Raw genomic sequence first — 115343 nt, forward strand, 5'->3', positions numbered from 1 at the left:
CTCCGCGCCGCCGAGGCGGCGGCGGCCCTGGCCCCGGGCGACCGGGCGGCGCCCGATCCGGCCGCCGTACTGGCGCTGGCCGACGCCTGCTTCAACTCGGCCGACTTCGCGGAGGGCCGCACGGCCTTTCTGGAAAAGCGCAAGCCGGTCTTCCACGGCCGCTGACGGGCCCGGTCGCGCCGGTCAGGCTTCCCGATAATAGGGCTCGACGGTGCCCTTCAGCTTCAGGGTCATCGGATTGCCGTAGCGATCCTTCGCCGGCCCGGCCGGCACGCGGATCCAGCCCTCGCTGACGCAGTATTCCTCGACATTGGTCTTCTCGACGCCGTTGAAGCGGATGCCGACCGGATGGCGCAGAACATCGCCGTTGAAATGCGGGCTGCGCGGATCGGTGGAGAGATGGTCGGGCAGCGGCGGCTTCTCGGCCGGGGTCTCTTCGGTCATGGTGGCGTCCGGTTCGGTTCGCGAGGGGTTGGTTCGGGGCAGCACCAATAGACGGACGCCGCCTTCATGCCAATCTTCTTCCCCCCGCGACGGCCCGTCGCCGCAACCGGCTTGAGCATCCCGAGCCCGCAGACCATCGGACATCCCTCATGCTGAAATTCTTCAGGCGCCTGTTCCGACGCTGGACCCGCGCGTCCCGCACGGGCGCCCGCCCGCCCCGTGGACAGGCCCGCAAGCCGACGGCCGGCACCGGCCGGCCCGGCCGCGGCCCCAAGACGGTGCTGGCCCCGGAGACGGGGCCGACCGCGAAAACGGGGCTGGCCCCAAAGACGGCGCAGGCCTCGAAGACCATGCCGGCCACCGAGACGACGCCCGCCCCCAAGATCGCCGCTGCGGCCCTGCCCCCGGCGCCCGACCCCGACACTTTCCCGGCCTTCCTGCAGCCGGCCTTCGCCGCGCCCGCGCCGCGGCCCGCCCCGATGCAAGGGCCGGAGATGCCAGCCCCGCCGGAGGTCACCGTCGACGAGATCGAAGCCCTGATCGCGCCGCTCCGGTCCGTGCCGGCCGGCCATCGCCTGGTGCGATTCGGCCCGCACGGGGATGGCGGCTACATCCTGCCCGACGATCTCGACGGGGTCATCGGTTGCCTCGGCCTCGGCGTCGGCCGCAATATCGACTTCGAGTTCGAAATCGCCGAACGCGGCATCCCGGTCACGCTGGCGGACGGCACCGTCGCCGGCCTGCCGCGTATCCATCCCGGCTTCCGCTTCGTCGCCCGCAATGTCGGCCGGGTCGACAACGATCGAGAGGTGACGATCGCGCGCCTGGCGGCCGACGGCTTCCCCAAGACCGGGGATCTGATCCTGAAGATGGATATCGAGGGTGGCGAATTCGCCGCCATCGAGGCCCTGCCGGATGACGTCCTGGCGCGCTTCCGGATCATCACCCTCGAGGTGCACTGGCTGACGCGGATCCTGATGCAAAACCGCATCGGCGCCTATCGGCGCTTCTTCGACCGGCTGACGGCCGGGCATGCGGTGGTGCATCTGCACCCCAACAACGCCGGGCCGGTCCATGCTCTCGGCGCCTACGAGATCCCCCGCCTCATGGAGTTCACCTTCCTGCGGCGCGACCGGCTGGGGGACGGCGATTTCGGGCCGCCGCCACCGGACGCCCCGAACATCGCATCCCGGCCGCCGCTCGCCCTGCCCGCCTGCTGGCGGCGCACGCCGGACTGAGACAAGCAGTCAGGCGCGGGCCCTCAGGCGCGATCGAGGCCGAGCAGGCCACCCGTGGTGAAGCCGCCGTCGACGGCCAGGATCTGACCGGTGATATAGGCCGACCGCGCCTCGTCGAGCAGGAAGACATTGGCCTCGGCGATCTCTTCCGCGGTGCCATAGCGGCGCAGGAGCACGCGGTCGTTCCATTCCTGGCGCACCGCAGGCGTGTGGTGGGCCTGCACCATCGGCGTCTCGATCGGCCCCGGCGCGACGGCGTTGACCCGGATGCCGTAGCGGCCGAGTTCCACCGCCATGATCCGGGTCAGCGTGATCACCGCCCCCTTCGAGGAACCGTAGGCGGAGCGGCCGATATTGCCGGGCAGGCCGGAGACCGAGGCGATGTTGACGATCGCACCACCGCCGGTCCGGCGCATCGCCGCCGCCACCGCCTTGGCGACGATGAAGGAGCCGATCACGTTGACCTCGTAGATCTGCCGGAACATGGCCGGGGTGGTCTCGAAGAAGGACGTGTCGCGGCCGATGCCCGCGGAGTTGACCAGGCCCTTGAGCGGCCCGAGATCGGCCTCGAACCCGGCGACCGCCTCGTCGACCGCTGCCTCGTCGGTGATGTCGGCCGCCCGGAAGACGGCGGTGCCCTGCGCCCCGAATTCCAGATTGGCGCGCGCGACCGCGTCCGCGTCCCGGTCGATGCCGCCGACCCTCCAGCCGGCCGCCAGCAAGGCGCGAACGGTGGCGAGACCGATTCCGGATGCGGCGCCGGTGATGACGGCGACAGGGGCTTGAGACGTCATGGGGCGCTCCTTGGGGTCCATATTATGGATCAGTCTTACTGGAAACCGCGCGCATCTGCCCAAGCTGCCCGCGCCGCGTCAACACTGCGTAGAGGCAGGTCTGTGTCCCGGGAAGCGTCGAAACGATCCACGATATGGACTACCATCGCCATCAGCGGCGTCGAGCCGGATGCGCCGCGGCATCCGGGTGGGGAGCCACGACGCGAAACGGCCCGGATCGCTCCGGGCCGTCCGCAGTCTTCGACAGTCGGTTCCTGCGGCCGGTCGGGCCGGCGCCGCGCCCGTCAGGCCGCGGTGCCGGTCAGCGCCGGCATCGGGATCTCGACCTCGATTTCCAGTGTCGAGAGGCCCTGGCCGCGCTCCATGCGGACCTGGACCTTGTCGCGATCGATCGCGACATGCTTGGCGATGACGGCGAGGATCTCCTCGCGCAGTTCGTAGACCAGATTGTGCCGGGTGCCGAGCGAGGCGCGCTCGTGCGCCAGCAGGATTTGCAGCCTTTCCCGGGCGACCGGCGCCGCGTTCGACTTGCGGAACAGATTGAACAGGCTCATGCCGCCTTCCTCCCGAACAGCTTGCCGAACAGTCCCTTGCGATCCGACGGGATGGTCATCGGAACGGCTTCGCCGCACAGCCTGCGGGCCGCATCCGCATAGGCACGGGCGGCGGCGGAGAGCGGGTTGGCGATGGTCACCGGGGCGCCGAGGTTGGAGGCGCGCAGCACCTCCTCGCTTTCCGGAACGATGCCGATCAGCGGGATGGCCAGAATGTCGAGCACGTCGTCGACCTTCAGCATCTCGCCGCGCTCGGCCCGGACCGGGTCGTAGCGGGTCAGAAGCAGGTGCTTCTCGATATGCTCGCCGGCCTCGGCCTTGACGGTCTTGGAATCGAGCAGGCCGATGATGCGGTCGGAGTCGCGGACGGAGGAGACCTCCGGGTTGGTCACCACCACGGCGATATCGGCATGACGCATGGCCAGCGTCGCGCCGCGTTCGATGCCGGCCGGGCTGTCGCAGATGACCCAGTCGAAGCTCTGGCGCAGCGCCCGGATCACCACCTCGACGCCTTCCTCGGTCAGCGCATCCTTGTCGCGCGTCTGCGAGGCCGGCAGCAGGTAGAGCGACTCGATCCGCTTGTCGCGGATGATCGCCTGCGGCAGCTTGGCGTCACCCCGGACGACGTTGACCAGATCGTAGACGACCCGGCGCTCGGCCCCCATGACGAGGTCGAGATTGCGCAGGCCGACGTCGAAGTCGACCACGATGACGTTCTGCCCCGTCCGGGCGAGCGCCGCACCCAGTGCCGCCGTGGACGTCGTCTTGCCGACGCCTCCCTTGCCCGACGTGACAACCAGAACCGTACCCATGTCGCACCCCTTTCCAAAACGATGTCACGCCAGAACGGCAGTCTCGATCTTGTCGTCCTGGAGCCAGGCCTGGACAGCCTTGCCCCTGAGGCCCGCCGGCATGTCTTCGGCGGTCCGGTAAAGACCGTCGATGGCGACCAGTTCGGCCTCGAATCGGCGCGCGAAGATGCGCGCCTTGGAATTTCCGGTCGCCCCGGCTACCGCCCGGCCGCGCAGCGCGCCGTAGACGTGGATCGAACCGCCGGCGACGATCTCGGCGCCGGAGGCGACCGAACCGATGATGGTCACGTCGCCCTCGGCATAGATGGTCTGGCCGGAGCGGACGGGCGTCTCGATGAACAGATTGCCGCTCTGCTGGCGGGTCTCCGCCGGGGCCGGCGCGGGCGCCTCGCCGGTGACCGCGGCCGGCACCTCGACCGCGCTGGCGCTGCGACCGCCGGTCACCGCCGGCGGCAGGCCCGGCCCGAGCCATTCCGGCTTGGCGCCGTCGATGCCCATGACGCGGATGCCGAGCTTCTCAAGCTTGCCGACGATCAGAACGACATCGCGCATATGCTCACAGCAAGCGGAGACATCGAGGATGACGGGCTTGCCGGCGAAGAAGCCCGGCGAGCGCGTCAGCCATTCGGCCAGCTGCTGGCACCACGGCTCGACCGGGAAGACAGGCTCGAGCACGAAGGCCATGAAGGACCGCCCCCGGAACCTGATGGCTTGAGCTTCCTTGACGTGTGTGTTCACCGAATCCGCTCCCTACCCCGCAGATCCGATTTCGAGCCGCTATAGTTAAAGCTTGGTTAACAGGTAAGGTATCCTTAACGTTTTCTGCCAAATCCTTAACGAGCCGGCTTGGCAGCGTGGCGCCGACGGAACAGCGGCGGGACGAGTGCCCCCCCTGCGGGACAGCGGCCCGGCATCCCCCCGGCGCGCGCCGGCGCCGCATCGGCCCGCCCCCTTGCAGATATCTCCCATCCGGCCGGCCGCCTTTCCCCCCCGCTCCCGGCCCGCTATGGTCCGGCGCGATGAAGACCGCCCCGATTTCCCCCGAGACGAGCCGCCGCAACACCGCCATGGATGCTTTTCTTTCCGACGGGATCCCGATCGCCTATCTGGACGAGGGTCCGCGCGACGGCGATCCGATCCTGCTGATCCACGGTTTCGCATCGACCGCGCATGTCAACTGGGTCTATCCGGGCTGGGTCAAGCTGCTCGCCGGCAACGGCCGCCGGGTGATCGCGGTCGACAACCGAGGCCACGGCGAGAGCGGCAAGCCGACCGATCCGCGCGCCTTCCACTCGCGCACCATGATGGCCGAGGACATGGTCCGTCTGCTCGATCATCTGGAGATCGAAGCCGCCGACGTGATGGGCTACTCGATGGGCGCCTGGATTGCCGCCTATCTGGCGATCGACCATCCAGAGCGGGTGCGCTCGGTGGTGTTCGGCGGCCTCGCCTCGGCGATGACCGAGGGCATCGGCGGCCAGGAGACCATCGCGGAGGCCCTGGAGACCGAGGACGAAGCCTCCATCACCAGCGCCAAGGGCCGCGCCTACCGCGCCTTCGCCATCCAGACCCGCTCCGACCGGCGCGCGCTCGCCGCCTGCATGCGCGGCTCACGCCAGCCGGTGCCGCGCGAAGCGCTGGCGCAGTTGAAGATGCCGGTGCTGATCGCGGTCGGCACGAAGGACGACGTGGCCGGCTCGGTCGAGGACCTCGCCGCCCTGATCCCGCAGGCGCAGGTGCTGAATATTCCGGACCGCGACCACATGCTGGCGGTCGGCGACCGGACCTACAAGGAGGGCGTACTCGCCTTCCTGGGCGACCGGCCGTGACCCGCCCGCACCCGATCGCCTTCACCGGCTCCGAGGGCAACCGCCTGATCGGCGACCTCTACGAGGCCGCGACCGCGGATGCCCCGGTCGCGCTCTTTCTCCATGGCGGCGGGCAGACCCGGCACGCCTGGCGCGGCACCGAGCGGCGGGTCGCCGAAGAGGGCTTCACCGCGATCGCCTACGACCATCGCGGCCATGGCGACAGCGAATGGCCGGCCTCCGGCCGCTACGGCTTTCCCGATTGCGCGCGCGACCTGATCGAGGTCACCCACCAGATCGAGGCGCGTTTCGGACGTCGGCCGATCGCCATCGGCGCCTCGCTCGGCGGCATCTCGGGCATGCTGGCGGCCGGCGAGACCGAGCCTTGCGTGCTCAGCGCCCTGGTGCTGGTCGACGTGGCGCCGCGGGTCAATCTCGACGGAGTCGCCCGTATCCTCGGCTTCATGGGCGAGCGGGTCGCGGAGGGCTTCGGCTCGATCGAGGAGGCGGCCGCCGCGGTGGCCGCCTATCTCCCGCACCGCAAGCCGCCGCGCTCGCTCGAAGGCCTGAAGAAGAACCTGCGCCTGCACCCCGATGGCCGCTGGCGCTGGCACTGGGATCCGCGCTTCCTGACCGGCCCCTCGCACGATCCGGCCTTCAAGGCCCGGCTCGAGGCCGCCGTCGTCAAGGCTCAGATCCCGATGCTGCTGGTCCGCGGCGCCCGCTCCGAACTCCTGCAGGAGGAGCATGCCCAAGCCTTCCGCGAGCTCGTCCCCACCGCGGCCTACGCGGACGTGACCGGCGCCGGCCACATGGTCGCCGGCGACCGAAACGACGCCTTCGCGGATGCGGTGATCGGCTTCCTGCGCACGCTGAAGACAGCGTGACGCCCATGGCGACCGGCATTCGGGCGAGTTTCGATCGGCACGGTCTGCCGCTGCTCGTCGCCCTGGCCGCGGCGCAGATCGTCGGCTGGGGCAGCCTGGGCTTTCCGTCCGTGCTCGCGCCCGATCTGGCGCCGGCTCTCGGCATGGATCTGGCCGCGGTGTTCGCCGGCCCCTCGGCCATGTTCGCCGCCATGGCCTTCGCGGCGCCGGGCCTGGCGCCGGCCTTCCGGCGCTTCGGCGCCGGCCTGGTGATGACCGCCGGCGCCGCCGTGATGGCGCTCGCCATGGCGAGCCTCGGTTTTGCGACCGGACCGGTCGGCTACTTTCTCGGCTGGACCGCACTCGGCTGCGGCGGCGCCGCATCGCTGACCACGGCCGCCCATATCGCGCTGACGCAGATGCGCGGCGGAGAGGCCAAGGCCGGCATCGCCACGCTGATGGTGATGACCGGCCTGTCCGGCAGCCTGTTCTGGCCGCTCACCGGCACTCTTGGCGCCCATGCCGGCTGGCGCGCCACCTGTTTCGTGCTGGCCGGCCTGATCGCCGGACTGTGCATCCCCGTCTATGCCTGGTTGGCCCGCTCGACCCGGCCGGCGGCCGACCATCAGGCGGCTCTCGTCGCCGGCCAGCGGCCCTCGCCGAGAGTGTTCCTGCTGATGACGGCCGGCATCGCGCTGAACAGCTGCGTCTCCTTCGGCTTCGCGGCCATCGCGATCCAGCTCTTCGCCACGCTCGGCCTGCCGAAGGCGCAGGCGATCGCACTCGCCTCCGCGATGGGCGTCGTCCAGGTCGCGGCCCGGGCGCTCGATCTCGCCTTCGGCAAAAGGCTGAATGCGGCGCAGCTCTGTCGGCTGGCCACCGTGGCGGTGGTGTCCGCCATGATCATGCTCGGACTGTTCGGCGCCGGGGCGGCGGTCCTGACCGCCTTCGTCATCGTCTACGGCATGGCGAGCGGCCTTCTGGCGGTCACGCGGTCGACCCTGCCGCTGCTCTATTACGACAAGGCCGCCTTCGCGACCGCGACCTCGCGGATCGCCCTGCCGCTCAACATCATCATCGCCGCGGCGCCCCCGGCCTTTGCGGGGTTGCTCGTCGAGACGGGTGCGCGCGGCGTGCTGGCGGCGAGCGCCGTCTTCGCCGGCCTCGCCCTGGTCGCGCTGTCGCTGTTGCCCGCGCCGCCCGAGACGGCGCGATAGGCGGCCGCCCGTTAGGCCGGATCCCCGCTCAGGTCCAGCACCCCGCCCGGCTTCTGCACGCGGAAGCGCTCCGGCGCGATGCCGGCGGCCGCCAGGGCTTCGCCGAGGGCGCGCGGCGGTTCGTCAATGCCTTCGTTGGTCAGGCGGAAGGTGCCCCAATGATGGGCGAGCGCCCAGTCGGCGCCGCAGTCGCGCAGGATGCGCACGGCCTCCTCCGGGTTGATGTGCTGGTCGCGCATGAACCAGCGCGGCTCGTAGGCGCCGATCGGCAGGATGGCCAGGCGGATATGCGGGAACATCCGCCCGGCCTCGCGGAACAGCGCGCCGTCGCGGTAGCCGGTATCGGCGATGTGGTAGATGGCGCCGGCCGGCGTCTCGATCATGAAGGCGGCCCAGAGCGCCATCAGCCGGTCGCCGAGCCCGCGCGCCGACCAATGATGCGACGGCAGGAAATGGACCGCGAGACCCTCGCCGAGCGGCACGCGCGCGCCCCAGTCATGGGTCTCGGCCGTCAGTTCGGAATCGGCGCCGGTCAGGATGCGGTCGTTGCCGAGCGGGGTGATCAGCCGGAAGCCGTGCCGGCGGCGCAGGCGCGACAGGGTGGCGATATCCATGTGGTCGTAGTGATTGTGGCTGACCAGCACGATGTCGATCGGCGGCAGATCCTCGAAGCGGATGCCGGGCGGATTGACCCGCTTCGGCCCGGCCCAGGCGACCGGGCTCGCCCGCTCCGACCAGACCGGATCGATCAGGATGTTCAGCCCCGCCGTCTGGATCAGCACCGAGGCATGGCCGATCGAGGTGACGCGCAGGCCGGAGCCGGCGACCCGCGCCGGCGGCACGTCGAAGGGCTCGCCCGGATAGGCCTTCGGCCAGGCCACCTTGCCGCCGCCGAACTGCCATTTCAGCAGGTCCTTGCGCGACTTGTTGAAGGGATGGCCAGGACTGAAGAAGCGCGTGCCGTCGAAATGATCGGAGGGCGGTCCGGCATAGTAGGGGTTGGTCGGCATCGGGCCTCGCGCGAAGGACGGGTCGGAACCGATCAGATCGTGTCTTCACAGCGTCCCGTCAACATGGCTTGCTGCCGGCCAACATGACAGCCCCCGCCGCGCCTCTCTCGCTTCGCACCGGCTTCGCCGCCGATCCCGCCGCCCGTGCGGCCGTCGCCGCGCTGCTAAACATCGTCTTCGACATCGACATCGCGCCACTCGAACGGCTCGGCGGCTGGGAGGAAGGCTCGGTGCCCTTCGCGTGGTTCGAAGGCGAGACATGCGTTGCCAACGTCACCGCGCATCCGAAGCCCATGATGCTGCAGGGGAAAGCCGCCACGCCCTGGTCGATCGTCTCGGTCGCGACAAGGCCGGACCGGCGCGGCCGCGGCCTGTTTCGTGACTTGATGGCCCGCGCGCTCGCCCATTGCGACCGGGAGACCGACCTCGTCATCCTGGCGACCGCCACGCCTGATCTCTACCGCCCCTTCGGGTTCCGGCCGATCGCCGAGCATGCCTTCGCGGGCTCGCCGCCAGCGCCGATCCCCGCCTCGGGCCTTGGTGCGCGCCGGCTCGATCTCGCCGACGACGCCGATGCGGCGCGGCTGGTCGCCCTGTTCGGCGACCGCGCGCCGGTCTCGGACTTGTGCGGGCTCCTCGCCGATCGGCCCTTTTTCATGCTCAAGGCCCTGGAGGAGCCGCAGATCGCGCTCGCCTGGCTCGAAGCCCTGCGCGTGGTCGCGGCGATCGAGACGGACGGCAAGGGCCTGCGGCTCCTGGACATCGTCGGCCCGGCAATCCCGTCGCTTGCCGCCATCCTGGCCGAACTCGGCACCGCGTTGGGCGGTCAGGGGCTGGACGGTCCCCCGAGCCGGATCGAAGTCTACTTCCCGCCCGACCGCCTCGCCTGGCGGCCGGCCGAGATCATCCCCGAAGACAGCGGCTGGATGGTCCGCGGCCCCTGGCCCCTCGATGGCGTCCCGGCCATGCTCTCGCCGATGACGCTTTAGGCAACTGCCGAAAGACACTCCGAACCCGCCATTCTGTCATCCCCGGGCTTGTCCCGGGGATCCAGTGCGAAGGCCAAGCTCTTGAGAAATCTGGATCCCCGGGACAAGCCCGGGGATGACAGGATTGGAGTTGCCCGCTTCGGATCGGGTCACGAAGCGTTCTTCAACACCCCGCACGGCCCTCAACCCAACTGCCCGGCCACCATCGCGGCGACGGCCAGCGACGCGGTGAGGCCGGGGCTTTCGATGCCGAACAGGAGGGACAGGCCGGCGATGCCGTGGTCGGCCGGGCCGGCGATCAGGAAATCGCGGGCCGGTTCGCCCGGGCGCGACAATTTGGGCCGGATGCCGGCATAGCCGGGCGCGAGCGCGTCCTCGGGCAGCGCCGGCCAATAGCGCCGGATCGCGGCCGCGAAGGCCGGGGCGCGGGACGGATCGACCCGGTAGTCGAGCGCCTCGACCCATTCGACATCCGGGCCGAAGCGGGCCTGGCCGGCCATGTCGAGGGTCAGATGCGTGCCGAGCCCGCCCGGCACCGGCACCGGATAGATCAGCCGCGAGAAGGGCGCGCGGCCCGTCAGGGTGAAGTAGTTGCCCTTGGCATAGCGCGTCTCGGGCACATGGCGGGCCGGCAGCCCCTCGATGCGGCGGGCGAGATCGGAGGCCTGCAGGCCGGCGGCGACAACCAGGCGGCGCGCCTTGAGACGCATCGGCTCCGCCCCGCCGACCGCGACCTCGAAGCCGTCCGCGACCACCCGCGCGCCCTCGAAGGGCGACAGGAACGCAAACACGGCGCCCGCCGCCTCGGCGTCGTCGCGCAAAGCCGCCATATAGGCGTGGCTGTCGACGATGCCGGTCGAGGGCGAGACCAACGCCGCGACGGTGGTCTCCAGTGCCGGCTCAATCGCCCGGGCGGCCGGCCCGTCGACGAATTCCAGATCGTACGCGCCGTTGGCGGCCGCGCGCGCCCGGATGGCCGCCAGGAGGGCTGCCTCCTCGGCCGTCACCGCGACGATCAGCTTGCCCGACCGGCGATGCGGCACGCCGCGCGCGGCGCAATAGGCATAGAGCGCCTTGCGGCCTTCGACGCAGAGCGGGGCCATCAGGCTGCCGGCCGGATAGTAGATGCCGGCATGGATCACCTCGCTGTTGCGCGAGGAGGTCTGCGTCCCGATGGCGTCGGCGGCCTCGATCACGATGGTCTCGTGGCCGGCCGTGGCCAGCGCGCGGGCGATGGCCAGGCCGACCACGCCGGCGCCGACCACGAGGCTGTCGACCGTCTCCATGCCGCCTCCCGCTCAGGCCGCCCGGTCGGCGAAGCCGCGCAGGATGGCCAGGAAGGTATCGCCGAACTCGGCCAGCTTGGCCGCGCCGATGCCGTGCACCGCGCCCATCTCGGCACGGGTTCCCGGCCGCTTGCCGGCCATGTCGATCAGCGTCCGGTCGGGGAAGATGACATAGGCCGGCACGTTGCGTTCGCGCGCCAGCCGCGTGCGCTCGGCCTTGAGCAGGTCGAGCAGAGCCTGCCCGTCGGCATCGAGTTCCGCGCCCGCGCTCGCCGTCGCCTGCCGGCGCGCGGTCTTGCGGCTGCCCTTGGCCGGTGCCTCGACGGCGTCGCGGCGCAGTTCGACCGTGCGCCGGCCCTTCAGCACCTCGCGACCGTCCTCGGTGATGAACCAGCGGCCGTGCTCGGTCATGTCGATATCGGCGATGCCGGCGGCGTAGAGCTGGGCAAAGATCGCCCGCCACTGCACCTTGCTGAACTCCTGGCCGACCCCGAAGGTCGGCAGCCGGTCGTGACCGCGCGCGGTGACCTGGTCGGTCGCGTCGCCGGTCAGGATGGCGATCAGGTGCTCGCGGCCGAAGCGCTGGCCGGTGCGGTACATGGCCGACAGCGCCTTCTGGGCTGCGACCGTGCCGTCGACGCCGACGATGCCGTCCTGGCAGACATCGCAATTGCCGCAGGGCTCGGACCGGTCGCCGAAATAGGCGAGCAGCGCCTGCCGCCGGCAGCGCGGTGCCTCGCACAGCGAGACCAGCGCGCCGATGCGCTGGTGCTCGACGCGCTTCTGTTCGTCGGAGGCTTCGCTCTGGTCGATCCACTGCCGGTAGCGCTTCACGTCCTCCAGGCCGTAGAGGGTCAGCGTGTCGGCCGGCAGGCCGTCGCGGCCGGCGCGGCCGATCTCCTGGTAGTAGGCCTCGACGCTTTTCGGCATGTCGGCATGGGCGACGAAGCGCACGTCCGGCTTGTCGATGCCCATGCCGAAGGCGATGGTGGCGACCACGACGACGCCGTCCTCCTGCAGGAAGGTGTCGAGGTTGCGGGCGCGCGTCTCCATGTCCATGCCGGCATGGTAGGCGATGGCGCGGAAGCCGCGCCCGGCGAGCGTGGCGGCCATCTCCTCGGTGCGCGCGCGGGTCGAGCAGTAGACGATGCCGCTCTCGCCGCGATGCTCTTCCAGGAAGGCGGCGATCTGCGTGCCCGCGCCGTCCTTGCGGCGGATGGCGAGCCGGATGTTGGGCCGGTCGAAGCCGTGCACGAAGACGCGCGGCTCGCGCCGGAACAGGCGCGCGACGATGTCGGAGCGCGTCGCCACGTCGGCGGTGGCGGTCAGCGCGATCACCTGCGGGGCGCCGAGCGCCTCCTGGATGTCGCCGAGCGCCAGATACTCCTTGCGGAAATCGTGACCCCACTGGGAGATGCAATGCGCCTCGTCGACGGCGAGCCGCGCCACGCCGGCGGCGGCCAGCAGACGCTGGGTCTCGGCCATCATCAGCCGTTCGGGCGCGATATAGAGCAGCTTCAGCCGGCCGGCCGCCACGTCGTCGCGCAAGGCGCGCGTCTCGTCCCAGGTGAGGCTGGAATTGAGCGCGGCCGCGCTGATGCCGTTGGCGCGCAGCTGTGCGACCTGGTTGGCCATCAGCGCGATCAGTGGCGAGACCACGATGGTCAGCCCGTCGCCGAGCACGGCCGGCAGCTGGTAGCAAAGCGACTTGCCCGAGCCGGTCGGCATGACCGCGAAGACATCCTCGCCGTCGAGCACCGCCGACAGGATCTCGTCCTGGCCCGGGCGGAAATCCTCGAAGCCGAAGATCGAGCGGAGCGCGGCACGGGCGCGGTCGAGATCGGACATTCGGGGGACCGGTGGGCGGACGGGACCAGGATGGCGGACGGCCGGATTCGCAGAACGAACCGGCCGGCCGGATGTGCGAGACCTAACGGCTCCGCCGGCAGGGGTCAACGCGCAGGATCGGGTCCGGCCAGGGCGTCCGGGGCCGGGATGAAAGGAAAGTGCCGGTCGAGATAGGCGGCGCGGTCGCGCACGGCGGCGTTGCGGTCGGCCCGGAGGCGGGCGACGAAGGGCTCGATCGGGCCGAGTGCCGCCGCGTGGAGGATCAGCCCGTCGGCGGCGATCTTGCGCACCGAGGCGGCCCGATCGGCGATACCGGCCGCGATCAGGTCCGGCATTGATTCGGCATGGCGGATCGGGCGCTCGGCCCAGATCGGAACCGCGCGGGCGATGCCGTAGCGCTTGTCGATCCATTCCACGCGCGTCCCGGCCTGCCAGACGGCGCGGCTCTCCAGCAGGGTCTTGAGCGCCAGGGCACGCACGGCCGGGGTCGCCGCCGAACGGGCGAGACCCGGCAGGGCGCCGTCCAAGCCATCCTGGCGGAGGGCAATCCGCAACACCCGGTGCGGGGCACCGGAAGAGGTCGCACCGAGAAGACCGCCGAGTTCGGCGGCGACATCCGGCCGCGCCACGAGGGCTTCGAGCTCTGCCCGTTCGGTCGCCGTCCAGCGTCCCCAGACACGACTGCGCTCGATCAGCGCCAGCGCGGCCGCGGCGATGACGGGCGCGCCGGTCGCCGCGCCGCAGCGCCGCAGGGCGGCGGCGGCGGCGGCCCGGACCGGTGCCGCCCAGTCGTTCAGCCGGACCGCCAGCGCGGCGACGCGGAAGGGCGAAACCATCGGACCGTCAAGCCGTTCGAGAACAGCCTGCCGGATATGGCCGTTCAGGTGGAAAAGGAGGATCCAGCCGAGCTCCGGCGATGATTCCAGTTGCCCTGCGACCTTCGCGGTGAGGAGCCGCCGCATGCCGGCCGGGTCATATGCAGCCGCGGCGCCGAAAAAACCCGATTGGATCGCCGCGCCGATCTCGAATTCGACCGCGAAGGCCGATGTGGGCGGCAGCCCGTCCAGTACGGACAGAACGGCGTGGAGCGAGGGATATTCGGGAGCGTCCGCACCGAGCCTTGCGATTTGCGCCCGCACCGAAGCCGACAGCACGGGCGCGGGACGGCGCGGCGCGAAGGCAAGGATGGCAGCCACGGGGCGTCTCCGATCGGGGTCTCGCCCAGGGTATGCGAGATTGCGGCACCCTGATGCCCGGTCTACGGGCAGCATCGGATCCGTCGTCGCCCTACTCCGCCGCCAGATTGTATTGCGCCAGCGAGGCCATCAGGTCGCCGAAGCGTTCGCCCTGGACGGTGACATGGGCGCGGGCGCGGTCGGCGGCCTGGACCGGATCGCCGTCGAGGATCGCCTGGACGATGCCGTCATGCTCGCGCCAGGAGGCGCCGACGCGGTTGCGGACGCGCAGCTGCAGGCGGCGATAGGGCTTCAGCCTTGCGTGCATCCGCCGGGCCTCCTCCTCGAGCACGCCGTTGCGCGCCGCGCGGTAGAGCGCATAGTGGAAGCGTTCGTTTTCGTAATAATAGGCGTCCGGATCCTCGCGCTCGGCGGCGGCGCGGCAGGAGGCATGGGCTTCGAGCAGGGCGGCGCGGTCGGCGTCCGACAGGCGGCGGGCGGCGAGGCGGGCGCACATCGCCTCCAGTTCCGCCATCACCTCGAACATCTCGACCAGCCGCTCCGGCCCGATCCGCACCACCGTCGCCCCGCGCCGAAGCCGGATTTCGACGAAACCGGCCGCCGCCAGCTGCTGCAGCGCCTCACGGATCGGCGTGCGCGAGACGGCGAAGCGGTTGGCGAGTTGGACCTCGTCGAGCTTCTCGCCCGGCGCCAGCGCACCGGTCACGATCAGTCCCTCGATCTCGTCGCGCAGGCGATGGGCTGTGCTGACCATGATCGGCCTCATGCATCCTTATCGTTGATTTGTGTATACACGAGACTTGACCCTGTGTCCAACCAGTGACAAGGTTTCGGCCATCCTAGGGCTGACTGCGCCGTTCTCCAACCGGGGGCCGGACCAAGAACGCGGCATTCCAAGCCGCGCCCGCGCAGGGACAGCCAAACGGACCAAGAGAGGATCGCCCCATGACCACGAGCCGCCGTTCCCTTCTGAAATTCGCCGCTGCCGCTCCGGCCGCCGCCCTCCTGCCGTGGAGTCCGGCCCGGGCCGCCGCCCGCCTCAAGATTTCACACCAGTTCCCCGGCGGTACGACCGACGACGGCGACTTCCGCGACCGTCTCTGCCGCAAGTTCGCCGCCGAAATCGCCAAGCGCTCGAACGGCGAACTCGGCGCCGACGTCTATGCCGGCTCGTCGCTGATGAAGACCAATGCCCAGTTCAGCGCCATGCGCAAGGGCGCGCTCGACCTGTCGCTCTATCCGCTCTCCTATGCGGGCGGCGAGGTGCCGGAGACCAATATCGGCCTGATGCCGGGCCTGGTCACCTCCTACAAGCAGGGCATGGCCTGGAAGACCGCACCGGTCGGCAAGATGCTGACCGACCTTCTCGCCGAGAAGGGCATCGTCGTGGTCACCTGGATGTGGCAGGCCGGCGGCGTCGCCAGCCGCGAAAAGCCGCTGGTCAACCCGGAGGACGCCAAGGGCCTGAAGGTGCGCGGCGGCTCGCGCGAGATGGACCTCGTGCTGCAGGCGGCCGGCGCGGCCGTGCTGTCACTGCCGTCGAACGAACTCTATGCCGCCATGCAGACCGGCGCCTGCGATGCCGGCATCACCTCCTCGACCAGCCTGATCTCGTTCCGCCTGGAGGAGATCGCCAAGCATCTGACCACCGGGCGCGGCAAGGCCTACTGGTACATGTTCGAGCCGCTCCTGATGTCGAAGACGATCTTCGACGGACTGACCAAGGAACAGCAGAAGCTGATCATGGAGGTCGGCGCCGAGATGGAGGCCTTCGGCACGGCGGAAGCCCAGAAGGACGACGAGGCGGTCGCCAAGGTCTATGCCAAGGCCGGCGCCAAGATCTACGATCTCGACGATGCCGTCGTCGGCAAGTGGCGGGCGATCGCGCGCGACACCGCCTGGAAGGACTACGCGGCCAAGAACGCCAATTGCGCCAAGCTGATGGATCTGGCCCTGCAGGTTTCCGCCTGATGAGCCACGCCCCCGCCGCCGGACCGGCGTCCCTGCCGGCCCCGTCCAACCCGGTGCTCGCGCTCGTCGCGCGGGCACTCGGCCTCCTCAACGGCGTGATCGTGGTCGCCGCCTCGATCGCGCTGGTGCTCGCCTGCGTGATCCTCAGCCATTCGGTGGTGGTGCGCTATTTCCTGCACCAGCCGACCTACTGGCAGGACGAGGCGGCCGTATTCCTGCTCGTTGGCGCGACCTTCCTGTCCGCCGCCTATGTGCAATCCCGGCGTGGCCATATCGGCATCGAAGCCTTCGCATCGATCCTGCCGGCCGGCATCGACCGGCTGCGCCGGCTGGTCATCGATGTGGCCAGCCTCGCCTTCTGCGCCTTCTTCGCCTGGAAGTCCTGGACGCTGCTGCACGAGGCCTGGGTCGACGGCCAGGTCACCTCCTCGACCTGGGCGCCGCCGCTCTGGATCCCCTATGCGGCGATGACCGGCGGCATGGCCCTGCTGTGCCTGCAGATCGCCCTGCAGGTCGCCCTCTGGTTCGATCGGGGGCGCGCATGAGCACGCTGTCGCTCGGTCTCCTCTATGGCGGCGCCACGCTGGCGGTCATGTTCTCCGGCATGCCGATCGCCTTCGCGCTCGGCGCCGTGGCGGTCGTGTTCATGGCCATCTTCATGCCGGCCGCATCCCTCGATACGGTCACGCAGAATGTCTACGAGGAGATGGCCTCGATCACGCTGCTGTCGATCCCGCTCTTCATCCTGAAGGGTGCGGCGATCGGCCGGTCGCGGGCCGGCCAGGATCTCTACTCGGCGATCCATGCCTGGATGTACCAGATCCCCGGCGGCCTCGGCATCGCCAACGTCTTCGCCTGCGCGGTTTTCGCCGCCATGGCCGGCTCGTCGCCGGCGACCTGCTCGGCGATCGGCTCGGCCGGCATCCCGGAGATGCGCAAGCGCGGCTATTCGGGCGGCTTCGCGGCCGGCATCATCGCCGCCGGCGGCACGCTCGGCATCCTGCTGCCGCCATCGGTGACCATGATCCTGTTCGCGGTCGCGGCCGAACAGTCGCTCGGGCGCCTGTTCCTGGCCGGCATCGGCCCGGGCCTCCTGCTGGTCGGCCTGTTCACGATCTACGCGGTCTATCGCTACCGGCGCGAATATGCCGCCGCCAAGGCCGCCTACGAGCGCGCCGGCACGCCGCATGCGATCCTCAGGCGCGAGCAGCTGACCATGGTCGAGCGCTTCTCGACCCTGCCGCGGGTGCTGCCCTTCGTGATCCTCCTGACCGGCGTCATGGTCGCGCTCTATGGCGGCTATGCGACACCGTCCGAGACGGCCGGCCTCGGCGGCATCCTGGCCCTCATCCTGATCGCGCTCATCTACCGGGTCTGGACCCCGACCGATCTCGGGCCGATCCTGACCGCGACGCTCCGCGAGGCGACCATGCTGATGATGATCATCGGCATGTCGCTGCTCTATTCCTACGTGATGAGCTACCTGCATCTCAGCCAGGCGGCCGCCCAGGCGATCGTCGCGCTCGGGCTCGGCAAGTGGCTGCTGCTCGCCGCCATCCTGCTGATGGTCGTGGTGCTCGGCTTCTTCCTGCCGCCGGTCTCGATCATCCTGATGACCGCCCCGATCATCCTGCCGCCGCTCAAGGCCGCCGGCTTCGATCTGGTCTGGTTCGGCGTGGTGATGACCATCGTCATGGAGATGGGCCTGATCCATCCCCCGGTCGGACTGAACATCTTCGTGATCAAGAACATCGCGCCGGATATTCCACTGAAGGACGTCATCTACGGGACATTGCCCTATGTCCTCCTGATGGCTCTCGCGGTGATCATCCTGTGCTTCCTGCCGGGCATCGCGACATGGCTGCCGGACCTGATCATGGGGGCAAGATCGTGATGAACATCACCTACATGGCCGAGCTTTTGGCGACCGTGAGCGAACGCGCCTCGCGGCTGGTCGGGCTCGGCCCGAAACCGCGGTCGACGGCGGAGCGGGGCGACATCGCCGCGCTCGCCGCCGATCTCGTCTCCCACCGCGGCGAGGCCTCCGGCGTCGCCATCGCGCGGGAGATCATCGCGCGCTACGACGCGCTTGGCACCGAGGAGAAGGTCCGCTTCCTGTCCGGCTTGGTCGAGCGCTTCGGCCCGGACGAGGAGCGCGTCGCCCGCGCCGTCGAAGCGTGGCGGACGGATCCCTCGCCGGCGGCGGTCAGCGAACTGCACATCGCCGCAGAGCCGCGCCGGCAGGAATTGCTGCGCCGCCTCAACCTCGCCCCCGGCGGTACCCTGGCGCTCGTGCATATGCGCGAGGACGTGCTCGATCTGATGGGCGACGAGCCGAACCTGAAGGTGCTCGACATCGACCTCGTGCATCTGTTCTCGTCCTGGTTCAACCGCGGCTTCCTGGTGGTGCGCCGGATCGACTGGTCGACCCCGGCCAACATCCTGGAAAAGCTGATCGAATACGAGGCCGTCCACGAGATCGACGGCTGGGACGACCTGCGCCGCCGGATCGAGCCGGCCGACCGGCGCTGCTACGCCTTCTTCCACCCGCAGCTCGCCGACGAGCCCCTGATCTTCGTCGAGATCGCGCTGACCACCGGCATTCCGTCCGCCATCGGCCCGCTGCTCGCCGCCGACCGCAAGCCGCTCGCGCCGAAGGAGGCGACCACGGCGGTGTTCTATTCGATCTCCAACTGCCAGCAGGGCCTCGCCGGCATCTCCTTCGGCTCGTTCCTGATCAAGCAGGTGGTCGACGAACTGAAGCGCGACCTGCCGCAACTGACCACCTTCGTCACCCTCTCGCCGGCGCCCGGCTTCGCCGCCTGGCTCGATTGCGAGCGCAATGCCGAGACGAGCCCGCTGTCCCCGTCCGACCGCCAGACGCTCGACCTGCTCGACCGGCCCGGCTGGCATCTCGACAAGGCGATCATCGACCGGATCGAGCCGGTCATGCGCCACGCCGCCGCGCGCTACTATCTGGAGGCGCGCACCGCGAAGGGACGTCCGGTCGATCCGGTCGCCCGCTTCCATCTCGGCAACGGCGCGCGGCTCGAACAGATCGACTTCATCGGCGACACCAGCCCGCGCGGCCTCGCCCAGGCCTACGGGCTGATGGTCAACTATCTCTACGACCTCGAACGGATCGAGGAGAACCACGAGGCCTATGCGGACAAGGGCGCCACCGCGGCCTCCTCCGCCGTCCGCGCCCTCCTCAAGCGGGATACGTCCTCGCGCGAACTTGCCTGAGCCCCGCCGATCACTCTCATGAATCGCGGCCGGCCGAACCCGTCCGCCGTCCTCCCGGATCCTTGCCATGACCAATCTCGCCACCCAGATCCGCCACCTCGGCGCCCCCGCCGAAAAGACCTTCATCGAGACCGGCGACGGCCGGCGGATCACCTATGCCGAACTCTGGGCGACGACGGCGCGGATCGCCAACCACCTCGTGGCGCTGGGCCTGCAGCCCGGCGACCGGGTGGCCGTGCAGGTCGAGAAGTCGCCCGAGGCGCTGATGCTCTATCTGGCCACGATCCGGGCCGGGGGCGTATTCCTGCCGCTCAACACCGCCTATACGCTGGCCGAGCTCGAATATTTCCTCGGCGATGCGGAACCGGCCATCGTGGTCTGCCGGCCCGCCGACGCCGCGGCCATGACGGCGCTGGCGGCCCGGCTCGGCGCGGCGCGGGTCGAGACGCTCGGCACCCGGGGCGACGGCAGCGTCATGGCCGGTGCGGGAGCGGCCTCCGAGCGGTTCGAGGATGTCGAGCGCGCCGACGACGATCTCGCCGCGATCCTCTATACCTCCGGCACGACCGGGCGCTCCAAGGGCGCCATGCTGAGCCACCGCAACCTCGCCTCCAATGCCGAGACGCTGGTCGCCACCTGGCGCTTCACGGCCGACGACGTGCTGATCCATGCCCTGCCGATCTACCACACGCATGGATTGTTCGTGGCCTCGAACATCATCCTGATGGCCGGCGCCTCGATGATCTTCCTGCCGCGCTTCGATGCCGACCAGATCGTCGGCTATTTCGCCCGCGCCACGACGCTGATGGGCGTGCCGACCTTCTATGTCCGGCTCAGCCAGCATCCCGGCGTCACCCGCGCCTCGACGGCCGGCATGCGCCTGTTCGTCTCCGGCTCGGCACCGCTGCTGGCCGAGACCCACCGCGCCTTCGAGGCGGCGACCGGCAAGGCCATCCTGGAGCGCTACGGGATGACCGAGACCAACATGAACACCTCCAACCCCTATGACGGCGACCGTATCGCCGGCACCGTCGGCCTGCCTCTGCCCGGCGTCGATCTGCGCGTCGCCGACCCCGAGACCGGCCGCCTCATGGCGCAGGGCGAGATCGGCGTCATCGAGGTCAAGGGCCCGAACGTGTTCCAGGGCTACTGGCGCATGCCGGAGAAGACCGCGGCCGAGTTCCGCCCCGACGGCTTCTTCATCACCGGCGATCTCGGCAAGATCGACGAGCGCGGCTATGTCCACATCGTCGGCCGCGGCAAGGACCTGGTCATTTCGGGCGGCTTCAACGTCTATCCGAAGGAGGTCGAGACCGAGATCGACGCCATCGCCGGTGTGGTCGAAAGCGCCGTGATCGGCGTGCCGCATCCCGATCTCGGCGAAGGCGTCACCGCCGTGGTCGTGCGCGAGCCCGGTGCCGGCGTCGACGAGGCCGCCGTGACGGCCGCGCTGGCCGATCGGCTGGCCCGGTTCAAGCAGCCCAAACGCGTCTTCTTCGTCGACGACCTGCCGCGCAACACGATGGGCAAGGTGCAGAAGAACGTGCTGCGCGACCAGTACCGGACCATCTACGGCGGGTGACGCCCGTCGCCGGGCATGGCGCACGGCGAGATGCGGCCGGCGTGGCTCAATCCGCCGCGAGGCGGCGCAGGCGGCGGTGGATGGTGGTGCGGTCGACGCCGAGCCGGCGGGCCAGTTCGGAGACGTTGCCGCCGCAGGCGGCGAGGTCGGCGCGCAGGTCCGCACCGGCCTTGCGCAGCGGCGGCAAGGCGGCCGTTCCATTGTCGCGGGTCCCGCTTCGGCGCGGCCCGCTTCGGTCCATCCCGTCTCGATCCGTTCCGCTGCGGTCCGCCGCCGCGGCGCCGAGACCGGGCGCACCGGTGAGCATGTCCGGCAGATCCTCCGGGCGGACCTCGCCGCCATCTGCCAGCGCGGCGGCGACGCGCAGCACGTTGGCGAGTTCGCGCAGGTTGCCCGGCCAGTCATGGGCGCGCAGGGCGAGCCGGGCGGCCGGCGAAAGGCGCAGCGCCCCGCCCTGCTCCTCCGCGGCCCGCCGCAGCAGGTGGTCGGTGACGGCATCGAAATCCTGCCGCTCGCGCAAGGGCGGCAGGGCGAGCGTCGCGGCGTTGAGCCGGTAGTAGAGATCCTGCCGGAAGCGCCCGGCCGCGACGCGGCGATCGAGCCGGTGATGGGACGCCGAGATCAGCCGGAAATGCACGGGCTTCGCCCGATGCGCGCCGACCGGCGTCACCTCCCCTTCCGCCAGCACGCGCAGGAGCCGGGCCTGCAGGCCGAGCGGCATGTCGCCGATCTCGTCCAGGAACAGCGTGCCGCCGTCGGCCGCCTCGATCAGTCCGGTCTTGCCGCGCGGCGCCGCGCCCGTGAAGGCACCCGGCGCATAGCCGAACAGCTCGGATTCGATCAGGCTCTCGGGGATCGCCGCGCAATTGACCGCGACGAAGCGGCCCGGCTGCGGCCGGCTGTCGTGGATGGCGCGGGCGAGATATTCCTTGCCGGTGCCGGTCTCGCCCTGGATCAGGATCGGAATGTCGCGCGGGGCGAGCTTCATGGCGCGCAGCTGCACGGCTTCCATGGCCGGATCGCCGAAGCCCAGTTCGCGCAGCGGCCGCGGCACCCGGCTGACCGGCACGGCGGTACCGCGGAAGCTCGCCACCGGGGCGACCGCGCTCGCAAACAGCGCCGCGCTGGCGCGGGTGCGCACGATTCGCTCGCCGCTCGGCTGGCCGCGCATCAGGCGCGGCAGGTCGTCGACCTCCAGCTCCAGGAGCCGGGAGACCGGCTGCCCGATCAGGGCGCGCGTCTCGCCGGCGCGCAGGCCGAGCAGGCGCGATAGGGCGCGCAGGCCGCCATGGGTCATGCCGGAGATGCGGCCCGCCCCGTCGATCGACAGGGCCGCCTCCGGATCGACATCGAGGAATTCGGGCGAGCGCGACAGGCGCAGGATCCAGTCCTGCCGGGTGCGCGCCATCAGGTTGGCGAGCTCGATCCGCCGCGCCGTCTCGGTGACCAGATGCTGGGCCAGCTGCTGGCTCGCCTTGGCGGTCGGCGAGCGCAGCTGCGAGATGTCGACCACCGCCGTCAGGTCGCCGAGCGTGTCGAAGACCGGCGCGGCCGAGCAGGTCAGGCCGATATGGCTGGTGTCGAAATGGTCGTCCTGGTGGATCACGACCGGATCGCCGGAGACGATGCAGGCCCCGACCGCGCAGGTGCCCGCGCGGCTCTCCGACCATTCCGAGCCGAGATAGAGCCCGGCCCGGCGCAGATGGTTGTCGAAGGTCGGATCGCCGAGAAAGTCGACCGTCACGCCGCGCGCATCCGACAGGAGCAGGACATAGTGCTGGTCCATGACATGGCGGAACAGGCCTTCGAGCGCCGACCGGCCGATCCGGATCAGGTCCTGCGCCTGCTGGCGATGCTCCTTCAGCTGCGTTTCCGGGACGATATAGGCCTGCTGCGCCTGGGCCGGATCGAGCCGGTAGTCGTTCAGGCAGCGCAGCCAGGATTGCAGCACCGGTGCATCCCGCAGGCTCGCATCCCCGCGCGCAACGCGCTCGAGCTCCAGCACATGGGATTTCGCCGACACCGAGGCCGACCCTACTGTCGACGCAGCGGCCGGCTTGCTGGCCGACCTTTCGGCCGGCGTGTTGGCCGACACCATGGCATGCTCCCCGGCGCCGCTTCTGTCGACGGCTGCCCAGCCCGAATTCAACCGATTGAAGGGTCGCATGCCAGGGCATGGGGATCAACAGGTGCCGATCCGGCGGGACCGCGCGCCGCAGGGTCTTTGGTCGGCGCCCGGCCGAGGACGACTTCCCGCCGTCCCTCAGCGGAACGTCCGGATCACGTTCCTGCCGAGTTCGACGAGGAGACGCCGTTCATCGGCCGGCAGACCGACCATCCATTCATGGGCGACGGGGGCCATCGCCTCGGCGCCTGGTCGCCGCGCTGGCGATGGGCCAGGACCAGAACAGAGTCCGATTGTGAACGAGGGCAACCACGGGACAAGGTCAGTCCGAACCCGTCCTGCGCGGGTCTTGGCAGTCTCAGCTCAGTCAGACACCGATCGTGCGCGACGATGCTTTCACAAGCTCGTCGATAAGTCCCCGTCCGGCCGGACCTGGGGGCGTATCGGTCCTATAAATCGCCGACATTGCGATCGTCGACGCAATGGTCATGTCCGCAATCTCAATCGGCACGAGCAATCCCCGGTCGAGATCATCTCGAATGACTTCGACCGGCATCCCGCCCCAACCGAGCCCGGCTTTCAGCAGGGCGTGCTTGGCGCCGAGATCGTAGAGTCGCCAGGTTTTGGGCGAAAAGACGCGGAAATCCTTGTCCTCTGTGAGCCGGGAGCGGTCAGAGAGAACCAGTTGCACATGGTTCGCAAGCGTTCTGGTCGAAATCGGTCCCCGGCAATGTGCGAGCGGGTGACTGGGGGCCGCCACCATCTGATATCCGATTTGCAACAGATACTCGCTACTGAGATCAGGGTGGGCGCCACCGACAGGGCCGCGTATGCCGAAGGCGCATGTCTTGTCGAGCACCAGTTCCAGAACGGCGCCCAGTCCCTCCACCGAGATACGCAACGGCGTGTCCGGGAAGCGAGACTGAAAGCCGGCAATGGCTTCCGTGAGTACGCGGGTCGGAAAAAGCACGTTGATGACAACGCTGAGTGCGGGTTCAAGGCCGCCCGCCAGTCCTCGCGCCCGCGCCTTGAACTGATCCATGGCGCTCGTGACGGCCCGCGCCTGCTCGAGCAGTGCGCGCCCCTGCTCCGTCAGCTCCGGATACCGCCCGCTCCGATCGAACAGGGTGACGCCGATCAGACTTTCGAGATTGGCCACGGCCTGGCTGACGACCGACTGCGCTCGGCCCAATTGCCGCCCAGCGGCAGAAAAGCTGCCGGAATCGGCGGCAGCCACGAAGGTTCGCAACTGATCGAGCGAGAAGCCATCGAGCATATATCTATATTCCAGATACTTTATATCGAGACATATAGGGTTATCAGATGGCAGGCAATGGCGAACAATGCCCCTCACGTACCGAGAGGCAAATCCGTGGCCATACGCGTTTCCGAAATTATCCAGGCGCGCCGACACAGCAACGGCGGCATTTTCTCCGTCAACGCCATCGATCTCCGACGGATGAAAGGCCTCGCATCACCCCTCGTCCTGCTCGACAATTTCCGTGTGTCCGGCCAGCCCTTCGGACCCCATCCCCACGCCGGCTTTTCTGCCATCACCTATGTGTTCGAGGATTCGCACGTCGCCCTGCGCAGCCGCGACTCGCTCGGAAATGATCTCGAGATCGGCCCTGGCGGCATTGTCTGGTTGCAGGCGGGGCGCGGGGCGCAGCACCAAGAGGTGCCGGCCGTACGCGGGAATGAACTGCACGGAGCACAGATCTACGTCAACCTCAGCGCGCGCAACAAGCTCGCCGATCCCAAGACGATGTATCTGCTGCCCGGTGATGTTCCCGAATGGCGCAGTCCGTTTGGCGATCGTATCCGCGTTTTGGTCGGCAGTTACGGGAATGTCATTTCGCCCATAGAACCGATCGAACCCTACCGCATACTCGATGCGTTTCTGGTTTTTGACGTCACCTATCAGCTCGTGCGCGGCGAGAACAGCGTCATCTATCTGCTCGATGGACAGATGGACCTGAAGGTTGACGATCAGGTGCATCGCTTGTCGTCAGAAACCGCGATTGCGCTCTCTGGCGCCGGAGAGGTCCGGCTCAGAACGGCCGACGGGGTCGCGCATGTCCTTCTGCTTTCCGGGCCGGCACTTGATGAGCCGATTTTTGCCGAAGGCCCCTTCGTCATGAACGACGCCGCCGGCATCCGCAGTGCCTACCACCGCTTTCAGTCCGGCGAGATGGGCCGGCTCGACGCAGTCTAACGCGATACCTCATTTAAGGCCCACGAGGGGTCTCAAGTCGCAAATCTAAGAGAAATCAGGAGCATATCCATGACGGTCACGAAGACAATCACCATCGTTGGCGGGACCGGCTATGCCGGATCAGCGATTGCACGCGAAGCCGCGAAACGCGGCCACCGCGTGACCTCCGTCAGCCGGTCGGTTCCAGCCGAACCGAACCCCGGCATCAGCTATGTTGCATCCAGCGTCGAGGATGCTGGTGCGTCGATTGCCGGTGCGGATGTTGTCGTCGGGGCGTTCTCCCCGCGTGGTGCCAACAAGGGCGCTCTCGCCAAGGTCTATGCCGACCTCGCCAGCAAAGCCGTTGAAGCGGGCGCACGTCTCGTTCTCGTCGGCGGCTTCTCATGCTTGCGGCGCTCGGAGGGCGCACCGCGCATGCTGGAGGCGGAGAGCTTCCCGGCCGACGTTCCGGCCGAGGTCGTCGCGGAAGCGCTGGAGAATCTGGACGTTCTGAACAATCTCCTGGCGGATGAGAGTGGCGTGGACTGGCTGTTCGTGTCGCCAGCGATGGAATTTTCCGCTTGGCAGCCAGGCGAGGATCTCGGTCGCTACCGGGTGGGTGACGAGGTCGCGTTGTTCGACGAGAACGGCAGATCGGCAATCAGCGGCATCGACTTTGCCCGAGCGGTGCTCGACGAGATTGAGCAGCCCACCCGACACCGAGCGCAGATCGGCGTTGCATACTGAAGTCGCGCGACTTTCTGGTCCGCCAATTTTCCTCGACCGGCCAGGCCCGTCGTCACGACGGTTCAGAAGGGGTGAAGTGAAGTCGAACCCACCAAACGGGTGCGGTCAGACCGAGCCGCAGCCCCACCGGGACTGCGGCACCGGCGCATCACGCAGGGCCGCATCCCCGGCGCGCAACGCGCTCGAGCTCCAGCACATCGGACTTGGCCGACACCGCGGCCCCGCCCGTCGCCGCCATCGTGGAGGACTTGCTGGCCGACACCATGGCATGCTCCCCGGCGCCGCTTCTGTCGACGGCTGCCCAGCCCGAATTCAACCGATTGAAGGGTCGCATGCCCGGGCATGGGGATCAACAGGTGCCGATCCGGCGGGACCGCGCGCCGCAGGGTCCCTGGTCGGCGCCCGGCTGAGGACGGCTTCCCGCCGTCCCTCAGCGGAACGTCCGGATGACGCTCTTGCGGATTTCCACGAAGAGACGCCGTTCCCCGGCTTGTCTGGGGACCATCCACTCATGTTCAACGAGGGTCATGGCCTCGGCGACGCGGCTTGCCGCATGGACGGCCTCGCACGACAGTTTCAGAAGGCTGAGCTGGGCAAAGCGCCCCTTGGACACGCCGGCATCGCGGGCGATTTGCTTCATGTCGCCGTCGAGGCTGACCAGGATCGCGTCGTTTGCCTCCGCCAACGCACAGACAAGCGGATCCGGGGACCCGGTTGCACCGGCTTCGCGCAACAGAATGACGAAATGTCCCGAATCCGAAAGCACCCGCCCCACGCTATCCGGGACGCATTCATCCAAGAAGAAGCGGAGCTGCGGTCGATCGGTCACGCCGCCTTCGTTTGCGTGTCGAATGAGACCGCAGCCTTGATGTCGGCCTCACTCAGGGTTGGATATTCTTGCATGATCTGCGCCAGTGAATAACCGGCCTCGGCAAAACTCTTGATGGCCGCAACGGGAATGCGAGTTCCCGCGACCACGGGCATGTTGCTCGCCACAAAGCGGCTTCGCGCGACGGCGCCAATATCTTCAATCGATCTCACCGACAGGGCTTCGACATCCCGGCGGGTGTCCGACATCACCGTCTCAAGCGGGATACCGAGAGCGTATTGACCGGACACGACCTCCCGCTGCTTGCCGTCTTCTGGGTCGACGAAATTGACGCGCCGCTTGAGGACATAAAGGGTGGTCCGCGACCATGCGTTGCTGTCCATGGCGCACAGGCGCTTCGCAACATCCCGCAGATGCCTGACCGAAACGGAATACTGCTTGGTCAGGACATTCAGGACACGCAGGGATGCAATGTCCTGGAAGGAATAGACCCGGCTGAACGCCGCGCGTCGATTCGGGTCGGCAAACTGCGGCCGGAAGAACCCCGTCCGATCCCAATAGCGCAGTTGATGCACACTGAGCCCGGTCAGGCGCGAAGCCTGCTCTTCGGTGAAGGCGCTGACCACCCCGTGTGCCGACCTGTTGCTCATGAGAAATCGTAACCCGGAATCGTCGCGGAACAAAGACGGGACGATGGCGACAAATCAACTTCCGGTGCTGCTTGTCGCCGCAGCCCCACCGGGACTGCGGCCGGTCTCCTGGCCCCTCAATCCGCCACCGCATGGGCCGGATCCACCTTGGCGGGCGTCTTGCCGACGCGGATCAGGAGGAGGAGCGGGAGGGCGGCGAGGCTGATGAAGGTCATCAGGCGGAAGTCGTTGGCATAGGCGATGATCACCGCCTGGGCGGTGACCAGCTGCTCGAGCAGGGCGCGGCCGGTCGTCGTGGCGGGATCGACCAGGGCGGCGGACGGGAATTGCAGGCCGAGATTCCAGGGCGTCAGGCTCTCGGTCAGGCGGGCATGCATCAGCGTGGTGGTCGAGGTCAGCTGCGCGATCACGATCGAGACGCCGACGGCGCTGCCGAGATTGCGGATCAGCGTCCAGACCGCGGTGCCCTCGGTGCGGTAGCGCGTCGGCAGGGTCGCGAAGGCGACCGTGTTGAGCGGCACGAAGACGAAGCCGAGGCCGACCCCCTGCATGATCGAGGTCCAGACGATCGTGCTGGCGGCGGTGTCGGCGGTCATGCCGGTCATGAAGACCAGCGGCAGGGTCGACAGGATCAGGCCGGTCAGGATCATCAGCCGCGCGTCGATCCGGCCGAGCAGGCGGCCGGTGACCATCATGGCCGCCATGGTGCCGATGCCGCGCGTGCCGAGCAGCAGGCCGGCCTGCATGACCGGATAGCCGATGACGTTCTGCACGAAGGGCGTGACGAGCGCCATGGTGGCGAGCAGGATGATGCCGACCACGAACATGAACACGACGCCGACCGAAAAGTTGGTGTCGCGGAAGATCTGGATCGGGATGAACGGCCGTTCCGCGGTCAGCGAATGGACGACGAAATACCAGAGCCCGGCCGCGGCGACGATCGCCTCGGCGCGGATCTCGGCCGAATCGAACCAGCCGAGCGACTCGCCCCGGTCGAGCATCAATTGCGCCGCGCCGATGCCGATCGACAGGGCCGCGAAGCCGAACCAGTCGAAGCGCATGCCCGGCTGGGTCGGCGTCTCCTGCATGAAGGCGGCGAGGCCGAGCACGGTGGCGATGCCGAAGGGCAGGTTGACGAAGAAGACCCAGTGCCAGGACAGCGTATCGGTCAGCCAGCCGCCGAGCGTCGGGCCCATGATCGGGCCGATCATCACGCCCATGCCCCAGACCGCCATGGCCTGGCCGCGCCGCTCGGGCGGATAGATGGCCATCATCACCGCCTGGCTCAGCGGCACCAGCGCGGCGCCGAAGACGCCCTGCAGCAGGCGGTAGAGCACCATGTCGGTGATCGACTGGGCGATGCCGCACAGCATCGATGCCACGGTGAAGCCGGCCGCGCAGACGATCAGCACCTTCTTGGTGCCGAAGCGCATGGCCAGCCAGCCGACCGGCGCGGTCATGATCGCGGCGGCGACGATATAGGAGGTCAGCACCCAGTTGACCTGGTCGAGCGTGGCCGACAGGCTGCCCTGCATGTAGGGCAGCGCCACATTGGCGATGGTCGTGTCGAGCGCCTGCATGATCGTCGCCGCCATCAGGCAGACGGTGATCATGCCGCGGTTCTTGACCACGCCGGCCGAGGCGGCCCCGCTCTGGGCTGCCCCCGCCGGGGCTGCGGCGGGGGCCTTGCCTGCGCCGGGGCCGCTCACCGGACGGTCGGCGCGACCGACTTCGGTGCGCCCTCCCCGCCCGCGAAGGCCGGCAGGCCGACCAGCCCGGCGAGGCTGCGCTTGCGGCCGGTATCGATCGAAACGTCGGCGCTCATGCCGGCGCGCAGGCCGGTCGTGTCCTCGCCCGGCGCGAAGGCGACCCGGACCGGCACGCGCTGGACAACCTTGACCCAGTTGCCCGACGCGTTCTGCGCCGGCAGGATCGAGAATTGCGCGCCCGTGCCGGGACTGATCGCATCGACCGTGCCGTGCCAGACCCGGCCCGGATAGGCATCGACCGTTATCTCGACCGGCAGGCCCGGCCGGACGAATTCGAGATCGGTCTCCTTCGGATTGGCGTCGACCCACAGCCGGTCGGTGCCGACAATCGCGAAGACGGTGGTGCCGGCGGTCAAGTAGCGGCCCATCTGGATAGACGGCACCTGGGTGGCCATGCCGGCGATCGGCGAGCGCAGGACGGTGTTGTCGAGGTCGCGCTGCGCCATGTCGCGCTTGGACAGCGCCTCGCGATAGGGCGGAAAGCGGTCGATCGGCAGCGCCGGATCGCCGAGCAGCTGATTGAGGGCGGCGACGCGGCTCTGCTTCAGGGTCTCGGCCTGCGAGCGCACCGCGGCCAAGGCCAGCCGCACGGTCTCAACATCGGTCTGGGTCGCAACCCGGTTGCCGAGCAGCGACGACTTGCGTTCGAGATCCTTCTCACGCAGCTCGATGCTCTCCTCCGCGATGACGATCTGGCGGGCGAGGCTCGCCACCGACGTGGTCAGGTTGGCATGGTCGGCGCGCACCGACTGCAGCTTGGCTTCGGCCTCGGCCAGCGCCAGCCGATAGGATTCCGGATCGATCGCGAAGAGCGGGTCACCCGGCCGGACCTTCTGGCCCTCGGTCACGTCGATGCGCACGACCCGCCCGGAGACCTCCGGGGTGATCAGCACCTTCTCGGCGCCGACATAGCTGTTGTCGGTCGAGATCCAGCGGCCGCCGGCAAGCCAGAGCGCGCCGCCGCCGACCGCGGCCGCCAGCGGCAGCACGACCATCAGCACGAAGCGCATCCCGGCCTTGCGGTTGCGCCGCTGGGTGGCGGCTTCGACGGCGGCGTGCGGCGCCGGCAGTGCCAGAGGGCCGGATGCAGCCGAAGCCGCGACTTCGGCCTTCGGCGCGGCGGGGGCGGTGTCAGTCGGCATGGGCAAGCTCCGAATCCGCTGCGACCGCATGACAATCGGCGCCGGATTTGATGTTCTGCTTGATGGCGTTGAGCGAGGCCTTCAGCGTGGCGACGGCCTCCGGCGTAAAGCCGGCCAGCATCTCGTCGGTGATCGCGAGAGCCAGCGGTGCCAGATCCTCGACGGCGCGGCGGCCGGCCTCGGTCGTGAAGAGGAGGTTGGCGCGGCGGTCGCTCGGATGCGGCCGACGCTCGACCAGCCCCTGCGCGTCCAGCCGGTCGATCAGCCGCGTCAGGGTGATCGGCTGGATTTCCAGGAGCTCGGCCAGTTCGGCCTGGGTCCGCCCCTCCTGGACATAGAGCTTGCCGAGCAGCGCCCATTGCGCACGGGTCGTGCCGCATTCCCGCGCCCGCTGATCGACAAAGGACCGGATCTGGCGCGCCGTATCGACCAGCAGGAGAAACACCTCCCGGCGCGGATCGGCATAAAGGGACTGTAGCTGAGCCTTCGACATGCGCTCAATATAAGCATGCTTATTATATGGAAAAGGGACTTTGAGCATGGCAGGAATGCACAAGCGCTTCGGCTCGCCCTGCCTTGCGCGAAACTTCGGCTTCTGAAACAAAACGCCCGGGTGCCGTGCCCTGTCGCGACGGCCGACCGAGGTCGCCATGGATCGTCTTGCGCCGGGCCATACCACCGGCATTCTTCTCTATTCGGCTGGAATCTTCTTCTTCGCCCTCAACGACGCGCTCGGCAAATGGCTGGTCGCCGACTATTCGGTCGGCCAGCTCCTGTTGCTGCGCACGATCGGAGCGGTCTTCGTGCTGGCGCCGCTCATCTGGATGCACCGGCCGGCGCTGTTCGGCGGCGGCCAGACCGGGCTGAAGCTCGCCCGCGTCGCCTGCATGGCGGCCGATACCTTCGCCTTCTACTATTCGACGCTCTATCTTCCGCTCGCCGACGTGATGACCTTCTACATGGCGGCACCGCTGCTGATCACCGCGATCGCGGTGCCGTTCCTGGGCGAGAAGGTCGGCATCTGGCGCTGGTCGGCGATCCTGGTCGGCTTCGTCGGCGTGGTCATCGCCCTGAAGCCGACCGGTGCGGCCGTCTCGATGGTCTCGCTGATCGCCCTGTTCGGCTCGACCATGTATGCGGCCGGCGTCACCATCACGCGCGCGCTCAAGGATACCCACTGGCTGCAGCTGGTGACGTGGCAGTTCGCCGGCGCCGGCCTGACCGGCCTGGTCACGGCGCCGATCGGCTGGGTCACGCCCGGCCCGGTGGATCTGATCCTGCTGTTCCTGCTCGGCGTCGTCGCGGTCGTCTGCTTCATCCTGATCGTCCGCGCGCTCTCGAACACGCCCGCCTCGGTGCTCGCCCCGTTCCAGTACAGCTCGATCCTGTGGGCGGCCGTGATGGGCTGGCTGGTCTGGGGCGACGTGCCGACGCGCGAGATCGTCATCGGCAACGCCATCATCGTGGCGAGCGGGCTCTATCTCTTCTATCGCGAGCGGCGGCGTGGCTCGGACGTCGCCGACCGGATCGAACCGATCCCGTGAATCGACCTCATCCGGGCGCCGGACATGCCATGCGGTTTCCAACGAGGTTGCACTGCAGCATCGGGCGGACCAAGGTGGCGCCAGCGGTCCGAGGGGCGGGCCGCCGGACGGAACGGACGTCATGCGGCCATCGATCATTCTTCTCGCCGCCGCGCTGGTCGGGCTCGGCGGCTTCGTCGGCTATCGGCAGTATCTCGCTACCCAGGCGACGCACCTGCCGGAAGGCGTGACCGCCTCGAACGGACGGATCGAGGTCGAGCGCGTCGACATCGCCTCGAAATATGCCGGCCGGCTCCTGGAGATGCTGGTGCGCGAGGGCGACTTCGTCGAGAAGGGCGCGGTCGTCGCCCGGCTCGACACCAGCGAGATCCGCGCCCAATTGGCCGCCGCCGCCGCCACCGCCCAGCGCGCCGTCCAGACGATCGGCCGCGCCGAGGCCGAGACGGCGATGCGCGAGGCCGAACTGGCCCTGGCCGAGGTGGAGCTGAAGCGGGCCAGCGAGCTGCACGACCGCTCGGTCACCTCGCAGGCCGAGGTCGACCGCCGCGCCGCCCAGCGCAACGTCGCCGCCGCGGCCGTCAAGGCGGCGAAATCCGCGATCGGCGAGGCGGAGGGCGCGCGCGCCGTCGCCGATGCCCAGGTCCGCCAGATCCAGGCCATGCTCGACGACATGACGCTGACCGCCCCGGTCGCCGGCCGGGTCGAATACCGGCTGGTGCAGACCGGCGAGGTGGTCGCCGCCGGCGCACGGGTCGCGACCCTGCTCGATCTCTCCGACGTGAACATGACCGTGTTCCTGCCGACGCGACTGGTCGGCAGGGTCCGGCTCGGGGCCGACGCACGCATCCGGCTCGATGCCGCATCGGAATTCGTCATTCCGGCCAAGGTCTCCTTCGTCGCCGCGGAAGCGCAATTCACGCCCAAGACCGTCGAGACCGAGACCGAGCGCGACAAGCTGATGTACCGGGTCAAGGTCAGCATCGCCCCGGATCTGCTGGTGACGCGGCGCGACTATGTCAAGGCGGGCCTGACCGGCAACGCCTATCTGCTCACCGGCCGCGACGCCTTCCCGCCCGAACTGGCGCCGAGGCTGCCCGATGCCCGCCCCTGACATCGCCCCGGACGGCGACGCGGCGGCCACAGTCGTTGACCCAGCGCCGGCCTGGACGGTCGCGCTCGACGGCATCGTCCATCGCTACGGCAAGACGCTGGCGCTCGACGGGGTCGGCCTGACGCTCGCCGCCGGCTCGGCGACCGCCGTGATCGGACCGGACGGGGTCGGCAAGTCGACCCTGCTCGGGCTGATCGCCGGCGTGAAGCGGCTGCAGGCCGGGACGGTCGCGGTGCTCGGCGGCGACATGGCCGACCGCCGCCACCGCGATGCGGTCGCCGGCCACATCGCCTACATGCCGCAGGGTCTCGGACGCAATCTCTACCCGACCCTGTCGGTGACCGAGAACATCGCCTTCCACGCCGCCCTGTTCGGCCTGACGCCGGCCGAGCGCGACGCACGCGTCCACCGCCTGCTGGCGGCGACCGGCCTCGCGCCCTTTGCCGATCGCCCGGCCGGCAAGCTGTCGGGCGGCATGAAGCAGAAGCTGTCGCTCTGCTGCGCGCTCGTCCACGATCCCGATCTTCTGATCCTCGACGAGCCGACCACCGGCGTCGATCCGTTGTCGCGCCGCCAGTTCTGGGAACTGATCGCCGACATCCGCGCCGGCCGGCCGGGCATGACCGTCCTGGTCGCCACCGCCTATATGGACGAGGCGGAGCGCTTCGACCGCATCGTCGCCGTCGCCGACGGCCGGATCATCGCCGACGGCCCGACCCGCGACATCCTGGCCGCCGCCGGCGCGTCCGGACTGGAGGACGCCTATCGCCGGCTCCAGGCCGGCAGCGGCGGCGCCGTCCCCGCGCCCTTCGCGATCGCCCCGCGCGTGCAGCATGACGGGCCGCCCGCCATTGCGGCCGAGGGCCTGACCCGGCGCTTCGGCGACTTCACCGCGGTCGACCATGTCAGCTTCCGCATCGAGCGCGGCGAGATCTTCGGCTTCCTCGGCTCCAACGGCTGCGGCAAGACGACCACGATGAAGATGCTGACCGGCCTGCTGCCGGCGACGGAAGGTACCGCCGAACTGCTCGGGTTGCCCGTCGATGCCGGCGATCTCGCCGTCCGCATGCGGGTCGGCTACATGTCGCAGGGCTTCTCGCTCTACGAGGAGCTGTCGGTGCGCGGCAATCTCGACTTCCACGCCGCCGTCTACCACCTGCATGGCGCGGCCGCGCGCACCCGGGTCGCCGAGACGATCGATCGGTTCGGGCTCGGCGAGGTCGCCGACGCCATGCCGGCCGCCCTGCCGCTCGGCATCCGCCAGCGCCTGCAACTCGCCGCCGCCTGCCTGCACAAGCCGGAAGTGCTGATCCTCGACGAGCCGACCTCGGGGGTCGATCCGGAGGCGCGCGACTCTTTCTGGCGCCATCTCGGCGAACTGTCCCGGCGCGACGGCGTCACGATCTTCGTCTCGACGCATTTCATGAACGAGGCCGAGCGTTGCGACCGCATCTCGCTGATGCATGCCGGCCGGGTGCTCGCCGTCGGCGCACCGGCGGAGATCGTCGCGGCGGCCGGCACGCGCACGCTCGAGGATGCCTTCATCCAGGTGCTGGAACGGGAGAGCGGACAGGACCCGAAAGAGTCCGGCCCAGCCGTCAAGGCCGTCGCCCCGGTGGCGACGGAACAAGCGAACGGCGAAGGCCCGACGGCTGAGCGCCCGCTCGGCCGGCGCGATCCGACCATCGCCCGGACGCTCGCCTTCGCCATGCGCGAGGCGCGCGAACTGCTGCGCGACCGGGTACGCCTCGCCTTCGGACTGATCGGCCCGATGGCGCTGCTGGTCGTGTTCGCCTTCGGCATCTCCTTCGACGTGGAGAAGCTGACCTATGCCGCCTTCGACCGCGACCAGTCGATCGAGAGCCGCGACCTGCTGCGCTCCCTGTCCGGCTCGCGCTATTTCGAGGAGCGGCCGCCGATCGTCACGGAGGCGGAGGCCGACCGCCGGCTGATCGACGGCGAATTGCGGCTGGTCGTGTCGATCCCGCCCGGCTTCGGCCGCGACCTGCTGCAGGGCCGCCGCCCAGAGATCGGCTTCACGGTCGACGGCGCCAATACATTCCGCGCCGAGACGGTCAGGAGCTATGTGCAGGGCGTCGTGCTCGGCTACGCGGCGGAAAAGCTCGCAGCCTCCCCGCTCGGCGGCGCCGCGGCGGCCGAGGCCGTCGCCTTCGTGCCGCGCTTCGCCTACAATCAGGCCTTCCTGAGCGTCAATGCGATCACGCCCGGCGTGATCATGCTGCTCCTGGTGCTGATCCCGGCCATGATGACGGCGCTCGGCGTGGTGCGCGAGAAGGAGATCGGCTCGATCGCCAACCTGCGCGCGTCGCCGGCGCGGGTCGCCGAATTCCTGATCGGCAAGCAACTGCCCTATGCGGCGCTCGGGCTCGTCGCCGGGCTCGCCATGGTGGCGATCGCGGTCTTCGCCTTCGGGGTGCCGTTCCGCGGCTCGGGCCTGGCGCTCGCCGCCGGCGCGGCGCTCTACGTGCTGGCGACGACCGGCTTCGGGCTGCTCATCTCGACCGCCGTCGGCACCCAGGTGGCGGCGATCTTCGCCACCGCGATCCTGAGCGTCGTGCCGGCGATCAACTTCTCGGGCTTCCTCTACCCGCTCTCGGCCACCGACGGGGCGGCCTGGTGGGTCGGCACGCTGTTCCCCTCGTCCTGGTTCCAGACCATCGCGCTCGGCATCTTCGCCAAGGGGCTCGGCCCGGCCGATCTCCTGCCCCACTATGCCGCGCTCGCCGGCTTCGGTCTCGTCTTCGTGACCGCCGCCGTCCTGCTGCTCGACAAGCAGGAGCACTGACCGCCATGCTGCGCGCGATCGACAACATCTGGCATCTGGTTCTGAAGGAATTCGCCAGCCTCGCCGGCGACCGGGTCATGCTGGTGCTGATCTTCTACGCCTTCTCGATGGCCATCGTGACGGTCGCCAACGGCGTCAAGCTGGAAGTCTCCAATGCCAGCGTGGCGGTGATCGATCTCGACCGCAGCCCGGCCGTCGACCGCATCGTCGACGCCGTGCGCCCGCCCTATTTCCGGGCGCCGGTCAGGGTCGATGCCGCCGGCGCCGAACAGGGCATGGATCGCGGCCGCTATACCTTCCTGCTGTCCTTCCCGCCCGGCTTCGAAGCCGACCTGCTGGCCGGCCGCAAGCCGGAGATCGGCCTGACCGTCGACGCGACCGCCATGACCCAGGCCGGCAACGGCGTCGCCTATCTGCGCGAGATCGTGTCGACTGAGACCGCCCGCTACCTGTCCGCCAAGGGCGTCGAGGCGGGCCTGCCGGTCGGCGCCGTGATCCGCCAGGCCTTCAATCCCAATCTCGACGGCGTGCGCTACAACGCCGTCATGCAGCTGGTGAATTCGATCACCATCCTGTCGATCATCCTGGTCGGCGCGGCGGTGATCCGCGAGCGCGAGCACGGCACCATCGAGCATCTGCTGGTCATGCCGGTCCGGCCGACCGAGATCGCGCTCGGCAAGATCATCGCCAACGGGCTGGTCGTCCTGATAGCGGTCTTCTTCGCCATCGAGGTGGTGTTGCGCGGCGTGCTCGACGTGCCGATCGCCGGGTCGGTGCCGCTGTTCCTGGCCGGCACCGCCGTCTATCTCTTCGCCACCACCGCCCTCGGCATCGTGCTGGCGACGCTCGCCAATTCGATGCCGCAGCTCGGCCTGATGGCGATCCCGGTGTTCATCACCATGCAGCTCCTGTCCGGCGCCATGACGCCACTCGAAAGCATGCCGAAGGTGCTGCAGGAGGCCATGCACGTCTCGCCCTCGGTCTATTTCGTGCAATTCTCCCAGGCGATCCTCTATCGCGGCGCCGGCTTCGAGGTGGTCTGGTTCCCCCTCGCCATGATGGCCGGCATCGGCGCAGCCCTGCTCGCCTTCGCGGTCTCCCGCTTCCGCCGCATGCTCGAAAAGAGCGGCTGACCGGACCGCTCCGCCCCTGCCCGCCCCGCCTACGACCGAATACGCAGGCGGGGTCGGATCAACGCTTTCGCTGGGGAAGCCGACTAGCCTTCTCGTCATGCAGCCGAACCGGCCGGGTCCTCACGGGGTCCGGCGGGCTCGGCTTGCGACCGAAAGGCCACCAGCGGGGAGAGCGTGCATGGATACCACCGAAACGATCAATACGCCGGGCGAACCGGTCGCGGCACCGGTCGAGCGCGTGCCCGATCCGACCGATCCGATCGGCAAGGCCGCGGCGGCGCTTGCGGAGACCGAGATTCCGACGGTCCGCACCACCCGCTCGGAACGCCGCGACGCGTTGCGCCGGGCCAAGGAAGACCCGGATGCGATCCGCCGCGTCTTCGAGACCAGCATCTATCCGTATAGCGACCGGCTGACCGAGCGCGCCTACGAGAAGCAGATGGAGCCGCTCCAGGTCGAGCTCCTCAAGGCGCAGAACTGGATCAAGGCCACCGGACAGCGCATCGTGATCCTGTTCGAGGGTCGCGACGCGGCCGGCAAGGGCGGCACGATCAAGCGCTTCATGGAGCATCTCAATCCGCGCGGCGCGCAGGTCGTGGCGCTGGAGAAGCCGAGCGAGCGCGAACGGGCGCAGTGGTATTTCCAGCGCTATATCGAGCACCTGCCCTCGGCAGGCGAGATCGTGCTGTTCGACCGCTCCTGGTACAACCGCGCCGGCGTCGAGCGCGTGATGGGCTTCTGTTCCCCGGCCGAATATCTGGAATTCATGCGCCAGGCACCGCTGATCGAGCAGATGCTCGTGCGCTCCGGCATCCGCCTCTACAAGTTCTGGTTTTCGGTCACGCGCGAGGAGCAGCGCCGCCGCTTCGAGGCGCGCCGCAACGATCCGCTCAAGCAGTGGAAGCTGTCACCGATCGACCTCGCCTCGCTCGACAAGTGGGATGACTACACGGAAGCCAAGGAGGCGATGTTCTTCTATACCGACACCGCCGACGCGCCCTGGACGATCATCAAGTCCGACGACAAGAAGCGCGCCCGGCTGAACTGCCTGCAGCACTTCCTGTCGACGCTCGACTACGACAACCGCGACGAGGCGGTGGTGGTCGGCGCCGATCCGCTGATCGTCGGCTCGACCGCCCATGTGGTGCGCACCGCCGACCATATCCTCGGCAAGTCGCTGCATCCGGGCAGCCGGCGGGCGTGAGCGGCACCGGCGATCGGTCGGGCCGGCCGATCGCCCCGCCCGGCCTCGCGGATCCGGCAGCGCCCTCAGCCGCGCGCGGCGGCGATCTCGCCGCGCATCGCCTCGATCACGGCGCGGTAGTCCGGCGCGCCGTAGATCGCGCTGCCGGCCACGAAGGTGTCGACGCCGGCTGCGGCGACCGCGCCGATATTGTCGGTCTTCACGCCGCCGTCGATCTCCAGCCGGATGTCGCGGCCCGAGGCGTCGATCAGTTCGCGCACCCGGCGCGCCTTGGCGAGCGCGGACGAAATGAAGGCCTGGCCGCCGAAGCCGGGATTGACCGACATCAAGAGGATCAGGTCGAGCCGGTCCATGACCCATTCCAGGCACTCGACCGGGGTGGCCGGATTGAGCACCAGGCCGGCCTTGCAGCCCTTGCGCCGGATCAGGTCGAGCGAGCGGTCGACATGGCCCGAGGCTTCCGGATGGAAGCTGATCCAGTCGGCGCCGGCCTCCGCGAAGGCCTCGATCATGGCATCGACCGGCTCGACCATCAGATGCACGTCGATCGGCGCCTTGGTGACCGGCCGGATCGCCTTGCAGATCATCGGCCCGATGGTCAGGTTCGGAACGTAGTGGTTGTCCATCACGTCGAAATGGATCCAGTCCGCCCCCGCGTCGATGACGGCCGTCACCTCCTCGCCGAGCCGGGCGAAATCGGCCGAGAGGATCGAGGGGGCGATGATGGCGGGCTTCATGGGCATCGGGTCCTTCGAAAACGGGAAGGCCCCGACCGCGTTCGGCCGGGGCGCTTCGGGTCTGTTCCAGGCGCCGCGGGCGGGCGGCGCGGGTGCCTCAGTTCACGACCTGCTTCAGCGAGCCGTCGGCATAGCGGGCGGCCATGTCGGTGAGAGTGATGGCCTTGATCTTCTCGGCCTGGCCGGCGGTGCCGAAGGCCTCGAAGCGGGCGACGCAGACCTTGGTCATCGCCTTGATGCCCTCGGAAAGATACTTGCGCGGATCGAATTCGCCCTTGTTGACGAACATCACGCGGCGGATGGCGGCGGTCATCGCGAGGCGCAGGTCGGTGTCGATATTGACCTTGCGCACGCCGTGCTTGATGCCCTCCTGGATCTCCTCGACCGGCACGCCGTAGGTCTCCTTGAGCTCGCCGCCATACTGGCGGATCTCGGCGAGCAGTTCCTGCGGCACCGAGGACGAGCCATGCATCACCAGATGGGTATTGGGGATGCGGGCGTGGATTTCCTTGATGCGCGAGATGGCCAGCACCTCGCCGGTCGGGCGCTTGGTGAACTTGTAGGCGCCGTGCGAGGTGCCGATCGCGATGGCCAGCGCATCGACCTGGGTCTTGGCGACGAAATCGGCCGCCTGGTCGACATCGGTCAGGAGCTGTTCGCGGGTCATGGTGCCCTCGGCGCCGTGACCGTCCTCCTTGTCGCCCTTCATGGTCTCCAGCGAGCCGAGCACGCCGAGTTCGCCTTCGACCGAGACGCCCTGCGCATGGGCGCTCTCGACCACGGTACGGGTCACGTCGACGTTGTATTCGTAGTCGGCGACCGACTTGCCGTCGGCCTGCAGCGAGCCGTCCATCATCACCGAGGTGAAGCCGTTCTCGATCGCCGAGAAGCAGACCGGCGGCGCGGCGCCGTGGTCGAGATGCATCACGATCGGGATGGTCGGATAGGTCTCGATGGCGCCCTGGATCATGTGGCGCAGGAAGGCGTCGCCGGCATATTTGCGCGCGCCGGCCGAGGCCTGCAGGATGACCGGCGACTTGGTCTCGTCCGCCGCCGCCATGATCGCGCGGACCTGCTCCAGGTTGTTCACGTTGAAGGCCGGCAGGCCGTAGCCGTTCTCGGCGGCATGGTCGAGCAGTTGGCGCAAGGAAACGAGCGGCATTCAGGGATCTCCTGCAACGGAAATTCGGCGGCCCCGGTCGCCGTCGGATGACGGGCCGGCCTTCGGTCGGCCCCTGCTGTAGCCAGCAATATGGGGCGGCAGCAAGACGAAAAAGGACGTATCGGCAGAGAAAAGGTGAATAGCTACAGTATATTAGAAAGAATTTGCAGTGCGGCAAGGTGTTCCACACCGGGCCTGCCGCCAAAGACGGCAGGCCCGGCCATCAGCAACGGTTGAAGAAGCAGTAGAAGGGCCCCTCGCCCGGGGGAGGGCCGCCCGGACGCGCGCCGCCGGGCGGAGGCGGCGCTGGACGGGCACCGATTCCGGCCGGCGGCGTCGGTCCGTTCGGCCGGACAAGGCGCGGATCGACGCCCGGCGGCCGGTCGTAGACCTGGCGATCGGCAGGCTGTCGGTCAGGCGTCGGGCGCGGTTCGCTTGATGGTCGCGGGTCCACGGCCGGCCGTTCGGTCCGCACAGGCGCCGGGGTCGGAGCCTTGTCGGAACCGCGCGGCGCCTCGACATTGCTGTCGAGCAGCACACCGTCGGGCAAGGCGGCGACGCGGATCGCCTCGTTATAGGCGCGGAAGCTGTCGGCATTGCGCGCCGTCCCGGTGACTTTCACGCTGGCATCCGAGATCGACAGCGTACCGTCGGCCAGTTCGCCGGCCCGCCGGATCGCGAAGCGCAGCGCAGCCTCGAAATCCGGGCCGGCGCCGGCTGCGATCCGCGTGTCGTCGCGGATTTCGATGCCGCGCGGCAGGCTCGCCTTCAGGCCTTCGATCACCCGCTTGCGCTCCTCGTCGGAGGGCACGAAGCCGGTCAGGCGAACCACCCAGCGCTCGACCTTGGCGTTCCAGACGTAAGGCGCGACGCGCGCCGGCTTCAGGTCGAGCCTGGCCTTCGCGCCGCCCGGCAGCCAGCCGCCGAGATCCTGCAGCACCGCCGCATAGCCCTCCGGCGTCGCCGCGGTGGCGTCGACCGATATCGCGGTGTCGCGGAGTGCGACGGTGCCGACCTCCAGCCGGGCGGCCTGGGCCGTCATGGTGCGGGCGAGTTCGGCGAAGCGATCCGGCGCCCCGTCACCGACCTGCAGGTCGTCGACGACACGCGCGCCGGCGACCTGCCCGGCGGCGGCCAGCAGATCCCGGCGCAGGGCCTCGGTCGGAACATAGCCGGTCAGCCGGATCTCGCCGCCCGACCGGGTCATCTGCCACGTATAGGGCGACACGACCGGCGCATTGACCGAGAAGCGGAGCAGCCGGAAGTCTGCCGGCAGGGGCCCGTTGACCGCGTTGCGCAAGGCCTCGAAGGCGTCCGGATCGAGGCTTTGGCCGTCGATGCTCAGATTGCGTTCGGACAGGGTGATCCGGCCGCGCGCCAGCCGGGGCGCCAGCTCAGCGGCGAAGCGCACCGCCTCGGCGAAGGCCGGCGGCGCGCCATCGGCAATCCGGGTCTCGTCCTTCAGGTTGCGCCCGCCGGCGGCCGGCGCCAGGGCGGCGGCAAGCTCTGTCCGCACGCCCGCATCCGGCACGGACCCGGTGACCACGATCGCGCCCGGGTCGATCGACAGCACCCAATCGAACGGCGCCGCCAGTGGCGGGCGGATGGTGCGTTCGAGCCGCATCCCCGCGACACCGGAGCGCGAGACCGCGGCAAGCGCCTGGAAGGCCTCGCCGCTGCGCGCCCGCCCGTACAGGCGGACGACGCCGTCGGCAAGAGTCAGCCGCGCCTCGCCGAGTTCCGCAAAATCCGCCAGGGCCGCCCCGAGCGTCTCGGCGAAGCCGGCCGGCGCGCCGCCGGCGGGCCGGGTATCGTCGGCGACCGTCAGATTCGGCGCGTTGCGGCGGAGCGTCTCGATCAGCTGAAGGCGGGTCTCGTTGTCCGGAACGTAGCCGGTGAAGCGGACGCGGGTGCCGGTCAACTCGGCGCCGAACTGATAGGCGGCCACCGGCGCAGGGCTCAGCGCGGTGCGCGCGATGCCCGAGCCGGTCGGCGGGCGGGCGAGATCGCGCAGCAAGGCGGCATGGGCTTCGGGCGTGGCAACGGTGCCCTCCACGGCAATGTTGCCGTCCTCGACAGTGATCCGTCCCTCGGCGAGCCGCCCCGCCTGGTTCAGCGCCCAGCGCGCCATGCCGGTGAAGGCGTCCGGCGCGCCGGCGGCGATCAGCGTCTCGTCCTTGACCGCGCCGTCGCCGAACACATTCGTGCCGGCTCCCGCGATGTCCCGGCGCACCGCCTCGGAGGGCACGAAGCCGGTCAGGCGCACCGCGCCGTGAGCGACCGCAACCGTCCAGGCGAAAGGCGCGACATGGGCCGGTTCGATCGACCAGTTGCGATGGCGGAACCCGGCCGGCAAGGCGCTGGCGGACCGGCGCAGGTCCTCGTAGTCGGACGGCGCGTAAGCTTGGCCGTCCAGAGCGGCCGCCTGGTCGCGCAGGCTGGCCCGGCCCTTCATCAGGCGGCCGGCCTCACCGGCCAGGAAACGGGCCGCGGCCATGAATTCGGCCGGGGCGCCGTCGGCAACCCGGGTCTCGTCGCGAACCGTCCGGCCGCGCCCGACCCGGGCGGCCAGTTCGGCAAGCTCGGTCCTGGCCTCGGCTGATGGCACGAACCCTGACAGGACCAGGGCCTGACCGTCGGCCGTCGCGCTCCATTCGTACGGTGCCGCAGCCGGCGGCCGCACCTCGAAGATCAGGTTGCCGCCGCCCGGCACCGGCTCGCGATTCTTTTGCAGGGCCAGCATGAAGGCATCGAAACTGCGCGCGCGGCCTTCAAGCCGAACGTTGCGCCCGGTCACCGAAGCCTTCGGATCGGCCGTGTCGGCCATGCGCGAGAGGGCATAGAGCGCGGCATCTCCGAAGCCGGCCGGCGCCCCGGCGGCGATCAGCATCTGATCGACGACATTGCCCTGCGGGGCGAACCTGCGCGCCGCCTCGACCAGGGCGGTCCGTTGCGCCTCGCTCGCGACATAGCCGCCCAGCCTCAGCCGCGCCACATTGGCATCCGCACTCCAAGTGAAGGGCGAGATGCCGGCCGGGATCAGGCCGGCGATCTGTCCGACCGCATTGCCGGGCAATGCCTTGCCCAGGTCGCGCATGGCGGCCGCATAGGCGTCGGGGCTCGTTGCCGTGCCTTCGACGGTCAGCTTGCCGTCCTCGATCGCCAGACGCACGGTCGTGCCGAGGCGCGGCAACTGCGCAAGCGCCAGTCGCGCCAACGCCGGAAAGGCCGGCGGGGCGCCCTCAGCGATCTGCAGGTCGTCCTGGATCGGCGTGGTGCCGAGGGCGGCCGTCGCGGCGGCGGCCAGTTCCTGGCGAACCGCCTCGGACGGAACGTAGCCGGCGAGCTTCAACCCGCTTGCGCCGAGCGTCGCGGTCCAGACATAGGGCGAGATCAGCGGCGGGGAGACCGAATTCCGGTCGATCACGAAGCCCGGCGGCAGGCGATCGGAAACCGGCACCTGGAGCGCCCGCGACAGAACCATGAAGTCGCCGGGCGAGGCGACCTGGCCGTCGACCGTCAACGACTTGCCCGACAGCGCGATCCGCCCGCGGACAAGGCGCGGCGTGAGATCGGCGGCAAAACGCACGGCGGCCAGGAAGTCCGGCGGCGCGCCGTCGGCGATCTGGGTATCGTCGCGCACGGTGCGGCCGCCGGCAGCCCGCTTCGCGGCCGCCGAGACGGCGCTTTTCGCCTCTTCGTTCGGAACATATCCGGTCACCGCGAGCCGGTCGCCCTCGATCACGAAGGCGAGGTCGAAGGGCTGCACCAGGGGCGGCCGGATGGTCGAGACGAGGCGGCCGGCCGGGACGGTGGCGGACTTCAGCACCGCATAGGATTCCGTGCTGCGCGCGCGGCCGTCGACCTGCAACTCGTCACCGGCGACGGTGACGCGACCGAGCGACAGCTCCGCCAGCTTGCCGGCTCCGAACAGGGCGAGGTCGACGAAGGCCGGGCCGTTGCCCGACGCGATGCGCGTCTCGTCATGCACGGCCTGGCCGGGAACCGCGCGGCGTACGGCATCGAGAATGCGTGCCTGCACCGCCTCGTCGGGCACGAAGCCGCTGATCGCCACGCGGCCGGGATCGAGGTCGATCTGGAAGCGGTAGCTGGCCACGGCAGGCGCGCGCACCGAGAGGCGGGCCTGCCAGCCGCCCGGCAGCGGTCGCGCGAAGTCGCGCATCAGCCGGGCATAGCCCTCGGGCGAGATCGCCGCCCCCTCGATGACCGCATCCCGGCCCTGCACCTTGACCGAGCCCGAGGAGAGATCCGCGAGGCCGCCGAGCAATTGCCGGACGGTCTCGGCATATCCGGCCGGAGCACCGGGCGCCACCTTGACGTCGCTCGTCACCTGGATGCCGGCGATGCCGCGCACCACCGCATCCTGGAAGGCCTGACGCTCCGCCTCGCCGGGCGCATAGCCGATGAGCCGCACGGCGCCGCCGTCGCGCAGGGCCACGAAACCGTATGTCCCCGGCGCCGGACCCGGATCGTCCTTCGGCCCGAACAGGGAGAACAGCACCCCGCCGACGACCAGGAGGCCGGCGAGCGCCGCCGCGATCAGGCCGATCGGCGCACGCCGCTCCGGCCCCTCCCCGGTGGCGGGTCCCTGGCCTGGCCTCGTCACCGTCGGGGGCCGGGCGGTCGCCGGCGCCACGCGTACATTGTCGGACGGCGCGACCGCCGCAGCCACGGCGTCGCCGTCTGGCCCCGGCTCCGGCCCCGTCGTCGCAGGCGACGCGCCGAGAATGTCGGGACGCTCGAATTCCGCCGGCACCGCGACAACCGGCCCCCGTGCCCAGCCGAGAGCCTCGCGCAGCGCCGCGATGCTCTGCGGCCGCTCGCGCTCGTCGATCCGCAGTGCCTGGTCGATGCCGTTCAGAAAGGCGACCGAATAACGCCCGGGATCGGCCACAGCCTCCGCGACCGGCAGATACGGGTCGCCGCTGCCGCCACCGCGGCCCATGCGCATGATGCGGTTGACGGACGCAACCGGGGGCGCACCGGTGACGGCCCGATAGAGCACCGCGCCGAGCGAATAGATGTCGGTGTAGCGGCCGTGCCGGGCCGGCAGGTCGATATCGGCCTGCTCGGGCGGCGCATAGCGCATCTGGGCGACGGTCTTGGCCGAGCGCTCCCGGTCGAGCCCCTGGCCGGCGGCCCCGAAATCGATCAGCAGCGGATCGCCGTTCGGCCGCACCATGATGTTTCGGGGGGTCAGATCCCGATGCATGGTATCGGCATCATGGACATGGTCGACCGCGTCGAAGATCTTCTCGAACAGCGGCTTCAGTCCGGCCTCGTCCGGCGGCTCGGCATGGCCGATCAGCCATTGCTCGAGGGTGACGCCCTCGACATATTCCATGACCAGATAGCAGGTGTTGTTCCAGCGCAGGAAGTTCTCGCCCCGGACGACATAGGGGTGGCTCAGCCGATTGACGACCGCCTTGGCCTCGTCCTGGAACTTCTGCAGGGCATATTCATACGTGCCTTCGCTGATCGCGGTATCGACCAGCACCGCCGAGCCGCTGCGCGAAGCGAGATCGCGGACATAGAACTCCTTGATCGCCACCGTCTTGTGGGTGACGTCGTTGAAGGCCTTGTAGGTGATCCCGAATCCGCCGGCGCCCAGCACCTCCAGAATCCGGTAGCCGCACACTTCCGTGCCGATATCGAGGGCGTAGGGATACCGCGGATCTTTCATGGGGGATTCGGCCCGCCTTTCGCATTGATTATGGCAACCGCAGTCCGCCGTTGCCAGAGCAGGGCTGAAACCGGCAGGCCGTCGCCGCACGGTGGGCCGAACGGCCCGACGGCCCGAGACCTTTCGGACCGTGCGACCGATTGGGAGAGCGGCGTTCCGACGCCCCGCCGACCTGTGCGGAATTTCCGTCTTCGTGATCAAACAATCCGTGCATCGGATTCCCGTGACGAAAGAGAACCATCCGTCTCGATAGAACCACTAGGGACGTCCGATTTCGGGAAGATGTCGTTAGGGCATTATCGCTCCGGACGTTGCTAGTGGTCAAAATCTGACATTTGCGTCCCGCAAATGTCGGATTGAATTGACCACGTCATCAAAGAGTTAGTGGTTCGATCGAGACGGATGGGAACCGTCCGTCTCGATCGAACCACTAGGCCGCGAGCCCGGGCGGGTGCGGCAGGTAGTGTGCGCCTTCTTCCGCCAGGAAATCGGCCAATGCGCGCGGTGCCGGGAGCAGCCTGCGGTCGCGCAGGTGGACCACGTACCATTCCCTCAGAATCGGCAGGCCGGCCACGTCGAGCGTCACCAGCCGGCCGTCCTTCAGTTCCGCCGCGATCGTATGGGCGGAAATGAAGGCAATGCCGAGGCCGGCCATGACGGCCTGCTTGATCGTCTCATTGGAGCCGATCTCGAAACCGATATTCGGCTGCACGCCGTTGGCGGCGAAGAGGCGCTCCATCAGCCCGCGCGTGCCCGAACCCGGCTCGCGCAGAAGGAACGATTCGCCCGCGAGATCAGCCGGCGACAGGTCGCGCGCTTGCGCCAGCGGGTGATCCGGCGCGGCGATGATGACATGCGGATGCGCGCCGATCGGCCATTGGCTGACCGCCAGATCCTCGGGCGGCCGCCCCATGATCGCGACATCGACCCGGCCGGCGCGAAGCTGCTCGATGATCTCGCTGCGATTGCCGATGAACAGCTTCAGCGTCAGCCCGGGATAGCGGCGGCGGAATTCGGCGAGCGCGCGCGGCGCGAAATACTTGGCCGTAGAGATGACCCCGACGGCGACCTCGCCGCGTCCGGCATTGCGCATCTCATCGAGCGCCTGGATGCAGTCGGTCAGCGCCAGCTCGATCCGCTCCACCGTCGCCAGCACCTCGCGGCCGGCCGAGGTCAGCCGGATGCCGTCGGCGAGGCGCTCGACCAGCGGCAGGCCGGCCGCCTCCTCGAGCTGGCGCATCTGCACGGTCACGGCCGGCGGCGTGACATGGAGCAGGTCGGCCGCTCCGGCAAAGGAGCCCGAACGCACCACCGCCTCCAGCGATCGCAATTGCTTCAGCGTGACATAGCGCATGATCCTCTCCCCGGCCGCCGGGCCCGCCGGCTCGCCGTTCGCACAAGGAAATTTAATGCGCTCGTAAAATAATGCAAATTTACTGAAGCGACCGATGCGCGCAGGGTGCTGGCGTCCGGATCGGACCCGAGCGGAGGAGTCGGGTCCCATCCGGATCAGGGAGACCGGACATGCACATGACCCTCGGCGCCTTCGCGTTTCTGCCCGATCTGACGGAAGAGCAGATCTGCCGGCAGATCGACTATTGCATCGCGAACGACTGGACCGTGGCGATCGAATTCGCCGCGGAGGTCCAGAATCGCGACACGACCTGGGAAACCTGGGGCGTGCCGATGTTCGACGTGCGCGACGCCAAGGCGGTGCTGGCCGAAATCCGTGCCTGCCGGGAGGCGCATCCGAAGCACTTTATCCGGATCAGCGCCTTCGACCCGAGCCGCGGCTGGGAGACGGTGCGCCTGTCCTTCATCATCAACCGCCCGCGCGCCGAACCGGTCGTCCGCTTCGACCGCAGCGAATCCCAGTTCCGCGCCCTGCGCCACCGCGCCCAGCCCCAACCGGAACGGCGTGCGATGGGCGGGCGGTTCTGACAGGAGACACTACCGCGTGGCTTGCGGCCATTCGGTGATCTCGACCGTGAAATCCGACGCGAAATGGACGACCTTGTTGACGAGGTCGTCGAGCGGTTCAATGGCATCGAGAACCGCCTCGAAATAGGTGATCTGTCGATTGCGTTCGAGGTTTGCCGGCAGGATCACGATCAGGCCGGGAGCCGACATAAAATCATCTTCGAACAGGATCCGGTCGATCACAGCGGCTTGCCTGCGCGCTCCCACGCGAGGCAGGCCTCGATGCCGTCGAGTGGTAGCGACGGGTAGGTATTGAAGATCTCCGCCCGCGGCAGGCGACGCCGGACCTCGATCAGCACATTCTCAGCAGGCACTCGAGTGCCCTCGACGACCGGCATGCCGCTGAGGATGCCGGGGTCCGATACGATCCGGGTCTTCACGTCAGTGGTCATGATTGTGATCTCCTCGTCACACGACGATTGCTATGCCGAGCGACAATTTCAATGCCATAAACAATTATTCGAAAACTGAATTCAAATTCTATAAGTAATTGCCTCTTTTCATAGCATACTATATGCTTCTCAATGGAAATATTATCCCCTCATGTCCGTTCATTCTTACTATCTTATAACTTGAAGAAAATCGAATTCCTTGAAATTCGAATACCAATACTGAATTTCTAATTTCATTGCAGTGGATATTATTACAATATAAATAATCTATGTCACTTCTCTTCTATTGACATATCGATATTGACCGGGCGTTCAAGTGGCTTATGCTCTCAAGAGTAGAGAGGATATGCCCATGCCACACCCGATTTCCGCAATGCATTATTCATTAATACAGACACACATTGCGAAATATAAAGAAATATTCAAAATTGAAAGCGATAATGATGCTTTTAAGAATTTGATGCTAGATAAGATATACCCAAGAAAAACAGATGACAATACTGCAATTTTGACGGATGGCCCTCAAGATCGCGGAGTCGATGCAATATATATTCGCGATCTAGAAGACTGCGCACAAATTGATATAATAAATTTTAAATATAGAACCACATTAAAATCATGTTCTAAGAATTTTGAAGAAACCGAACTCTCAAAGATATTCCTTTTTATTACAGAGCTACTGGATCAAAGCGAGGAACAAAAGAGTAATTGCAATCAACAAGTTCGTCGAAAAATCGATGATATAACGTCAATATTTAAGTCGGGTAAACAGTGCTTTTTCCGAATTGTCCTGTGCACCAACGGGCAAGCGCTTGCCGACACCGGGCTCGATCATCTCGTGCAGTTTTGCAAGCTCCGCGACTTTACGAGCTTTGAGCAAATTGATGGTAACAGCGTGGTTAAATTTCTGGTTCAAGAAAGCACCAAAGCACAAGAGACTGCTATTGTAAAAGTGATAGACAAACAAATATTTGATCGCTCCGATGGAGATATAAGAGGGCTGGTAGCTTGCGTGGAAATAAATTCATTCCTTGACGCGATAAGCGATCTCTCCACAAAAAGTGTAAAACGCTACTTATTTGATGACAACATCCGCGTCTACCTTGGCGATGACGGTGGGTACAATAGAGCAATTATGGCTTCTTGTTTAAGTCCCGAGAATCATCTATTTTGGTACTGTAATAATGGAGTTACAGTCGTATGCGAGGCTTTTAGTTATCAGAAAGAGCTAAGAGATCCAATGCTTACTATAAAAAATTTTCAGATCGTAAATGGCGCCCAAACGTGTCACTCTCTACTTAAAGCCCGAGAAATTGATGCTCTACAGGTTTCAGAGACCTTATTGCTTCTTAAGGTGTACGAGACTTCTCGTAGAGATATTTCTCAACGCGTTGCTATTGCAACAAATAGTCAAGCAAGAATTAGCATGAGGGATTTGCACTCTAATGATGATATACAGAAGACAATAGAGAAATTTTATGATGGCTCAGGCTTCTTTTATGAGAGAAAGAAAAATCAACATATTGATAAGCCAACAAATCAACGAATAGATGCATTAAAGCTTGGGCAAATGATACTTTCATATAAAATTAGGGAACCAGAAAAAGCAAAACGTGAAAGTGAAGAAATATTCGGCTCAAGATACACTAATGTATTCAATCAAAGCCTTACGGCGGACTACATTTTAGCCCTAACTAAAATTATGGCATTTATACAACTTCATTCTGAGACAGGATTAAAAGCTCGGGTAGACTCGAAGGTATACACGAATATCGTTTCTTACGGCTTCTGGCATCTAGCATATACAATTTCAATTCTTTCTGAGAAAGAGCTGAAGGTTTTCCCAGATGATTCGGAACTCGAAGAAAAGCTCGCAGAAGCAGCTGAAATAATTTTCAGCATACTAGAGCGCCATAAATCCTTTTCATATTACGACATGTTCCGAAGTGCACAGCTACGTGAACTAATAGATGCAAAAATTGGGGCTCGGCATCAATTCGAGTTCGGCTTCTAACTGCTTGATGGCAAACATTCATATGATTTTTAAATTAACATAGCACACTCTCTCAATATACTTTACCTCTCCACACGATCTTCCTTCTTCAGATCGTGTGGAACGATTCCTGCATAGAACAGATCATACTGTTCTATGTATATGACCAATTTAGAAAGCTAAAGGCCGGCGGTCAGCCGGCGACGGCCTTGGCGGCGGCGGCGACCTTTTCGGCCGTCAGGCCGAAATGCTCGTAGAGCGCCTTCTCGGGGGCCGATTCGCCGAAGCGGTCGATGCCGATGACGGCGCCGGTGCGGCCGGCATATTTCCACCAGCTGCGGGTGGTGCCCGCTTCCACGACCACGACCGGGATCGAGGCCGGCAGCACGGCCTCCTGCCAGGCCTTGTCCTGGGCGTCGAAGACGCTGGTCGACGGCATCGAGACGACCCGGGCCGGCACGCCCTCGGCGGCGAGCAGGTCGGCGGCCGCGACCGCGATCTTCAGTTCCGAACCGGTGCCGACCAGCGTCACCTTGGCGCCGGCGGCCTCCTTCAGCACGTAGCCGCCGCGCGCGATGGCAGCGAGCTGGGCGGCGTCGCGCGGCTGGGCCGGCAGGCCCTGGCGGGACAGGAGCAGCGCCGACGGCCCGTCGGCGCGCGACACGGCGGCGACCCAGGCGACGAAGGTCTCGGCCGTGTCGGCCGGCCGCCAGACGGCGAGGTTCGGGATGATCCGCAGCGATTCGGCGTGTTCGATCGGCTGGTGGGTCGGGCCGTCCTCGCCGAGGCCGATGGAATCATGCGTGTAGACATGGACCACGCGCTGCTTCATCAGCGCCGACATGCGCACCGCGTTGCGGGCATAGTCGGAGAAGACCAGGAAGGTCGCCACGAAGGGCAGGAAGCCGCCATGCAGCGCGATGCCGTTGGCGATCGCGGTCATACCGAATTCGCGCACGCCATAGAGCACGGTGTTGCCGGCCGGATCCTTGGTGATCGGCAGCGTGCCCTTGAAGTTGGTCAGGTTGGAATGGGTCAGGTCGGCCGAGCCGCCGAGGAATTCGGGCAGCTTCGGCGCCAGGAGGTTGAGCGCGTTCTGGCTCGCCTTGCGGGTCGCCACCGTCTCGGCCTTGGCCTGGATCTCGGCGAGCGCGGCCTCGGCGAAGCCGGCGAAATCGGCCGGCAGGTCGCCGGCCATGCGGCGCAGGAACTCGGCCGCCAGCTCCGGATGGGCGGCCTGATAGGCCGCGAACTGCGCGTTCCAGCCGTCCTCGGCGGCGGCGCCCTTCTGGCGGCCGTCCCAGGCGGCATAGACCTCCGCCGGCACTTCGAAGGGAGCATGCGGCCAAGCCATTGCCTCGCGCACCTTGGCGATCTCGTCAGCGCCGAGCGGGGCGCCATGGGCGTCCTGATGGCCCTGCTTCGACGGCGCGCCGCGGCCGATCACGGTCTTGCAGCAGATCAGGGTCGGCTTGTCGGCGACCGCCTTGGCGGCCGCGATGGCGGCCTCGACCGCGTCGACATCATGGCCGTCGACGTTGCGGATGACGTGCCAGCCATAGGCCTCGAAGCGCGCCGGGGTGTCGTCGGCGAACCAGTCCTCGATCTTACCGTCGATCGAGATGCCGTTGTCGTCATAGAGCGCGGTCAGCTTGCCGAGGCCGAGCCGGCCCGCGAGCGAGCAGACCTCGTGGCTGATGCCTTCCATCAGGCAGCCGTCGCCGACGAAGACCCAGGTGCGGTGGTCGACGATGGTGTGGCCCGGCCGGTTGAACTGGGCGGCGAGCGTCTTCTCCGCGATGGCCATGCCGACCGCGTTGGCGAGGCCCTGGCCGAGCGGGCCGGTCGTGGTCTCGACGCCGGGCGTGTAGCCATATTCGGGATGGCCGGGGGTGCGCGAATGCAGCTGGCGGAAGCGCTTCAGCTCGGCGACCGGCAGGTCGTAGCCGGTCAGGTGCAGGAGCGCATAGACCAGCATCGAGCCGTGGCCGTTCGACATCACGAAGCGGTCGCGATCGGCCCAGGTGGGATTGCCGGGATTGTGCTTCAGATGCGTGCGCCAGAGCGCGGCCGAAATCTCGGCCATGCCCATCGGGGCGCCCGGATGGCCGGACTTGGCCGCCTCGACGGCGTCCATGGCGAGCGCGCGGATCGCGGCGGTCACGGGCCAGGTCAGGTCGCGGGCGGGGACGGTCATGGGCAGGCTCCTCGAAGGCACGCGGCCGACGGGAGGCCCGCCGGCCGGCAGCAGAGATCGACCGCGCAGGCCCGCGCGGGCGGCCGGCCGTTGCGGACCGGGCGGCGTGCTTCTACAGCGCCCGGCGCTTCCGGTCCATCAGTTGCATGATCATCGGCGTGAGAATGAGCTGCATGGCGAGGTCGAGCTTCGATCCCGGGATGACGATCGAGTTGGCCCGGGACATGAAGCTGTCCTTCAGCATGGAGGTCAGATAGGCGAAGTCGATGCCGCGCGGGCTCTTGAAGCGGATCACCACCATGGATTCGTCCGGCGTCGGAATCCACCGCGCCACGAAGGGGTTGGAGGTGTCGACGGTGGGCACGCGCTGGAAGTTGATGTCGGTCTCGGTGAATTGCGGGCAGATGTAGTGGACATAGTCCGGCATGCGCCGGAGGATCGTGTCCATCACCGCCTCAGTCGAATAGCCGCGGGTCTGCCGGTCGCGGTGGATCTTCTGGATCCATTCCAGATTGAGCACCGGCACCACCCCGACCCTGAGATCGGCCCAGCGCGGGATGTCGATGTCGCCGATGATCGAGGCGCCGTGCAGGCCCTCGTAGAAGAGCAGGTCGGAATCCGCCGGGAACGCCTCCCAGGGGCTGAAGGTGCCCTCCGGATAGCCGTATCGCTCGGCCATCTCGCGATCGTGCATGTAGAGCCGGGTCCGCCCCTGCCCGTTCTCCGCATAGGACCGGAACACGCCCTCAAGCTCCTCGAGAAGATTGGCGTCCGGTCCGAAGTGACTGAAATTATTGTTCCCGCGCGCGGCCTCCTCGGCCATCACCCGCTTCATCTCGGCGCGATCGTAGCGGTGGAAGGCGTCGCCCTCGACATAGACCGCGTTGACGTTCTCGCGCCGGAAGATCTGCTCGAAGGTCATCTTGACCGAGGTCGTGCCGGCCCCGGAGGAGCCGGTCACGGAGATGATCGGATGCTTGACCGACATGGGCGCTCGAGACTCGGAACCGGCGGGAACGGCCGCTCGGGCCGCGCCTGCGGTTTATAGACCAGGTCCGGTCATTCGCGGAACAGGCCGCGCTTGCCGAACAGCGGCGCGTGGTCGCTGGTCGCACCCGGGAAGGCGTGGTGTTGCTCGATCCGCTCGATCTCGTGGCGCGATCCGAAGATGAACGGCACCCGCTGGTGCAGCCGCCCCGGCTCCAGATCCAGGATCGCCTCGGTACCGGTGGTGGCGCCGCCGCCGGCCTGCTCGACGACGAGCGCGATCGGATTGGCCTCGTACATCAGGCGCAGCCGGCCCTCGTGATAGCCCTTGCGGCGGTCCGCCGGATAGAGGAACACGCCGCCGCGCACCAGGATGCGGTGGCATTCGGCGACCAGCGACGCGATCCAGCGCATGTTGAAATCCTGGCCGCGGATGCCTTCGTCGCCGGCCAGCAGGTCCTCGACATAGCTGCGGATCGGATCGTCCCAGTGGCGCGAATTGGAGGCGTTGATGGCGAATTCGCGCGTCTCGGCCGGGATGGCCAGCCGCTCGCCGGTCAGCTTGAAGATGCCGGCGCGGCGGTCGAGCGTGTAGAGCCTTGTGCCGTCGCCGAGCGTCAGCACCAGCGCGGTCTGCGGCCCGTAGATCACATAGCCGGCGGCGAGCTGCGCCCGGCCCTTCTGCAGAAACGGCCCGTGCTCGATTTCGGCCCCCGGCTCCGGGGCGAGCGCCGGGAAATCGGCCGGCGCCGGCAGGATCGAGAAGATGGTGCCGATCGAGACGTTGGTGTCGATGTTGGACGAGCCGTCGAGCGGATCGACGGCGAGGAGCAGCGGCGCCAACGGATCGAGCACCACCGGATGATCCAGCTCCTCCGACGCGAAGGCCGCCACCGGGACGGAGCTGGCCGCGGCGAGGATGCGCTCGTCGGCGAGGCGATCGAGTTCCTTCTGGACCTCGCCCTGAACATTCTCGGTGACCGCCGCGCCGAGCCGGCCGGCGAGCGGGCCGTCGGCGACCAGCGCGGCGATGTCGCGCGCCGCATCGGCGATCGCCGCCACCGTGGCGGCCACGGCGCGGCGCGTCCCGTCTTCGGCCGCCCAGGCTTCGAGCACCGCCGCCAGGCTCTGATGCGTCATCGCGATTTCCCCGCCCCTGTCGATCCCGGGATGCCGTCCGCCGCCGGATGCAGCCATCCGGCATGATCGGTCCCGCCCGTCTTCCCGCAGATGTCTTCCCTCAGGTGGGCACCGCACCCGCCTACATCGAGAAGACCCGGCTCGCTCGTATGTCCGAAGCCTCGATGGTTATCAACTGGTCACGGTCGACGAGACCGGATCCGTCGAAGAGGCGCATGGCCTGACGCAGGCGGGCGCGATCGATCGCGTTGCGGATCGAGCGGGCATTGGCAAAGTTCGGCTGGGTCTTGCGGCGGGCAACATAGTCGATCAGCGCGGCCTCGGCGGCGTCGCTGAAGCGGTAGCCCTCGGCGTCGGCGATCCGGACAGCGATCTCGAACAGTTCCGGATCGGAATAGTCGGGGAAGTCGATATGGTGGGCGACGCGCGAGCGGAAGCCCGGATTGGCGGCGAAGAAGGTCTCCATGCGATCCTTGTAGCCGGCCAGGATGACGACCAGATCGTCGCGCTGGTTCTCCATCACCTGGAGCAGGATCTCGATCGCCTCCTGACCGTAGTCCTTCTCGTTCTCGGGGCGGTAGAGATAGTAGGCCTCGTCGATGAACAGGACGCCGCCGAGCGCGCGCTTCAGGACTTCGCGCGTCTTCGGCGCGGTGTGGCCGATATACTGGCCGACCAGATCGTCGCGCGTGACGGCGACGAGATGACCGCGGCGGACATAGCCGAGCCGGTGCAGGATGCCGGCCATGCGCCGGGCGACCGTGGTCTTGCCGGTGCCCGGATTGCCGGTGAAGCTCATATGCAGGGTCGGCGGCTGCGACGGCACGCCCAGCGTCCGGCGCGCACGGACGACCAGCAGGAAGGCGGCGATCTCGCGGATGCGCCGTTTAACCGGTTCCAGCCCGATCAGGTCGCGGTCGAGTTCGGCCAGCAGCGCCCCGATCTCAGTCTCGGCATAGAGCGCCTTCAGGTCGAGGGTCGCTGGCGGCTGCGCCGCTGGCGGCAGAGCCGCGGGCGGCGAGGTCTCGGGGGGCAACACTCGGGCGTCCGAATCCTCGCCCGTCGCTGCATCGGTCGGTCCGGTCATCGGCGCTGTCCTCCGTTGGCCAGTCTGGCCGGCCCGCGGCAGGAACGCCATGCGGCGAAGGGACCGGACACGCCAACGCGCCGAGGCCAGGACGCGCCGCCGGCGGCGTCAGCCGTCCAGCATCGCCGCGGCGATCAGCCGTTCGGTATAGGGGTGGCTCGGCGCGGCGAAGATGCGGTCGGTCGGACCGCGCTCGACCACGGCGCCGTCCTTCATCACCAGGATCTCGTCGGAAAGCGCGCGCACCACGCGCAGATCGTGGCTGATGAACAGATAGGCGAGCGCGTGGGCGGCCTGCAGGTCGCGCAGGATGTCGACGATCGCCGCCTGGACCGACCGGTCGAGCGCTGACGTCGGCTCGTCGAGCACGACGAGGCGGGGCTTCAGGATCAGCGCGCGGGCGATGGCGATGCGCTGGCGCTGGCCGCCGGAGAATTCGTGCGGGAAACGGTAGCGGGTCGCCGGGTCGATGCGCACCTCCTCCAGCGCCGCCGCCGCGCGGGCGTCGCGGTCGCGCGCGGCGAGTTCCGGCGCGTGGACGCGCAGCCCCTCGGCGACGATCTCGCCGATCGTCATCCGCGGGCTGAGCGAACCGAACGGGTCCTGGAACACCATCTGCAGCGACCGGCGCAGAGGCCGCATCGCCGCCCGGTCGAGCCCGTCCAGGCGGCGGTCCTCGAAACGAACCATGCCGGACCCGGGCAGCAGATTGAGCACGGCCCGGCCGAGCGTCGACTTGCCCGAGCCGCTCTCGCCGACGAGGCCGATCGTCTCGCCGCGCCGGATCGCGAGCGAGACCCGGTCGACCGCCCGGAACACCAGGGCGGGCTGGAACAGGCCGCCGCCGATGCGGAAGTCGACCGAGACCTCGTGGGCGTCGAGCACCACGGGCGCGCCGTCCGGTACCGGCGCCTTGCGGCCGCGCGGCTCGGCGGCGAGCAGCGCACGGGTATAGGGATGCTCCGGCGCGGCGAACACGGTGGCGGTCGGCCCGGCCTCCACCACCCGGCCCCTCTCCATGACCATGACCCGCGCGGCGCGGCGCTTCACCAGGGCAAGGTCGTGGGTGATGAAAACCATCGCCATGCCGAGCCGGGCCTGCAGGTCGGCGAGGAGATCGAGGATCTCGGCCTGGATGGTCACGTCCAGGGCGGTGGTCGGCTCGTCGGCGACAAGCACGTCGGGTTCGCCGGCGAGCGCCAAGGCGATCACCACCCGCTGGCGCTGCCCGCCCGACAATTCGTGCGGATAGGACCCGAGCCGGCGCTCCGGATCGCGCAGGCGGACGAGGCGCAGCAGATCGAGCGCCCGGGCCCTGGCGGCCGCCCGGTCGAGCCCGTGATGGTGGCGCAGCACCTCGGCCAGGAGATCGCCGACCCGGGTCAGCGGATCGAGCGCCGTCATCGGCTCCTGGAACACCATGCCGATGCGCCGGCCGCGGATGCGGGTCAGCTCGCCGGGCGGGCGGTTCAGGATCTCGGTGCCGTCGAGCCGTACGCTGCCGCTCGCCCGGCCGTTGGCGGCGAGCAGGCCGAGCACGGCCAGCATCGCCTGGCTCTTGCCCGAGCCGCTCTCGCCGACCACCGCGACCGTCTCGCCGCGATCGAGATCGAGCGAGAAGCCGTCGACGGCGGCCACGTCGCCGCGCGGCGTCGCGAAGGCGACGGCGAGATTGCGGATCGAGAGCAACGGCGCGGCCATCTAGCGGTCCCGCGGATCGAGAGCGTCGCGCAGGCCGTCGCCGACGAAATTGAGCGCGGCGAGCAGCGCGACCAGCACAGCGGACGGCGCGATCAGCAGCCAGGTGGTGTCCTGGATGGCCTTGGCGCCCTCGGAGACCAGCATGCCGAGGCTGGTCAGCGGCTCCTGCACGCCGAGGCCCAGGAAGGACAGGAAGCTTTCGATCAGGATCACCTTGGGCACTAGCAGCGTCAGATAGACGACGACGGTGCCGAGCGTGTTCGGCACGATGTGGCGTAGCACGATGCCGGCGGTGGAGACGCCGAGCGCTTCCGCGGCCTGGACGAATTCCTGACGCTTCAGCGACAGCGTCTGTCCGCGCACGATGCGCGCCATATCGAGCCATTCGATCGCCCCGATGGCGACGAAGACCAGCACGAAATGGCGCCCGAAGAAGACCACCAGCATGATCACGAAGAAGATGAAGGGCAGCGCATAGAGGATGTCGACGATGCGCATCATCAGGGCATCGATCCGGCCGCCGAGATAACCAGCCGTCGCCCCCCAGGCCACCCCGATCATCAGCGCGACCAGGCTCGCGAGCAGGCCGACCACCAGCGAGACCCGCGCCGCCACCAGGGTGCGGGCGAGAAGGTCGCGGCCGTTGCCGTCGGTGCCGAACAGGAACAGATGCCGCTCGACATTCGTCTCCACGACCATGCGACGGCCCTCGTCGGTCGTCTCGACGATGCGGGTGCCCTCGAAGGCATCCGAGCGGTCGAAGGCGGCGGCGATGCGCGGATCGATCGGCCGGCTCGCGGTCAGGATCAGGCGCAGGCTGTCGCCGGTCAGGCCGGTGGCGGCGATCGTGGCGCGGGCGCGCGACGCGACGCGGCGGGCGATCTCGTCGACCCGGTCGGGGCCGGGTTGCGCGGAGAGGTTCGGCGCGGCGCGGACGAAATCCGGAAAGACCCGGTCGTAGCCGTTCGGCAGCAGGATCGGGCCGAGCACGGCGGCGAGCGCGAGCGCGACCAGCACGACCAGGCCGGCCATCGCGCTGCGGTGGCGGACGAAGCGCGCCAGCGCGTCGGCGGCCGGCGAGCCGGCTGCGGAGGCGGCCGGTGCGGGGGGCGGCGCCGGTGCGGGCGTCTGTGCTGGCGTCGGCGCGGCCATCAGTAGCGCACCCGCGGATCGATCACGGCATAGAGGAGGTCGACCAGCAGGTTGACGGCGATGACGAAGATCGCGATCAGGACGACCGTGCCCATGACCAGCGTATAGTCGCGGTTGAGCGCACCCTCGACGAAGAAGCGTCCGACGCCCGGGATGCCGAAGATGGTCTCGACCACGACCGAGCCGGTCAGCAGGGCCGCCGCCGCCGGGCCGAGATAGGAGACCACCGGCAGGGACGCGGCGCGCAGCGCATGGGCGAGCACCCGGCGTTCCGGCAGGCCGGCGGCGCGCAGGGTGCGGATCGACGGCGAACGCAACTGCTCGATCAGGCTCGCCCGCGTCAGCCGCGCCACCACGGCGATCTGCGGCAGCGCCAACACGATCACCGGCAGCACGCCGTTTCGCCAGGCGCCACCGTTCCAGCCGCCGACCGGCAGGAGGCCGAGAACGAGGCCGAAGGTGATCTGCAGAAGCGGCGCGACGACGAAATTGGGGATGGTCAGGCCGGCCGTCGCCACCGCCATGGCGGCGTGGTCGGCGGCCCGGTTCTGGCGCATCGCGGCGGCGATGCCGAGGCCGGTGCCGACCAGGATGGCGATCAGGAGGGCCGCGCCGCCGAGCCCCATCGAGACCGGCAGGGCGCCGGCGAAAAGCTCGGCGACGGTGAAGTCGCGCCAGGTGAAGCTCGGGCCAAAATCGCCACGCAGCAGCCCGGTCAGATAGCGCCAATACTGTTCGGGAAGCGGTCGGTCGAGCCCGAACACCCGGTTCAGGTTCTCGAGCGTCTTCGGGTCGAGCGGCCGTTCCAGGTCGAACGGACCGCCGGGCGCAACCCGGATCAGGAAGAACGAGATGGTGACGACCAGGAACACGGTCGGGATGGCACCGAGCAGCCGGCGCAGGGCGTAGCTCAGCATCGCGCCAGACCCGCTTCGCCCGGAAGCCCAGCCGTGTGCGCGTCCCCCGCCCCGCCCCCAAGGCAGACCACCGACGCGGCCGGACTCCGCCACGCCCAGGCCCGGGATCCGACCCGGGTCGTCCGGTGGACGACCCGCCCCAAGGCGCGCGCCAAGGCGGTCACTTCAGCGACAGATAGCGGGTCGGATGCGCGTCGCGCAGGTTGTCTTCCCAGCCGACCAGCCGGTCGGAGACGAGATTCTTCGACGCGTAGTAGAGCAACGGCACGAAGGGCAGGTCGCGCATGAAGATGGTCTCGGCCTGCTTCAGGATGGCGGCGCGCTTGTCGAGATCGACTTCGGCGGCGGCGGCCTTCATCAGGGCGTCGTATTCGGGATTCTCGTAGCGGGCATAGTTCAGGCCGACATTGTCGCTCTGGACAAGGAACAGGAAGTTCTGCGGGTCCGGATAGTCGGCGATCCAGCCGGCGCGCGCCACGTCGTAGTCGCCGCGATCGCGCAGCAGCGCGTAGTGGGTCTTCAGGTCGGTATTGACCAGCGACACCTCGACGCCGAGCGGCTTCCACATGTCGGCCAGCGCGATCGAGGTCTTCTTGTGGTTCTCGGAGGTGTTGTAGCGGATTTCGAGCTTCAGCGGCTTGCCGCCGGGGCCGTAGCCGGCCGCCTTCATCAGCTTGATCGCCGCCTCCTCGCGCTCGATCGGCGTCTGGTCCTTCCAGGTCGCATAGGCCGGCCCGCCGGCATAGTTGGCGATGCCCGGCGGCACGAAGGAATAGCCCGGCACCATCGTGCCGCCCCAGATGTCTTCGGCCAGGAACTCGCGGTCGACGACCATCGACAGGGCCTGGCGGACGCGCACGTCGGCGAGCGCGGCCTTCTTGGTGTTGAAGGAGAAATAGTAGGTGCCGAGATAGGGCGCCAGATGAAGCTGCTTGCCCAAGGTCTTGCGGATGAAGCCGATCTGGTCGGCGGGCACGTCGTCGTTCGACTGCAGCTCGCCGGCCTGGAAGCGGCGCAGCGCCGCCGAGCGGTCCTCGGTCGGGTAGAATTGGACGGCGTCGATCTTGACGGTCGCGGCGGCGTGGAAGGCCGGGTTGCGCTCCAGGCGGATATGTGACGAGGGCACGAATTCCTTCAGCCGGTAGGGTCCGTTGGAGACGATGTTCTCGGCCTTGACCCAGTCCTTGCCGAATTTCTGCACCGAGGCGGGATGCACCGGCAGGCCGGTGGAATGGGTCAGGAGCTGGATGAAATAGGGCGTCGGCGCCTCAAGCGTCACCTCGAAGGTCAGCGGATCGACCGCCCGCACGCCGAGTTCGGCCGGCGGCAGCTGGCCCTTGTTGACCTTCTCGGCATTCTTCACCGGATAGAGCACGGCCGCATATTTGCCGGCCGTGGCGGGATCCTGCAGGCGCCGGAACGAGAAGGCGAAATCCTCCGCCGTGACCGCATCGCCGTTGCTCCATTTCGCATCGGCGCGCAGCTTGAAGGTATAGACCTTGCCGTCCGGGCTGATCGTCCAGGATTGCGCCACGCCCGGCACCGGCTCGCCGCGCGCGTCATGGGCAACCAATCCCTCGAACAGATCGCGCAGCACGTTCGATTCGGGCACCGTCGAGGTCTTGTGCGGATCGAGCGTCTCCGGCTCGCCGGAATTGCCGCGGTGATAGACGCTTTCCGTCGTCGCCGGGGCTGCGCCGAGCGGGCCGAGGCCGGTGGCCGCGAGAGCGCATGAGAGGGCGAGCAAGGGCATCAATCGCATGGCAACCTCCCGCAACGGTCATAGGCCGGCGATCATGGGGCGCCGCGCAGCCGCGTGCAACCATATCGGCACCGGCCGAACGACTTTCCGCGGGCCGACGGATATCGCCGTCCACTCCGAAGCCGGCGCCTCGATGCCAATCCTTCCGCGACAACGAAACCGCCGCCGCGCATCGTTTGGAAGGTTCTCGTCCGTGCTGGATGGTGGGCGGTACAGGGATTGAACCTGTGACCCTTCGCGTGTGAAGCGAATGCTCTCCCGCTGAGCTAACCGCCCGATGGGGGCGCATATAGAGGCGATGGCGGCTTCAAGTCAAGGCTCCGACGCGCCGTCGTCAGCGATCGGCCGGATCCGGATCGGCGGCACAACAGGAGCGCGATGAAGATAAGCCGCGCCACCCCTGCCATCCTGCAGTCACCGACGAGGCACTTCCACAACGTTTCCGAAGCAATAGTGACTCTGCATTTTCGCATAGATTCCGTTATACTTGGAAATTTACGGAATCTTAGACGCCACAGCCGACACTTAAGAGAAGGTCCCTGACGTAAAAATACGGACTTACGGCACCGAGAGAGAAAACAAATGAGAATGACGATCAAGGTGATGCTGTCCGGCCTGTTCGGCCTCATCACCGTCTGCACGATCGGCCTCGGCGTGATCGCACTCAAGACGATCAACAGCGAGACGGTGGCGATCGACGAGATCAACACCAACTGGCTGCCCTCCGTCGAGGCAGCCGCGGCGATCGACAGCAGCCTGGCCAATGTCCGGATCGCCTATTATCGGTATGTGACGTCCAAATCGCCGGCCGAGCGCCAAGCCTCGGCGAAGCGGATCGACGACGTTATTCAGGAGGTCACCAAGGCGCAGAAGGCCTATGAGCCGCTGATCTCTTCGAACGAAGAGCGTGCCGTCTACGCCCGGTTCCAATCATCGCTGAAGGACATGACTGTCCACTTCGACGAGCGGGTCCGGCCGCTGGTCGATTCGGGCCGCAACGACGACGCGGTGCCGATCCTGCGCGACGAAGGCCGCGTGATCTTCGACAAGGCCATGCACGCCGTCGACGAGATCATCGGCCTCAACCACAAGGGCGCAGCCGAAGCGGGGAGCGAGGCTCACGCTGCGGCGCAGGTCGGCGAGCGCGCCACGATGGTGGCGCTCGCGGTGGCGCTGCTCATCGCGATCGGGGCCGTCGCGCTTACGCTCGTCCGGGTCGTCCGGCCGCTGGTCCGCATGACCGACGCCATGGCGAAGCTCGCCGGCGGCGATCTGGGTCAGAGCGTGCCGGATCGCGGCCGCGCCGACGAGATCGGCCGGATGGCGGAAGCCGTTCAGGTGTTCAAGGACAACATGCTGCGCACGCGCGAACTGGAAGCGGCCGCGGATGCGCAGCGTCGCGCAGCGGAAGACCAGCGTCGGGCGGCCATGCTCAAGCTCGCCAACGACTTCGACACGGCGGTCGGCGGGATCGTCCAGATCGTCGCCTCCGCGGCGACCGAGATGCAGTCGACGGCCCAGCAACTGACCGCCTCCGCCCAGGAAACGTCGGCTCAGTCGGTCGCCGTCACGTCCGCGGCCGAGGAGGCCAGCGCCAATGTCGCCAACGTCGCCAGCGCTTCGGAGGAACTGGGCAGTTCGGTCACCGAGATCGGCCGGCAGGTCGACCGCTCCAACCACCTGTCGCGCAACGCCGTGACGGAGGCGGAATCGACGGCCGCCATCGTCACCGAACTGAGCCAGGCCGCCACCCGCATCAGCGGCATCGTCGGCATGATCTCGGACATCGCCGGGCAGACCAACCTCCTGGCCCTCAATGCCACCATCGAGGCGGCGCGCGCCGGCGAGGCCGGGCGCGGCTTCGCGGTGGTCGCCGCCGAGGTCAAGAATCTCGCCGAGCAGACCGCCAAGGCAACGGCCGAAATCGGCAGCCAGATCACCCAGGTCCAGGCAACCACCGAACGCGCGGTGGCGGCGATCGGCAACATCTCCGGCACCATCCGCACCATCAGCGAGGCGGCGGAAGCGATCGCACAGGCCGTGGACCAGCAGGGTCAGGCGACCCGGGAGATCGTCAAGTCCGTCAGCCAGGCCTCGACCGGGACCGGCGAAGTTTCGGCCAATATCGTCGGCGTGGCGCGCGCCGCGGAGGAGACCGGCGCCGGGGCCAACCAAGTGCTCAGCGCCTCGACCGAACTGTCGAAACAGGCCGAACGGCTGCAGCAGCAGGTCCGGCACTTCCTGGACACGGTGCGGGCCGCCTGACGGCTTCCCGCCCGCTCGCGTATGCCGACGCCCCGCGGTTCAGGCCGCGGGGCGTCCGTCTTTATGGAGCCCGCCCACAGGTCTATGGAAGGCGGACGCCCTCCCCTCGATCGGAACGCCGATGGCCGCGCTCGAAGACAAGAACCTTCCCGCCCATGTCCGCAAGAAGCGGCTCGGGCCGAAGCCGCTGGTCCACGAGACCGCGATCACCCGCCAATCGACCTTCGGCAAGTTCTGCAAGCTCGGTGCCCGCACGACCGTGATCGAGAGCCGGTTCGGCGACTATTCCTACGCGACCAACGACTGCGAGATCGTCTATGCCGAGATCGGCAAGTTCGTCTCGGTCGGCGCGCTGGTCGGCATCAATCCCGGCAACCATCCCATGGAGCGGGCCAGCCAGTCGCATTTCACCTATCGCAGCTGGCAGTATTTCGAGGATGCCGAGGACGAGCCCGAACTGTTCGACCGGCGCCGCGCCGACCGGGTGACCATCGGCCACGATGTCTGGATCGGGCGCGGCGCGATCATCCTCGCCGGCCGCACCGTCGGGTCCGGGGCGGTCGTCGCGGCCGGCGCGGTCGTCACCCGCGATGTCGAGCCCTACACGATCGTCGGCGGCAACCCGGCCCGCGTCATCCGGCGGCGCTTCGACGAGGCCGTGGCGGAGCGGCTCCTGGCCTTGCAATGGTGGCACTGGCCCCATGCTGCGCTGCGGCGCGCCCTGCCCGACTTCCGCGCCCTGCCGATCGAGGCCTTCCTCGACAAGTATGAGGCCGCGTCGAAGGAAATTTGATCGATATCATGGTTCTGCCATGGCGCTCCCCTATTATGCTGCAATGCAATAGCGGAGTGCGTCATGGCTGAGCGGATGACACGGGCCACCCGGGCGAAGGGTTCCGATACGGCAATCGAGGTGCAGCCCGATCCGGTGGACGTCGCGCAGCCGGACATGCCGCCGGCGGAAGGCGCGGCGCCGCCGGTTCCGGCCGAAGCCGTTGCGCCGGCGGCCAAGGCCATCGAAGCCGCCCCGACGATCGGTCCGGCCGCCGGTCTGGCCCTGCATCTCCCGATCCCGCGGGTCGACAGTTTTGCCGCCCGCACCGTCGCCGATGTGGTCGACCGGGCTTCGCACGCGGCCGCAGCGCGGCTGACCGCCGGCCTGTCGCCCGCCGCCCTGACGCTGGCCGCCCTCGACTGGAGCCTGCATCTGGCATCCTCGCCGGGCAAGACCATGAGCCTGGTCGAATCCGCCTGGCGCAAGCAGGCCGAGTTCGGCCGCTTCGCCCTCGGCTGCGCGCTGGGCCAAAGGGGCCAGCAGACCTGCGTCGAGCCCGCCCCGCAGGACCGCCGCTTCGCCTCCGCGGACTGGAAGGCACCGCCCTACAGCATCGCCGCCCAGGCCTTTCTGCTGACCGAACAATGGTGGAAGGAGGCGACCACCGGCGTGCGCGGCGTGTCCGCCCATCACGAACGGGTCGCCGAATTCGCCGCCCGCCAGCTGCTCGACATGATGGCGCCGTCGAATTTCCCGGCGTCCAATCCGGACGTGATCCGCCACACGATCGAGGAAGGTGGCGCCAATCTCCGGCGCGGGATGGAGAACTTCGCCGACGATGTCGCGCGCGCGATCGGCGGGCAGCCGCCATCGGGCACCGAGGCCTTCACGCCGGGCCGCACCGTGGCGGTCACGCCCGGCAAGGTCATCTACCGCAACCGGCTGATCGAGTTGATTCAGTACGAACCCAGCACCGCGACGGTCCGGCCGGAGCCGATCCTGATCGTGCCGGCCTGGATCATGAAATACTACATCCTCGACCTGTCGCCGGAGAACTCGATGGTCCGGCATCTGGTCGACGCCGGCTTCACCGTGTTCATGATCTCCTGGAAGAACCCGACCGAGGAGGATCGCGACCTCGGCTTCGAGGACTACCGCAGGCTCGGCATCGAGGCGGCGCTCGACGCCATCGAGGCTGTGATGCCCGGCCGGCGCGTGCATGCGACCGGCTACTGCATCGGCGGCACCCTGCTCGCCGCCGCTGCGGCGGCCGAACCGGCCAACGGCCGCGGCCGCTTCGCCAGCCACACCTTCCTGGCGGCGCAGACCGACTTCCACGAGGCCGGCGAGCTGACACTGTTCATCGACGAGAGCCAGCTCGCCTTCCTGGAAGACATGATGTGGGAGCGCGGCTTCCTCGACACCAAGCAGATGGCCGGCGCGTTCCAGATGCTGCGCTCCAACGACCTGGTCTGGTCGCGCATGGTGCGGGAATACATGCTCGGCGAGCGGCCGGCCCTCAACGACCTGATGGCCTGGAATGCCGACGCCACCCGCATGCCGTTCCGCATGCATACCGAATACCTGAAGGGGCTGTTCCTGCACAACGACCTGGCCGAGGGCCGGCACCGGGTCGACGGCCGGGCGGTGGCGCTCGAAGACATCAAGGTGCCGATCTTCGCGGTCGGCACCGAGACCGACCACGTCGCGCCCTGGCGCTCGGTCTACAAGATCAACCTCCTGACCGACACCGAGGTCACCTTCCTGCTGACCAGCGGCGGCCACAATGCCGGCATCGTGTCCGAGCCCGGCCATGTCGGGCGCGGCGGCCGGCGGCACTATCGGATGGCCACCAAGGGCCGCGACGACATCTATGCCGAGCCGGACCGTTGGCTGGAGGAGACGCCGACGGCCGAAGGCTCCTGGTGGCCGGCCTGGTTCGCCTGGCTGGCGGCCCGCTCGGGCGAGCCGGTGCCGCCGCCGCCGATGGGCCGGGCGCTGGCCGCCGCCCCCGGCAGCTACGTGCATGGCGAGTGATGGCGCGCCGGCGACCGCACGGGCCGCCGTCTCCGGGCGCTGACCACCATTCGGATGTCTTCATAATATCATAGACTTGAGGCATTCGAAGGCGCGATGCCGACCGTCATTGCCGAGGACGGTCGGTTCCTCCTCGGCACGTTCCAGCCCAGACGGAGCCCCATGCCCGACCTCGTCAATCTGCGTGCCCTCGTGATCGGTATCGCCAACGACAAGTCGATCGCCACCGGCTGCGCCCGCGCGCTCGCCCAGGCCGGAGCCCGGCTGGCGGTGACCTATCCGAACGACAAGGCCAAACCCTTCGTCGAACCGGTCGCCCGCGAACTCGGCGCCGAACTCCTGCTGCCGCTCGACGTGGAAGCCGCCGACCAGCCCGAAGCCCTGCTCGCCGAGATCGCCAAGACCTGGGGCGGGCTCGACGTGATCGTGCATTCGGTCGCCTTCGCGCCGCGCGACGACCTGCACGGGCCGGTGACGCAATCGACCCGCGACGGCTTCGCCCGGGCCATGGACGTTTCCTGCCATTCCTTCCTGCGCCTGCTCGGCGCCGCCGCGCCCCTGATGCCGGACGGCGGCGCGGCCATGACGATCAGCTACTACGGGGCCGAGAAGGCCGTCGCGCACTACGGCATCATGGGCCCGGTCAAGGCCGCGCTGGAGGCGGCCGTGCGCTATGCGGCGGTCGAACTGGGCCCGCTCGGCATCTCCGTCAACGCGCTCTCCCCCGGCCCCCTGGCGACCCGGGCGGCCAGCGGCATCGACCATTTCGGCGACTTGATGGAGCACGCGGCCGCTGTCGCGCCGGAGCGCCGGCTGGTGACCATCGACGAGGTCGGCGCGCTCGCCGCCTTCCTGGCCAGCCGGCCGGCCCGGGCGATCACCGGCGAGGTGATCCATGTCGATGCCGGCTACAATGTGGTGGGGTGAAAGCGTGATCGAGAACCGGACCTATGACGAGATCGCCGTCGGCGACCAGGCGAGCCTGACCCGCCTGCTCACCGTCGAGGACATCCAACTCTTCGCGCTCGTCTCGGGGGATGTGAACCCAGCCCATGTCGACGCCGACTATGCGGCGGAGAGCCGGTTCCACCATGTCATCGCGCATGGCATGTGGAGCGGCGCGCTGATCTCGGCGCTGCTCGGCACGCATCTGCCCGGGCCGGGGACTATCTATCTCGGCCAGTCGCTGTCGTTCACCGCCCCGGTCGTGCTCGGCGACTCGGTGACGGTCAGCGTCACCGTGGTCGAGAAGACCGACGCGCACCGACACCTCCGGCTCGCCTGCCGAGGCGTCAACCAGGACGGCGTCGAGGTGGTCACCGGCGAGGCGCTGGTGATGGCGCCGCGCGACAAGATCCGGCGCCCCGCCCCCGACCTGCCGGCCGTCTACCTGCGCCATCGCGGCATCGACCGTCTGGTCTTCGACAATGCCGCCTTCATGCTGTCGCTGGCGCCCTATCGCCCGGTCGCGGAGTAGGCTCCCTATCGCCCGGTCGCGGAGTAGGCTCCGGCCCGGGCGGAATGGTTCAGCGTCCGGCGCCCGGCCACTTGCCGAAAAGGCTGGTCATGTTCTTGCCGGCCTCCTCGGCCATCTTCATGGCTTGACGGTTGTAGTCGGTCATCAGGCCCTGGATGTATTCCATCTGCAATTGGGCGAGATCGGCCGGGCTCTTGGCCTGGGTGATCGCGCGGGCGATCTCCATGTCCTTCTTCACGCGCTCTTCCAGGAAGGCGACGCTCTCCTTCGAGATGGTGCGGATGCGGTCGAGCATTTCGGTATTCGCCGTGGGACCCGAAGTCGCCATCAGGCGGCTCCACCAGGCATTGACGTCCTTGCTCCAGTCCGGCGTCGGCCAGCCTTCGAACGGATTGTTGGTCTTGCTCACTTGAACGTCCTCCCGAATTTCGATCGCCAAGTCTGGCCAACAAATCGCATCGGCGCAATGCGATAGAGGTCGTACGTCGCAAGACGCAGCGAAACGGCCGCCGGGAGGGAGCCGGCGGCCGTTCGACGGGGATGAACAGGGGCGATCCGGCTCAGAAGTTGCACTTCACCGCCGGCTTGACCACGAACTTGCCGGTGATCGGATTGTAGACCGCCTTCTTGCCGACGACGCAGGCCTTGCCGTCGAGCTTGCCGTCGTCATAGATCTCCTTGCCGTTCTGGTTGTAAATGCTGAACCGATATTTGCCCGGCGCCGCCGAGGCCGCACCGGAGAACGAGACGACGGCGAGGGAGGCGATTGCAAGAGCGATAACATTGCGCGACATTTCTTCAGTTCCTTCTCAATAGGATTGGATCCATGACGAAACGGAAGAGCGATTTCGTCTTCGTCTTTATCGCCGGCGAGGGTTCGTTCGTTTTGAAGAACCATTCGTTGTTGTAAGAAGTAACAATGTTTCGCTGAATGTCGGCTGAACTCGCTGTCAGAAACCGGACTGAAACATCACGTCGGCGTGATCCGGCGGCCAGCTGTTCCCGCAGGAACTGACATGCACTCGAAGTCGACGTCCCGCCCGACTTCGACCAAGCGACGGCTTGGCCCGGCCGGCCAGCAGGGGTACAAGGCGCGCAGGCATTGCCGGCCCCGCGCCGTCGCCAGAACGGGTTCCCGCCGGACGGCTCCTGTCGGCCGCGGCAGCCCGCGCCAGCCGTAAACGTCAGGCCGGAACCGTCGGCAAGGACCGGCATTCCGTCCGAGAGGGGAGCCTCCCATGACCGTCCAGTCGCCGCCGCCCTATGTGCATATGCCGCTCTTCCCGCTCGCCAAGGACGAGACGCCCTATCGCAAGCTGACCGGCGAGCATGTCTCGGTCGAGCGGATCGGCGGCCGCGAGGTGCTGACGGTCGCGCGCGAGGGGCTTCGCCTGCTCGCCGAGGCGGCGATGTCCGACATCAACCATCTGCTGCGCCCCGGCCATCTGGCTCAATTGGCCAAGATCCTCGACGATCCGGAGGCGACCGACAACGACCGCTTCGTCGCCTACGATCTCCTGAAGAACGCCAACATCGCCGCCGGCGGCGTGCTGCCGATGTGCCAGGATACCGGCACGGCGATCGTGATGGGCAAGAAGGGGCGCCTGGTCTGGACCGAGGGCGACGACGAGAGCGCGCTCGCCGAAGGCATCCGCGACGCCTATCTGCGCAAGAACCTGCGCTACTCGCAGCTCTCCCCGGTCTCGATGTTCGAGGAGAAGAACACCCGCAACAACCTGCCGGCGCAGATCGACATCTATGCCGAGGGCGAGGATGCCTACAAGTTCCTGTTCGTCGCCAAGGGCGGCGGCTCGGCCAACAAGACCTTCCTCTACCAGGCGACGCCGTCGGTCCTGACCGAGGACCGGCTGATCGCCTTCCTGAAGGAGAAGATCCTGACGCTCGGCACCGCCGCCTGCCCGCCCTACCATCTGGCGGTAGTGATCGGCGGCACGTCGGCGGAACTGAACCTGAAAACCGTCAAGCTCGCCTCCGTGCGCTACCTGGACGGCCTGCCGACGCAGGGCTCGGAAGCCGGCCACGCCTTCCGCGACCTGGAGATGGAAGCCAAGATCCACAAGCTGACCCAGTCACTCGGCGTCGGCGCGCAGTTCGGCGGCAAGTATTTCTGTCACGACGTGCGCGTCATCCGCCTGCCGCGCCACGGCGCCTCGCTGCCGATCGGCCTCGGCGTGTCCTGCTCGGCCGACCGGCAGGCGATGGGCAAGATCACCCGCGACGGCATCTATCTGGAGGAGCTGGAGCACAATCCGGCGCGCTTCATGCCCGACATCGACGAGAGCCGGCTCGGCGGCGACGTGGTGCGCGTCGACCTGAACCGGCCGATGGCCGACATCCTGGCCGAACTCAGCCGCCACCCGATCAAGACCCGCCTGTCGCTGACCGGCCCACTGATCGTCGCCCGCGATCTCGCCCACGCCAAAATTCGCGAGCGGCTCGATCGCGGCGACGGCATGCCGGACTATTTCAAGAACCACCCGGTCTACTATGCCGGCCCGGCCAAGACGCCCGAGGGCTATGCCTCCGGCTCGTTCGGCCCGACCACGGCCGGCCGCATGGACAGCTATGTCGACCAGTTCCAGTCCTTCGGCGGCTCGATGGTGATGCTCGCCAAGGGCAACCGGTCGGCCGCGGTGCGCGAGGCCTGCAAGCGCCACGGCGGCTTCTATCTCGGCTCGATCGGCGGCCCCGCGGCCCGGCTCGCACAGGACTGCATCAAGCATGTCGAGGTGCTCGAATACCCGGAACTCGGCATGGAGGCGATCTGGAAGATCGACGTGGTCGATTTCCCGGCCTTCATCGTCACCGACGACAAGGGCAACGACTTCTTCCAGGAACTCAATCTCGGCTGACCCGCCGCCACCCCGACTGCCGGATCGGACGCGGCGTCGGGCCGCCGGGTCCGATCGCCGCGCCGGTCTCCACCTCCGGCGGCCGGGCGGCGGCGTTCGATCGGAGACGGGCGGCCATCGCGGACGTCAGCCGGCGTGGTGCCGCTTGCGGGCGAACTGAGCGACCGTCCGGCGGGCCTCGGCGGGGTCCATGCGCAGATAGTCCTCGCGCTCGAATCGGACCTGGGCCTCGGAGAAACCGAGGCGGCGGCGGCGCATCTTGACCACCACGTCGAAGGTCTTCGGCGACACGTCGATCCCGCGCAGAAGCTTGATCGCCCCGCTCGCGTCGGAGCGGACCAGCACCTTCAGGACCGACAGTTCGTCGATGTCGGCGACATGGGCCAGAATCGCAGCCAGATCGTTGCACCGGTCATGGCCGGCAAGATCGGCGACGACCGCGTCCACGGACAGACGGCCCGCCTTGATCTGGGCCAGAAGCGCGGCCATGTCCATCAGATGCGGCGGTGTGACCGGAGCCGCCGGCGCCGCGGTAGGGCTCGGCTGCGGCGCCGGCCGATTGGCGATGCGGCCGCGCAGCCGTTTGGCCACCAGCATCACCAGATGCTCGGCATCGGCCTCCGGCAGATCCGAACGCCGCGTCAGTGCCACACACAGTTCGTCGTCGGTCTCGGCTTTCGCCAGCAAGTCGCGCAGGAACCGGGGCGAGATCTCGGCTTCCGCATTGGCGGCCACGGTGCGCCATACGGTCATGTCGCCGCGTTCGAACAGGAGGTCGGTCACCGCCGTCGTCAACTGCGGGCGGCGCGCGATCGCCGCCAGATGCGGGTTGGAGAGACGGCCGGCCCAATCCTTGAGCGTCTCCTCGCCGAGCGCCGGATTGGCGACCAGCACCGGTGCGGCCACCTCCGGGATGTCCTCGCACAGGGCGGACAGCAGCGGTGCCGGCAGGTGTTCGCAGTGAGCCACGACGGTGGCCAGTTCGGTGCGGGTCTGGGGATCGACCTTGGCCAGAAGCTGCAGGGTGATATCGGCGAACAGCGCAACTTCGACGGCGCTCGGCTGGCGATCCGAGAACACACACTGCGTCAGCAGGCGAAGCAGCTCGCCGCGGTCGGTCCCGTGGGCCTCGAGGGCGATTTCCTGCAATCGTTTAAGTACCGTCACCTTGCCCCCCTTGGCGGTCATCCGGTGCCCGACGGTTGCATGCCATACTGTTATTCCAAACTCTAAGATAAGGCTTAACAACGGCGCCCGGACCCGGCGCGGCATTGCCGCAGCGCAGGCCGCCACCGCCAAGCCCATGCTGCAGCGCAGCGTGGCCTGACAGATACAGAACACAGTAAATTGACGGATTGGCGCAATCCCGCCACGGGTTCGGCTTGCCTTGATGGGGGCAGGTCAACAATATGGCAATCCTATGCCGCTGGACTCGTCTCATCGGACGTCCGGGCGTGTGTCGGATTTTGAACCGAGAGAGGTCGGTATGCGCGCAGCAAAGCTGTTGGCGGGGGCGGGTTTCGTTGGCCTGGTGGCTGGCACCCTGACCTACGGTGCCATGGCGGAATACAATCCCGGAATCGAGATCCGCTATGACGCCACCGGCCGTGCGGTCGAAGGGCCGGGCATCACGGTTCCCGGACCGGGTTCGAGCGGCGCCTACGGCCGCAACTATACGCCGATCCCGCGCGAAGTGGTGGATTACAAGTCGGGCGGCAGCGCCGGCGACATCGTCATCAACACCGCCGAACGCCGCCTCTATCTGATTCTCGGCGGTGGCAAGGCGCTGCGCTACGGCATCGGCGTCGGCCGGCCGGGCTTCACCTGGGGCGGCAACCAGACCGTCACCCGCAAGGCCGAATGGCCCGGCTGGACCCCGCCGCCGCAGATGCGTCAGCGCGTGCCGAATCTGCCGGCCTACATGGCCGGTGGCCCGGACAACCCGCTCGGTGCCCGTGCGCTCTATCTCGGCTCGACCTTCTACCGCATCCACGGCTCCAACGAGCCCTGGACGATCGGCCAGGCGGTCTCCTCGGGCTGCTTCCGCATGACCAACGACGACGTGACCGATCTCTACGAGCGCGTCCGTGTCGGCGCCCGCGTGTCCGTCATTCACTGACGGATCGAGTTCGAATCCGGACAAGGCCGGCGGGAGCAATCCCGCCGGCCTTGTCGTATCGATCGTGCGGAACCGGCCAGGGTCGGACAGCCGGGCGTGAGAGACCGCCTCTGGCCGCAAGTCACGGCATTTGTCCGCCAGTCGCCGCGGTTCGCGGCTTGCTTCCGCTTATCGCCGCGGTTCGCGGCTTGCTTCCGCTTGTCGCCGCGGTTCGCGGCTTGCTTCCGCTTGTCGCCGCGGTTCGCGGCTCAGGCCCTTCGCGTCCAGTTCGGCGAGATATTCGCCCCAGATGCGATCGCGCTCGCGGCCGAGCCGGGCCAGATAGTCCCAGCCATAGATGCCGCTCGAATGCATGTCGTCGAAGCTCAGCCGGACGGCGTAGTTGCCGACCGGCTCGACGGCCAGGATCTGCACCGCCGACTTGCCCGGAACCGTCTTGCGCTCGGCCGGGGAATGCCCCTGCACCTCGGCCGACGGGCTGGTGACGCGCAGATACTCGGCCGAGAGCGCATGGCTCTCGCCGCCTTCGAAGCTCACGGTCAGCGTGCGGCGGTCCTTGGCGAGGCGCAGTTCGGTCGGCCAGGGCGTTGTCGCGGTCATGGGCCAGGATCCTCTCGGCAGGGCTTCGAACAACAGCCCGGTCCGGCCGGACATACGGCGCCACACGGCCGCCGGCAAGCCCGCGCGGGGCCATGGTGCCGCCCTGCCGGCCCGGCGCCCGCAAAAGGCATGGCATTCCGGCTTTGCCATGCCATATAACAGCCTCGGGAGTGAGCCGGAGGGCAGCATGAATTCCGCCAGCGCGGGTGTCGCGAACCACATGCCGCTGATCGATCCGTTCGGACGGGCGATTTCCTATCTGCGCGTCTCGGTCACCGACCGCTGCGACTTCCGCTGTGTCTATTGCATGGCCGAGGACATGACCTTCCTGCCCAAGCGGGACGTGCTCAGCCTCGAGGAACTGGACCGGCTCTGCTCCGCCTTCGTGGCGCGCGGCACCCGCAAGATCCGGCTGACCGGCGGCGAGCCGCTGGTGCGCAAGGACATCATGACGCTGTTCCGCTCCCTGTCGCGCCACCTCGAGTCGGGCGCGATGGAGGAACTGACCGTGACCACCAACGGCTCGCAGCTCGCCCGCTATGCGTGCGACCTGAAGGCCTGCGGGGTGGAACGGATCAACGTCTCGGTCGACACGCTCGATCCGGTCAAGTTCAAGGCGATCACGCGCTGGGGCGATCTGGCCAAGGTCCAGGCCGGCATCGAGGCCGCGCTGGCGGCGGGGCTGAAGATCAAGATCAACGCCGTGGCTCTGAAGGGCGTCAACGAGCACGAGATCGACGACATGATCCGCTGGGCCCATGCCGACGGCATGGATCTGACCCTGATCGAGACCATGCCGCTCGGCGACATCGACGGCGACCGCACCGACCAGTATCTGCCCCTGTCGCAGGTCCGCGCCGATCTGATGGACCGCTGGACACTGCAGGACATCGACTACCAGACCGGCGGTCCGGCGCGCTATGTGCGCGTCGCGGAGACCGGCGGCCGGATCGGTTTCATCACGCCGCTGACGCATAATTTCTGCGAAAGCTGCAACCGGGTGCGCGTGACCTGCACCGGCACGCTCTACATGTGCCTCGGCCAGGAAGATGCCGCCGATCTGCGCCTGCCGCTGCGCCAGTCGGAAAGCGACGCCCCGCTCCACGCCGCCATCGACGAGGCGATCGGGCGCAAGCCGAAGGGCCACGATTTCATCATCGACCGCCGGCAGGCCAAGCCGGCCGTCTCCCGGCACATGAGCGTGACGGGCGGCTGAAAACGGCCCGGCGCCAGCCGGTCCGGCGCCTGATGGTCCGGCGCGCGCTCCGACAATCGCATGCGCAAAGGCCCGGTCTCGCGACCGGGCCTTTGGCTTTGAATTGATTTCGTTCGCCGGATCAGAAGCCGATGCCGAAGCCGCCGCGACGGCCGAGGCCGATGCCGATCGAGATCGGCGGGCCGCTATATTGCGGCTGCGGGGGCGGCGGCGGCGCGGCGGCCGGAGCCGGTGCGACACGCCGGGCGACCGGCGGGGGCGCGGCCTCGTCGTTGACGCGGCGGACCACGACCTTGCGCGCGGGCGTCGCCTCTTCGGCGCGCTGTGTCTTCGGCTTCACCACCGTGGTGGTCTTTTCCTTGACCGGCTGGACCTTGGCCTTGGCCGGCTGGGACGAGCCGTTGTCGTCGGTCAGCTTGGCGACGACGCCCTTCTTGCCCTTGGCCGGAGCCTTGGTGTCGGAGACCGGTTCGAGCGGCTGGATCGCGGCGACCGGGGGCGGCGCGGCGTTGGTCGTCGTCACGGGCTGCGTCACGGCCGGAACCGGGGCGAGCGCGACGGGGGCCGGGGTGGTGACGGCAACCGGGGTTGTCAGGGCCACCGGGGCGGGGGTCACGAGCGTGGCCGGCGTCGTGGTCACAGTTGTGGTCGTGGTCACCGGCGCGACGGACAGGACCGGGCCGGCATCGTTGCGAGTCGCACTCGGCGCCAGGGCAAGCTGCAGACACGGGCCGGTGGTCACGCCGACGCGGCTGACGGTGCTTCCGAGCAAGGCGGCAGCGATGCGGTCGTCGTCGCCGCTGCGCTCGATGCCGAAGTCCGGCGCGGCAGAGGCGAGCACGATGCGCGTGCCGTCGGCGAACCGTCCGTCGATCGCCCCGGACCGATAGCCATAATCGGCCAGAACGGCCTGCAGGACACGCATCCGGTCCGGATCGCTGGTCGGGCGGCCGTCGGCTGTGGTCTTCGGGGTGCGGGTGCAGAAGCGCGCTTCGGTGTCGCCGAGGCCGGCCTGCAGGCGCCAGGTCAGCTTGGCCTCGACCGGAGCCCCCGGCTTCAACTGGGCCAGCTTGGCCAGGCACACCGCGCCGCCCTGCATGGCGTAGCAGTTCCAGGCGTCGGAAGCGCGCAGGAAGGTGCCGGCGCTGGCGGGCAGATCGATCATCACCGCGACGCGGCGGTCGTCGGTGGCCGGGCGATGGGTTTCGGAGACCAGGCTGATCTCGCACTCCGCATCCTTGCGGCAGGCTTGCGCCTGCGTCAGATGCACGTCGATCATCGGCTCGGAGGCATGAGGCAGGGACGCGGTCGCCGCGCCCGAAACGCTGGCGGCGGCATTGCGCACCTCGAGCCCCTGGCCTTCGCGGATCAGGCATTCGCGCGTCGTCAGGCGACGGGCATCCTCGCGATAGCCCTGGGCGTCGCGCACGCGCCGCAGCGTTTCGCGCAGGTCGGCGCGCATCATCTCGGCGGTCTTGCCGGCGCCCGGGTCGCGCTCCGCGGCCAGTTCCTGCTCGATGACCTTCTTCTGCAGGTCCTCGGCGCGGGCGGTGGTGCGGGAAATGAACTGCTCGGCTTCGACCACGAGCCAGTCGCGGTCCTTCATGCAGACCGGTCCGCCCGGCAGCGGCGGCAACTCGGCGATCACGATGCGCCCGGCGCCCGCGCCGGCCGACTGGGCGGCCGCGGGTCCGGCGACAAGAGCGGTGCCGGCCAGAAGTGCGGCGGCGAGGGCGCCGTGCCGGGCAAAGGCCGCGGCCGTGCGAATATCCAACGAGGTCGCGCCCCGGTCGGTGGTCATGACGATGCCTCCTTTCCGCCGCGCTGCGGTTCGGGCTCCGCTCGCGCGGTCGCCGCAATCGCTGCGGATACATTCATGATAATGCTTACTGACCTGAAGCTGAACCCACCCTGAACGAGAGGGTCGAGCCGAAAGGCGGCAAAGTCGTGACCGCCGCGCGGCACCCGCTCCGGGAGGTCCGATGATCGCCGTCATATTCGAGGTCTTCCCCGCCGAAGGCCAGCGCCAGCGCTACCTGGAGATCGCCGCCGCGCTGCGGGCCGATCTGGAAGCCGCCGACGGCTTCGTTTCGGTCGAACGTTTCGAGAGCCTGACCACGCCGGGCAAGTTGCTTTCGGTGTCGTTCTGGCGCGACGAGGCTGCTGTCGCCGCCTGGCGTGCAAAGGCGCGGCATCGCTCGGCGCAGGCTGCCGGCCGCAGCGGCATTTTCTCCGGATACCGCCTCCGGGTGGCCGCGGTGCTGCGCGACTACGGCATGGACGAGCGGGCGGAAGCGCCTGCTGACAGCCTGGCGTCCCTCGGATGACCGTTGAAACGGGAGCGCGATTGCCCAATGCATAGCCACATCCCGCCTCCGGACGTTGCCGAGCCGGGTCCGGGCGTCTAGATCAGGGGCATCGGTCATTTTGCCGAAGCGCGATCCAATGCCCTGCCGTCTCGGCGGGGCCTCCCTCCCCCGCCCTCCCTCGACCGGACCCGCCATGCCCGCCGCCCCGCGCGACAATGCTCGCGGCATCCTGGCCATGAATGCCGCCTCGGTGGCCTTCATCGTCGGTGATTCGATCGTGAAGGCCGTCTCGACGGCGATGCCGCTCGGCCAGATCATGGTCTTGCGCGGCGCCGTGGCGAGTGCCCTGCTGGTCGCCTTGTGCCTCTGGACCGGCGCCTTCGCGGCCTGGCGGACGCTGTTCCACCCGACCCTCGGCTATCGGCTGGTCGGCGAAATCGGCGCGACGCTGCTTTATGTGACGGCACTGATGTACATGCCGCTCGGCAATGCGACCGCCATCTTCCAGGTGACCCCGCTCGCGATCACGGCGGCCGCGGCGCTGTTCCTGGGCGAGACGGTCGGCTGGCGGCGCTGGACGGCGATCCTGGTCGGCTTCGGCGGCGTGCTGATCATCATCCGGCCGGGCTTTGCGGGTTTCGACCGGTCCGCCTTCCTGGTGCTCGGCGCGGTCTTCTTCGTCGTGCTGCGCGATCTGGCCACCTCACAGATGCCGGCGGGCGTGCCGACCCCGCTGGCGGTTCTCAACACCGCCTCGGCCGTGATGGTCACCGGATTCGTGCTGATCCCCTTCGAGGGCATCTTCTCGCGCTACACCGAATGGCAACCGGTCTCCGACCGGCATGCCGGCCTGCTCGCCCTGGCCGGCTGCGTGCTGGTGCTCGGCTACATGCTGCTGACCTTCGCCATGCGGGTCGGCGACATGTCGGTGGTCGCGCCGTTCCGCTATGCGCTGCTGATCTGGTCCTTCCTCGCCGGCCTGATCTTCTTCGGCGACGTGCCCGATCGCTGGACCCTGCTCGGCGCCGCGATCGTGGTCATGACCGGCATCTACAGCTTCCAGCGCGAACGCCTGCGCGCCCGCGCCCAGCGCGCCGCCGCTTCGGGCCCCGTGCCATGACGGCGTCCCCGCCCCTGCCGCCGGTCGATCCCTCGGAGCCTGCCGCGAAGCCCGTCGCGCCGCCGATCATCGTCCTGATCGCGGTCTCGGCGCTCAATCCGCTCGCCCTCAACATGCTGGTCCCGTCCATGCCGGGGCTGGAGCGGGCCTTCGCCACCTCCTATGCGACGGTGCAGCTGTCGCTGTCGCTCTATCTGGTCGCCGTCGCGCTGGCCCAACTCATCCTCGGCCCGCTCTCCGACCGGCACGGACGGCGGCCGGTCATGCTGGCCGGGATGGCGCTGTTCCTGGTCGGCACGGCCGCCTGCCTTCTGGCGCCGACCATCGAGGCCTTCATCCTCGGCCGCGTCGTGCAGGGCGTCGGCAGCTGCGCCGGGCTGGTGCTTTCGCGCGCCATCGTGCGCGATGTCTACGAGCGCGACCGCGCGGCGAGCATGATCGGCTTCGTCACCATGGGGATGGCGGTCGCCCCGACCCTCGGACCGGCGATCGGCGGTGCCCTGGACGAGCAGTTCGGCTGGCGGGCGCCCTTTGCTCTGCTCTTCGCCGTGGGTGCGGCCGTGCTCGCCGGCACCTGGGCGACCCTCAACGAGACGCGTCGGCCGGGTCAGTCCGAAGGCGGGCTCGCCTCCCATCTCGGCGCCTTCGCGGTGCTGGCCCGCTCGCGGGACTTCGTCGCCTTCGCGGTCTCCTCGATGCTGGTTTCGGGCGTCTTCTTCGCCTTCCTGGGCGGAATCCCCTATGTCATGCAGAAGCTACTCGGCGCCGGCGCCCGCGAGACCGGGCTCTATCTGATGTGGCTCGCCGCCGGCTACATCCTCGGCAACTTCCTGTCCGGCCGCTACGCCTCCCGATTCGGCGTGATCAGGATGATGGCGGTCGGCAACCTGATCGGGCTCGCCGCCGTGGCGGCGGCCCTCCTGCTGCATCTGGCCGGCTACCATCACCCGGTCGCGATCTTCGCGCCGATGACCTGGCTCGGCATCGGCAACGGCATCGCCCTGCCGTCGACCATCGCGGGTGCCGTCAGCATCCGTCCCGACCTCGCCGGCGCAGCCTCGGGACTGACCGGGACCCTTCAGATCGGCTTTGGAGCCCTGGTCACCGTGCTCATGGGCGCGCTCCTCGGCGACAGCGCCCTGCCGCTCTTTCTGACCATGGCGACGCTCGCCGCCGGCGGGCTCGCATCCGGTCTCGCGGCCCGGGCGGCGGCACGCTGAGGCCGCAGGTTCGGGCATCACTCAGCCGGATACCGCATCGGGAAAACCCCGAAGATGACCCGATCCTGACCGAGGCGGGACGAAGGCCCGGACCCTCTTGACGCGTGCAGGGCGCATAGCCTTTATGCAAATGCGGAAACGCTCGGCGCCAAGACCTTTCCAGGACAAAGAGGGCCCATGACCGGATTGCTGCGCATCAGCGCGCTCATCGACGGCTTCAACACCTTCATCGGCCGGTTCGTGTCCTGGCTGATTCTTCTGGCGGTGGTGGTCAGTGCCGGCAACGCGATCATTCGCAAAACGCTGAATACCAGCTCCAATGCCTGGCTCGAACTGCAATGGTACCTGTTCGGCACCGTGTTCCTGCTCGGCGCCGCCTGGACGCTGCTGCGACGCGAGCACATCCGCATCGACATTCTCTCGAGCCAGTTGCCGAAGACATTGCGCCACTGGATCGAGCTGCTCGGGCATTTCGTATTCCTGATGCCGTTCTGCCTGTTGATGATCTACGAATCCCTGCCCTTCTTCCTCACCTCCTTCCGACTGCAGGAAGTCTCCTTCAATGCCGGCGGCCTGATCGTCTGGCCGGCGAAACTGATGGTGCTGCTGAGTTTCGCGCTCCTGGCGCTTCAAGGCATCTCCGAGATCATCAAGCATGTCGCCGTGATGCAGGGCCTCCGGCCGGAGCCCGAGACGGGCGGCTCGCACGGCACCGCCTCGCACGAATCGTGAGCCGCGGCCCGACGATCGATCAGCCCCACCCAAAGACGGAAGGGTCGGCGAACGGCCGGCGCGCGGGAGGACGACCCCGATGACAGAATTCCTTATCCACAACATCGCACCGATCATGTTCCTCAGCCTGATCGTGTTCCTGTTGCTGGGTTACCCGGTCGCCTTCAGCCTCGCGGCCCTCGGCCTCGCCTATGGCTGGGTCGGCATCGAACTGGGCCTGCTCTCGTCGAACCTGTTCCAGGCCCTGCCGGAGCGGGTCTTCGGCGTGATGGCCAACGACACGCTGTTGGCGATCCCCTTCTTCACCTTCATGGGCCTGATCCTCGAGCGGTCCGGCATGGCCGAGAAACTGCTCGACACGGTCGGCAAGCTGTTCGGGCCGATCCGCGGCGGCGTCGCCTATGCGGTGATCTTCGTCGGTGCCCTGCTCGCCGCCACGACCGGCGTGGTCGCCGCCTCGGTCATCGCCATGGGGCTGATCTCGCTGCCGATCATGCTGCGCTACGGCTACGACCGGCGCCTCGCCGCCGGCACCATCGCGGCCTCCGGCACGCTCGCCCAGATCATTCCGCCGAGCCTGGTGCTGATCGTGCTGGCCGACCAGCTCGGCCGGTCCGTCGGCGACATGTATCTCGGCGCCTTCGTCCCCGGCATCGTGCTCACGATCTTCTACATGGCCTACGTGATGGTCATGACCATCGTCTATCCGAAGAGCGCTCCAGCCCTGCCGCCGGAAGCCCGCTCCTTCGGCGAGGGCGCGCCCTACGACAAGGTCATGAAAGCCTCCGTGATGCCGCTCGCGCTGGTCATCTGGGGCATGATCCTGCTGTTCGATCCGGCGACCGGCATCGCGCTGTTCGAGCGCTATCTGCCGATGGTGAGCGGACTAGCCAAGCAGATGGCCTTGCAGGAACCCTGGCTGTCGACGCTCAAGATCGGCAGCCTGGCGGCCGTCTATCTGATCTATATCGGCCTGATGCGCTTCCTGCCGGCTTTCCTGGGCAAGATCCTCGGCCTTGCCCTGATCCTTGCCGGCGCCGGCGTGCTGCTGCTGTTCGCCGGCGGCCAGATCGTCACGGCCCTGAAGGCGGTCGACTTCGCCGCCCCGGCCACCGCGGTCGGCGCCTCGATCGTCCTTTCGGTCGTGCGCAGCTGGTTCGACCTGCTCGCCGGCGGCGCCTTGATCGCAGCCGGCTTTGCGATGATGGACAGCCCGTCCAAGCCGGTCTCCTCCGCGGTGCAGCGCGTCGTCGGCGACCTGCTGCCGCCGCTGATCCTGATCTTCCTGGTGCTCGGCACCATCTTCCGCGGCATCGCCACGCCCACCGAAGGCGGCGCCATGGGAGCGGCCGGCGCCATCATCCTGGCGGTGATTAACCGCAAGCTCAATTTCGACCTGGTCCGCCAGGCCGGCGAATCGACCGCCAAGCTGTCGGCCTTCGTGGTCTTCATCCTGGTCGGCGCGCGCGTCTTCTCGCTGACCTTCTACGGCGTCAGCGGCCATGTCTGGGTCGAGGAGATCCTCAAGGAAACGGCCGGCGGCATGTACGGCTTCCTGATCATCGTCAATGCGATGATCTTCTTCCTGGCCTTCTTCCTCGACTTCTTCGAACTGGCCTTCATTGCTGTGCCGCTGCTGGTCAAGGCGGCGGAGACCATCTTCGCGACCGATCCGGCGGCGATCGCCATCGCCAACGAAATGGGCTTCAACGTCATCAACGGAAAGGTCGCCGATGTCGGGCCGTTCATGATCTGGTTCGGCGTCCTCCTGGGCGTCAATATGCAGACCAGCTTCATGCATCCGCCCTTCGGCTTCGCGCTGTTCTACCTGCGCTCGGTCGCGCCATCGAAACCCTACAAGGACACGGTCACCGGCCGGATGATGGACCCGGTCACAACCGGCCAGATCTACTATGGCGCCATTCCATATGTCCTGATCCAGGTGGTCATGATCGCCGTCGTCATGCTCTTCCCGATCACGGTCATGTGGTACAATGACGTGTCGTCGAAGGTCGATCCGACCAAGTTCGAGATCAAGCTGGAAGGCACCATCGGTGGCGTCCCCAGCCTCGGCGGCACCGATCTGGGCGCACCGCCGCTCGGCCTTGGCGGCCCGCCTCCGGGCCTGGGTGGTCCGCCTCCGGGCCTGGGCGGCGGCACGGCACCGGCGTCCCCGCCCGACCTGTCGCAGCCCCCGGATCTGTCGCAGCCGCCCAAGATCCAGTGACCGCCGCGGTCGCGTCCGACCGCCCGCCCCTCCCGAAAGCCGCCATCCGGCGGCTTTCGTCGTTTTCGCGGGCCGTTCAAGCTTCGTTCAACGACAGCCGTGCAGAATCGGCGTATCTCCCAATGCCTGCCCCCATCCGAGGTTCCGCCGCATGTGTCGCTGGGTCGCCTATTCGGGTCAGCCGATTTTTCTCGGCCAGCTGGTCGCCGATCCCGAACACTCCCTGATCCACCAGAGCCGCAACGCCGAGGAGGCCAAGGTCGGCATCAACGGCGACGGCTTCGGCCTCGGATGGTATGGCGAGCGCGACGAACCCGGCCTCTATCGCGAAACGCTGCCGGCCTGGTCGGACGACAATTTGCGCCATATCGCCCGCCAGGTGCGCTCGCGGCTGTTCTTCGCCCATGTCCGCGCGTCGACCGGCACGGCAACCAGCCGAGCCAACTGTCACCCCTTCGCCCATGGCCGCTGGCTGTTCATGCATAACGGCCAGATCGGCGGCTGGAGCCGGTTGCGGCGGGCCGTCGAGGCGCGGATTCCCGACGCGCTCTATGCCTGCCGGACCGGAACGACCGATTCGGAGGCCATGTTCCTGATGACGCTCGGCCAGGGCGGCGAGGCCGATCCGGTCGGCGCCATGACCGGGACGCTCAGCGCGCTGCGGGCCCTGATGGCGGAGGCCGGCATCGACGAGCCGCTGCGTGTCACCGCGGCGCTGTCCGACGGCAGCCGGCTCTATGCCTTCCGCTATGCCTCCGACGGCCGGCCGCCGTCGCTCTATTGGCGCCAGACGGCGAGCGCGATCGAGATCGTCTCCGAACCGGTCGACCGGCATCGCGACGAATGGCACGCGGTCCCGGACCGCTCCGCTCTGGTCTGCTGCGCCCGATGCGCCTGCGAGGTCGTCCCCCTCGCCGTCCTCGAACCGTCCCGCGTCGAAGCCGCCTGAAGGCACGAAAAAGGCGGCGCCGGGCATCCCCGCGCCGCCTCTCGGCAGGGCCGGCCGGGTCGAAACCCGGCTGCGATTCCGCCGACGATCAGAGCGTCTTCTTGCGCTGCTGGATCATCATGAAGGTGTCGAAGGTATATTCGGAGATCTGGAACCACAGATACTGGTCGGCACGATAGGCCTTGAGGGCCTCGTAGACCTTCTTGAAGTCGCCGTTCTTGGCCATGGTCTCGTCGTAGAGCTGGTTGGCCGAGTTGAAGCAGGCCTCCATGACTTCGTTCGGGAACGGCTTCAGGATGGCGCCCGAGGACGCCAGACGCTTCAGGGCGGCCGGGTTGACGGCGTCGTACTTCGCCTGCATGTGGACATTGGCCAAGCCGGCCGCCGTCAGCACGAGCGACTGGTAGTGCTTCGGCAGCTCTGCCCACTTCGCCGTATTGACGAAGAATTCGAGCATGGCGCCGCCTTCCCACCAGCCCGGATAGTAGTAGTAAGGCGCGACCTTGTAGAAGCCGAGCTTCTCGTCGTCGTAGGGACCGACCCATTCGGCCGCATCGATCGTGCCCTTCTCGAGGGCCGGATAGATGTCGCCGCCGGCGATCTGCTGCGGAACCGCGCCGAGCTTGGCTATGACCTGCCCGGCGAAGCCGCCGATGCGCATCTTCAAACCCTTGAAGTCCTCGACAGTCTTGATTTCCTTGCGGAACCAGCCGCCCATCTGGGCGCCGGTATTGCCGCCGGGCATGCCGAACAGATTGAACTTCTTATAGAATTCGTTCATCAGCTCGTTGCCGCCGCCATAGTAGCGCCAGCCGTTCTGCATGCGCGAATTGATGCCGAACGGTACTGCTGTGCCGAACGCGAAGGTCGGATCCTTGCCGACATAGTAGTAGGGCGCGGTATGGCACATTTCGACGGTGCCGTTGGAGACCGCATCAGCCGCCTGCAGGCCGGGGATCAGTTCGCCGGCGGCGAAGACCTGGACCTGAAACGCATTGTCGGTGGCTTCGGCAACGGCCTTCGAGAAGACCTCGGCGGCACCGTAGATGGTGTCGAGCGACTTCGGGAAGCTCGAGGTCAGGCGCCATTTGATCTGCGGGTTGGACTGGGCGATCGCCGGCATGGGAAAGGCGGCGGCCGCGACGGTACCGACACCGGCGGCCTTCAGAAACTTGCGACGCTGCATGGACATCAACCTCCCGAATTGACGCTGACGTCCGGCCGCCCATCCCTCCCAGGCGCCGGACCGCTTGGAACGTTAGACAAGATGCAGGGCAGCCATGCAAGAGAAAATGACACCGAAAGACAGATCGCGGACCGGGTACAGAATCCACCGTTACTGAAGCGCTTGCTGGCGTTCGGAACAAGTCGCGGCGCCGACTGTCACAGAATTCGGCGATTTCCAAGCCGTCTGCGCCCGACGCAGGACAGCATGGCGCCATCACCGCTTGCCAGCCGGGCATTCCGGTATCTTGCCGGGTTCCGCGCCTATGGCTGAAGTGGACCGTGGGCCGCGATCCAATCTTCCGCAACGGCAAGATCCTCGGGCCTATTGACGTTGAAAAACGGGTCGAGACCGCCCGCGAGGGGATCGAAGGCGACGTGCCGAACCGGGTGGCGTTCGATCCAGGCCATCACCTTGCGGGCAGCGCCGCTGACCAGCGCCTCTTCCAGGGCATCGGCCAGGCTGACGGGGAACAGCGCACAAACCTGATGGGTGCCGGTCGCCGTGACCGGCACCGCAATGCCGTCCGGATCCGCCCCGTCGAGGCTTGCCGCGAGGCGCGCGACCAGGTCGAGCGGCAGGAACGGCGTATCGGCGGCTGCGGTCGCGACATGGCGGGCCCCCGGACGATGCGTCTCCGCCCAGCGCATGCCGGCCAGCAGCCCGGCCAGCGGACCGGGATGGCCGGCCACCGGATCGCCGGCCACCGGCAGGCCGAAGGCCTCGAACCGCGCCGGATCGCCATTGGCATTGAGCACAAGCGCCCCGACTTGGGGGGCGAACCGCTCGATCACCCGATCGAGCAGATGCCGTCCCGCGAGCGCGATCAAAGCCTTGTCGCCGCCCCCCATGCGGCGGCCGAGCCCGCCGGCGAGAACGACCCCCACGATTTCGCTCATGCCGCTTTCCCTGTCGATGGCCGGCCGCCCCCGTGCGATGTCGAAGGCCCGCCTCGGGTCACCGGCGCCTCGCAGGACCGGACCGGCGCCATCCTATCATGCGCACCGCGAGGGCGAGACACCGGCGCGGCAACCGTTCACGGCCACAAGACGACGGTGGCGGACGACGCCGGCACCCTCAGGCGCGCCGGCGCAGATGCCGCGTCAAGCCGCGTTCGAGCAGATCCCAGACCCGGCGGATGGTCTCCACAAGCAGAAGATAGACGACAGCGGCCCAGAGATAGACCTGCTCGTCGAACGTCCGGTTGGCGGCAAGTCGGGTCGCGCCCATCAGGTCGAAGACCGTAACCACGGAAGCCACGGCCGATCCCTCGATCATCAGGATCACTTCGTTGCCGTAGGGTCGCAGGGCCGTGACGAAGGCCTGCGGCAATATGATCTTGACAAAGGCGACCGGCTTGGACAGGCCGAGCGCATGGGCGGCCTCCCATTGGCCGCGCGATACGGACCGAATGGCGCCGGCAAGGATCTCGGCCTGATAGGCCGCCGTATTCAACGAGAAGGTCAGCAGCACGCACCAATAGGCTTCTTTGAAGAAGCCCCACAGGCCGATTCCACGCAAGGCGTCGGAGAACTCGCCGGCGCCATAATAGACCAGGAAGGTTTGCGCCAGGAGCGGTGTGCCCCGGAAGAAGTAGACGTAGCCGTAGGCGAGCGTCGAAGCAAAGCCGCGGTTCTTGAAGCGCGCCAGCGCCAGGGGCAGCGACAGCAGTCCGCCGAGCACGATCGAGATGGCGACAAGTTGCAGCGTGACCCCGAGTCCCTCGGCGAGACGCGGCCAGTAGCGCACGAAGATGTCGTTGCCGAACCACGTGCCGATCGCCACCGGCCAGTCGGACAGGACCAGGCTTGCGATCACCGCCGCCAGCGCCAGCGCCACCAGGTCGCCGGTTCGGGCTTCGCCGAAGAAGCCGGACGCCGTCGGCGGCGCCTCCGGATGCGGGGCTGTCGTCACGCTCCCGCCCTCCGCTCGCCGCGATTGGCCCAGCGCTCGATCCAGCCGATGCCGATCGAAGAAACCATCGCCAGGACAAGATAGATCAGGCAAGCCACGAGAAAGAAGAAGAAGGGCTCCTTCGTCACGCCGACGGCAATGAAGGTCGAACGCAGAAGATCGGGCAGTGCGATCACGGAGACCAGCGAGGTTTCCTTGAGCAGGATCAACCACAGATTGGAGATGCCGGGCAGTGCGAAGCGCCAGAGCTGCGGCAGGACGACGAGGCGCAAGGTAAGCAGGCGGTTCAGGCCGAGCGCCCGAGAGGCCTCGATTTGGCCGATCGTGATGCCCTTGAAGGCACCGAGGAAGACCTCGCTCGAATAGGCCGAGAAGACCATTCCCAGCGCCACCATCCCGGCCACGAAGGCATTGACCTCGATCGGCTCGGGATCCTCGACGAGGAGGGCCTGAACTTCCTGGATCAGCCGCTGGCCGCCGTAATAGATGATCAGCAGCGTCAGCAGTTCGGGCAGGCCGCGAAACACGGTCGTATAGAGATTGCCGAGCAACCGGGCGACCGGGCCTCCGGAGTGCTTCGCCAGGGCGATCAGGAATCCGAGCAGCAGCCCGAACGGCAGCGTGGCGATCCCGAGCGCAACCGTGATGGCGGTGCCGGCGGCGATCTCGTCACCCCAGCCGTTCGGCCCCCAGGCCAGCAGTTGGATAAGGGATTCGATCCGGTCCAAATCAGCCTGTCCGAAAGGGAAGCGGGTGGATCGGCGGCATGGCCGGCCGGACCGCACCGGAGGCGCGCGCTCCGGCCAGCGCACCGGCGGGACCGAAGCGGCCCGCGTCCCCGGATCGCCCGGAGAGGGGCCGCGCCGATGCGGCGGGTCGGACCACCAACCCCGCCGGACGTCGACCGGCGGGGCGCCAGGTCCGGATCAATAGATCGAGAAGGGGAAATACTTCTTGTTGAGCTTCTCGTAGGTGCCGTCCTTGATGATCTCGGCAAGCGCCTTGTTGAACTGCTGCTTGAGGTCCTTGTCCTCCTTGCGCACGGCAATGCCGGCGCCCTCGCCGAAATACTTCACATCCTTGATGTCGGGGCCGACGAACTGGCAGCACTTGCCCGCATCGCCCTTCTCCAGCCATTCGTAGAGAACGACCGAATCCGCCAGAACGCCGTCGAGCCGGCCGGCCGCGAGGTCCGCATTGGCTTCGTCCTGGGTGCCGTAGAGTTTCACGGTGACGCCCTTGGACTTGTAAAGATCTTCGAGATAGTTCGCATGGATCGTCGAAGATTGCGCGCCGACGGTCTTGCCCTTGAGGGCTTCGGGGGTGACCGCCGTAAAGCCACCGACCTTCTTGGTCGCGAACCGCGCCGGGGTCTGGTAATACTTGTCGGTGAAGTCGACTTGCTTCTTGCGCTCCTCGGTGATCGACATCGAGGCGACAATGGCGTCGTACTTCTTGGCCTTCAGCGCCGGGATGATGCCGTCCCAGTCCTGGGCCATGAACTCGCACTTCGCCTTCATCTTGTCGCAGAGCGCCTTGGCGATGTCGATGTCGAAGCCCTGCAGCTCCTTGTTGGAATCCTGGAAGTTGAAGGGCGGATAGGCGCCCTCCGTACCGATCCGGATCGTCTTCCATTCCTTCGCGGCAACGGGCATGGCGGCCGTGGCAAAGGCAACCGCCGCCGCGGCCAGTCCGATGACGAAACGCATGACGTCTTCCTCTTCGTTGGTTTACCCGTTCCGCAAGCACCCCGGGCTTCCACCTGGACTGCCGGTGCCTGCCTATTCAAATTTCACACTGTTTCCGGGCTTTACGCAACGGGGGCGGGCTCAATCTCGGGGATTATTGCGGGCACGCGCCGGCTCGCGCCGCACGCCAGGCAGCCGGCACGCCATCCGGTAACCCTAACAGCACCGCGCCGCTCCTCTTGCCGTTTTCTTTAGAGTTGACCGGCAGGATCGGCGGCATCAGGGGTTGGCCATGTCTCAAGTGCCTCATTGTCGCTTCCTTATACTTGTCGACCGGGGCAGGATCACCGCGCCCGCGTCGGCCTGCATGGATCCGTCCTTAAGGGTCCCGACATCTCCCCTGACGCCTTGGATATCCGGCTGTCGTCCGCACGCAGGTCGCCGTAGCCCGAACGGACCGGCCGCACGATGACCAAACAGGCCTTGCCCAACCGGAATCCCAGTCGATTTGGACGGGCTGAGATGCGCGTCGGGGTCGCGCCGCCGCGGCCGACCAAGGCGCCGGAGCCGGGCAGACCCGCCTTCCGTTCCTATCGGACGAAGTTTCTCCTGACGGTCGTTCCGACGATCGTGGTCCTCAATCTGCTGATCAGCATCATCTTCGGCTATGCGGCCTACGATATGGTCAAGCAGGAGGTGCACCAGAAGCATTGGGCGAGTATCCGCGGCTTTGCGTCGGCCTTGTCGGATACCCTCTGGCACTATCGCTACGATCAGGCCCGTCTGATCGTCCAAGGCATGTTCGGCAACAACGAGGTCACCATCGTCCGGGTCCTCGACGAGACCGGCCGTCCGATCATCGAATCCGGCCAAATGGGGCCGGACCTGAATCACCTGTCGACCCCGATCCACTATACCGACGGCAACCGATCGACCCGCGTCGGCGTGCTCGAGGTCGGCTATTCGAATGTCACGCTGTCGCAGAGGCTCCTGCAGAGCGTCGCCCATGCGATGCTGCACACGTCGCTGTCCAGCCTGGCGCTGATCTTCCTGATGCTGACGATCAATCGCCGGCTGATCGCCGAGCCCCTGTCCCGGGTCACCGCCGCCATCCGGTCCAGCCAGGCGGACACGTTGCGCCAGCGGGTCGACTGGGATTCCAACGACGAACTCGGCGAACTGGTCGAAACGTTTAACGAGATGCAGGCGCGCCTCGACGAAGGCGAACGGCGGCGGCGGCAGTTCAACGAACGTCTCGAGCGGCTGTATAACCGCACCCCGGCCATGCTGCATTCGGTCGACCGCGAGGGCACGCTGCTGCATGTCTCCGATCACTGGCTGGTCGCGACCGGCTACAAGCGGCAGGACGTGATCGGCCGGAAGCTTGCGACCTTCCTGACGCCGGACAGCGCCGCGATCTACATGAACGAAACCCTGCCGCAATTCCTCGCGCGCGGAGTTACGCCCGAAACGCCGTTGCGGCTCGTCAAATATGACGGCTCCACGCTCGATGTCGTACTGGCCGAAACGGCCGATCTCCGGCTCGGCGGCAAGTTCCCGATCAGTCTCTCGGTGATGTCCGACGTCTCGCGCACCAAGTCGGTCGAACGCGAGATGGTCCGCCTCGCGCTGACCGATCCGGTGACGGGCCTCGCCAACCGGCGCGGCTTCGTCGAAGGACTGGAGGCGGAGGTGACGCGGCTGTGCCGGCAGAACGGCCGCGGCGTCGCTCTGGTGATGGATCTGGACCGCTTCAAGCGCGTCAACGACGCCTATGGACACGCCGCCGGCGACCAGTTGCTGATCGCCTTTGCCCGCCGGCTTGCCGAAGCCGGCCTCGGCGGGGCGATGGCCGGCCGGCTCGGCGGCGACGAATTCGCCATGTTCCTCCCCGGCCTCGACGGTGCGGAGGGCGTCACCTTCGCCCGGCGCCTGCTGGAGCAGTTGCGCAAGCCGACCGATGTCGGGCCGGCGGTGATCGAGGCCTCCGCCAGTATCGGCGTCGCCTGCTTCCCGGCCGACGGGCTGAGCGGCCAGGACCTGCTGCTCGCCGCCGACCTTGCCCTCTACCGTGCCAAGGAAACCGGGCGCAACCGGGTCGAGCGCTTCGAACGACGGCTGGCCGAGGCCCTGCTGGTCCGGCAAACCCAGGAACAGGATGTCCGCTCCGGCCTCGCCAAGGGCTGGTTCGAGTTGACCATCCAGCCGATCGTGCGTCTGGCCACCGGCCGGATGGTCGGCGGCGAGGCGCTCCTTCGGCTGCACCATCCGACCCGCGGACTGGTCATGCCGGCCGAGTTCATCCCCGTGGCCGAGGAAACCGGCCTGATCGAGGAACTCGGCCGGCTGGTGCTCTGCGAGGCCGCACGGATCATTCCGGCCCTGGTCGCCGCGGCGCGCAATCCGGACTTCTTCATCTCGGTCAACCTGTCCGGCGGACAGGTCAACCGCGACCTGCCGAACCTGCTCTCCGAAGTGCTGCAGGCCGGCCTGCCCGGCCCCTCGAACCTCGTTCTGGAGATCATGGAGACGGCGCTCTTGGAAGACGCCGACGAGGTCAACGAGATCCTGTCCGAAATCTCCCGTCTCGGCATCCGCTTCGCCCTGGACGATTTCGGGACCGGCTACTCGTCCCTCAACTATGTCGATCGCTTCCCCGTCAGCATGATCAAGGTCGACCGCTCGTTCACCCGCTCGATCGGCCAGGACGGCGAACAGAATCGCCGCACGCGCGCCCTGATGCGCACGACCGTCACGCTGGGGCGGGAACTGGGGCTGCCGATCGTCGCCGAAGGCATCGAACGGGTCGAAGAGCGCGACCGAATGCTCGAACTCGGCGTCGATCTCGGCCAGGGCTATCTGTTCGCCAGGCCCATGCCGGCACGCGACTTCCTGGAACTGCTCGGCGCCAGCGCCGGATACCGGGCGAACGATCCGGACCGCACAAAACCTTCGGATCCGGCCATCGAAGCGCTGAGCGCATGATGCCGCCGTGACGGCCGGGCGATCGGTGGGCGACCGGACTCAGGCCTTCTCGGCCACCACCTTCTCGGTCGCCACGAACTGGAGCGGCAGCGCAGTGGTATATTTTATCTGTTCCATGGCGAACGTGGTCGACACATCCGCGATTTCGATGCGGGCGATCAGCTTCTTGTAGAAGACGTCATAGGCCTCGATGTCCGGGACGACCACGCGCAGGAGATAGTCCACCTGCCCGGCCATGCGGTAGAACTCGACCACTTCCGGCATCTGGCTGACGATGTCGGCGAAGCGCTTCAGCCAATCCTCGGAATGCTGGTTGGTCGTGATCGCCACGAAGGCCGTCACCTTGGCGTTGACCTGGCGTGGGTCGAGCACGGCGACACGCCGCTGCACCACACCGTCCTCCTCAAGCTTCTGGATGCGCCGCCAGCAGGGCGTCGTCGAAAGACCGACGCGACGTCCGATCTCGGCAACCGGAACCGTGCAGTCCTCCTGCAGGATCTGGAGAATCTTGCGGTCGATGCGATCAATCATGCGAACCCCCTGATGCGCGCATAGGAAGAGTACCACATTCTCCATTTCAATGAAAGCTGACCAGAAGATTGCTCATGTTGCGGCCAACGTCGTAGTTGTTGGAATTTAATTCCACTCAGGCAGTGAGGCGCGCGATATCGGCACGCAGCGCCGGCAGCAGGTCCGTCCCGAACCAGGGATGCCGCTTCAGCCATCCCGTGTTGCGCCAGGACGGATGCGGCAGCGGCAGGATGCGTGGCCGGGCCGTGGCGGCCATGATCTCCCGCCAGCGCGCCACCGTTTCGGTCATGCCGCCAAGCTTCAGCCGGCCGAGATGCCAGACCTGCGCATACTGGCCGACCGCCAGCACGAGTTCGACCGCCGGCATGGCGGCCACGGCGCGGGCGCGCCAGGCCGGCGCACATTCTCGGCGCGGCGGCAGATCGCTTCCGGCGGCGTCCTGTCCGGGGAAGCAGAATCCCATCGGCAGGAAGGCGATCCGGCTGGTGTCGTAGAAGAGATCCCGGCCGATCCCCATCCAGTCCCGGAGCCGGTCGCCGGAGGCGTCATCGAAAGGCAAGCCGGACGCATGCACCTTCGTGCCCGGCGCCTGTCCGGCGACCAGAATCCGCGCGGTCGCCGACAGATGGGCGACCGGGCGGGGTTCGTGCGGCAGGGGCGTTCCGGTCGGCGCATCGCGGCAGATGCGGCAGGCCCGGATGGCCAGGTCGAGTTCGGCGATCGGATCGGGAGAGGTCGCAGACATGGGTTCGTGTTTGTCTCCAGGAGCCGGATCGTCTCATTCGGATCGGCACGGCGCGATTGCGCCCGGCCGGGCCGGATCGCCGGCGCGTCGGGGCGGGCGGCCGGTCGGCAACCGGTGCCGGAGCGCCACCGGCCGGAGATTGCGGATCGCGGCCGGCGGCCTCAGGCCCGCGGAGGTCCGGACGGAGGGATCGTTAACCTTTTCCCTGAGGCCGATCTTAAACATTCTGAATCACAGTCCGAAAGCCGAAGGGGACGCGGGAACCAATTCCGGATGAGCGACGGCGTGGCGTTGCCGAATGCCGACAAGACGACCCAGAACGCCCGTCGTGCGGAACGGCGGCGGCAGGTTTCGCGTACCGTCCGCGATCTGCGCGACCAGCTCAGCGCAGCGCGCGGGCTCAAGCCGGCCTTCGACAACGAACTTCTGCTCGATCATGCCCGGGCGCGCCTTTCGACCGCCTATGCGCCGCCACTCCTGATCGGACTGGCCGCGTCGGCCGGCCTGCTCTGGACGGACCGGATGCTGCTCGCCTGCTGGGTGGCGATCGCGCTTGCGGTGCATTTCACATCGATCGTCTTCTGTCGGCGGCTTCTGGTCATCGAGAGCCGTTCGATCTTCATCGCCGGCTGGAAGCGCCGCTTCTTCATCCTCGACGGCGTGATGTCCTTCGCCTGGGCGCTCTTGTTCGTGCTGCCGTCGCAGGCCACCGCCGCGACCGATGTGTTCCAGTTCTCGACCATGTTGATCGTGGTCGCGATCTCCTCGACGCTGGCCTCCCATCTGCCGGCCTCGATCCTGGCGGCGACCATCCCGGTCACATCGATCACGGCGGCGATCTTCGCCTACCGGGCGTTCAACTCCGGCCCTCAGGCGATCTCCTATCTGGCCGTGCTGGCCGGCATGACGCTGGCCTGCGAGGTCTTCTTCGCCAGCCTCGGGTTCCGCTTCCACCGTGCGGCGCTGGCCGAGATCGAAGCGCGGGCGGAGAAGGATTCGCTCATCGCCGAACTGGAGCAGGCCAAGGCGATCTCCGACGAGTCGCGCCGCAAGGCGGAGGAAGCGAACCTCGCCAAGAGCCGGTTCCTGGCCACCATGAGCCACGAATTGCGCACGCCGCTGAATGCCATCCTGGGCTTCTCGGAGGTGATCCAGCAGGAGCTGCTCGGCCCCCTCGAGAACCAGACCTACAAGGGCTACATCACCGACATCTACGATTCCGGCCGGCATCTGCTCAACCTGATCAACGAGATCCTGGACATCAGCCGGATCGAGGCCGGCCGCTACACGCTGAACGAAGAGGCCGTCACGCTGCCCTACGTGGTCGAGGACTGCGTGCACATGATGAATCTCCGGGCGCGCAACAAGGGTCTGACCATCATCGAGGAATACGAGGACAAGCTGCCCAAGGTCTGGGCCGACGAACGGGCGCTGCGCCAGATCATCCTCAACCTGCTCTCCAACGCGGTGAAGTTCACCCCGACCAACGGCGAGATCGCCGTCAGGGTCGGCTGGACCGCCGGCGGCGGGCAATATGTCTCGATCAAGGATACCGGGCCCGGCATCCCGGAGAACGAGTTGCCGGTCGTGCTGTCGGCCTTCGGTCAGGGCTCGATCGCAATCAAGTCGGCCGAACAGGGCACCGGCCTCGGCCTCAACATCGTGCAGGCCCTGGTGATGATGCATGGCGGAACCTTCGACATCAAATCGAAGCTGCGCGAAGGCACCGAGGTGACCTTCACGGTGCCGAATTCCCGCGTCATGGAAATCATGCCGGCCGTCCGCGACCGCCCCAAGCGCGCCGCCGGCATGGGGACGCCGGTTGCCAGCGGCTCCACGCTCGACATGCTCCGCCGCCAGTCCGCGCGGCGCTGACCGGTCGGCCGGGTCCGATCGGATCGTTCTGCCGTCGCCGGCCGTCCGCCACCTTATGGGCCGATGGCCTTCCGCCGCTGCATCAGTCCAGCTTGCCGGCCACGCCGGCCTGGGTGAAGGTCGCCATGCCGGCATGGGTCTTGGCCGCGATGCGCACAAGACCGGCGGCCAGCGCCGCACCGGTGCCCTCGCCGAGACGCATGCCGAGATCGAGCAGCGGCACCTTGCCCATGGCGGCGAGCGCGCGGGCATGAGCCGGCTCGGCGGAGACATGCGCGAACAGGCAATGGTCGAGCGCGGCCGGATTGGCGGCCCAGAGCACCGCGGCGGCCGCCGTGGTGACGAAGCCGTCGACCACCACCGGCACCTTCTGGTGCCGGGCCGCCAGGATCGCCCCGGCCATGGCGGCGATCTCGCGGCCGCCGAGGCGACGCAGGATTTCCAGCGGGTCGGACAGGCGACCGTCGAGGCGGGCCACCGCGCGCTCGACCACCGCCACCTTGTTGGCGAGCGCCGCTCCGCCGACGCCGGTGCCGGGACCGACCCAGTCGGCCGCGGTGCCGCCGAACAGCGCATTGAACAGCGCTGCGGCCACCGTCGTATTGCCGATGCCCATTTCGCCGAGGCAGAGCAGGTCCGGCTGGCCGGCCAGCGCCTCCATGCCGAAGGCCATGGTCGCCGCGCAGCCGGCCTCGTCGAAGGCGTCCTCCAGGCTGATGTCCGGCGTCGGATGGTCGAGGGCGAGTTCGAACACCTTCAGGCCAATGTCGGAGGCCGCGCAGATCTGGTTGATCGCGGCGCCGCCGGCGGCGAAGTTCTCCACCATGGCGCGCGTCACCGAGGCCGGGAAGGCCGAGACGCCCTGCGCGGTCACGCCATGGTTGGCGGCGAAGACGGCGACCAGCGGCCGGTCGACGGCCGGCGGTGCCTTGCCCTGCCAGGCGGCGAGCCATTCGACGATCGCTTCCATCCGGCCGAGCGCGCCCGCCGGCTTGGTCAGATCCCGGTCGCGCGCCCGGACGGCCGCGACGGCCGCTTCGTCCGCGCCGGGCACGAGATTGACGAGATCGCGGAAGTCGTCGAAGGGAAGCGCGGTATCGGCCATGGACTCGTGCTCTCGGTCGAAGGGATCGGGGTGCGGTCTATCGGTCCGGAACCGGGAGAGCAAGCCGGAGGGCAGCAATGGCGGCTGATGAGACCGGACCGATCCCCCCCCGACCGACCGAACCGCGCCGGGACGGCGCGGCCGGCCGTCCGGTTGCGCGTGCCCTCGCCGACATCGCCGGCATGATCCGCTTCTTCTCGCGCATCCCCGTGCCGCGACTGTCCGGGCTCGACGACCCCGCCGCCCTGCCCGATTTCGCCCGCGCCGTCCGCCTCCTGCCGCTGGCCGGTCTGGTCGTCGGGCTGCCGGCCGCCCTGGTGCTGGTTCTGCTCGGTGCGACCGGGCTGCCGCCGCTGGCCGTGGCCGGCTTCGCACTCGCCGCCGGGCTCGCCACGACCGGTGCGCTGCACGAGGACGGGCTCGCCGATCTGGCCGACGGCTTCGGCGGGGGTGCCAGCCGGGACCGCAAGCTGGAAATCATGAAGGACAGCCGGATCGGCGCCTATGGGGCGGCCGCCATGACGCTGGCGCTCATGATTCGGGCCGGACTGCTGACGGGCCTCATCGCCGGGCGCGGTCCGCTCGGGGCGGCCCTCGCGCTGCTGGCCGCCGCCGCACTGTCGCGGCCCCTCGCCGTCTCCCTGATGGCGGCCCTGCCGCCGGCCCGCGCAAGGGGCGCTGCCCATGCCGCCGGCATGGTCCCGCGCGCGACCGCCGCCATCGCCGTTGCGTTCGGGATCGCCCTCGCCGTTCCGCTCGTCGCGCTGCACGGCCCGGTCGCCGCCGCCCTCGCCGGCATCGTCCTGGCGGCGCTCGCCGTCGCCCTGCTCGGCCGCGTCAGCCATCGCCAGATCGGCGGCCAGACCGGCGACGTCATCGGGGCCGCCCAGCAGATCGCCGAGATCGCCTTCCTGGCGGCTCTGGCGACGTGACCGGCCCGGCGGCGTGGCCGCCCGCGAACCGGCCCGCCTCAGACAGGTCCGCTCGGCCGATCGACGCCTGCACCCCGCTCGGAGGTGACGGGTCAGCGCACCAGACGGTAGCCGGTGGACCGCACATAGCGCAGGGTGCCCACTAGGCCGGCCAAACCGGCGCGAGTCAGCAGGCTCTTATGCCGGGCATCGGGGGCCAGTCGTTCGAACCCGTCACACAGCAGATCGAGGCCGCGGGGGCCGACGGTCCCGCTGCGGTCGCACACATTCTTCCAGCGGATGCCGAGCCGGCGTTCGAGATGTTCGACGGTCTCGTCGGACCAGACCGGACCGCGATCGGCTTCCGCTGGATAGACCTCATGAAAGCACTCGCGGCCGATGGCGCTGTGCAGCCATTCGACCTGCGGCTGACAGCAGGTCCAGACTTTCGCCAGATCGCGGCGAGGCAGGGAGTATTTGGAACCCGGCAGGTCCTCGAGCGACGTCCGGATGTTTGCGAACCGCCCCATGATCAGTCGCGGCGTGCGCGACACATAACGATCGAGGATTGCGACGGCTTCTGACGAATAGGCGACGTTGGTCCACGCCCCGCCGAGCCCACGGCCCAGGTCCGGCTTCCCGATCGCGGCGCCGAAATCCTGAAGGAGATCGCCGCCGACGAAATGTTGCCGGTCGAAGACCCGGATATCGACATTCTCGGCGCCGAACTCGTTGATGAAGGTTTCCAGGCGACTGTACTTGGGAATGGCCGGGGATTGCATCGAGCTCAGCATCTCCGGATCGAACATGCTGGCAATCGGTCTGGCATATCGCTTCAGGCTGAATTGTGCCCGGCTGCTCGCCCATCCGAATGGATGCCGGACATAGGCCAGGATCCGGATGCGGTCGTACAGGGGAGCCAGCATCGCCCGGAGGGCGCGGCACCGCTCCGGCGTCAGACGATGCAGCGTTTCCCCCGAGATGACATGGGTCCTGCAATCGGAGTCGACAATCTCCTTCAGGAAACGGCTGCGAATAGACTCGAGGTCGGTTGCGGATAAAGGATAGTGATACCGATTTCCGTATGCGGTTATAAACGTCTTCGTATCATCGCCGAACATCGAGAGAATTGGTTTCGAGTGATTCCAATTCAAACTGGGATAGAAAACATCGGCTACTCGACATTCATCTGGATTCTGGGACAGCGATATTTGGATCGATGTCGAACCCGACTTCGGCATTCCAATATGCATATACAAGCATTTTCCAGACATGGCCTGGGCTCACGTTATTTACAACCATATACAAACGCTATATCGTGCAATAAAGCTAAATGAAACTCTAAAGCGTGTTTAAAATGCAAAATACGGCGCTTCACCGCAGAACGATGCTCACATTCAATAAGCAATCATCGTTAAATCGTTTTTATTTTCATGAATCTGAATATACGGCCATAGGAAAAGGCTATATATACTAATCAATGACCTTATCGATTTATATGAAGACCATAGGATCGACATTTTTGTTGACAGAATGGGCAGCGCAAGACAATGAAATTTAAAGGCTCAGATAAACGTCAAATAGACAAGAATTTCTACTGATAATCTGTGGTCTTCGTGCCAATAATGAAATTATGCTGGAGATCAGAGTGGCAGACGACCGCCTCGACAATGATGAGCAGATGGCCGAATTATTGAACGTCTTGAAAAACCTATCGACCCGGGAGCGGGCCATTATCAAAGATCTGGCTACGAATTTCTTGAAGCAAGATAGCGCGCAAGCTCCAGAACCACCCGAAAGTCCTCGGCCCTCAGCTTCGAAGCCAAATCCATGATCTCCGTCGCCTGCGGCTCCGGCGCCTCCGGGAACAGCCCGGCCGCGGTGATCTTAAGACTTCCACAAAGGGCAATCAGGGCATCGACGCTGGGAACCTTGTCGGAATTGATCAACTGCTGGACGAAATTGGGGCCCAGCCCGGCGGTCTGGGAAATTTCCTTAAGAGTCCGCCCCTTTGCGACCTCTTGCCTGATCGCCAGCACCAACCGCCCCTTCCATTCGCTTCTGGCCAAGCCCGATCCCCCGCTGGCTGATTGAACTGTGAATCTGGCGATCCAACCCATGCACGCTATGTTTTGAACTGACCGATGAGCTGTTGCCCATTCGAGAACGTAACAACTTCGTCATCATCCCGTATTCCCGGCTTATGCTTCTTCTCCGATCGTGCCTGAATGGTGCATTAATGACTGATTCCCACGATCGAATAAATTCGATCGAAGTGCCCCATTATCAGGCAGGCGGTTCCACTCAAGGGACTCAGCCTGCGGCTTGATTGGAGACGCCATTCTGGTGACTGGCGATTGTCTCGGGGAAGCAGAACCCCGAAGGCGCTTCGCCTGCGGTCCATATATTGACACGATTGGCCGGAAGGCGCCGATTTCGAGATGACGGCGCCGCCGGCTATCATGCCGGCCGGGACCGCTGCGATCGTCCCGCACCGTCCTCCGGGGAGTCCGCCTCGACCATGCCGCAGTCCGCCGCCATCGTCTCCCCCTGCGTCAAGGTCTGCCGGATCGAGCCCGGCGGCGACGTCTGCCTGGGCTGCGAGCGGACGCTCGCCGAGATTGCCGGCTGGAGCCTCTTCACGAGCGCCGAGCGAGCGGCGATCATGGCGGCGCTTCCCGTTCGACGGTCGGTCCGACGCGGCGGCGGCACGGTACCCTGAGGCCTGGGAGCGGAGTGGCGCGGCATGCGGTACGGAATGGTCCTGCTGGTGATCTTCGTCGCCGTCGGGCTGCTGATCGTCAATCACGACCGCGGCGAGGTGTTCGGCCTGCCGTCGGGCGACTTCTCGCGTATCGTCCTGCTCGGGACCGTAGCGACCGTCGCCGGCGCGGCCGTCCTGCGCGGCTTCCGTGGCCGCTTCGGCGCCCTGCTGCAGAGCGCCGCCGTCTGGCTGGCCCTGGTCTTCGTCCTGGTCGCCGGCTACGGCTACAAGGAGGACCTGAAGGCCTTCGCCGAGCGCGCCGTGGCCGGTCTCTCGCCCGGCACCGCCATCAATGCGGGTCCCGGCGCCGTGATGGTCGCCAAGTCCAACGATGGGCATTTCCGGGTCAAGGCAACCGTCAACGGCCGCACCATCCGGTTGGTGGTCGACACCGGCGCCAGTTCGGTCGTGCTGACCGACCGCGACGCGCGCGAGATCGGGCTCGACATGGCGCGCCTGCGCTACGACATCCGCGTCTCGACCGCCAACGGCACCACCCAGGCGGCCCCGGTGGTGCTCGACCGCATCGAGATCGGCGAGATCGTCGAAAGCCGCGTCTCGGCCCTGGTGGCGCGGCCGGGCCAGTTGGAGACCAGCCTCCTCGGCAACAGCTTCCTGTCGCGCATGGCCTCCTTCACGATCGAGGGCGACCGACTGACCCTGCGCCGTTAACCCCCGTCGGCGCCCCCCGCTCGCGCCTCGTCCAGCGGTCTATGCGGCGGCGTCGGTTGCCGCCTCGACGGCGTCCGCAGCCGACGTCGCGGCCTGCGGCTCGGGACGGCGCACCAGCGCGAGCGCGTCCAGGATCAGGCGCGGATCGGCGCCCGGCTTGACCGATTCGACCGTCAACAGCCGGCGCCAGGCGCGGGCGCCCGGCCAGCCGTTGAAGAGCCCGAGCATGTGCCGGGTGACGTTCGACAGGCGGAACCCGCGCGCCACCACGCTCTCCGCATAGGGCACCATCCGCTCGGCCACCGCGAAGGGATCGGCGTCCGGACCGTCCTCGCCGAAGACGCGCCGGTCGACGGCGGCGAGCAGCCGCGGGTGCTCGTAGGCGGCGCGGCCGAGCATGACGCCGTCGACCCGGGCGAGTGCCGCCGTGGCTTGGTCGAGATCGCCGAGCCCGCCATTGAGGACGATCGGCAGGTCCGGCCGATCCGCCTTCAGCCGGTAGACCAGCGGATAGTCGAGCGGCGGCACCGTCCGGTTCTCCTTCGGCGACAGGCCGTCGAGCCAGGCCTTGCGCGCATGGACCACGACCAGATCGGCCCCGGCCGCCGCGACCGCATCGACGAAGCCCGGCAACGACTCCTCCGGGTCCTGATGGTCGATGCCGATCCGGCATTTCACCGTCACCGGCACGCCGACCGCCGCCTTCATGGCCGCGACCGCGTCGGCGACCACCGCCGGCTCGGCCATCAGGCAGGCGCCGAAGCGTCCGGACTGGACCCGGTCCGACGGGCAGCCGCAATTCAGGTTGATCTCGTCATAGCCCCAGTCCGCCCCGATCCGCGCCGCCGCCGCCAGATCGCTCGGCTCCGACCCGCCGAGTTGCAGCGCGACCGGATGCTCCGCCGGCGAGAAGCCGAGCAGCTTCTCCCGATCGCCATGCAGGATCGCCCCCGTCGTCACCATCTCGGTATAGAGCAACGCCCGCCCCGACAGCAGCCGATGGAAGACCCGGCAATGGCGGTCGGTCCAATCCATCATCGGGGCGACGGAGAAGCGGGAGTTCGGCGACATAGGGCGGGTCTTGCTGGCACGCGGTCGGGATTGGGCGGATGGGCGGCGCCACCGGCGCCGCGCCGGAGCGGAGCGCGAGGTGGCGTGGTCCCGGCTTCGACGGCTGCATAGCATGGAAGTCCGGGTCGACACAGCCTGCGACCGTCCGCCGAACGATCGCACCGGGCCGGGCATCGGGAATCGCGCCCAACGGCGCCCTCCCCGCCCGCCCCCGCCGCGGCAGCCCCGCCCCGGCAGATCCACGCCGGTCGCCACCGCGCCATGAGCACAGCGCATCGGAGCTTCTAGGAAATGGCCGGTTGACCGGACATCGCACTGCACCTACGAGCATGGTGCAGCGCAGCGTAGCGAGCGATGGAGAACCTTCGAAAAGGCACCCCGACAGGGGACTTGCAGCGCTGCCGCCCGGACCGGATCGCCGCGCGGGCCGGATCGGGCGAAGCGGCCGGACCTTGTGCGCCCGGCCGGGACGCCATGCATCCGGCTCATGCGTGCCGGCAACACGAAATCCATCAGGGATCTCCCATGTCCTCCGCTTTCGTCCTTTCGCTCTCCTGCGACGACCGCCCCGGCATCGTTGCCGCCGTGACCACGGAACTGGCCGGACTCGGCGCCAACATCGTGGAATCGAGCCAGTTCCTCGACAGCCCGTCGAACCGCTTCTTCATGCGCATCGCCTTCGACACACGCGGCGAGACGAGCAAGGACTCGCTCGAGCGCGCCCTGAAACCGGCGATCGACCGCTTCTCGATCAAGTCGTCGATCATGGACCGGGCCCGCCGGCCGCGTCTGATCGTGATGGTGTCGAAGTTCGACCACGCCATGCTGCATCTGCTCTACCAGATCCGGGTCGGCTGGCTGCATGCCGACGTCGCCGCGATCGTGTCGAACCACGAGGACAGCCGCCGCACGGCGGAGCTCGAAGGCATCCCGTTCCATTGCTGGAAGGTCGACAAGGCCAATAAGGCCGAACAGGAGGAGCGTCTGCTGCAGCTCGTGCAGGAGACCGATGCCGATCTCGTCGTGCTGGCGCGCTACATGCAGGTGCTTTCGGACACCCTGTCCCGCCGGCTGTTCGGCAAGGTGATCAACATCCACCATTCCTTCCTGCCGAGCTTCAAGGGCGCCAAGCCCTACCACCAGGCCTTCGAGCGCGGCGTGAAGCTGATCGGCGCGACGGCCCACTATGTGACGGCCGATCTCGACGAGGGTCCGATCATCGAACAGGAGACCGAACGCGTCACCCATGCGATGAGCGCGGAGGATTTCGTCGCCACCGGCCGCGACATCGAGAGCCGGGTGCTCGCCCGTGCGGTCAAGCGCCACGTGGAAGGCCGCGTCATGCTGAACGGCCACAAGACGGTCGTGTTCGCCTGACCGAACGGCGCGAGGCGGGCGGTGCCGCGGCGACCGCCTGCTTGCCGCTTCGCCTCGCGGCCTCCCGCCGAAGACGGTCCGGGGGACCGGCCGGTCAGGCCGCGATCCGGTCAGCCGGCACGTGGGTCTGGCAGTTCTTCGGGCAGACCCGGGCGCAGGCGCCGCAGCCGACACAGGCGCCGGCATTGTCGACGATCATGATCATGCGGTTGAGTTCGCCGTCGAAATCCTCGTCCTCGCCCTCCTCGACGCGGCCGAGCACCTGGCCGGCCTCGTCGACGCCGTGCAGATGCATCACGTCGCGCGAGCAGACCTTGTAGCAGCGGCCGCAGCCGATGCAGGTGGCCGCGTCGATCCGGGTCAGATATTCGGGCATCCAGGCGCTGCCGTCGCGGGTCGTATAGGCCATCACGCGGTCTCCCGGGCCTTGAGCGAGGCGCGCGCCGCCTCCAGGGCCGCAAAGGCGTCGTGGGCCGCCTGGGCGACGCTCATGATCTGCGTCCAGTTGACGGGAAGGTCCTCGGACAGGTCGTGCAGGTTCATCTTTGCATTGATGGCCTTGGCGGAGAGCTTCTTGATCTCCGCCTTCAGCGCTTCGACATCGGACATCGGCTTCTCCCTTGGCTCTGTTGGCTGGGTCATGACGTTCACATTCGCCCCGGTTCAACCCGGTGCGGTTCAGGCGATCGGCCGGCCTGGCTTGTGGAGGCCTCGGCACATCCCTCTCGGGCTCCCGAGACCCCAACGCATTCTCGTGAGACCACCCGATCTCACGACGCATCCCCGGACAAGGCCCGCCAGGGCCGCCGATCCGGGGCCCAATCGCCCCTCTGCGGCGTCAAGATCCACATGTCGCGCAAAGACTTGCGGCAAGTTGGCGAGCGAGTGGGTCCCGGCTCTCCGCTGGCGCTCCGGCCGGGAATGCGCCGGGGGATCCGCGCACCCCACGCGGGTTTCGCGAAGCCTCGGCACACCCCAGGCGCTTTCGCGATACCTCGAAGCCTCCCGGTTAGGCCTCGCGATCTCACGACGCATCCCCGGACAAGGCCCGCCAGGGCCGCCGATCCGGGGCCCAATCGCCCCCCGGCTGCGTCAAGATCCGCATGTCACGCAAAGGCTTGCGGCAGGTTGGCGCGCGAGTGGGTCCCGGCTCTCCGCTGGCGCTCCGGCCGGGAATGCGCCGTGGGATCCGCGATTTGCCCGGGCGCCGGGTATGCGCCCGGGGATCCGCGATTTGCCCGGGCGCCGCGAAGACGCCGGGGCACCCGCGGCTTCCCCGAGGGCCGGGTCATCTGGATGCAGCCGCTCTCCCCTCACGCGTCGGCGAGGTCGGGGTGCTTCTCGATCCAGCCGGCGGCATCGGCGACCAGCTTGTCGCCGGCCTCGCCGAGCTTCTCGATCGTCTCGAAGCCGAAGCGGTGCACGTCGCGCAGGGTGCGGGTCAGGACGACCAGCCGGCCACAGGTCAGCAGCACGCGGCCGAAGCCCTCGTGGCTCATCTTCATCATCGGCGAGGCGATGCGGCCGGTGACGCGCTCGATGTCGATGCCGACGGCCGCATAGAATTTCTCCAGCCGCCAGAGAACGTCCGGATCGGGATCGCCGATGATCGGGATCTCGCGGCGCTGCTCCTTGGTGACGATGAAGTCGGTCAGGAGATCCGCATCGGCGCGGCCCTCCCAGGTGCCGTAGCTGTCCTCGGCGCGCATCAGGCGCACGAGCGCACGCACGAAGGGCGAGGCGAGCCCGGCGGGCTTGTCGAGAAGATCGGTGCTCATCGGGGTCTCCTGATCGGATTTGAGGGGCGAGCCGTCCGGCTCAATCGTCTTCGAAGCTCGGCTTCGCGGCGCCGAGGCCGGCCTCGGCCAGCACCTTGCGCAGCCAGGGCGGCGGGGCGCCGTTCAGCATGGTGCGGGTCTTCTCCAGCACCTCCTCGATCGAGGCCGCCTGCGGCACCTTGATCGGGTGGATGCGCGCGGAGACGACCTTGGCGGCGGAGGGGCCGCCGATCGCCAGGCAGAACAGCAGATGGCAGCCGGTGAGCGCATCGACCTTGGGCGAGATGCGGTCGTCGCCTTCGGTCTTGTGGGCGCCGGATTCGTCGGAATTGTCGTCGAAGGCGAGCGCCTCGACGAAGCTCCAGCCGTCGCGGGTCACGTCGTAGACGGCGAATTTCGGCGCCGAGCCGAAATGGGCGTTGAGCCCCTTCATGTCGCGGGTCGCGATCGCCACGCGCACCGCCCCGGTCGGGCGGTCCGGCGGGGCCGGCGCCTCGTCAGTGCTCACGAGCTGCAGGCGTCGAACGGCGGTCATGGTCGTCATGCTCCCGGTTGCGGAAGGGATCGAGATCGGCCGGCACCGGCTCGCGCCGCGCCTCCTGGAAGATGTTGGCGGTGCGAAAGATCAGGTCGCGCAGGCCCTGGTAGCCGACCGACAGCAGGTGCTGGCTGCCGAGCCGGTCGAAAACGGGGAAGCCGACGCGCATCAGCGGCAGGCCGAGCCGTTCGGCGGCCTGGCGGCCGTGGCTGTGGGTCACGATCAGGTCGGCGCCGTCGGCGAGGCGCTCCAGGTCGCCGAGATCGCCGACCTGGACGCTGTCGCACGGGATGGGCTCCAGGATCTTCGAGTGCCCGGTCGTGGTCACCGCCGCGTGGATGTCGGCACCGAGGCCGGTGAAAAAATTCGCCAACGCGTAGAGATGGTCGGGCTCGGCGGCGATCGCGATGCGCTTGCCGCCGAAGTGGAAATGCCCGTCGAGCAGGGCGTCCTGCGCCTGCGCGCGGCGGCGCCGGATGCCGGCCGGGACCGGGCGGCCGGACAGTTCGGACAGCAGCATGACGAAGCGGTCGACCGCCTTCAGTCCGGTCAGGTCGCGGAACAGCGAATAGTCGACCCCGGTCAGCTCGGCGAGCCGCGACGCGGGCGCGCGCATATGCTCGCCGATGGCAATGGTGTGGCGCGCGTCGCCGAGGGTGCGGATGTCGTCGATCGGCGTGCCGCCATAGGTGGTCGGCACCCAGCGCTCCGGCACCGTGCCGTCGAGCGAACCGGAGACATCCGGCAGGATCACCGGATCGAGCCCGAAGGCCTCGACCATGGCGCGCAGATGCTCGATGTCGGCGACGGTCAGGTGCCAGCCGGGCAGGATGTTGACCCGGTCGGGCTCGCGCCGGCGGCCGGGCGCGCGGTCGGCGATGCCGTCGATCATCGCCGTCACCGCCTTGGCCCAGCCCTCCTCGATGGCGCCGTCGAAATCCGGCGTCTGCGCCAGCACCACTTCGGTGCCGGCGAGGTCCGCCGCCCGGCGCGCCTTGATGGCGGCGAGATCGCCGGCGAAATCCTCGCCGCGGGTCTCGACCAGCGCGGTGGTGCAGACGCCGATCAGCTTCGGCTTGGTGCGGGATTTCAGGTTGAGGATCGCCTCTTCGAGATGGTCGGCGCCGCCCAGGATGGTGGCGATCTCGTCCATCGCGGTGGTCTGCAGCGGGATGGTCTCCTTGAAATGCCGGACGAACAGCACGAGCGCGAAGGAGGTGCAGCCCTGACTGCCGTGGAACAGCGGCACCGCACCCTCGACGCCCAGATAGGCGAAGGCCGCGCCGAGCGGCTGGGACGATTTCAGCGGGTTGACCGCGGCCGCCTTGGCGGGTTGGAGGATCGAAGCCATCGCGCGCCTCCTCAGCATTCGCCCATGTCGTCGGCGGTGGTGCCGGCGAACTTGCGACGGGTCAGGGCGATCGCGCCGGTCTCGGTCGGGCCCGACGCCATGGCCGGCGGTCGGCCATCCCCATCCCAGGGCGCCGGCGCCCGCACGGTCTCCCAGACCGGATTGGCGAGCGCGATATCGATCTGGCGGACCAGCTCGACCATGCCGTCATAGCCCGCATAGGGATGGTGGCGCTCCTGGTTGATGTCGAGCCAGGGCATCTTGGCCTTCAGGGCGATGAACTGGGTGCGCCCGCCGGAGAGCATGATGTCGGCCTTGCCGGCGGCGAGCAGCGCGTAGAGATCGCGCGGCGCCATCGCGTCGAAGGCGTGCTTGTCGTCCTTCAGGAGCTGCTTGATGCGCTCCTTGTCCTCCGGCGTCGACTTCTTGGTCGAGGTGCCGACGACCTCCAGCCCGACCTCCTGCAGCGCGGCGACCACCGACCAGGACTTGACCCCGCCGGTATTGAGCAGCACCCGCTTGCCCTCAAGACGCGGCCGGAACGCCGCCAGCCGCCGCCAGACGATCGCCTCCTCCTGCATGATCAGGGCTTCGGTGCGCCCGATCAGCGACGGATCGGCACCGCGCGCCACCAGGAGACGGGCGAGACTGCGCAGCGCGTCGGAGGTGTCGGAGACGCCGTAGAAGGAGCCCTCGAAGAAGGGAATGCCCCAGCGTTCCTCCATCTTGCGGGCGAGGTTGATCAGCGCGGTCGAGCAGACCATCATGGTGGCCCGCGCGGTATGGGCGGCGGCCACGTCGCGATAGCGCGCATCGCCCGGAATGCAGGCGCGTACCCGGATGCCGAGCCGGTCAAGCAGCGGCTTCACCATCCAGAATTCGCCGGCGAGATTGAATTCGCCGAGGATGTTCACGTCGGTCGGGCCGACATCGTCCGGCTCGACCGTGCCGATGACATGGTCGAGCAGCGCCTCGCCGGCGAGCTTGTTGCCGAGATTCTTGGAGCCGACGAAGCCCGGCGCGTTGACCGGGACGACCGGCAGGCCGAAGCGCTCGCCGGCGCGCCGGCAGACCGCCTCGATGTCGTCGCCGATCAGCGCCGTGACGCAAGTCGAGTAGACGAAGACGGCCGGCGGCGCGTGCCGCTCGACGATCTCGCGCACCGCGCGGAACAGCTTCTTCTCACCCTGCCCCATCACGATGTCGAGTTCGGTCAGGTCGGTCGTGAAGGAGCGGCGCCAGAGATCGGAGCCGGACGAGCCGGCGCCGCGATTGTCCCAGCTGTTGCCCTCGCAGGCGAGCGGCCCGTGGATCAGATGGGCCACGTCGGTGATCGGCTGCAGCGCGATCTTGGCCCCGTCGAAGGCGCATCCGCCCGCCGCCGCCCCCGGCGTCAGCGGTTTCGAACAGCCCTTCTTCTTCGCCTTGGCGTCCTTGGCCTGGTTCTTGTCGCAGGCCGGCTCGTTGAAAACGTCCTGAATGCGCGCTTGCAGCGACATGGCCCGGCCCTCCGCGACGCCGATGGTCTCGTAAGGGGAGATGAGCAAGCCGTGTGCCAGGACCATTTCTTCAATATCATTCGATACTTAGTGATTGCTCCCCGGAGCGCGGCCGGGCTACCACACGCCATTGTCGCGTTCCCGACGCGTGATGTTGGACGATACGTTCGGCGTGCAGGGCCGCGAACGGCGGGCCCACCCCGCGACGTCGAACGGCCGGCCTCCTGGCGGAGGCCGGCCGCTTGGGTCCGACGTGCTTTGGGGATTACCGCGTCAGGTCGAAGGAATAGTCCGTCTCGCCGGGCACGATGGTGTCGTCGTCGAGCTTGTCGAAGACCTTGTCGAGGATCGCCGTCAGAACGCGCAGGCCGCCCTGGTAGCCCCAGAGGGGGAAGCGGTGGTGGTGGTGGCGGTCGAAGACCGGGAAGGTCAGGCGCAGGAGCGGCGTGCCGGTGTCGCGCTCCAGATACTTGCCGTAGGAATTGCCGATCAGCATGTCGACCGGCTCGGTGAACAGCAGAGAGCGCAGGTGCCAGAGGTCCTTGCCGGCCCAGACCTTGGCGTCGCGGCCGAAGGGCGAGGCGTCGAGCATGGCGCGCATCTCCTCGTCCCACTGCTTGGTGCCGTTGGTGGCCAGGCAATGGATCGGCTCGCCGCCGGTCTCCATGACGAAGCGGGCCATGGCCTGGACGAAATCGGGATCGCCGTAGATTGCGTATTTCTTGCCGTGCAGCCAGGACTGGCTGTCCGCCATGGCGTCGACCAGGCGGCCGCGCTCCATACGGATCGCCTCCGGGATCGGCTTGCCGGCGAGCGCGGAGATCTTCATCAGGAGTTCGTCGGTCGCCTGCACGCCCATCGGATAATGGAACGCGGCGGTCTCCTGGCCCTTGCCGGCGGCATAGTCGAGCGTCTTGCGGGTGTTCCACTTCTGCAGCGACAGGGTCGCCTTGGCGTTGATCGCCGCCTTCACGTCCTCGATCCTGGTGCCGCCGTCATACATGCGGAACTCGCCGTCGGCGGGCGTGTCGAACTGGTCGGAGGCGTCGCCGAGGATCGTATAGTCGACGCCGATCAGGTCGAGCAGGCGCTTCAGCTCGCGGTTGTTGCCGACGCAGAAGCCGTCGAAGCCCGGGATGATGTTGATCGAGGCGCCCGGCTCGCGCGCGGCGTCCTTCCAGAAATGCTCCAGGATACCCTTGACCATGTTGTCGTAGCCGTCGACATGGCTGCCGACGAAGGCCGGCGTGTGGGCGAAGGGGACGTCGAAGCTCTGCGGCACCGAGCCCTTGTCCTTGGCGGTCTGGATGAAGGAATGCAGGTCGTCGCCGATCACCTCGGCCATGCAGGTGGTCGAGACGGCGACCATCTTCGGCCCGTAGAGCGAATAGGTGTTGGCGAGGCCGTCGACCATGTTGTTGAGGCCGCCGAACACGGCCGCATCCTCGGTCATCGACGAGGAGACCGCGCTGCACGGCTCCTTGAAGTGGCGCGACAGGTGCGAGCGGTAGTAGGCGACGCAGCCCTGCGAGCCGTGCACGAAGCTCATGGTCTTCTCGAAGCCGGCGGCGGCGAAGACCGCGCCGAGCGGCTGGCAGGCCTTGGCCGGATTGACCACCAGGGCCTCGCGGGCGAGGTTCTTCTCGCGGTATTCCCAGGTCTTGGTGAACTCGCCCTGCTCGGCGACCTGCGCGTCGGGCACGCCGCATTCGAACATCTTCTTCTTGTTGGCGAGCATCTCCTTGTATTCGGGCTGCCGGAACAGCGGGGCGTGGTCGAGCACGGTTTCTGCGGATTGCGGCATGGTGATCACCTCGGGTCGCCCGGGCCGCGCCATACGGCGGCACTGTCGGGTGGGTGAAAGGGGGCGCGACAGGCGCGCGGGGTCGGCCCTCGCGGGCGGACCCGCGAGGCTTGTCGGTTAGCTGGAGGCGTTGCCGGACGGCGGGCTATTCGGCCGCGACCGCGAAGGTCTCGGGCGTCTCCCAGGGCGCGTCGAACAGGCCCCAGACCGGGTTGTTGATCGCCAGGTCCATGTCGCGGGCGAAGATCGCGAAGCCGTCATAGCCGTGATACGGGCCGGAATAGTCCCAGCTGTGCATCTGACGGAACGGGATGCCCATCTTCTGCACCGGGTACTTTTCCTTGATGCCCGAGCCGACCAGGTCGGGACGGATCTTCTCGATGAACTTCTCCAGCTCGTAGCCGGTCACGTCGTCATAGATCAGCGTGCCGTTCTTCACATAGTGGCCGGTGCGCTGGTAGTCGTCGTTGTGGCCGAACTCGTAGCCGGTCCCGGCGATCTCCATGCCGAGATCCTCGTACGCCGTGATGACATGGCGCGGGCGCAGGCCGCCGACATAGAGCATCACCGTCTTGCCTTCGAGGCGCGGGCGGTACTTGGCGATCACGGCATCGACCAGCGGCCGGTACTTGGCAATCACCGCCTCGGTCTTCTCTTCGATCTCCGGCCCGAAATGCTTGGCGATCTTGCGCATCGAGGCTTCGATCTGGGACGGGCCAAAGAAATTGTATTCCATCCAGGAGACGCCGTACTTCTCCTCCATGTGCCGGCAGATGTAGTTCATCGACCGGTAGCAGTGGATCAGATTGAGCCTGGCCTTCGGCGCCCGCTCGATCTCGGCGAGCGTCGCGTCGCCCGACCAGTTGCCGACCACGCGCAGGCCCATCTCCTCGAGCAGGATGCGCGAGGCCCAGGCGTCGCCGCCGATATTGTAGTCGCCGATCACGTTCACGTCGTAGGGGCCGGTCTCCCAGGCGCTCTCCTTCTTGTCGAACACCCAGTCCCGGATGGCGTCGTTGGCGATGTGGTGGCCAAGCGACTGCGACACGCCGCGGAAGCCCTCGCAGCGCACCGGCACGATGGTGGTGTCGTGCTCCTTGGCCTTCTTCTTCGAGACCGCCTCGATGTCGTCGCCGATCAGGCCGATCGGGCATTCGGACTGCACCGAGATGCCGTTGGCGAGCGGGAACAGCGTCTCGATCTCGTCGATCACCTTCTCCAGTTTCTTGTCGCCGCCGAAGACGATGTCGCGTTCCTGGAAGTCGGAGGTGAACTGCATCGTCACGAAGGTGTCGATGCCGGTCTGGCCGATATAGTAGTTGCGCCGCTGCGACCAGGAATACTGGCCGCAGCCGACCGGGCCATGGCTGATATGGACCATGTCCTTGATCGGCCCCCAGACCACGCCCTTCGAACCGGCATAGGCGCAGCCGCGGATGGTCATCACGCCCGGGATGGACTTGATGTTCGACTTCACGTCGCATTCGGTGAGATGCTTGATCTCGCCATGCTCCTCGTCCTCGCCGGCCGCCTTGGCGACCGAGAGATGCTTGCGCCGGCGCTTGGCGAACTTGTCGGGATATTGCGACAGCACCTCCTCGATGACCTTCTCGTTGAAGGCGCCGTCATTCTCATAATCGAGGCTCATGGAGGCCCCCTCGTTCGATCGGGTTGGCGGGCGGGACCGGGCGCCGCCGGGGTCAAGGCCCGGCGCCGACCGTTCCCCGCGCGCGGCCGCGTCGGGCTTGACCCGCCCGGACGAAACGACCGTCGCGCATCCAGGGACTTCGCAGCCCGGCGCGGCTCGCACGAGACCCGCCGGGACCGGGCGTCAGTGCGCCGCAGCGGCGCGGGCGGCAGCGGCGGCTTCCTTCGCCTGCAGCTCGGCCAGGGCCTGTTCGTCGGACTTCATGATGCCGAAGGCGAGCAGCATGTCCTCAAGCTCTTCCATGGTGATCGGGGTCGGGATCGTACCCTTGCCCGAATTCGCATGGATCTTGCTGGCGAGCTGCCGGTACTCCTGGGCCTGCTGGCTGTCCGGCGCATACTGGATGACGGTCTGCTTGCGCAGCTCCGCATGCTGCACGATGTTGTCGCGCGGCACGAAGTGGATCAGCTTGGAATTGATCCGCGCGGCCAGCGCCTCGGCGAGGTCGAGCTCGCGGTCGGTCTGGCGCTCGTTGCAGATGAGCCCGCCCAGGCGCACGCCGCCGGAATGGGCGTATTTCAGGATGCCCTTGGCGATGTTGTTGGCCGCATAGAGGGCCATCATCTCGCCGGACATGACGATGTAGATTTCCTGGGCCTTGTTCTCGCGGATCGGCATCGCGAAGCCGCCGCAGACCACGTCGCCGAGCACGTCGTAGGACACATAGTCCACGTCGTCATAGGCGCCGTTCTCTTCCAGGAAGTTGATCGCGGTGATCACGCCGCGGCCGGCGCAGCCGACGCCCGGCTCCGGGCCGCCGGACTCGACGCATTTGATGCCGTTATAGCCGATCTTGAGCACGTCCTCGAGTTCCAGGTCCTCGACCGAGCCCTGCTCGGCGGCGAGATGCAGGACGGTGTCCTGGGCCTTGGCGTTGAGGATCAGGCGGGTGGAGTCGGCCTTCGGGTCACAGCCGACGATCAGGATCTTCTGGCCGAGCTCGACGAGCGCGGCGAGGGTGTTCTGGGAGGTGGTCGACTTGCCGATGCCGCCCTTCCCGTAGAATGCGATCTGGCGCAGAGCTGCCATGGTGTGGGTCCCTTTCCCCTCGTTCGGGACCTCCTCCGAGATCCCGGGAAATCGCGGCAGCACGACCGCCGCCTCGCGGAAAGGGTATTTTCAAACAGCGTGCCAACTCGCGGCCGCGATATAATTTATCATTATTTCAATAGCTTATCGGAATTCATGTCGACCCGCGGGGTCCGACGGACCCGTGTCGCGAGGCCGACAATTCGCGACAGGCCTGTCGCGCCCGCCACGCCCCGCGGCCCGCCGCCAGCCTCGGGCCGGCGCTACATCACCAGAGCCCTGCCGGGAACCAGCGGCACGAAGCGCACCGCACCCAGCACCTCGGCGTGGAAGCCGTCGCGCCGGCGCACGACGCGCTGCAGCTGCTGGACGGTGCCCGGTTCGCCGACGGGCATCACCAGGATGCCCTCCGGCGCCAGCTGACCGAGCAGGGCGTCGGGGATGCGCGGTGCGGAACCGGCGACGTGAATGCGGTCGAACGGCGCCTGGTCGGACCAGCCCTCCAGGCCATCGCCGAAGGCGGCCTCCAGGTTGGCGAGCCGCAGCGCCATGAAGCGGCCGAGCGCCAGATCGACCAGACCGCGATAGCGCTCGACGGTGAAGACCTGCCGGGCGATCCGTGCCATCACGGCCGCGGCGAAACCCGATCCGGTGCCGATGTCGAGCACGCGCTGATCAGGGCCGATCTTCAAATGCTGCAGGATGCGGCCGATCGCCGACGGCGCGGTCGCGGTCTGGCCGCACTCGATGGCGAGCGGGCGATCGTCGAAGGCACGGACGCGGTCCTCGGCAGCCGCGAAGATCTTGCGCGGGCATTGCTCGATCGCCGACAGGATGGCCGGGTCGAACACGCCTCGCGACCGAAGCGTCAGGACCAGCCGGGCGAGCCGAACGCGATCGTGCTCGTCCATGGCCAGGATGGCGGGATCGATCGGACGGGTCGGCAGACCTCGGATCAAGACGCAGTCCGTGGGGCAAGGGCCGCTGGGAGGCCGACTATTTCGCGAATCTGCGGACTTCGCAATGCGTTCGCCGCAAATGCGCAACCAAGGCCGCAAACAGAAGAAGCCCCCCGCACGCGTCGTGTCGGAGGGCTTCGCCGGCCGTCGGTCTATCGGGTCTGCGAAAGGGTCAGCCGACCAGTTCGACGCCCGAGAAGAAGTAGCGGATTTCTTCGGCGGCGGTCTCCGGCGCGTCGGAGCCGTGCACCGAGTTCTCGCCGATCGACAGCGCGAATTCCTTGCGGATGGTGCCCTCGGCGGCGTTGGCCGGGTTGGTGGCGCCCATCACTTCGCGGTTCTTGGCGATCGCGTTCTCGCCTTCGAGCACCTGCACCACCACCGGGGCGGAGGACATGAACTCGGTCAGTTCGCCGTAGAAGGGACGCTCCTTGTGGACGGCATAGAACTGCTCGGCCTGACGCAGGCTCATCCAGATGCGCTTGGAGGCGACCACGCGCAGGCCGGCGGCTTCCAGCTTGGCCGTGATGGCGCCGGTCAGGTTGCGGCGGGTCGCGTCGGGCTTGATCATCGAGAAGGTGCGTTCGATCGCCATGGGATCCTCGGCTTATGGGGAAACGGTCGGCGCGGCTTATAGCCCGCGCGGGCCGGAACGCCAAGGGGCCGCAGGGAGACCTTCGCGCGCGAAACGCGACGCGGCGGGCTCGGAATCCCGTTGAGGCGACCCGAAACGGCCTCAGGGGCGCGGCCACGCCGCACCCCTGAGATCGGGTCCATGAAGGGGGTTCGGTCAGGCCTTGCGCGGCGAAGGGTCAGTTCGGCGCGCGGTCCTGCCCGGACTTTTCAGGGGTGTTTACAAGCTTGAGCTCGGCCAGATCGCCCTCGCGTTCCCGGACGGTGAAGCTCGGGATGACGGCGTTCTTGACCACCACGGTCGTGTTGTTGACCGGATCGGACCGGTAGACGAGGTTGCCGGCCGGGTCGCGGAACTCGACGACGGCGCCTTTCGGCCCGATCAGTTCAACATGGCTGACGACCGCCGCCGGATCGATGTCAGTGTAGGACAGCGCCGGGCGGGCTTCGCCCATGCGATCGCCGCGCAGAGCCGGAGCCGCGCCGATCGAGGCGTTGACGGATGTCAGGGCGATCACGCCCACGACGGCACCGACGCAGAAGCCGGCGACCATCATCTTGTATTCGCTACGCATGAATGCCTCCCTCGGCATTACACCTGGGGGCGGATTCTCACCCGGACACGTCGCCTTTTTTCGATGCGCAGCGGGGCTCCTATTCCCCGATGCGCCGGCGTGTTCGCCTTATCCGCTCTCGTGATGTTCTATATAGCGCAGGTGCGTTACCTTGCTTTTGCGTGCAACGCTCAAATTGTTTCAAGGTTGCGTGAATTGTTTCGCGGTCGCAAATTTTACGGTCACGGTGTCGTGACTTAAGGCTGCCGGCGGCGGGGGCGCCGCCGGGGCCCATTGTCAGCAACGGCCGATCACGGCACCAGCATGCCGCGCTGGACGGCCGGACGGGCGCCGACCTGATCGAGCCAGCGGCGCACGTTGTCGATCGGCGGCAGACCGTCGGCGATCTGTTCGGCGAGCCCCGTCAAGGCGTTGAGCGTCCAGGCATAGGTCGCCATGTCGGCGATGGAGTAGTCGGCACCGGCCAGATAGGCGTTGCCGGCCAGTTGCCGGTCCATGACGCCGAGCAGACGCTGCGTCTCCTTGACGTAGCGGTTGATGCCGTAGGGCACCTTTTCCGGGGCATAGCGGATGAAGTGGTTGGCCTGGCCGAACATCGGACCGACGCCGCCCATCTGCCACATCAGCCATTGCAGGGTATGGTAGCGCCCCGCCCCCGAGGCCGGCAGGAAGCGTCCGGTCTTCTCGGCCAGATAGATCAGGATGGCGCCGGATTCGAACAGGGACAGAGGCCCGCCTTCCGCATCGTGATCGACGATCGCCGGAATGCGGTTGTTCGGGGCCACCTTCAGGAAGGCCGGATCGAACTGCTCGTTCTTGCCGATATTGACCGTCTTGACCTCGTAGGCGAGGCCCATCTCCTCGAGGGCGATGGAGATCTTGCGGCCGTTCGGGGTGGCCCAGGTATAGAACGTGATCATGGGATGAGGCGCCTCGACATTCGAACCGGTCGCGACCGGCGACGGCGCAACCCTATTAGTTCGTTAATCCGGAACAAGTGAACTCGTTGTGATCCCGATCGACCCCGACGGCGCCATGCCCTGGCTGCGCCCCCAGGATCGACGGCACCGTCCGGACACTACCGCGGAAACCGGCGCCGTCCGCCATGCCGGACGCACCCCAGGGCCGCGTTGACGGCAACCCTCTCCACCGCCGCGGCTTTGGCGGATGCGAGACTTCGGGACCCGATGCCGTCGGCGTTGCGGGACATGCCGCCCGCCCGCAGCCTCTCGGGAGCGCTTCGACTACTCGGCAGCAGCCCGGAACGCGACCGGATCGTAGTTGAGGATCGGCGCGAGCCAGCGCTCGGCGGTGTCGATGTCCCAGCCCTTGCGAGCAGCATAGTCCTCGACCTGGTCGCGCTCGATGCGGCCGACGCCGAAATAGTGGCTGTCCGGATGGGCGAAATAGAGCCCCGAGACGGCCGAGCCGGGCCACATGGCGTAGCTCTCGGTCAGCCGGATGCCGGCCGCCGCCTCGGCGTCGAGCAGGCGCCAGAGCGTCGCCTTCTCGGTGTGGTCGGGCTGGGCCGGGTAGCCGGGCGCCGGCCGGATGCCCTGGTACTTCTCGCCGATGATGTCCGCCATGGCGAGCGCCTCGCCGGCCGCATAGCCCCAGAACTCGGTGCGTACGCGATGGTGCAGATATTCGGCGAAGGCCTC

100 protein-coding genes and 1 tRNA gene (1 of these 101 cut by a window edge) are annotated in these 115343 nt (G+C 67.6%); 39 read left to right on the forward strand and 62 right to left on the reverse strand.

The features are described from left to right. Nucleotides 1-183 precede the first annotated feature (183 nt). Nucleotides 184-444 (reverse strand): DUF3297 family protein, encoded by a 261-nt coding sequence (locus KL771_RS13380; RefSeq protein WP_261969054.1) that lies wholly within the window; start codon nucleotides 442-444, stop codon nucleotides 184-186. Nucleotides 445-593: 149 nt separating this feature from the next. Between KL771_RS13380 and KL771_RS13385 the strand changes: the two genes are divergently transcribed. Further along, nucleotides 594-1682, forward strand: a complete 1089-nt coding sequence (locus KL771_RS13385; protein ID WP_261969055.1) for an FkbM family methyltransferase — start codon at nucleotides 594-596, stop codon at nucleotides 1680-1682. Nucleotides 1683-1705: 23 nt separating this feature from the next. On the opposite strand, the gene KL771_RS13390 is transcribed toward KL771_RS13385, so the two are convergent. From KL771_RS13390 to minC, 4 genes are all read right to left on the reverse strand, one after another. Further along, entirely contained in the window at nucleotides 1706-2476 is a 771-nt protein-coding gene (locus KL771_RS13390) for an SDR family NAD(P)-dependent oxidoreductase (RefSeq protein ID WP_261969056.1), read from the reverse strand. A gap of 284 nt (nucleotides 2477-2760) precedes the next feature. Beyond that, entirely contained in the window at nucleotides 2761-3030 is a 270-nt protein-coding gene (minE, locus tag KL771_RS13395; protein ID WP_054357766.1) for a cell division topological specificity factor MinE, read from the reverse strand. Next, the gene (gene minD, locus KL771_RS13400; protein WP_054357767.1) at nucleotides 3027-3842 is read right to left on the reverse strand and encodes a septum site-determining protein MinD; all 816 of its coding nucleotides are present in this window, start codon (nucleotides 3840-3842) and stop codon (nucleotides 3027-3029) included. Before minD ends, minE begins: the two co-directional genes overlap by 4 nt. A gap of 24 nt (nucleotides 3843-3866) precedes the next feature. Further along, nucleotides 3867-4526: a septum site-determining protein MinC gene (gene minC / locus KL771_RS13405; RefSeq protein WP_390866825.1), complete on the reverse strand. Its 660-nt coding sequence runs from the start codon at nucleotides 4524-4526 to the stop codon at nucleotides 3867-3869. 383 nt (nucleotides 4527-4909) lie between these two features. Here minC and KL771_RS13410 point away from each other — a divergent pair, with 383 nt between their 5' ends. From KL771_RS13410 to KL771_RS13420, 3 genes are read left to right on the forward strand one after another with little or no spacing between them, the layout of a single operon-like run. Continuing rightward, nucleotides 4910-5671: an alpha/beta fold hydrolase gene (locus tag KL771_RS13410; RefSeq protein ID WP_261969058.1), complete on the forward strand. Its 762-nt coding sequence runs from the start codon at nucleotides 4910-4912 to the stop codon at nucleotides 5669-5671. Continuing rightward, entirely contained in the window at nucleotides 5668-6537 is an 870-nt protein-coding gene (locus KL771_RS13415) for an alpha/beta fold hydrolase (RefSeq protein WP_261969059.1), read from the forward strand. Before KL771_RS13410 ends, KL771_RS13415 begins: the two co-directional genes overlap by 4 nt. A 5-nt stretch (nucleotides 6538-6542) precedes the next feature. Further along, complete coding sequence (locus KL771_RS13420; RefSeq protein ID WP_261969060.1) at nucleotides 6543-7733, forward strand: MFS transporter; 1191 nt, start codon at nucleotides 6543-6545, stop codon at nucleotides 7731-7733. An 11-nt stretch (nucleotides 7734-7744) separates the two neighbouring features. Here the strand turns inward: KL771_RS13420 and KL771_RS13425 are convergent, their stop codons facing one another. Then, nucleotides 7745-8743, reverse strand: a complete 999-nt coding sequence (locus tag KL771_RS13425) for an MBL fold metallo-hydrolase (RefSeq protein ID WP_261969061.1) — start codon at nucleotides 8741-8743, stop codon at nucleotides 7745-7747. Nucleotides 8744-8826: 83 nt separating this feature from the next. On the opposite strand from KL771_RS13425, the gene KL771_RS13430 reads away from it, so the two are divergent. Beyond that, entirely contained in the window at nucleotides 8827-9732 is a 906-nt protein-coding gene (locus KL771_RS13430) for a GNAT family N-acetyltransferase (protein WP_261969062.1), read from the forward strand. 182 nt (nucleotides 9733-9914) lie between these two features. Here KL771_RS13430 and KL771_RS13435 read toward each other — a convergent pair whose 3' ends face one another. The 4 genes from KL771_RS13435 to KL771_RS13450 all read right to left on the reverse strand — a co-directional run bounded on the left by KL771_RS13435 (nucleotide 9915) and on the right by KL771_RS13450 (nucleotide 14816). After that, nucleotides 9915-11018, reverse strand: a complete 1104-nt coding sequence (locus KL771_RS13435; protein ID WP_261969063.1) for an NAD(P)/FAD-dependent oxidoreductase — start codon at nucleotides 11016-11018, stop codon at nucleotides 9915-9917. Between the two features lie 12 nt (nucleotides 11019-11030). Further along, nucleotides 11031-12866, reverse strand: a complete 1836-nt coding sequence (recQ, locus tag KL771_RS13440) for a DNA helicase RecQ (protein WP_261969064.1) — start codon at nucleotides 12864-12866, stop codon at nucleotides 11031-11033. Between the two features lie 104 nt (nucleotides 12867-12970). Beyond that, nucleotides 12971-14062, reverse strand: a complete 1092-nt coding sequence (locus KL771_RS13445) for a hypothetical protein (RefSeq protein WP_261969065.1) — start codon at nucleotides 14060-14062, stop codon at nucleotides 12971-12973. Between the two features lie 91 nt (nucleotides 14063-14153). Next, nucleotides 14154-14816 (reverse strand): GntR family transcriptional regulator, encoded by a 663-nt coding sequence (locus KL771_RS13450; RefSeq protein ID WP_261969066.1) that lies wholly within the window; start codon nucleotides 14814-14816, stop codon nucleotides 14154-14156. A gap of 191 nt (nucleotides 14817-15007) precedes the next feature. On the opposite strand from KL771_RS13450, the gene dctP reads away from it, so the two are divergent. The 5 genes from dctP (at nucleotide 15008) to KL771_RS13475 (ending at nucleotide 20861) form a co-directional block, all read left to right on the forward strand. Further along, nucleotides 15008-16033, forward strand: coding sequence for a TRAP transporter substrate-binding protein DctP (gene dctP, locus KL771_RS13455; protein WP_261969067.1), 1026 nt, complete (start codon nucleotides 15008-15010; stop codon nucleotides 16031-16033). Beyond that, entirely contained in the window at nucleotides 16033-16578 is a 546-nt protein-coding gene (locus tag KL771_RS13460) for a TRAP transporter small permease (RefSeq protein WP_261969068.1), read from the forward strand. Before dctP ends, KL771_RS13460 begins: the two co-directional genes overlap by 1 nt. Continuing rightward, nucleotides 16575-17927, forward strand: coding sequence for a TRAP transporter large permease (locus tag KL771_RS13465; protein ID WP_261969069.1), 1353 nt, complete (start codon nucleotides 16575-16577; stop codon nucleotides 17925-17927). The genes KL771_RS13460 and KL771_RS13465 overlap by 4 nt, the downstream gene beginning before the upstream one ends. Next, nucleotides 17891-19279 (forward strand): malonyl-CoA decarboxylase, encoded by a 1389-nt coding sequence (locus tag KL771_RS13470; RefSeq protein WP_261969070.1) that lies wholly within the window; start codon nucleotides 17891-17893, stop codon nucleotides 19277-19279. Before KL771_RS13465 ends, KL771_RS13470 begins: the two co-directional genes overlap by 37 nt. 67 nt (nucleotides 19280-19346) lie before the next feature. After that, nucleotides 19347-20861 (forward strand): malonate--CoA ligase, encoded by a 1515-nt coding sequence (locus KL771_RS13475; RefSeq protein ID WP_261969071.1) that lies wholly within the window; start codon nucleotides 19347-19349, stop codon nucleotides 20859-20861. A gap of 46 nt (nucleotides 20862-20907) precedes the next feature. Here KL771_RS13475 and KL771_RS13480 read toward each other — a convergent pair whose 3' ends face one another. Together KL771_RS13480 and KL771_RS13485 are read right to left on the reverse strand one after the other, a co-directional pair. Continuing rightward, nucleotides 20908-22959, reverse strand: a complete 2052-nt coding sequence (locus KL771_RS13480) for a sigma-54-dependent Fis family transcriptional regulator (protein ID WP_261969072.1) — start codon at nucleotides 22957-22959, stop codon at nucleotides 20908-20910. 394 nt (nucleotides 22960-23353) lie between these two features. Continuing rightward, entirely contained in the window at nucleotides 23354-24262 is a 909-nt protein-coding gene (locus tag KL771_RS13485; protein ID WP_261969073.1) for a LysR family transcriptional regulator, read from the reverse strand. A gap of 96 nt (nucleotides 24263-24358) precedes the next feature. Here KL771_RS13485 and KL771_RS13490 point away from each other — a divergent pair, with 96 nt between their 5' ends. Both KL771_RS13490 and KL771_RS13495 read left to right on the forward strand, forming a co-directional pair. Continuing rightward, nucleotides 24359-25201 carry a pirin family protein gene (locus tag KL771_RS13490; protein ID WP_261969074.1) on the forward strand — a complete coding sequence of 281 codons (843 nt, stop codon included), beginning with the start codon at nucleotides 24359-24361 and terminating at the stop codon, nucleotides 25199-25201. 69 nt (nucleotides 25202-25270) lie between these two features. Beyond that, nucleotides 25271-25927: an NAD(P)-dependent oxidoreductase gene (locus tag KL771_RS13495; RefSeq protein ID WP_261969075.1), complete on the forward strand. Its 657-nt coding sequence runs from the start codon at nucleotides 25271-25273 to the stop codon at nucleotides 25925-25927. Nucleotides 25928-26357: 430 nt separating this feature from the next. Here KL771_RS13495 and KL771_RS13500 read toward each other — a convergent pair whose 3' ends face one another. The 5 genes from KL771_RS13500 to KL771_RS13520 form a co-directional block, all read right to left on the reverse strand. Then, complete coding sequence (locus KL771_RS13500; protein WP_261969076.1) at nucleotides 26358-26756, reverse strand: DUF5615 family PIN-like protein; 399 nt, start codon at nucleotides 26754-26756, stop codon at nucleotides 26358-26360. Beyond that, nucleotides 26753-27406: a DUF433 domain-containing protein gene (locus KL771_RS13505; protein ID WP_261969077.1), complete on the reverse strand. Its 654-nt coding sequence runs from the start codon at nucleotides 27404-27406 to the stop codon at nucleotides 26753-26755. Before KL771_RS13505 ends, KL771_RS13500 begins: the two co-directional genes overlap by 4 nt. A 116-nt stretch (nucleotides 27407-27522) precedes the next feature. Then, a complete protein-coding gene (locus KL771_RS13510) occupies nucleotides 27523-29019 on the reverse strand; it encodes a DHA2 family efflux MFS transporter permease subunit (RefSeq protein ID WP_261969289.1) in 1497 nt (498 codons plus the stop codon). Between the two features lie 92 nt (nucleotides 29020-29111). Next, nucleotides 29112-30317: an HlyD family secretion protein gene (locus KL771_RS13515; protein ID WP_261969078.1), complete on the reverse strand. Its 1206-nt coding sequence runs from the start codon at nucleotides 30315-30317 to the stop codon at nucleotides 29112-29114. Beyond that, nucleotides 30307-30810, reverse strand: a complete 504-nt coding sequence (locus tag KL771_RS13520; RefSeq protein ID WP_261969079.1) for a MarR family winged helix-turn-helix transcriptional regulator — start codon at nucleotides 30808-30810, stop codon at nucleotides 30307-30309. The genes KL771_RS13515 and KL771_RS13520 overlap by 11 nt, the downstream gene beginning before the upstream one ends. A 157-nt stretch (nucleotides 30811-30967) precedes the next feature. Between KL771_RS13520 and KL771_RS13525 the strand changes: the two genes are divergently transcribed. From KL771_RS13525 to ppk2, 5 genes are all read left to right on the forward strand, one after another. Then, nucleotides 30968-31861 carry a DMT family transporter gene (locus tag KL771_RS13525; protein ID WP_261969080.1) on the forward strand — a complete coding sequence of 298 codons (894 nt, stop codon included), beginning with the start codon at nucleotides 30968-30970 and terminating at the stop codon, nucleotides 31859-31861. A gap of 121 nt (nucleotides 31862-31982) precedes the next feature. Then, on the forward strand, nucleotides 31983-32972 hold the full coding sequence (locus tag KL771_RS13530; protein ID WP_261969081.1) for an HlyD family secretion protein: 990 nt from the start codon (nucleotides 31983-31985) through the stop codon (nucleotides 32970-32972). Further along, a complete protein-coding gene (gene rbbA / locus KL771_RS13535; RefSeq protein WP_261969082.1) occupies nucleotides 32959-35778 on the forward strand; it encodes a ribosome-associated ATPase/putative transporter RbbA in 2820 nt (939 codons plus the stop codon). The genes KL771_RS13530 and rbbA overlap by 14 nt, the downstream gene beginning before the upstream one ends. Nucleotides 35779-35783: 5 nt before the next feature. After that, the gene (locus tag KL771_RS13540) at nucleotides 35784-36911 is read left to right on the forward strand and encodes an ABC transporter permease (RefSeq protein ID WP_261969083.1); all 1128 of its coding nucleotides are present in this window, start codon (nucleotides 35784-35786) and stop codon (nucleotides 36909-36911) included. 178 nt (nucleotides 36912-37089) lie between these two features. After that, a complete protein-coding gene (gene ppk2, locus KL771_RS13545; RefSeq protein WP_261969084.1) occupies nucleotides 37090-38115 on the forward strand; it encodes a polyphosphate kinase 2 in 1026 nt (341 codons plus the stop codon). Nucleotides 38116-38180: 65 nt separating this feature from the next. Here ppk2 and rpe read toward each other — a convergent pair whose 3' ends face one another. The 4 genes from rpe to KL771_RS13565 all read right to left on the reverse strand — a co-directional run bounded on the left by rpe (nucleotide 38181) and on the right by KL771_RS13565 (nucleotide 47072). Next, nucleotides 38181-38852: a ribulose-phosphate 3-epimerase gene (rpe, locus tag KL771_RS13550; RefSeq protein WP_261969085.1), complete on the reverse strand. Its 672-nt coding sequence runs from the start codon at nucleotides 38850-38852 to the stop codon at nucleotides 38181-38183. 97 nt (nucleotides 38853-38949) lie between these two features. After that, nucleotides 38950-40014, reverse strand: coding sequence for a class II fructose-bisphosphate aldolase (gene fba, locus KL771_RS13555; RefSeq protein ID WP_261969086.1), 1065 nt, complete (start codon nucleotides 40012-40014; stop codon nucleotides 38950-38952). 223 nt (nucleotides 40015-40237) lie between these two features. Further along, nucleotides 40238-45718 carry a BON domain-containing protein gene (locus KL771_RS13560; RefSeq protein ID WP_261969087.1) on the reverse strand — a complete coding sequence of 1827 codons (5481 nt, stop codon included), beginning with the start codon at nucleotides 45716-45718 and terminating at the stop codon, nucleotides 40238-40240. A 430-nt stretch (nucleotides 45719-46148) separates the two neighbouring features. Then, nucleotides 46149-47072: a LysR family transcriptional regulator gene (locus tag KL771_RS13565; RefSeq protein WP_261969088.1), complete on the reverse strand. Its 924-nt coding sequence runs from the start codon at nucleotides 47070-47072 to the stop codon at nucleotides 46149-46151. A 170-nt stretch (nucleotides 47073-47242) separates the two neighbouring features. Here KL771_RS13565 and KL771_RS13570 point away from each other — a divergent pair, with 170 nt between their 5' ends. Next, entirely contained in the window at nucleotides 47243-47659 is a 417-nt protein-coding gene (locus KL771_RS13570) for a ribulose bisphosphate carboxylase small subunit (protein ID WP_261969089.1), read from the forward strand. Between the two features lie 9 nt (nucleotides 47660-47668). On the opposite strand, the gene KL771_RS13575 is transcribed toward KL771_RS13570, so the two are convergent. After that, nucleotides 47669-47848 (reverse strand): hypothetical protein, encoded by a 180-nt coding sequence (locus KL771_RS13575; RefSeq protein WP_261969090.1) that lies wholly within the window; start codon nucleotides 47846-47848, stop codon nucleotides 47669-47671. A gap of 29 nt (nucleotides 47849-47877) precedes the next feature. Further along, nucleotides 47878-48090, reverse strand: a complete 213-nt coding sequence (locus KL771_RS13580; RefSeq protein ID WP_261969091.1) for a DUF433 domain-containing protein — start codon at nucleotides 48088-48090, stop codon at nucleotides 47878-47880. 316 nt (nucleotides 48091-48406) lie between these two features. Here KL771_RS13580 and KL771_RS13585 point away from each other — a divergent pair, with 316 nt between their 5' ends. After that, a complete protein-coding gene (locus KL771_RS13585) occupies nucleotides 48407-50104 on the forward strand; it encodes an AIPR family protein (RefSeq protein ID WP_261969092.1) in 1698 nt (565 codons plus the stop codon). 172 nt (nucleotides 50105-50276) lie between these two features. On the opposite strand, the gene tkt is transcribed toward KL771_RS13585, so the two are convergent. The 9 genes from tkt to KL771_RS13630 all read right to left on the reverse strand — a co-directional run bounded on the left by tkt (nucleotide 50277) and on the right by KL771_RS13630 (nucleotide 61302). Next, a complete protein-coding gene (gene tkt, locus KL771_RS13590; RefSeq protein WP_261969093.1) occupies nucleotides 50277-52280 on the reverse strand; it encodes a transketolase in 2004 nt (667 codons plus the stop codon). A gap of 112 nt (nucleotides 52281-52392) precedes the next feature. Beyond that, on the reverse strand, nucleotides 52393-53268 hold the full coding sequence (locus KL771_RS13595; protein ID WP_261969094.1) for a phosphoribulokinase: 876 nt from the start codon (nucleotides 53266-53268) through the stop codon (nucleotides 52393-52395). Nucleotides 53269-53339: 71 nt separating this feature from the next. Further along, the gene (locus KL771_RS13600; RefSeq protein ID WP_261969095.1) at nucleotides 53340-54407 is read right to left on the reverse strand and encodes a class 1 fructose-bisphosphatase; all 1068 of its coding nucleotides are present in this window, start codon (nucleotides 54405-54407) and stop codon (nucleotides 53340-53342) included. Nucleotides 54408-54528: 121 nt separating this feature from the next. Continuing rightward, nucleotides 54529-55494, reverse strand: coding sequence for a CbbX protein (cbbX, locus tag KL771_RS13605; RefSeq protein WP_261969096.1), 966 nt, complete (start codon nucleotides 55492-55494; stop codon nucleotides 54529-54531). 108 nt (nucleotides 55495-55602) lie between these two features. Beyond that, nucleotides 55603-57195: an ABC transporter ATP-binding protein gene (locus tag KL771_RS13610; RefSeq protein ID WP_261969097.1), complete on the reverse strand. Its 1593-nt coding sequence runs from the start codon at nucleotides 57193-57195 to the stop codon at nucleotides 55603-55605. Then, nucleotides 57196-58347 (reverse strand): ABC transporter permease subunit, encoded by a 1152-nt coding sequence (locus KL771_RS13615; RefSeq protein ID WP_261969098.1) that lies wholly within the window; start codon nucleotides 58345-58347, stop codon nucleotides 57196-57198. Next, the gene (locus tag KL771_RS13620) at nucleotides 58347-59264 is read right to left on the reverse strand and encodes an ABC transporter permease (protein ID WP_261969099.1); all 918 of its coding nucleotides are present in this window, start codon (nucleotides 59262-59264) and stop codon (nucleotides 58347-58349) included. Before KL771_RS13620 ends, KL771_RS13615 begins: the two co-directional genes overlap by 1 nt. Nucleotides 59265-59424: 160 nt before the next feature. Next, a complete protein-coding gene (locus KL771_RS13625; RefSeq protein WP_261969100.1) occupies nucleotides 59425-61026 on the reverse strand; it encodes a peptide ABC transporter substrate-binding protein in 1602 nt (533 codons plus the stop codon). Between the two features lie 201 nt (nucleotides 61027-61227). Further along, nucleotides 61228-61302: transfer RNA gene (locus tag KL771_RS13630), tRNA-Val, on the reverse strand. A 306-nt stretch (nucleotides 61303-61608) separates the two neighbouring features. Between KL771_RS13630 and KL771_RS13635 the strand changes: the two genes are divergently transcribed. The 5 genes from KL771_RS13635 to KL771_RS13655 all read left to right on the forward strand — a co-directional run bounded on the left by KL771_RS13635 (nucleotide 61609) and on the right by KL771_RS13655 (nucleotide 67580). Then, the gene (locus tag KL771_RS13635; RefSeq protein WP_261969101.1) at nucleotides 61609-63291 is read left to right on the forward strand and encodes a methyl-accepting chemotaxis protein; all 1683 of its coding nucleotides are present in this window, start codon (nucleotides 61609-61611) and stop codon (nucleotides 63289-63291) included. A 121-nt stretch (nucleotides 63292-63412) separates the two neighbouring features. Beyond that, complete coding sequence (locus KL771_RS13640; RefSeq protein ID WP_261969102.1) at nucleotides 63413-64084, forward strand: chloramphenicol acetyltransferase; 672 nt, start codon at nucleotides 63413-63415, stop codon at nucleotides 64082-64084. Nucleotides 64085-64147: 63 nt separating this feature from the next. After that, nucleotides 64148-66103: a PHA/PHB synthase family protein gene (locus KL771_RS13645; RefSeq protein ID WP_261969103.1), complete on the forward strand. Its 1956-nt coding sequence runs from the start codon at nucleotides 64148-64150 to the stop codon at nucleotides 66101-66103. 162 nt (nucleotides 66104-66265) lie between these two features. Further along, nucleotides 66266-67030 carry an enoyl-ACP reductase FabI gene (fabI, locus tag KL771_RS13650; RefSeq protein ID WP_261969104.1) on the forward strand — a complete coding sequence of 255 codons (765 nt, stop codon included), beginning with the start codon at nucleotides 66266-66268 and terminating at the stop codon, nucleotides 67028-67030. Beyond that, nucleotides 67005-67580, forward strand: coding sequence for a MaoC/PaaZ C-terminal domain-containing protein (locus KL771_RS13655; RefSeq protein WP_315901496.1), 576 nt, complete (start codon nucleotides 67005-67007; stop codon nucleotides 67578-67580). The genes fabI and KL771_RS13655 overlap by 26 nt, the downstream gene beginning before the upstream one ends. Nucleotides 67581-67629: 49 nt before the next feature. Here KL771_RS13655 and KL771_RS13660 read toward each other — a convergent pair whose 3' ends face one another. Together KL771_RS13660 and KL771_RS13665 are read right to left on the reverse strand one after the other, a co-directional pair. Beyond that, complete coding sequence (locus KL771_RS13660) at nucleotides 67630-67989, reverse strand: phasin family protein (RefSeq protein ID WP_261969105.1); 360 nt, start codon at nucleotides 67987-67989, stop codon at nucleotides 67630-67632. Nucleotides 67990-68140: 151 nt separating this feature from the next. Continuing rightward, nucleotides 68141-68374: a hypothetical protein gene (locus KL771_RS13665; protein WP_261969106.1), complete on the reverse strand. Its 234-nt coding sequence runs from the start codon at nucleotides 68372-68374 to the stop codon at nucleotides 68141-68143. 477 nt (nucleotides 68375-68851) lie between these two features. Between KL771_RS13665 and KL771_RS13670 the strand changes: the two genes are divergently transcribed. Next, nucleotides 68852-70453, forward strand: a complete 1602-nt coding sequence (locus KL771_RS13670; RefSeq protein WP_390866828.1) for a fumarate hydratase — start codon at nucleotides 68852-68854, stop codon at nucleotides 70451-70453. 126 nt (nucleotides 70454-70579) lie between these two features. Here KL771_RS13670 and KL771_RS13675 read toward each other — a convergent pair whose 3' ends face one another. Then, nucleotides 70580-71641 (reverse strand): DUF2336 domain-containing protein, encoded by a 1062-nt coding sequence (locus tag KL771_RS13675; RefSeq protein WP_261969108.1) that lies wholly within the window; start codon nucleotides 71639-71641, stop codon nucleotides 70580-70582. A 298-nt stretch (nucleotides 71642-71939) separates the two neighbouring features. Between KL771_RS13675 and KL771_RS13680 the strand changes: the two genes are divergently transcribed. Beyond that, nucleotides 71940-72572, forward strand: coding sequence for a L,D-transpeptidase (locus tag KL771_RS13680; RefSeq protein WP_261969109.1), 633 nt, complete (start codon nucleotides 71940-71942; stop codon nucleotides 72570-72572). Nucleotides 72573-72740: 168 nt separating this feature from the next. Here KL771_RS13680 and KL771_RS13685 read toward each other — a convergent pair whose 3' ends face one another. Beyond that, the gene (locus KL771_RS13685) at nucleotides 72741-73172 is read right to left on the reverse strand and encodes a DUF971 domain-containing protein (RefSeq protein ID WP_261969110.1); all 432 of its coding nucleotides are present in this window, start codon (nucleotides 73170-73172) and stop codon (nucleotides 72741-72743) included. A gap of 187 nt (nucleotides 73173-73359) precedes the next feature. Here KL771_RS13685 and moaA point away from each other — a divergent pair, with 187 nt between their 5' ends. Next, entirely contained in the window at nucleotides 73360-74388 is a 1029-nt protein-coding gene (moaA, locus tag KL771_RS13690) for a GTP 3',8-cyclase MoaA (RefSeq protein ID WP_261969111.1), read from the forward strand. Nucleotides 74389-74509: 121 nt separating this feature from the next. Here the strand turns inward: moaA and KL771_RS13695 are convergent, their stop codons facing one another. Beyond that, complete coding sequence (locus tag KL771_RS13695) at nucleotides 74510-76189, reverse strand: hypothetical protein (RefSeq protein ID WP_261969112.1); 1680 nt, start codon at nucleotides 76187-76189, stop codon at nucleotides 74510-74512. 181 nt (nucleotides 76190-76370) lie between these two features. Here KL771_RS13695 and KL771_RS13700 point away from each other — a divergent pair, with 181 nt between their 5' ends. The 6 genes from KL771_RS13700 to KL771_RS13725 all read left to right on the forward strand — a co-directional run bounded on the left by KL771_RS13700 (nucleotide 76371) and on the right by KL771_RS13725 (nucleotide 82945). Continuing rightward, nucleotides 76371-76715 carry an antibiotic biosynthesis monooxygenase family protein gene (locus KL771_RS13700; protein ID WP_261969113.1) on the forward strand — a complete coding sequence of 115 codons (345 nt, stop codon included), beginning with the start codon at nucleotides 76371-76373 and terminating at the stop codon, nucleotides 76713-76715. Between the two features lie 175 nt (nucleotides 76716-76890). After that, a complete protein-coding gene (locus KL771_RS13705; RefSeq protein WP_261969114.1) occupies nucleotides 76891-77817 on the forward strand; it encodes a DMT family transporter in 927 nt (308 codons plus the stop codon). Further along, nucleotides 77814-79037 carry a multidrug effflux MFS transporter gene (locus tag KL771_RS13710; RefSeq protein WP_261969115.1) on the forward strand — a complete coding sequence of 408 codons (1224 nt, stop codon included), beginning with the start codon at nucleotides 77814-77816 and terminating at the stop codon, nucleotides 79035-79037. Before KL771_RS13705 ends, KL771_RS13710 begins: the two co-directional genes overlap by 4 nt. Nucleotides 79038-79214: 177 nt before the next feature. Then, a complete protein-coding gene (locus KL771_RS13715) occupies nucleotides 79215-79769 on the forward strand; it encodes a TRAP transporter small permease subunit (protein WP_261969116.1) in 555 nt (184 codons plus the stop codon). Between the two features lie 79 nt (nucleotides 79770-79848). Continuing rightward, the gene (locus tag KL771_RS13720) at nucleotides 79849-81996 is read left to right on the forward strand and encodes a TRAP transporter large permease (protein WP_261969117.1); all 2148 of its coding nucleotides are present in this window, start codon (nucleotides 79849-79851) and stop codon (nucleotides 81994-81996) included. A 151-nt stretch (nucleotides 81997-82147) separates the two neighbouring features. Beyond that, entirely contained in the window at nucleotides 82148-82945 is a 798-nt protein-coding gene (locus tag KL771_RS13725; RefSeq protein WP_261969118.1) for a class II glutamine amidotransferase, read from the forward strand. 88 nt (nucleotides 82946-83033) lie between these two features. Here KL771_RS13725 and KL771_RS13730 read toward each other — a convergent pair whose 3' ends face one another. The 5 genes from KL771_RS13730 to KL771_RS13750 all read right to left on the reverse strand — a co-directional run bounded on the left by KL771_RS13730 (nucleotide 83034) and on the right by KL771_RS13750 (nucleotide 87793). After that, nucleotides 83034-84131 (reverse strand): TRAP transporter substrate-binding protein, encoded by a 1098-nt coding sequence (locus KL771_RS13730; protein ID WP_261969119.1) that lies wholly within the window; start codon nucleotides 84129-84131, stop codon nucleotides 83034-83036. 302 nt (nucleotides 84132-84433) lie between these two features. Then, nucleotides 84434-85069: a molybdenum cofactor guanylyltransferase MobA gene (gene mobA, locus KL771_RS13735; protein ID WP_261969120.1), complete on the reverse strand. Its 636-nt coding sequence runs from the start codon at nucleotides 85067-85069 to the stop codon at nucleotides 84434-84436. A gap of 178 nt (nucleotides 85070-85247) precedes the next feature. Then, a complete protein-coding gene (locus KL771_RS13740; RefSeq protein ID WP_390866749.1) occupies nucleotides 85248-86084 on the reverse strand; it encodes an ABC transporter permease in 837 nt (278 codons plus the stop codon). After that, on the reverse strand, nucleotides 86081-86803 hold the full coding sequence (locus KL771_RS13745) for an ABC transporter permease (RefSeq protein WP_261969291.1): 723 nt from the start codon (nucleotides 86801-86803) through the stop codon (nucleotides 86081-86083). The genes KL771_RS13740 and KL771_RS13745 overlap by 4 nt, the downstream gene beginning before the upstream one ends. Before the next feature lie 207 nt (nucleotides 86804-87010). After that, complete coding sequence (locus tag KL771_RS13750; RefSeq protein WP_261969121.1) at nucleotides 87011-87793, reverse strand: ABC transporter substrate-binding protein; 783 nt, start codon at nucleotides 87791-87793, stop codon at nucleotides 87011-87013. A 501-nt stretch (nucleotides 87794-88294) separates the two neighbouring features. Between KL771_RS13750 and KL771_RS13755 the strand changes: the two genes are divergently transcribed. Next, complete coding sequence (locus tag KL771_RS13755) at nucleotides 88295-90757, forward strand: EAL domain-containing protein (protein ID WP_261969122.1); 2463 nt, start codon at nucleotides 88295-88297, stop codon at nucleotides 90755-90757. A 39-nt stretch (nucleotides 90758-90796) separates the two neighbouring features. Here KL771_RS13755 and KL771_RS13760 read toward each other — a convergent pair whose 3' ends face one another. Continuing rightward, nucleotides 90797-91288, reverse strand: a complete 492-nt coding sequence (locus KL771_RS13760; protein WP_054357825.1) for an Lrp/AsnC family transcriptional regulator — start codon at nucleotides 91286-91288, stop codon at nucleotides 90797-90799. A gap of 115 nt (nucleotides 91289-91403) precedes the next feature. Beyond that, nucleotides 91404-92033: a uracil-DNA glycosylase family protein gene (locus tag KL771_RS13765; RefSeq protein ID WP_261969123.1), complete on the reverse strand. Its 630-nt coding sequence runs from the start codon at nucleotides 92031-92033 to the stop codon at nucleotides 91404-91406. Nucleotides 92034-92306: 273 nt separating this feature from the next. On the opposite strand from KL771_RS13765, the gene KL771_RS13770 reads away from it, so the two are divergent. Further along, a complete protein-coding gene (locus KL771_RS13770; RefSeq protein WP_261969124.1) occupies nucleotides 92307-93908 on the forward strand; it encodes a sensor histidine kinase in 1602 nt (533 codons plus the stop codon). A gap of 82 nt (nucleotides 93909-93990) precedes the next feature. Here the strand turns inward: KL771_RS13770 and cobT are convergent, their stop codons facing one another. Continuing rightward, entirely contained in the window at nucleotides 93991-95013 is a 1023-nt protein-coding gene (gene cobT, locus KL771_RS13775; protein WP_261969125.1) for a nicotinate-nucleotide--dimethylbenzimidazole phosphoribosyltransferase, read from the reverse strand. Between the two features lie 77 nt (nucleotides 95014-95090). Here cobT and cobS point away from each other — a divergent pair, with 77 nt between their 5' ends. Further along, entirely contained in the window at nucleotides 95091-95945 is an 855-nt protein-coding gene (gene cobS, locus KL771_RS13780; RefSeq protein WP_261969126.1) for an adenosylcobinamide-GDP ribazoletransferase, read from the forward strand. Nucleotides 95946-96037: 92 nt separating this feature from the next. Here the strand turns inward: cobS and KL771_RS13785 are convergent, their stop codons facing one another. Together KL771_RS13785 and KL771_RS13790 are read right to left on the reverse strand one after the other, a co-directional pair. Next, complete coding sequence (locus KL771_RS13785) at nucleotides 96038-97183, reverse strand: hypothetical protein (RefSeq protein WP_261969127.1); 1146 nt, start codon at nucleotides 97181-97183, stop codon at nucleotides 96038-96040. Nucleotides 97184-97672: 489 nt separating this feature from the next. Continuing rightward, nucleotides 97673-97966 (reverse strand): helix-turn-helix domain-containing protein, encoded by a 294-nt coding sequence (locus tag KL771_RS13790; protein WP_261969128.1) that lies wholly within the window; start codon nucleotides 97964-97966, stop codon nucleotides 97673-97675. A gap of 479 nt (nucleotides 97967-98445) precedes the next feature. Between KL771_RS13790 and KL771_RS13795 the strand changes: the two genes are divergently transcribed. Both KL771_RS13795 and KL771_RS13800 read left to right on the forward strand, forming a co-directional pair. Beyond that, on the forward strand, nucleotides 98446-98646 hold the full coding sequence (locus KL771_RS13795; protein ID WP_261969129.1) for a DUF1289 domain-containing protein: 201 nt from the start codon (nucleotides 98446-98448) through the stop codon (nucleotides 98644-98646). A 24-nt stretch (nucleotides 98647-98670) separates the two neighbouring features. Beyond that, the gene (locus tag KL771_RS13800) at nucleotides 98671-99360 is read left to right on the forward strand and encodes a retropepsin-like aspartic protease family protein (protein ID WP_261969130.1); all 690 of its coding nucleotides are present in this window, start codon (nucleotides 98671-98673) and stop codon (nucleotides 99358-99360) included. 39 nt (nucleotides 99361-99399) lie between these two features. Here the strand turns inward: KL771_RS13800 and dusA are convergent, their stop codons facing one another. Further along, entirely contained in the window at nucleotides 99400-100431 is a 1032-nt protein-coding gene (gene dusA / locus KL771_RS13805) for a tRNA dihydrouridine(20/20a) synthase DusA (protein ID WP_261969131.1), read from the reverse strand. Nucleotides 100432-100956: 525 nt separating this feature from the next. On the opposite strand from dusA, the gene purU reads away from it, so the two are divergent. After that, a complete protein-coding gene (gene purU, locus KL771_RS13810) occupies nucleotides 100957-101808 on the forward strand; it encodes a formyltetrahydrofolate deformylase (protein ID WP_261969132.1) in 852 nt (283 codons plus the stop codon). 94 nt (nucleotides 101809-101902) lie between these two features. Here purU and fdxB read toward each other — a convergent pair whose 3' ends face one another. From fdxB to metH, 14 genes are all read right to left on the reverse strand, one after another. After that, complete coding sequence (fdxB, locus tag KL771_RS13815) at nucleotides 101903-102217, reverse strand: ferredoxin III, nif-specific (RefSeq protein WP_261969133.1); 315 nt, start codon at nucleotides 102215-102217, stop codon at nucleotides 101903-101905. Then, complete coding sequence (locus tag KL771_RS13820) at nucleotides 102217-102417, reverse strand: CCE_0567 family metalloprotein (RefSeq protein WP_261969134.1); 201 nt, start codon at nucleotides 102415-102417, stop codon at nucleotides 102217-102219. Before KL771_RS13820 ends, fdxB begins: the two co-directional genes overlap by 1 nt. 704 nt (nucleotides 102418-103121) lie before the next feature. Further along, nucleotides 103122-103586, reverse strand: coding sequence for a NifX-associated nitrogen fixation protein (locus tag KL771_RS13825; protein ID WP_261969135.1), 465 nt, complete (start codon nucleotides 103584-103586; stop codon nucleotides 103122-103124). Between the two features lie 40 nt (nucleotides 103587-103626). Beyond that, entirely contained in the window at nucleotides 103627-104121 is a 495-nt protein-coding gene (gene nifX, locus KL771_RS13830; RefSeq protein ID WP_261969136.1) for a nitrogen fixation protein NifX, read from the reverse strand. Then, complete coding sequence (gene nifN, locus KL771_RS13835; protein ID WP_261969137.1) at nucleotides 104084-105475, reverse strand: nitrogenase iron-molybdenum cofactor biosynthesis protein NifN; 1392 nt, start codon at nucleotides 105473-105475, stop codon at nucleotides 104084-104086. The genes nifX and nifN overlap by 38 nt, the downstream gene beginning before the upstream one ends. Before the next feature lie 11 nt (nucleotides 105476-105486). Further along, nucleotides 105487-106974, reverse strand: coding sequence for a nitrogenase iron-molybdenum cofactor biosynthesis protein NifE (gene nifE, locus KL771_RS13840; protein WP_261969292.1), 1488 nt, complete (start codon nucleotides 106972-106974; stop codon nucleotides 105487-105489). 265 nt (nucleotides 106975-107239) lie between these two features. Then, nucleotides 107240-108778 carry a nitrogenase molybdenum-iron protein subunit beta gene (nifK, locus tag KL771_RS13845; RefSeq protein WP_261969138.1) on the reverse strand — a complete coding sequence of 513 codons (1539 nt, stop codon included), beginning with the start codon at nucleotides 108776-108778 and terminating at the stop codon, nucleotides 107240-107242. A 145-nt stretch (nucleotides 108779-108923) separates the two neighbouring features. Further along, entirely contained in the window at nucleotides 108924-110426 is a 1503-nt protein-coding gene (gene nifD / locus KL771_RS13850) for a nitrogenase molybdenum-iron protein alpha chain (protein WP_261969139.1), read from the reverse strand. Nucleotides 110427-110609: 183 nt separating this feature from the next. After that, nucleotides 110610-111515, reverse strand: a complete 906-nt coding sequence (gene nifH / locus KL771_RS13855; RefSeq protein WP_054357844.1) for a nitrogenase iron protein — start codon at nucleotides 111513-111515, stop codon at nucleotides 110610-110612. A 263-nt stretch (nucleotides 111516-111778) separates the two neighbouring features. Beyond that, complete coding sequence (locus KL771_RS13860) at nucleotides 111779-112474, reverse strand: protein-L-isoaspartate(D-aspartate) O-methyltransferase (protein ID WP_261969140.1); 696 nt, start codon at nucleotides 112472-112474, stop codon at nucleotides 111779-111781. A 172-nt stretch (nucleotides 112475-112646) separates the two neighbouring features. Next, nucleotides 112647-113069, reverse strand: coding sequence for a nucleoside-diphosphate kinase (gene ndk, locus KL771_RS13865; RefSeq protein WP_261969141.1), 423 nt, complete (start codon nucleotides 113067-113069; stop codon nucleotides 112647-112649). A 217-nt stretch (nucleotides 113070-113286) separates the two neighbouring features. Beyond that, on the reverse strand, nucleotides 113287-113682 hold the full coding sequence (locus tag KL771_RS13870; protein ID WP_261969142.1) for a hypothetical protein: 396 nt from the start codon (nucleotides 113680-113682) through the stop codon (nucleotides 113287-113289). Between the two features lie 290 nt (nucleotides 113683-113972). After that, the gene (locus KL771_RS13875; protein ID WP_261969143.1) at nucleotides 113973-114602 is read right to left on the reverse strand and encodes a glutathione S-transferase N-terminal domain-containing protein; all 630 of its coding nucleotides are present in this window, start codon (nucleotides 114600-114602) and stop codon (nucleotides 113973-113975) included. A 324-nt stretch (nucleotides 114603-114926) separates the two neighbouring features. Next, nucleotides 114927-115343, reverse strand: partial view of a methionine synthase gene (gene metH / locus KL771_RS13880; RefSeq protein WP_261969144.1) — the 3' end only. 3318 nt of this gene lie beyond the right edge of the window; the window shows 417 of its 3735 coding nt (coding positions 3319-3735); the start codon falls outside the window, past its right edge — the gene reads right to left on this strand; the stop codon is at nucleotides 114927-114929.

It is taken from the genome of Prosthecodimorpha staleyi, from assembly GCF_018729455.1.
Lineage (GTDB): Bacteria > Pseudomonadota > Alphaproteobacteria > Rhizobiales > Ancalomicrobiaceae > Prosthecodimorpha > Prosthecodimorpha staleyi.

Coding starts and splice junctions, on each gene's coding strand:
- KL771_RS13635 (WP_261969101.1), top strand. CDS start 61,609: ATGAGAATGACGATCAAGGTGATGCTGTCCGGCCTGTTCGGCCTCATC.
- KL771_RS13425 (WP_261969061.1), bottom strand. CDS start 8,743: ATGCCGACCAACCCCTACTATGCCGGACCGCCCTCCGATCATTTCGAC.
- KL771_RS13750 (WP_261969121.1), bottom strand. CDS start 87,793: ATGCGTTTCGTCATCGGACTGGCCGCGGCGGCGGTTGCCTTTGCCACG.
- KL771_RS13670 (WP_390866828.1), top strand. CDS start 68,852: ATGCCGCTCTTCCCGCTCGCCAAGGACGAGACGCCCTATCGCAAGCTG.
- KL771_RS13465 (WP_261969069.1), top strand. CDS start 16,575: ATGAGCACGCTGTCGCTCGGTCTCCTCTATGGCGGCGCCACGCTGGCG.
- fdxB (WP_261969133.1), bottom strand. CDS start 102,217: ATGGCCTATACGACCCGCGACGGCAGCGCCTGGATGCCCGAATATCTG.
- mobA (WP_261969120.1), bottom strand. CDS start 85,069: ATGAGCGAAATCGTGGGGGTCGTTCTCGCCGGCGGGCTCGGCCGCCGC.
- KL771_RS13725 (WP_261969118.1), top strand. CDS start 82,148: ATGTGTCGCTGGGTCGCCTATTCGGGTCAGCCGATTTTTCTCGGCCAG.
- KL771_RS13820 (WP_261969134.1), bottom strand. CDS start 102,417: ATGTCCGATGTCGAAGCGCTGAAGGCGGAGATCAAGAAGCTCTCCGCC.
- nifX (WP_261969136.1), bottom strand. CDS start 104,121: ATGACCGCCGTTCGACGCCTGCAGCTCGTGAGCACTGACGAGGCGCCG.
- KL771_RS13685 (WP_261969110.1), bottom strand. CDS start 73,172: ATGACCGCGACAACGCCCTGGCCGACCGAACTGCGCCTCGCCAAGGAC.
- KL771_RS13700 (WP_261969113.1), top strand. CDS start 76,371: ATGATCGCCGTCATATTCGAGGTCTTCCCCGCCGAAGGCCAGCGCCAG.
- KL771_RS13480 (WP_261969072.1), bottom strand. CDS start 22,959: ATGGTGTCGGCCAACACGCCGGCCGAAAGGTCGGCCAGCAAGCCGGCC.
- KL771_RS13470 (WP_261969070.1), top strand. CDS start 17,891: ATGGCTGCCGGACCTGATCATGGGGGCAAGATCGTGATGAACATCACC.
- purU (WP_261969132.1), top strand. CDS start 100,957: ATGTCCTCCGCTTTCGTCCTTTCGCTCTCCTGCGACGACCGCCCCGGC.
- KL771_RS13380 (WP_261969054.1), bottom strand. CDS start 444: ATGACCGAAGAGACCCCGGCCGAGAAGCCGCCGCTGCCCGACCATCTC.
- KL771_RS13505 (WP_261969077.1), bottom strand. CDS start 27,406: ATGAGCAACAGGTCGGCACACGGGGTGGTCAGCGCCTTCACCGAAGAG.
- KL771_RS13655 (WP_315901496.1), top strand. CDS start 67,005: ATGCCGGCTACAATGTGGTGGGGTGAAAGCGTGATCGAGAACCGGACC.
- cobT (WP_261969125.1), bottom strand. CDS start 95,013: ATGGCCGATACCGCGCTTCCCTTCGACGACTTCCGCGATCTCGTCAAT.
- KL771_RS13715 (WP_261969116.1), top strand. CDS start 79,215: ATGACCGGATTGCTGCGCATCAGCGCGCTCATCGACGGCTTCAACACC.
- KL771_RS13430 (WP_261969062.1), top strand. CDS start 8,827: ATGACAGCCCCCGCCGCGCCTCTCTCGCTTCGCACCGGCTTCGCCGCC.
- KL771_RS13530 (WP_261969081.1), top strand. CDS start 31,983: ATGCGGCCATCGATCATTCTTCTCGCCGCCGCGCTGGTCGGGCTCGGC.
- KL771_RS13705 (WP_261969114.1), top strand. CDS start 76,891: ATGCCCGCCGCCCCGCGCGACAATGCTCGCGGCATCCTGGCCATGAAT.
- KL771_RS13610 (WP_261969097.1), bottom strand. CDS start 57,195: ATGGCCGCGCCGTTGCTCTCGATCCGCAATCTCGCCGTCGCCTTCGCG.
- KL771_RS13435 (WP_261969063.1), bottom strand. CDS start 11,018: ATGGAGACGGTCGACAGCCTCGTGGTCGGCGCCGGCGTGGTCGGCCTG.
- rpe (WP_261969085.1), bottom strand. CDS start 38,852: ATGAAGCCCGCCATCATCGCCCCCTCGATCCTCTCGGCCGATTTCGCC.
- KL771_RS13765 (WP_261969123.1), bottom strand. CDS start 92,033: ATGTCTGCGACCTCTCCCGATCCGATCGCCGAACTCGACCTGGCCATC.
- cbbX (WP_261969096.1), bottom strand. CDS start 55,494: ATGACCGGACCGACCGATGCAGCGACGGGCGAGGATTCGGACGCCCGA.
- KL771_RS13875 (WP_261969143.1), bottom strand. CDS start 114,602: ATGATCACGTTCTATACCTGGGCCACCCCGAACGGCCGCAAGATCTCC.
- KL771_RS13645 (WP_261969103.1), top strand. CDS start 64,148: ATGGCTGAGCGGATGACACGGGCCACCCGGGCGAAGGGTTCCGATACG.
- recQ (WP_261969064.1), bottom strand. CDS start 12,866: ATGTCCGATCTCGACCGCGCCCGTGCCGCGCTCCGCTCGATCTTCGGC.
- ndk (WP_261969141.1), bottom strand. CDS start 113,069: ATGGCGATCGAACGCACCTTCTCGATGATCAAGCCCGACGCGACCCGC.
- KL771_RS13795 (WP_261969129.1), top strand. CDS start 98,446: ATGCCGCAGTCCGCCGCCATCGTCTCCCCCTGCGTCAAGGTCTGCCGG.
- KL771_RS13575 (WP_261969090.1), bottom strand. CDS start 47,848: ATGTCGGCTCCCGGCCTGATCGTGATCCTGCCGGCAAACCTCGAACGC.
- KL771_RS13620 (WP_261969099.1), bottom strand. CDS start 59,264: ATGCTGAGCTACGCCCTGCGCCGGCTGCTCGGTGCCATCCCGACCGTG.
- KL771_RS13410 (WP_261969058.1), top strand. CDS start 4,910: ATGGATGCTTTTCTTTCCGACGGGATCCCGATCGCCTATCTGGACGAG.
- KL771_RS13870 (WP_261969142.1), bottom strand. CDS start 113,682: ATGCGTAGCGAATACAAGATGATGGTCGCCGGCTTCTGCGTCGGTGCC.
- minD (WP_054357767.1), bottom strand. CDS start 3,842: ATGGGTACGGTTCTGGTTGTCACGTCGGGCAAGGGAGGCGTCGGCAAG.
- KL771_RS13595 (WP_261969094.1), bottom strand. CDS start 53,268: ATGTCGGTCAAGCATCCGATCATCTCCGTGACCGGCTCCTCCGGGGCC.
- KL771_RS13390 (WP_261969056.1), bottom strand. CDS start 2,476: ATGACGTCTCAAGCCCCTGTCGCCGTCATCACCGGCGCCGCATCCGGA.
- KL771_RS13600 (WP_261969095.1), bottom strand. CDS start 54,407: ATGACGCATCAGAGCCTGGCGGCGGTGCTCGAAGCCTGGGCGGCCGAA.
- KL771_RS13825 (WP_261969135.1), bottom strand. CDS start 103,586: ATGAGCACCGATCTTCTCGACAAGCCCGCCGGGCTCGCCTCGCCCTTC.
- KL771_RS13560 (WP_261969087.1), bottom strand. CDS start 45,718: ATGAAAGATCCGCGGTATCCCTACGCCCTCGATATCGGCACGGAAGTG.
- dusA (WP_261969131.1), bottom strand. CDS start 100,431: ATGTCGCCGAACTCCCGCTTCTCCGTCGCCCCGATGATGGATTGGACC.
- tkt (WP_261969093.1), bottom strand. CDS start 52,280: ATGACCGTCCCCGCCCGCGACCTGACCTGGCCCGTGACCGCCGCGATC.
- KL771_RS13485 (WP_261969073.1), bottom strand. CDS start 24,262: ATGCTCGATGGCTTCTCGCTCGATCAGTTGCGAACCTTCGTGGCTGCC.
- KL771_RS13495 (WP_261969075.1), top strand. CDS start 25,271: ATGACGGTCACGAAGACAATCACCATCGTTGGCGGGACCGGCTATGCC.
- nifN (WP_261969137.1), bottom strand. CDS start 105,475: ATGGCTTCGATCCTCCAACCCGCCAAGGCGGCCGCGGTCAACCCGCTG.
- KL771_RS13640 (WP_261969102.1), top strand. CDS start 63,413: ATGGCCGCGCTCGAAGACAAGAACCTTCCCGCCCATGTCCGCAAGAAG.
- moaA (WP_261969111.1), top strand. CDS start 73,360: ATGAATTCCGCCAGCGCGGGTGTCGCGAACCACATGCCGCTGATCGAT.
- KL771_RS13570 (WP_261969089.1), top strand. CDS start 47,243: ATGCACATGACCCTCGGCGCCTTCGCGTTTCTGCCCGATCTGACGGAA.
- KL771_RS13680 (WP_261969109.1), top strand. CDS start 71,940: ATGCGCGCAGCAAAGCTGTTGGCGGGGGCGGGTTTCGTTGGCCTGGTG.
- KL771_RS13450 (WP_261969066.1), bottom strand. CDS start 14,816: ATGGTCAGCACAGCCCATCGCCTGCGCGACGAGATCGAGGGACTGATC.
- ppk2 (WP_261969084.1), top strand. CDS start 37,090: ATGGATACCACCGAAACGATCAATACGCCGGGCGAACCGGTCGCGGCA.
- KL771_RS13720 (WP_261969117.1), top strand. CDS start 79,849: ATGACAGAATTCCTTATCCACAACATCGCACCGATCATGTTCCTCAGC.
- minC (WP_390866825.1), bottom strand. CDS start 4,526: ATGGCCTTCGTGCTCGAGCCTGTCTTCCCGGTCGAGCCGTGGTGCCAG.
- KL771_RS13695 (WP_261969112.1), bottom strand. CDS start 76,189: ATGACCACCGACCGGGGCGCGACCTCGTTGGATATTCGCACGGCCGCG.
- KL771_RS13475 (WP_261969071.1), top strand. CDS start 19,347: ATGACCAATCTCGCCACCCAGATCCGCCACCTCGGCGCCCCCGCCGAA.
- KL771_RS13730 (WP_261969119.1), bottom strand. CDS start 84,131: ATGCAGCGTCGCAAGTTTCTGAAGGCCGCCGGTGTCGGTACCGTCGCG.
- dctP (WP_261969067.1), top strand. CDS start 15,008: ATGACCACGAGCCGCCGTTCCCTTCTGAAATTCGCCGCTGCCGCTCCG.
- KL771_RS13385 (WP_261969055.1), top strand. CDS start 594: ATGCTGAAATTCTTCAGGCGCCTGTTCCGACGCTGGACCCGCGCGTCC.
- nifK (WP_261969138.1), bottom strand. CDS start 108,778: ATGCCGCAATCCGCAGAAACCGTGCTCGACCACGCCCCGCTGTTCCGG.
- KL771_RS13525 (WP_261969080.1), top strand. CDS start 30,968: ATGGATCGTCTTGCGCCGGGCCATACCACCGGCATTCTTCTCTATTCG.
- KL771_RS13565 (WP_261969088.1), bottom strand. CDS start 47,072: ATGCGCTATGTCACGCTGAAGCAATTGCGATCGCTGGAGGCGGTGGTG.
- KL771_RS13420 (WP_261969060.1), top strand. CDS start 6,543: ATGGCGACCGGCATTCGGGCGAGTTTCGATCGGCACGGTCTGCCGCTG.
- minE (WP_054357766.1), bottom strand. CDS start 3,030: ATGAGCCTGTTCAATCTGTTCCGCAAGTCGAACGCGGCGCCGGTCGCC.
- nifH (WP_054357844.1), bottom strand. CDS start 111,515: ATGGCAGCTCTGCGCCAGATCGCATTCTACGGGAAGGGCGGCATCGGC.
- KL771_RS13510 (WP_261969289.1), bottom strand. CDS start 29,019: ATGATCACCGTCTGCCTGATGGCGGCGACGATCATGCAGGCGCTCGAC.
- KL771_RS13460 (WP_261969068.1), top strand. CDS start 16,033: ATGAGCCACGCCCCCGCCGCCGGACCGGCGTCCCTGCCGGCCCCGTCC.
- KL771_RS13515 (WP_261969078.1), bottom strand. CDS start 30,317: ATGCCGACTGACACCGCCCCCGCCGCGCCGAAGGCCGAAGTCGCGGCT.
- nifE (WP_261969292.1), bottom strand. CDS start 106,974: ATGTCGCTGCAAGCGCGCATTCAGGACGTTTTCAACGAGCCGGCCTGC.
- KL771_RS13760 (WP_054357825.1), bottom strand. CDS start 91,288: ATGATTGATCGCATCGACCGCAAGATTCTCCAGATCCTGCAGGAGGAC.
- rbbA (WP_261969082.1), top strand. CDS start 32,959: ATGCCCGCCCCTGACATCGCCCCGGACGGCGACGCGGCGGCCACAGTC.
- KL771_RS13800 (WP_261969130.1), top strand. CDS start 98,671: ATGCGGTACGGAATGGTCCTGCTGGTGATCTTCGTCGCCGTCGGGCTG.
- KL771_RS13540 (WP_261969083.1), top strand. CDS start 35,784: ATGCTGCGCGCGATCGACAACATCTGGCATCTGGTTCTGAAGGAATTC.
- KL771_RS13615 (WP_261969098.1), bottom strand. CDS start 58,347: ATGGCCGCGCCGACGCCAGCACAGACGCCCGCACCGGCGCCGCCCCCC.
- KL771_RS13755 (WP_261969122.1), top strand. CDS start 88,295: ATGCGCGTCGGGGTCGCGCCGCCGCGGCCGACCAAGGCGCCGGAGCCG.
- KL771_RS13580 (WP_261969091.1), bottom strand. CDS start 48,090: ATGACCACTGACGTGAAGACCCGGATCGTATCGGACCCCGGCATCCTC.
- KL771_RS13710 (WP_261969115.1), top strand. CDS start 77,814: ATGACGGCGTCCCCGCCCCTGCCGCCGGTCGATCCCTCGGAGCCTGCC.
- fba (WP_261969086.1), bottom strand. CDS start 40,014: ATGCCGCTCGTTTCCTTGCGCCAACTGCTCGACCATGCCGCCGAGAAC.
- KL771_RS13520 (WP_261969079.1), bottom strand. CDS start 30,810: ATGTCGAAGGCTCAGCTACAGTCCCTTTATGCCGATCCGCGCCGGGAG.
- KL771_RS13770 (WP_261969124.1), top strand. CDS start 92,307: ATGAGCGACGGCGTGGCGTTGCCGAATGCCGACAAGACGACCCAGAAC.
- fabI (WP_261969104.1), top strand. CDS start 66,266: ATGCCCGACCTCGTCAATCTGCGTGCCCTCGTGATCGGTATCGCCAAC.
- cobS (WP_261969126.1), top strand. CDS start 95,091: ATGGCGGCTGATGAGACCGGACCGATCCCCCCCCGACCGACCGAACCG.
- KL771_RS13665 (WP_261969106.1), bottom strand. CDS start 68,374: ATGTCGCGCAATGTTATCGCTCTTGCAATCGCCTCCCTCGCCGTCGTC.
- KL771_RS13625 (WP_261969100.1), bottom strand. CDS start 61,026: ATGCGATTGATGCCCTTGCTCGCCCTCTCATGCGCTCTCGCGGCCACC.
- KL771_RS13675 (WP_261969108.1), bottom strand. CDS start 71,641: ATGACCGCCAAGGGGGGCAAGGTGACGGTACTTAAACGATTGCAGGAA.
- nifD (WP_261969139.1), bottom strand. CDS start 110,426: ATGAGCCTCGATTATGAGAATGACGGCGCCTTCAACGAGAAGGTCATC.